Annotated in this window: 105 protein-coding genes, 1 other RNA gene and 1 pseudogene (1 of these 107 running past the window's edge); 56 read left to right on the forward strand and 51 right to left on the reverse strand. The window is 45.4% G+C overall.

The features are described 5' to 3' along the window. Nucleotides 1-110 precede the first annotated feature (110 nt). Nucleotides 111-833, reverse strand: coding sequence for a peroxide stress protein YaaA (gene yaaA, locus F4V45_RS00005; RefSeq protein WP_150336495.1), 723 nt, complete (start codon nucleotides 831-833; stop codon nucleotides 111-113). Between the two features lie 54 nt (nucleotides 834-887). Here yaaA and F4V45_RS00010 point away from each other — a divergent pair, with 54 nt between their 5' ends. After that, a complete protein-coding gene (locus F4V45_RS00010) occupies nucleotides 888-1,421 on the forward strand; it encodes a DUF4149 domain-containing protein (protein WP_150336496.1) in 534 nt (177 codons plus the stop codon). 59 nt (nucleotides 1,422-1,480) lie between these two features. Here F4V45_RS00010 and F4V45_RS00015 read toward each other — a convergent pair whose 3' ends face one another. The 5 genes from F4V45_RS00015 to F4V45_RS00035 all read right to left on the reverse strand — a co-directional run bounded on the left by F4V45_RS00015 (nucleotide 1,481) and on the right by F4V45_RS00035 (nucleotide 6,532). Then, nucleotides 1,481-2,797, reverse strand: a complete 1,317-nt coding sequence (locus tag F4V45_RS00015; protein ID WP_150336497.1) for an RNA polymerase factor sigma-54 — start codon at nucleotides 2,795-2,797, stop codon at nucleotides 1,481-1,483. Between the two features lie 8 nt (nucleotides 2,798-2,805). Next, nucleotides 2,806-3,522: an LPS export ABC transporter ATP-binding protein gene (gene lptB, locus F4V45_RS00020; protein ID WP_150336665.1), complete on the reverse strand. Its 717-nt coding sequence runs from the start codon at nucleotides 3,520-3,522 to the stop codon at nucleotides 2,806-2,808. Nucleotides 3,523-3,613: 91 nt separating this feature from the next. Next, nucleotides 3,614-4,060, reverse strand: a complete 447-nt coding sequence (tsaE, locus tag F4V45_RS00025; protein ID WP_150336498.1) for a tRNA (adenosine(37)-N6)-threonylcarbamoyltransferase complex ATPase subunit type 1 TsaE — start codon at nucleotides 4,058-4,060, stop codon at nucleotides 3,614-3,616. Further along, nucleotides 4,050-6,062, reverse strand: coding sequence for a DNA polymerase III subunit gamma/tau (locus F4V45_RS00030; RefSeq protein ID WP_150336499.1), 2,013 nt, complete (start codon nucleotides 6,060-6,062; stop codon nucleotides 4,050-4,052). The genes tsaE and F4V45_RS00030 overlap by 11 nt, the downstream gene beginning before the upstream one ends. A gap of 14 nt (nucleotides 6,063-6,076) precedes the next feature. Beyond that, nucleotides 6,077-6,532 (reverse strand): c-type cytochrome, encoded by a 456-nt coding sequence (locus F4V45_RS00035; protein ID WP_342779733.1) that lies wholly within the window; start codon nucleotides 6,530-6,532, stop codon nucleotides 6,077-6,079. Between the two features lie 74 nt (nucleotides 6,533-6,606). Between F4V45_RS00035 and folD the strand changes: the two genes are divergently transcribed. The 9 genes and pseudogenes from folD (at nucleotide 6,607) to ychF (ending at nucleotide 13,813) form a co-directional block, all read left to right on the forward strand. Continuing rightward, a complete protein-coding gene (gene folD, locus F4V45_RS00040) occupies nucleotides 6,607-7,458 on the forward strand; it encodes a bifunctional methylenetetrahydrofolate dehydrogenase/methenyltetrahydrofolate cyclohydrolase FolD (RefSeq protein WP_150336500.1) in 852 nt (283 codons plus the stop codon). Nucleotides 7,459-7,474: 16 nt separating this feature from the next. Then, nucleotides 7,475-8,359: pseudogene (lepB, locus tag F4V45_RS00045) on the forward strand (signal peptidase I); the annotation flags it as partial. A 113-nt stretch (nucleotides 8,360-8,472) separates the two neighbouring features. Beyond that, entirely contained in the window at nucleotides 8,473-9,138 is a 666-nt protein-coding gene (locus F4V45_RS00050) for a site-2 protease family protein (protein ID WP_150336501.1), read from the forward strand. Between the two features lie 6 nt (nucleotides 9,139-9,144). Continuing rightward, a complete protein-coding gene (rpiB, locus tag F4V45_RS00055) occupies nucleotides 9,145-9,579 on the forward strand; it encodes a ribose 5-phosphate isomerase B (protein ID WP_150336502.1) in 435 nt (144 codons plus the stop codon). Between the two features lies 1 nt (nucleotide 9,580). After that, nucleotides 9,581-9,919, forward strand: a complete 339-nt coding sequence (locus F4V45_RS00060) for a hypothetical protein (RefSeq protein ID WP_023928869.1) — start codon at nucleotides 9,581-9,583, stop codon at nucleotides 9,917-9,919. Between the two features lie 21 nt (nucleotides 9,920-9,940). After that, the gene (apt, locus tag F4V45_RS00065; RefSeq protein ID WP_150336503.1) at nucleotides 9,941-10,501 is read left to right on the forward strand and encodes an adenine phosphoribosyltransferase; all 561 of its coding nucleotides are present in this window, start codon (nucleotides 9,941-9,943) and stop codon (nucleotides 10,499-10,501) included. Continuing rightward, nucleotides 10,501-11,235 (forward strand): DedA family protein, encoded by a 735-nt coding sequence (locus F4V45_RS00070; RefSeq protein WP_150336504.1) that lies wholly within the window; start codon nucleotides 10,501-10,503, stop codon nucleotides 11,233-11,235. The genes apt and F4V45_RS00070 overlap by 1 nt, the downstream gene beginning before the upstream one ends. Beyond that, entirely contained in the window at nucleotides 11,235-12,710 is a 1,476-nt protein-coding gene (locus F4V45_RS00075; protein ID WP_150336505.1) for a leucyl aminopeptidase, read from the forward strand. Before F4V45_RS00070 ends, F4V45_RS00075 begins: the two co-directional genes overlap by 1 nt. Nucleotides 12,711-12,712: 2 nt before the next feature. Next, on the forward strand, nucleotides 12,713-13,813 hold the full coding sequence (gene ychF / locus F4V45_RS00080) for a redox-regulated ATPase YchF (RefSeq protein ID WP_150336506.1): 1,101 nt from the start codon (nucleotides 12,713-12,715) through the stop codon (nucleotides 13,811-13,813). A gap of 128 nt (nucleotides 13,814-13,941) precedes the next feature. On the opposite strand, the gene F4V45_RS00085 is transcribed toward ychF, so the two are convergent. Then, nucleotides 13,942-17,376, reverse strand: a complete 3,435-nt coding sequence (locus F4V45_RS00085) for a proline dehydrogenase family protein (RefSeq protein ID WP_150336507.1) — start codon at nucleotides 17,374-17,376, stop codon at nucleotides 13,942-13,944. Between the two features lie 17 nt (nucleotides 17,377-17,393). Continuing rightward, nucleotides 17,394-18,863 carry a sodium-dependent transporter gene (locus F4V45_RS00090; protein WP_150336508.1) on the reverse strand — a complete coding sequence of 490 codons (1,470 nt, stop codon included), beginning with the start codon at nucleotides 18,861-18,863 and terminating at the stop codon, nucleotides 17,394-17,396. Nucleotides 18,864-18,985: 122 nt separating this feature from the next. Between F4V45_RS00090 and F4V45_RS00095 the strand changes: the two genes are divergently transcribed. Continuing rightward, a complete protein-coding gene (locus F4V45_RS00095; protein ID WP_150336509.1) occupies nucleotides 18,986-20,059 on the forward strand; it encodes a tyrosine-type recombinase/integrase in 1,074 nt (357 codons plus the stop codon). Here F4V45_RS00095 and F4V45_RS00100 read toward each other — a convergent pair. From F4V45_RS00100 to F4V45_RS09235, 18 genes are all read right to left on the reverse strand, one after another. Next, entirely contained in the window at nucleotides 20,040-20,588 is a 549-nt protein-coding gene (locus F4V45_RS00100; protein ID WP_150336510.1) for a methylated-DNA--[protein]-cysteine S-methyltransferase, read from the reverse strand. The two genes, F4V45_RS00095 and F4V45_RS00100, sit on opposite strands and share 20 nt — an antisense overlap. Before the next feature lie 2 nt (nucleotides 20,589-20,590). Beyond that, the gene (gene hisG, locus F4V45_RS00105) at nucleotides 20,591-21,217 is read right to left on the reverse strand and encodes an ATP phosphoribosyltransferase (RefSeq protein ID WP_150336511.1); all 627 of its coding nucleotides are present in this window, start codon (nucleotides 21,215-21,217) and stop codon (nucleotides 20,591-20,593) included. Continuing rightward, nucleotides 21,214-21,897 (reverse strand): type III pantothenate kinase, encoded by a 684-nt coding sequence (locus tag F4V45_RS00110; protein WP_150336512.1) that lies wholly within the window; start codon nucleotides 21,895-21,897, stop codon nucleotides 21,214-21,216. The genes hisG and F4V45_RS00110 overlap by 4 nt, the downstream gene beginning before the upstream one ends. Continuing rightward, the gene (locus tag F4V45_RS00115) at nucleotides 21,897-23,033 is read right to left on the reverse strand and encodes a hypothetical protein (RefSeq protein WP_150336513.1); all 1,137 of its coding nucleotides are present in this window, start codon (nucleotides 23,031-23,033) and stop codon (nucleotides 21,897-21,899) included. The genes F4V45_RS00110 and F4V45_RS00115 overlap by 1 nt, the downstream gene beginning before the upstream one ends. Then, complete coding sequence (locus F4V45_RS00120) at nucleotides 23,033-23,716, reverse strand: hypothetical protein (protein ID WP_150336514.1); 684 nt, start codon at nucleotides 23,714-23,716, stop codon at nucleotides 23,033-23,035. Before F4V45_RS00120 ends, F4V45_RS00115 begins: the two co-directional genes overlap by 1 nt. Nucleotides 23,717-23,725: 9 nt before the next feature. After that, a complete protein-coding gene (gene dut, locus F4V45_RS00125) occupies nucleotides 23,726-24,187 on the reverse strand; it encodes a dUTP diphosphatase (RefSeq protein ID WP_150336515.1) in 462 nt (153 codons plus the stop codon). A gap of 27 nt (nucleotides 24,188-24,214) precedes the next feature. Continuing rightward, nucleotides 24,215-24,706, reverse strand: a complete 492-nt coding sequence (gene greA, locus F4V45_RS00130; protein ID WP_150336516.1) for a transcription elongation factor GreA — start codon at nucleotides 24,704-24,706, stop codon at nucleotides 24,215-24,217. 51 nt (nucleotides 24,707-24,757) lie between these two features. Continuing rightward, entirely contained in the window at nucleotides 24,758-26,119 is a 1,362-nt protein-coding gene (gene radA / locus F4V45_RS00135; RefSeq protein WP_150336517.1) for a DNA repair protein RadA, read from the reverse strand. After that, entirely contained in the window at nucleotides 26,119-26,994 is an 876-nt protein-coding gene (gene ftsY / locus F4V45_RS00140; protein ID WP_150336518.1) for a signal recognition particle-docking protein FtsY, read from the reverse strand. Before ftsY ends, radA begins: the two co-directional genes overlap by 1 nt. An 8-nt stretch (nucleotides 26,995-27,002) precedes the next feature. After that, nucleotides 27,003-27,716, reverse strand: coding sequence for a peroxiredoxin family protein (locus tag F4V45_RS00145; protein WP_150336519.1), 714 nt, complete (start codon nucleotides 27,714-27,716; stop codon nucleotides 27,003-27,005). Between the two features lie 35 nt (nucleotides 27,717-27,751). Beyond that, nucleotides 27,752-29,326 (reverse strand): ribonuclease Y, encoded by a 1,575-nt coding sequence (rny, locus tag F4V45_RS00150; RefSeq protein WP_150336520.1) that lies wholly within the window; start codon nucleotides 29,324-29,326, stop codon nucleotides 27,752-27,754. Next, entirely contained in the window at nucleotides 29,235-29,960 is a 726-nt protein-coding gene (locus F4V45_RS00155) for a 5-formyltetrahydrofolate cyclo-ligase (RefSeq protein WP_150336521.1), read from the reverse strand. Before F4V45_RS00155 ends, rny begins: the two co-directional genes overlap by 92 nt. 2 nt (nucleotides 29,961-29,962) lie before the next feature. Beyond that, on the reverse strand, nucleotides 29,963-31,267 hold the full coding sequence (locus F4V45_RS00160) for a hemolysin family protein (protein WP_150336667.1): 1,305 nt from the start codon (nucleotides 31,265-31,267) through the stop codon (nucleotides 29,963-29,965). 61 nt (nucleotides 31,268-31,328) lie between these two features. Next, complete coding sequence (locus F4V45_RS00165; RefSeq protein ID WP_150336522.1) at nucleotides 31,329-32,912, reverse strand: inorganic phosphate transporter; 1,584 nt, start codon at nucleotides 32,910-32,912, stop codon at nucleotides 31,329-31,331. Next, nucleotides 32,902-33,078, reverse strand: coding sequence for a hypothetical protein (locus F4V45_RS09230; RefSeq protein ID WP_170235107.1), 177 nt, complete (start codon nucleotides 33,076-33,078; stop codon nucleotides 32,902-32,904). Before F4V45_RS09230 ends, F4V45_RS00165 begins: the two co-directional genes overlap by 11 nt. 21 nt (nucleotides 33,079-33,099) lie before the next feature. After that, the gene (gene flgE, locus F4V45_RS00170; RefSeq protein ID WP_150336523.1) at nucleotides 33,100-35,250 is read right to left on the reverse strand and encodes a flagellar hook protein FlgE; all 2,151 of its coding nucleotides are present in this window, start codon (nucleotides 35,248-35,250) and stop codon (nucleotides 33,100-33,102) included. Nucleotides 35,251-35,443: 193 nt separating this feature from the next. Beyond that, nucleotides 35,444-36,520 carry a CapA family protein gene (locus F4V45_RS00175; protein WP_150336524.1) on the reverse strand — a complete coding sequence of 359 codons (1,077 nt, stop codon included), beginning with the start codon at nucleotides 36,518-36,520 and terminating at the stop codon, nucleotides 35,444-35,446. After that, nucleotides 36,472-36,618: a hypothetical protein gene (locus F4V45_RS09235; RefSeq protein WP_170235108.1), complete on the reverse strand. Its 147-nt coding sequence runs from the start codon at nucleotides 36,616-36,618 to the stop codon at nucleotides 36,472-36,474. Before F4V45_RS09235 ends, F4V45_RS00175 begins: the two co-directional genes overlap by 49 nt. A gap of 265 nt (nucleotides 36,619-36,883) precedes the next feature. Between F4V45_RS09235 and rpsB the strand changes: the two genes are divergently transcribed. The 4 genes from rpsB to F4V45_RS00195 are packed head-to-tail and all read left to right on the forward strand — an operon-like array spanning nucleotide 36,884 to nucleotide 40,320. Then, the gene (gene rpsB, locus F4V45_RS00180; RefSeq protein WP_150336525.1) at nucleotides 36,884-37,663 is read left to right on the forward strand and encodes a 30S ribosomal protein S2; all 780 of its coding nucleotides are present in this window, start codon (nucleotides 36,884-36,886) and stop codon (nucleotides 37,661-37,663) included. Nucleotides 37,664-37,703: 40 nt separating this feature from the next. Beyond that, nucleotides 37,704-38,768: a translation elongation factor Ts gene (gene tsf, locus F4V45_RS00185; RefSeq protein WP_150336526.1), complete on the forward strand. Its 1,065-nt coding sequence runs from the start codon at nucleotides 37,704-37,706 to the stop codon at nucleotides 38,766-38,768. 38 nt (nucleotides 38,769-38,806) lie between these two features. Next, nucleotides 38,807-39,433, forward strand: coding sequence for a phosphoserine phosphatase SerB (gene serB / locus F4V45_RS00190; protein ID WP_150336527.1), 627 nt, complete (start codon nucleotides 38,807-38,809; stop codon nucleotides 39,431-39,433). Between the two features lie 8 nt (nucleotides 39,434-39,441). Then, on the forward strand, nucleotides 39,442-40,320 hold the full coding sequence (locus F4V45_RS00195) for a radical SAM/SPASM domain-containing protein (RefSeq protein ID WP_150336528.1): 879 nt from the start codon (nucleotides 39,442-39,444) through the stop codon (nucleotides 40,318-40,320). On the opposite strand, the gene F4V45_RS00200 is transcribed toward F4V45_RS00195, so the two are convergent. Then, nucleotides 40,265-41,002 carry a M48 family metallopeptidase gene (locus tag F4V45_RS00200; protein ID WP_150336529.1) on the reverse strand — a complete coding sequence of 246 codons (738 nt, stop codon included), beginning with the start codon at nucleotides 41,000-41,002 and terminating at the stop codon, nucleotides 40,265-40,267. The genes F4V45_RS00195 and F4V45_RS00200 overlap by 56 nt on opposite strands. Before the next feature lie 69 nt (nucleotides 41,003-41,071). Here F4V45_RS00200 and rplI point away from each other — a divergent pair, with 69 nt between their 5' ends. The 8 genes from rplI to F4V45_RS00240 all read left to right on the forward strand — a co-directional run bounded on the left by rplI (nucleotide 41,072) and on the right by F4V45_RS00240 (nucleotide 49,031). Next, nucleotides 41,072-41,515: a 50S ribosomal protein L9 gene (rplI, locus tag F4V45_RS00205; protein ID WP_150336530.1), complete on the forward strand. Its 444-nt coding sequence runs from the start codon at nucleotides 41,072-41,074 to the stop codon at nucleotides 41,513-41,515. Between the two features lie 8 nt (nucleotides 41,516-41,523). After that, nucleotides 41,524-43,908: an autotransporter outer membrane beta-barrel domain-containing protein gene (locus F4V45_RS00210; RefSeq protein ID WP_150336531.1), complete on the forward strand. Its 2,385-nt coding sequence runs from the start codon at nucleotides 41,524-41,526 to the stop codon at nucleotides 43,906-43,908. 122 nt (nucleotides 43,909-44,030) lie between these two features. Beyond that, on the forward strand, nucleotides 44,031-44,876 hold the full coding sequence (locus F4V45_RS00215; RefSeq protein WP_150336532.1) for a substrate-binding domain-containing protein: 846 nt from the start codon (nucleotides 44,031-44,033) through the stop codon (nucleotides 44,874-44,876). 116 nt (nucleotides 44,877-44,992) lie between these two features. After that, the gene (rsmH, locus tag F4V45_RS00220; RefSeq protein WP_150336533.1) at nucleotides 44,993-45,946 is read left to right on the forward strand and encodes a 16S rRNA (cytosine(1402)-N(4))-methyltransferase RsmH; all 954 of its coding nucleotides are present in this window, start codon (nucleotides 44,993-44,995) and stop codon (nucleotides 45,944-45,946) included. A gap of 28 nt (nucleotides 45,947-45,974) precedes the next feature. Then, nucleotides 45,975-46,307, forward strand: coding sequence for a hypothetical protein (locus F4V45_RS00225; RefSeq protein ID WP_150336534.1), 333 nt, complete (start codon nucleotides 45,975-45,977; stop codon nucleotides 46,305-46,307). Nucleotides 46,308-46,381: 74 nt separating this feature from the next. After that, nucleotides 46,382-46,633 carry a YfhL family 4Fe-4S dicluster ferredoxin gene (locus tag F4V45_RS00230; RefSeq protein WP_023928917.1) on the forward strand — a complete coding sequence of 84 codons (252 nt, stop codon included), beginning with the start codon at nucleotides 46,382-46,384 and terminating at the stop codon, nucleotides 46,631-46,633. Next, complete coding sequence (locus F4V45_RS00235; RefSeq protein WP_150336535.1) at nucleotides 46,633-48,090, forward strand: Ppx/GppA phosphatase family protein; 1,458 nt, start codon at nucleotides 46,633-46,635, stop codon at nucleotides 48,088-48,090. The genes F4V45_RS00230 and F4V45_RS00235 overlap by 1 nt, the downstream gene beginning before the upstream one ends. Nucleotides 48,091-48,101: 11 nt before the next feature. Further along, nucleotides 48,102-49,031, forward strand: a complete 930-nt coding sequence (locus F4V45_RS00240) for a lipid A biosynthesis lauroyl acyltransferase (RefSeq protein WP_150336536.1) — start codon at nucleotides 48,102-48,104, stop codon at nucleotides 49,029-49,031. Nucleotides 49,032-49,100: 69 nt separating this feature from the next. Here the strand turns inward: F4V45_RS00240 and F4V45_RS00245 are convergent, their stop codons facing one another. The 10 genes from F4V45_RS00245 to pyrG are packed head-to-tail and all read right to left on the reverse strand — an operon-like array spanning nucleotide 49,101 to nucleotide 61,236. Continuing rightward, nucleotides 49,101-49,763, reverse strand: coding sequence for a MotE family protein (locus F4V45_RS00245; protein WP_150336537.1), 663 nt, complete (start codon nucleotides 49,761-49,763; stop codon nucleotides 49,101-49,103). Next, complete coding sequence (locus tag F4V45_RS00250; RefSeq protein ID WP_150336538.1) at nucleotides 49,760-50,179, reverse strand: flagellar FliJ family protein; 420 nt, start codon at nucleotides 50,177-50,179, stop codon at nucleotides 49,760-49,762. Before F4V45_RS00250 ends, F4V45_RS00245 begins: the two co-directional genes overlap by 4 nt. Beyond that, nucleotides 50,163-51,449 carry an adenylosuccinate synthase gene (locus F4V45_RS00255; protein WP_210670694.1) on the reverse strand — a complete coding sequence of 429 codons (1,287 nt, stop codon included), beginning with the start codon at nucleotides 51,447-51,449 and terminating at the stop codon, nucleotides 50,163-50,165. The genes F4V45_RS00250 and F4V45_RS00255 overlap by 17 nt, the downstream gene beginning before the upstream one ends. A gap of 3 nt (nucleotides 51,450-51,452) precedes the next feature. Further along, nucleotides 51,453-52,319 (reverse strand): ATP phosphoribosyltransferase regulatory subunit, encoded by an 867-nt coding sequence (locus tag F4V45_RS00260; RefSeq protein ID WP_150336540.1) that lies wholly within the window; start codon nucleotides 52,317-52,319, stop codon nucleotides 51,453-51,455. A gap of 9 nt (nucleotides 52,320-52,328) precedes the next feature. After that, nucleotides 52,329-53,258, reverse strand: coding sequence for a ribose-phosphate pyrophosphokinase (locus F4V45_RS00265; protein ID WP_150336541.1), 930 nt, complete (start codon nucleotides 53,256-53,258; stop codon nucleotides 52,329-52,331). Between the two features lie 42 nt (nucleotides 53,259-53,300). After that, nucleotides 53,301-54,872 carry a hypothetical protein gene (locus F4V45_RS00270; protein WP_150336542.1) on the reverse strand — a complete coding sequence of 524 codons (1,572 nt, stop codon included), beginning with the start codon at nucleotides 54,870-54,872 and terminating at the stop codon, nucleotides 53,301-53,303. A 14-nt stretch (nucleotides 54,873-54,886) separates the two neighbouring features. Next, nucleotides 54,887-57,580, reverse strand: coding sequence for a Smr/MutS family protein (locus F4V45_RS00275; RefSeq protein WP_150336543.1), 2,694 nt, complete (start codon nucleotides 57,578-57,580; stop codon nucleotides 54,887-54,889). Further along, nucleotides 57,567-57,935: a hypothetical protein gene (locus F4V45_RS00280; RefSeq protein WP_150336544.1), complete on the reverse strand. Its 369-nt coding sequence runs from the start codon at nucleotides 57,933-57,935 to the stop codon at nucleotides 57,567-57,569. The genes F4V45_RS00275 and F4V45_RS00280 overlap by 14 nt, the downstream gene beginning before the upstream one ends. A gap of 11 nt (nucleotides 57,936-57,946) precedes the next feature. Further along, nucleotides 57,947-59,590 carry a single-stranded-DNA-specific exonuclease RecJ gene (gene recJ / locus F4V45_RS00285; RefSeq protein ID WP_150336545.1) on the reverse strand — a complete coding sequence of 548 codons (1,644 nt, stop codon included), beginning with the start codon at nucleotides 59,588-59,590 and terminating at the stop codon, nucleotides 57,947-57,949. Beyond that, nucleotides 59,590-61,236, reverse strand: coding sequence for a glutamine hydrolyzing CTP synthase (gene pyrG, locus F4V45_RS00290; RefSeq protein WP_150336668.1), 1,647 nt, complete (start codon nucleotides 61,234-61,236; stop codon nucleotides 59,590-59,592). The genes recJ and pyrG overlap by 1 nt, the downstream gene beginning before the upstream one ends. Before the next feature lie 169 nt (nucleotides 61,237-61,405). Between pyrG and F4V45_RS00295 the strand changes: the two genes are divergently transcribed. Together F4V45_RS00295 and prmC are read left to right on the forward strand one after the other, a co-directional pair. Next, entirely contained in the window at nucleotides 61,406-62,605 is a 1,200-nt protein-coding gene (locus F4V45_RS00295; protein WP_150336546.1) for a M48 family metallopeptidase, read from the forward strand. Continuing rightward, on the forward strand, nucleotides 62,605-63,444 hold the full coding sequence (gene prmC / locus F4V45_RS00300) for a peptide chain release factor N(5)-glutamine methyltransferase (protein WP_150336547.1): 840 nt from the start codon (nucleotides 62,605-62,607) through the stop codon (nucleotides 63,442-63,444). Before F4V45_RS00295 ends, prmC begins: the two co-directional genes overlap by 1 nt. A 16-nt stretch (nucleotides 63,445-63,460) precedes the next feature. On the opposite strand, the gene F4V45_RS00305 is transcribed toward prmC, so the two are convergent. From F4V45_RS00305 to F4V45_RS00340, 7 genes are all read right to left on the reverse strand, one after another. Continuing rightward, nucleotides 63,461-63,910, reverse strand: coding sequence for an META domain-containing protein (locus tag F4V45_RS00305; RefSeq protein WP_150336548.1), 450 nt, complete (start codon nucleotides 63,908-63,910; stop codon nucleotides 63,461-63,463). An 11-nt stretch (nucleotides 63,911-63,921) separates the two neighbouring features. After that, nucleotides 63,922-64,548: a hypothetical protein gene (locus tag F4V45_RS00310; protein ID WP_150336549.1), complete on the reverse strand. Its 627-nt coding sequence runs from the start codon at nucleotides 64,546-64,548 to the stop codon at nucleotides 63,922-63,924. A 12-nt stretch (nucleotides 64,549-64,560) separates the two neighbouring features. Beyond that, nucleotides 64,561-66,429, reverse strand: a complete 1,869-nt coding sequence (gene htpG / locus F4V45_RS00315; RefSeq protein ID WP_150336550.1) for a molecular chaperone HtpG — start codon at nucleotides 66,427-66,429, stop codon at nucleotides 64,561-64,563. A gap of 152 nt (nucleotides 66,430-66,581) precedes the next feature. Next, on the reverse strand, nucleotides 66,582-67,376 hold the full coding sequence (cysE, locus tag F4V45_RS00320; RefSeq protein ID WP_150336551.1) for a serine O-acetyltransferase: 795 nt from the start codon (nucleotides 67,374-67,376) through the stop codon (nucleotides 66,582-66,584). Nucleotides 67,377-67,399: 23 nt separating this feature from the next. Next, nucleotides 67,400-69,247, reverse strand: coding sequence for an arginine decarboxylase (gene speA / locus F4V45_RS00325; RefSeq protein WP_150336552.1), 1,848 nt, complete (start codon nucleotides 69,245-69,247; stop codon nucleotides 67,400-67,402). An 84-nt stretch (nucleotides 69,248-69,331) separates the two neighbouring features. After that, nucleotides 69,332-70,642, reverse strand: a complete 1,311-nt coding sequence (locus tag F4V45_RS09635; RefSeq protein WP_246144958.1) for a TIGR02757 family protein — start codon at nucleotides 70,640-70,642, stop codon at nucleotides 69,332-69,334. After that, nucleotides 70,642-71,283, reverse strand: coding sequence for a LysE/ArgO family amino acid transporter (locus F4V45_RS00340; protein WP_246144966.1), 642 nt, complete (start codon nucleotides 71,281-71,283; stop codon nucleotides 70,642-70,644). The genes F4V45_RS09635 and F4V45_RS00340 overlap by 1 nt, the downstream gene beginning before the upstream one ends. 124 nt (nucleotides 71,284-71,407) lie before the next feature. Between F4V45_RS00340 and F4V45_RS00345 the strand changes: the two genes are divergently transcribed. The 3 genes from F4V45_RS00345 (at nucleotide 71,408) to F4V45_RS00355 (ending at nucleotide 75,073) form a co-directional block, all read left to right on the forward strand. Next, nucleotides 71,408-72,496, forward strand: a complete 1,089-nt coding sequence (locus F4V45_RS00345; protein ID WP_150336554.1) for a phospholipase A — start codon at nucleotides 71,408-71,410, stop codon at nucleotides 72,494-72,496. 19 nt (nucleotides 72,497-72,515) lie between these two features. Beyond that, nucleotides 72,516-73,637 carry a hypothetical protein gene (locus tag F4V45_RS00350; protein ID WP_150336555.1) on the forward strand — a complete coding sequence of 374 codons (1,122 nt, stop codon included), beginning with the start codon at nucleotides 72,516-72,518 and terminating at the stop codon, nucleotides 73,635-73,637. A gap of 152 nt (nucleotides 73,638-73,789) precedes the next feature. Next, nucleotides 73,790-75,073, forward strand: coding sequence for a citrate synthase (locus F4V45_RS00355; protein ID WP_150336556.1), 1,284 nt, complete (start codon nucleotides 73,790-73,792; stop codon nucleotides 75,071-75,073). 231 nt (nucleotides 75,074-75,304) lie between these two features. On the opposite strand, the gene F4V45_RS00360 is transcribed toward F4V45_RS00355, so the two are convergent. Beyond that, nucleotides 75,305-76,375, reverse strand: coding sequence for a Cj0069 family protein (locus F4V45_RS00360; RefSeq protein ID WP_150336557.1), 1,071 nt, complete (start codon nucleotides 76,373-76,375; stop codon nucleotides 75,305-75,307). An 85-nt stretch (nucleotides 76,376-76,460) separates the two neighbouring features. Beyond that, complete coding sequence (locus F4V45_RS00365; protein WP_150336558.1) at nucleotides 76,461-77,450, reverse strand: hypothetical protein; 990 nt, start codon at nucleotides 77,448-77,450, stop codon at nucleotides 76,461-76,463. Nucleotides 77,451-77,543: 93 nt separating this feature from the next. On the opposite strand from F4V45_RS00365, the gene hemB reads away from it, so the two are divergent. The 14 genes from hemB (at nucleotide 77,544) to F4V45_RS00435 (ending at nucleotide 89,515) form a co-directional block, all read left to right on the forward strand. Then, entirely contained in the window at nucleotides 77,544-78,581 is a 1,038-nt protein-coding gene (gene hemB / locus F4V45_RS00370) for a porphobilinogen synthase (protein ID WP_150336559.1), read from the forward strand. After that, nucleotides 78,572-79,336, forward strand: coding sequence for a pseudouridine synthase (locus F4V45_RS00375; protein WP_150336560.1), 765 nt, complete (start codon nucleotides 78,572-78,574; stop codon nucleotides 79,334-79,336). The genes hemB and F4V45_RS00375 overlap by 10 nt, the downstream gene beginning before the upstream one ends. 80 nt (nucleotides 79,337-79,416) lie before the next feature. Then, nucleotides 79,417-79,620, forward strand: coding sequence for a 50S ribosomal protein L31 (rpmE, locus tag F4V45_RS00380; RefSeq protein ID WP_023928957.1), 204 nt, complete (start codon nucleotides 79,417-79,419; stop codon nucleotides 79,618-79,620). 1 nt (nucleotide 79,621) lies between these two features. Then, the gene (rsmI, locus tag F4V45_RS00385; RefSeq protein WP_150336561.1) at nucleotides 79,622-80,500 is read left to right on the forward strand and encodes a 16S rRNA (cytidine(1402)-2'-O)-methyltransferase; all 879 of its coding nucleotides are present in this window, start codon (nucleotides 79,622-79,624) and stop codon (nucleotides 80,498-80,500) included. Continuing rightward, nucleotides 80,497-81,186, forward strand: coding sequence for a 23S rRNA (guanosine(2251)-2'-O)-methyltransferase RlmB (gene rlmB, locus F4V45_RS00390; RefSeq protein ID WP_150336562.1), 690 nt, complete (start codon nucleotides 80,497-80,499; stop codon nucleotides 81,184-81,186). Before rsmI ends, rlmB begins: the two co-directional genes overlap by 4 nt. Nucleotides 81,187-81,189: 3 nt before the next feature. Continuing rightward, nucleotides 81,190-82,140 (forward strand): RodZ family helix-turn-helix domain-containing protein, encoded by a 951-nt coding sequence (locus F4V45_RS00395; RefSeq protein ID WP_150336563.1) that lies wholly within the window; start codon nucleotides 81,190-81,192, stop codon nucleotides 82,138-82,140. Then, nucleotides 82,137-82,967 carry a hypothetical protein gene (locus F4V45_RS00400; RefSeq protein ID WP_150336564.1) on the forward strand — a complete coding sequence of 277 codons (831 nt, stop codon included), beginning with the start codon at nucleotides 82,137-82,139 and terminating at the stop codon, nucleotides 82,965-82,967. The genes F4V45_RS00395 and F4V45_RS00400 overlap by 4 nt, the downstream gene beginning before the upstream one ends. 24 nt (nucleotides 82,968-82,991) lie before the next feature. After that, nucleotides 82,992-84,197 carry an LL-diaminopimelate aminotransferase gene (locus F4V45_RS00405; RefSeq protein ID WP_150336565.1) on the forward strand — a complete coding sequence of 402 codons (1,206 nt, stop codon included), beginning with the start codon at nucleotides 82,992-82,994 and terminating at the stop codon, nucleotides 84,195-84,197. Between the two features lie 57 nt (nucleotides 84,198-84,254). Then, the gene (locus tag F4V45_RS00410; RefSeq protein WP_150336566.1) at nucleotides 84,255-85,211 is read left to right on the forward strand and encodes a chemotaxis protein; all 957 of its coding nucleotides are present in this window, start codon (nucleotides 84,255-84,257) and stop codon (nucleotides 85,209-85,211) included. Continuing rightward, on the forward strand, nucleotides 85,211-86,428 hold the full coding sequence (gene nspC / locus F4V45_RS00415) for a carboxynorspermidine decarboxylase (RefSeq protein ID WP_150336567.1): 1,218 nt from the start codon (nucleotides 85,211-85,213) through the stop codon (nucleotides 86,426-86,428). The genes F4V45_RS00410 and nspC overlap by 1 nt, the downstream gene beginning before the upstream one ends. A gap of 12 nt (nucleotides 86,429-86,440) precedes the next feature. Beyond that, nucleotides 86,441-87,469, forward strand: coding sequence for an aspartate-semialdehyde dehydrogenase (locus tag F4V45_RS00420; RefSeq protein WP_150336568.1), 1,029 nt, complete (start codon nucleotides 86,441-86,443; stop codon nucleotides 87,467-87,469). Nucleotides 87,470-87,507: 38 nt separating this feature from the next. Beyond that, nucleotides 87,508-87,868, forward strand: a transfer-messenger RNA (tmRNA) gene (gene ssrA / locus F4V45_RS00425). 218 nt (nucleotides 87,869-88,086) lie between these two features. Continuing rightward, entirely contained in the window at nucleotides 88,087-88,833 is a 747-nt protein-coding gene (locus tag F4V45_RS00430) for an outer membrane beta-barrel protein (RefSeq protein ID WP_150336569.1), read from the forward strand. After that, nucleotides 88,790-89,515 carry an ATPase gene (locus F4V45_RS00435; RefSeq protein WP_246144959.1) on the forward strand — a complete coding sequence of 242 codons (726 nt, stop codon included), beginning with the start codon at nucleotides 88,790-88,792 and terminating at the stop codon, nucleotides 89,513-89,515. Before F4V45_RS00430 ends, F4V45_RS00435 begins: the two co-directional genes overlap by 44 nt. Before the next feature lie 200 nt (nucleotides 89,516-89,715). Here the strand turns inward: F4V45_RS00435 and F4V45_RS00440 are convergent, their stop codons facing one another. From F4V45_RS00440 to F4V45_RS00455, 4 genes are read right to left on the reverse strand one after another with little or no spacing between them, the layout of a single operon-like run. Then, entirely contained in the window at nucleotides 89,716-90,369 is a 654-nt protein-coding gene (locus tag F4V45_RS00440; RefSeq protein ID WP_023928968.1) for a response regulator, read from the reverse strand. Beyond that, complete coding sequence (locus F4V45_RS00445; RefSeq protein WP_150336570.1) at nucleotides 90,369-91,880, reverse strand: sensor histidine kinase; 1,512 nt, start codon at nucleotides 91,878-91,880, stop codon at nucleotides 90,369-90,371. Before F4V45_RS00445 ends, F4V45_RS00440 begins: the two co-directional genes overlap by 1 nt. Next, nucleotides 91,873-93,330: a coiled-coil domain-containing protein gene (locus tag F4V45_RS00450; protein WP_150336571.1), complete on the reverse strand. Its 1,458-nt coding sequence runs from the start codon at nucleotides 93,328-93,330 to the stop codon at nucleotides 91,873-91,875. Before F4V45_RS00450 ends, F4V45_RS00445 begins: the two co-directional genes overlap by 8 nt. A gap of 9 nt (nucleotides 93,331-93,339) precedes the next feature. After that, nucleotides 93,340-96,609: a UvrD-helicase domain-containing protein gene (locus F4V45_RS00455; RefSeq protein ID WP_150336572.1), complete on the reverse strand. Its 3,270-nt coding sequence runs from the start codon at nucleotides 96,607-96,609 to the stop codon at nucleotides 93,340-93,342. Between the two features lie 126 nt (nucleotides 96,610-96,735). Here F4V45_RS00455 and F4V45_RS00460 point away from each other — a divergent pair, with 126 nt between their 5' ends. Beyond that, entirely contained in the window at nucleotides 96,736-97,581 is an 846-nt protein-coding gene (locus F4V45_RS00460) for a hypothetical protein (RefSeq protein ID WP_150336573.1), read from the forward strand. Nucleotides 97,582-97,654: 73 nt separating this feature from the next. Then, complete coding sequence (locus F4V45_RS00465) at nucleotides 97,655-99,391, forward strand: OmpP1/FadL family transporter (RefSeq protein WP_150336574.1); 1,737 nt, start codon at nucleotides 97,655-97,657, stop codon at nucleotides 99,389-99,391. Between the two features lie 2 nt (nucleotides 99,392-99,393). Here the strand turns inward: F4V45_RS00465 and F4V45_RS00470 are convergent, their stop codons facing one another. Next, complete coding sequence (locus tag F4V45_RS00470) at nucleotides 99,394-99,573, reverse strand: hypothetical protein (protein ID WP_150336575.1); 180 nt, start codon at nucleotides 99,571-99,573, stop codon at nucleotides 99,394-99,396. A 122-nt stretch (nucleotides 99,574-99,695) separates the two neighbouring features. Here F4V45_RS00470 and F4V45_RS00475 point away from each other — a divergent pair, with 122 nt between their 5' ends. The 12 genes from F4V45_RS00475 to F4V45_RS00530 all read left to right on the forward strand — a co-directional run. After that, nucleotides 99,696-100,100, forward strand: a complete 405-nt coding sequence (locus F4V45_RS00475; protein ID WP_246144960.1) for a hypothetical protein — start codon at nucleotides 99,696-99,698, stop codon at nucleotides 100,098-100,100. After that, nucleotides 100,100-102,562, forward strand: a complete 2,463-nt coding sequence (abc-f, locus tag F4V45_RS00480) for a ribosomal protection-like ABC-F family protein (RefSeq protein ID WP_150336576.1) — start codon at nucleotides 100,100-100,102, stop codon at nucleotides 102,560-102,562. The genes F4V45_RS00475 and abc-f overlap by 1 nt, the downstream gene beginning before the upstream one ends. A 69-nt stretch (nucleotides 102,563-102,631) precedes the next feature. Continuing rightward, complete coding sequence (locus F4V45_RS00485; protein WP_150336577.1) at nucleotides 102,632-103,804, forward strand: pyridoxal phosphate-dependent aminotransferase; 1,173 nt, start codon at nucleotides 102,632-102,634, stop codon at nucleotides 103,802-103,804. Between the two features lie 3 nt (nucleotides 103,805-103,807). Next, nucleotides 103,808-105,814 (forward strand): tRNA uridine-5-carboxymethylaminomethyl(34) synthesis enzyme MnmG, encoded by a 2,007-nt coding sequence (mnmG, locus tag F4V45_RS00490; protein WP_150336578.1) that lies wholly within the window; start codon nucleotides 103,808-103,810, stop codon nucleotides 105,812-105,814. A gap of 71 nt (nucleotides 105,815-105,885) precedes the next feature. Beyond that, nucleotides 105,886-107,073 (forward strand): succinyl-diaminopimelate desuccinylase, encoded by a 1,188-nt coding sequence (gene dapE / locus F4V45_RS00495; RefSeq protein ID WP_150336579.1) that lies wholly within the window; start codon nucleotides 105,886-105,888, stop codon nucleotides 107,071-107,073. 146 nt (nucleotides 107,074-107,219) lie between these two features. Continuing rightward, nucleotides 107,220-107,969 (forward strand): (Fe-S)-binding protein, encoded by a 750-nt coding sequence (locus tag F4V45_RS00500; RefSeq protein ID WP_150336580.1) that lies wholly within the window; start codon nucleotides 107,220-107,222, stop codon nucleotides 107,967-107,969. A 23-nt stretch (nucleotides 107,970-107,992) separates the two neighbouring features. Next, nucleotides 107,993-109,444: a LutB/LldF family L-lactate oxidation iron-sulfur protein gene (locus F4V45_RS00505; protein WP_150336581.1), complete on the forward strand. Its 1,452-nt coding sequence runs from the start codon at nucleotides 107,993-107,995 to the stop codon at nucleotides 109,442-109,444. Further along, nucleotides 109,437-110,150 (forward strand): LutC/YkgG family protein, encoded by a 714-nt coding sequence (locus F4V45_RS00510; RefSeq protein WP_150336582.1) that lies wholly within the window; start codon nucleotides 109,437-109,439, stop codon nucleotides 110,148-110,150. Before F4V45_RS00505 ends, F4V45_RS00510 begins: the two co-directional genes overlap by 8 nt. Nucleotides 110,151-110,189: 39 nt before the next feature. Continuing rightward, complete coding sequence (locus F4V45_RS00515; RefSeq protein WP_150336583.1) at nucleotides 110,190-111,350, forward strand: metallophosphoesterase; 1,161 nt, start codon at nucleotides 110,190-110,192, stop codon at nucleotides 111,348-111,350. 163 nt (nucleotides 111,351-111,513) lie between these two features. Further along, nucleotides 111,514-113,949, forward strand: a complete 2,436-nt coding sequence (bamA, locus tag F4V45_RS00520; protein WP_246144968.1) for an outer membrane protein assembly factor BamA — start codon at nucleotides 111,514-111,516, stop codon at nucleotides 113,947-113,949. Between the two features lie 15 nt (nucleotides 113,950-113,964). Beyond that, nucleotides 113,965-115,026: a dehypoxanthine futalosine cyclase gene (locus tag F4V45_RS00525; protein ID WP_150336584.1), complete on the forward strand. Its 1,062-nt coding sequence runs from the start codon at nucleotides 113,965-113,967 to the stop codon at nucleotides 115,024-115,026. Nucleotides 115,027-115,091: 65 nt separating this feature from the next. Beyond that, on the forward strand, nucleotides 115,092-115,343 hold the start of the coding sequence (locus F4V45_RS00530) for a M16 family metallopeptidase (RefSeq protein WP_150336585.1). It continues 1,020 nt past the right edge of the window; 252 of the gene's 1,272 nt are visible here — the first part of the coding sequence; it begins with the start codon at nucleotides 115,092-115,094; its stop codon lies beyond the right edge, outside the window.

The raw sequence follows: 115,343 nt of genomic DNA on the forward strand, positions 1-115,343 counted from the left end.
TAAATGCTATGAAATTTTGGGAAGCAGAATGTTACAGATTCGTTACTTAAATGTTGCTGAAAGGATGGGGGGCAGAAAAAATAATATGAGACATATTAAGAAAATCTAAACTAAGTGCGTGTGAAGTTAGCACTGATGTAATACCGCAGCTTGTCCGCTAAATCTGGTGCGCCAACTATGCTGGCATAAAACAAAGCAAGCTCCCTTAATGCCAAGCCTCGATGATATTTTGCCTGATGGCTTACCTTGCTAGGGAGATCTAGCGTGTAATGAGGCGGCTTGATGGGATATGCCTTGATATATACCTGCGCACGCAGATCAATAATAATCTCATTTGCTTTCGCAGATAAAAGCCCATCTATCTCTTCTTGCTGGGCTTGATAGATCTTGCGCAAAGACAAAGTGCTAGACCTGTAGTTTTGATTGAGATGATAGAAGGGCAGCCTATCGCTAGCACGCACAAGCCCAAACAAATTACTTGCAATAAGCACAGAATCTAGCAAGAATCCTTGCGCACTAGAATCTAAACTACCAAAATCCAAAGCCTTATACGCTACGCCATTATACAGCCCTATGGCTTGGATTCTAGGGGAGCTCAAAATCTCGCTACAAAGCTTCAAAGTCTCTAGGCTAAGCACCTTAGTGCCAAACACCTTGCACAGCTCATCATCTAAAGCATTTTGTAATGTGGATAAATATGCCTGTATATGTGCATTGCGCGCATTCTTACCACCCCACATCTCATCATCTAGCAAGCCTATATCACGCTCATCACTCCCCACATTCTCCGCAGGATTCCGCTTGCTCTCACTTGGGCTTAGAAGTATTTTCATTTGTAACTCTTTTTCTGTATGATTGCGCCCATTATATCAAAAGGACTTACCACCATGAAAATATTCACCTCCTGTATCACAAGCCTCTATCTCCTATGCCTAGGGACTATCATCGGCGGGATCATCGCCTGCGGTGCGCTTGTTGCGCCTGTGATTTTTAATGCTTCACAATATCTTGCTGCTATTGAGATAGCAGATCCATCGGGTATAACACGCTATGCCTCAGGGATTTTGATGACAGAGATTTTTGCCCGCTTCAACTACCTGCTAAACGCTATGGCGATTTTTATCCTTGTCTATGAGCTGCTTGCCTTCAATATCTCGTCAAAAAAGTCTTTGTTTCTCTTAGGGATTGGGATTTTTAGCGTGGTGCTTATCTTTCTTTTCACGATGTATTACACCCCGGCAATCATTGCTGCCCAAGTCGATGGCGCAGCCGCCACTGCCACAGATGAGTTTGGGAGCCTCCACACGCAAAGTGAGATGATATTTCAAATCCTGCTCATCTCGCTTAGCGCGTCATTTCTATGGCGCGTATATTTGCTGCGCTTTAGCTTACCAGCTGCGGCAAAATCGCGCAGGAAATAAGTTGCGAGATTTAGATTCTAGCACTTTGGATTCTACTAGAATCCCCTATCCGCGCAGATCTACACGCTCATTTCATAGAGCCTTTTTCTCTCACTTGAGCTAGCGATGTTAAGCTGCTGGCGATACTTAGTGATGGTGCGGCGCACAATTTTTAGCCCGAACTTTTGCTCAATCATCGATAAAATCTTAAGATCACTTAAAGGTTTTTTTCTATTTTCACTTTTGATAATTTCAAGTAAAAAATCTTTAATGGAGGCATTGCTTACATCGCCATCAATTGCCGTGGTAAAAAAGCTCTTAATCGCAAACACACCGCGCGAGCATTCTAGGTATTTGTTTGAAATGGCGCGCGAGATTGTGCTTGGTGCATAGCCCAGCTCTTGGGCGATGTCTTTAAGCTTCATAGGCTTCATCTCCCCACCGGTAAAAAAGTCGTATTGATAATCCACAATCATTAACCCTACTTTTTTAATCGTGGCTTTTCTCATCTCAAGCGCATCGATTAGATCCTTTGCTTCCTTGACCTTAGATTTTATGTAGCCCTGATCGCTTGCTTGCGGATCTTTCTCAAACTGCTTATTAAGCTGGTGGTGCTCAATGGCTGCCTTATCAAGTGCTATGATTGGGTAGCACTCATCATTAGTATGCACGATGATGTTGTTGTCTTCTTCATAAATATACAAATCTGGTATTTTGTAAGCTTCTTCGTGGGCGAAGTCTAGGGCAGGAGGGTTTTTGAAGCTGCGGATAATACGCATTGCCTCACTATATTTGGCGTGTTTTTTAAAGGTATGGTGCATATCAAGCTTGGTGATAATCTGCTCGCACAGCGCGTAGGTTTCATTATCAGCTTCACTTACCTCTAGTTGGAAAAAAAAGCTCTCCACTACATCTCTTGCTCCCACTCCCCTTGGCTCTAAGAAGCAAAATCGCTTGCGCACGCTCTCATACTCTTGCGCGCTAACTTCTAGCCTTCTCGCTGCTAGCTCGCTATCTTCTTGGAAGTAGCCTTCTGTGCTAATGCCATCTATAATATCAAAGGCGATCATTCTGCTAAGCTCTGTGGGGAAAAGTGGAGGGCAAATTTGGCGGTAAAGATTCTCATATAAGCTTTCTTGCGCGATTGTGAGCTGCTCGATTTTATCACTGCTACTAGCTCTTGCGCTAGGGCTTTGCGGGAGTCTGCGGAATGCCGAGCTAAAATCCTTGCTTAAAGGGGATTGCAAGGTGATGAAAGGATTTTCTTTCACATATTCTTTCAAAATATCTTCTACTTCAAACAAATCACTTTGCAAAATAGGAAGCCAGCTTTTAAGCGTAGTGGAAAGCTTGCCTTTAAGATTTTGTCGAAGTCTTGTGCCACCAGCTACCGCCACGCTCTATCCTACGCTTTAAAATGCTCGCCCAAATAATACTTTCTCACAAGCGCATTGTCATAGATCTCTTCAGCACTGCCGCTTGCAAGCAATGTGCCTGATTTTATCACATACGCACGATCGCATACAGAGAGAGTCTCTCGCACATTGTGGTCAGTAATAAGCACTCCAATCCCCATACCTGTAAGCGTGGTAATGATTTTTTGTATATCGATTACTGCGATGGGATCAACACCAGCGAAAGGCTCATCTAGCAGGATAAATTTAGGCTCTTTGATAAGTGCGCGCGCAATTTCTACGCGCCTTCTCTCTCCACCAGATAGGCTAAGCCCCTTGCGTGCGCGAATAGGCTCGATATTAAAAGCTTCTAGCATTTGCTCAATCTTATGCTGTCTAGCCTTAGGAGAGCTGAAAGTCGCTTCTACGGCAAGGGCTAGATTATCTTCCACGCTTAGATCCTTAAAAATACTGGATTCTTGTGGCAAATAGCCTATGCCCATATTGGATCGCTTGTGTAAAGGCTGCTTTGCAAGGCTCTTGCCATCAAGTAGCACATCTCCACTGCTTGGCTGCAGCAATCCACAAATCATATAAAAAGTCGTAGTCTTTCCCGCACCATTTGGTCCAAGCAGCCCAACTACTTCCCCACTTTTTACCATAATGGAAACATCATTGACGATTTTGGTCTTTTTAATATGCTTGGCAAGCTGTTTGGCTTCTAAGATATGCTGCCCTTGTGCTATATCCTGTGTAGGCACTTTTTCCCTTTATGTTTGACTTGGGGTATTGTATAGTCTCTTGACTTAAACTTCAAACCTACACATATATTTCATAGATTCTACCACTCTGCTTAGTCGCTAGAATCTTCACTAGCACACAAGCAAATCCAGAATCTAGCAGCAAAGGCAGCAGCTCCTCCCCCCACTCAATGCAATGCACCCCACTCTCACTAAGCCAATCTAAAAGCCCAAGCTGCAGCACTTCATCGCTCGTGCGCCGATATAAGTCATAGTGATACACCCCACCATAATCGTGCATTAGGCTAAAGGTTGGCGAAGTAGCCTGCACACTAGAATCTACCTTACTAGATTCTAGGCTAGAGTGCTTTATGCTTGTAAGAAGTGCTTGTGTAAGGGCTGTTTTCCCGCTGCCCACCACACCACTTAAAATAATCACATCTACACCTAAGCTTACAATCTCTTCTGCCACCGCTTGTAGCTCATCTTGCGTGGCGTGGAGCTGTTTGCGGAGCTTAAGAGTCATTGCGCGTGGGTGCTTCTACGATCATACTTGTTACGCCAAAGTGCTGCTTAATCCCATCAATAAGTGCTTGGTTATTGTCTTTAAAGGCTTGGGTCATATAGTCTTTTTGCGGTGGATTTGGCGCGCTTGGCTCATTTGGCTCATTGGAGACTTCTTGTGAAGGTGGGGTCTGTGATCCTTGTGCAAAGCTCTCTTCTTGCCCTACCCCTTCACGCTCCCAAGGCACTTCATCATATACCGCATCGCTAATATGATCTGGGCGAATCTCTTGCGTGCTGTATAAAATCAAATCACTTGGCTTAAGCTTTTTAGATTCTAGTGGTGGGGTAGAATCTAGCGAGCGTGGCTGCGAGGTAGTAGAATCTTCTAGGCTAGATTCTAGCGTGGCAGGGTCTTTTAAGTGAGAGCCCCTAGAATCTAGGGAGAGGTTTTGTGCTTGCGTAGAGCTAGTGCTAGCAGGCTCTTGGGGCTGGCTTAGCCCTATGGCTTCAGGCGGCATAGACTCCTTATCAGCTTGGGGTGTTTGTGTGATATTTTTAATTGTTATTTGAGATTGGCTATGTGGAGCGAAAACTTCTTGCGCAAACTCCCTAATTAGCCCAAAATGCTGGCGCAACAAGGCTTTGTCCTGCTCATCGCCACTACTTTCCCAAAGCAGTGTCGCACTCTGGCTAGGGCTTGGAGCTTGGATAAACTGCTTAAAAGTAATGGCGCGTTTAAATGCTTCCCCAAGCTCATATGAGCGATCGGCAATTTTGCCAACAAGCTGGCTAAATGCTTGCTCATAAATGCTTAAAGCTTGGGGCTTGGGGCTTGGGGTAGAATCTAGTGCCACACTGCTAGGCGTTTGGCTTGGCTGCTGCGCAAGAGTAGGCTCGACAATGGGGCTTTGCTTAGGACTTGGAGTGCTTGGAGTGCTTGGAGTGCTTGGGGCTTGCGCAAGAGTGGATTCTAGCGTGCTAATGGCTTGGCTAATATCTTGCAGCTTCATTGCTTCGCGCATTTTTAGACTCATTAGCAGTAGCACAAATGCACCATCTGGGTTAAGATTTAGCAGGCTCTTTGCCTGACTTAAAATCCCTAAAAATCGATCAATCACAAGCAGAGAAAAATCCTTGCTCCCACTTAGAAGCATATCTTTGAGAAAAATTAGCATTTCATCAATGATCATCTCGCATTCATACTCGCCCAAAATCTCCAAAGCGTGGATAATCCCCTGCTCATCATCGTGCATAATGCTTGAGAAAAAATCACGCAAATTCTTGGGATCGACAATGCCTAGCATTTGCGCTACTTGCTCTATGGTTAAATACTTATCGCAGTAGTTAATCGCCTGATCAGTGAGCGTAAGCGTATCTCGCAAGCTGCCCCCACCACTACGCGCGATAATATCAAGCGCGCCCATTTCATAGCCGACTTCTTCTTTTTGCAAGATCATTTCAAGGTGTGCAATTACGGCTTTATGTGCGATTTTTTTAAAGCGAAAGTGCTGGGTGCGGCTTAGGATAGTGGCTGGGAGCTTTAGTGGATCAGTAGTAGCTAGGATAAATTTCACATACTCTGGGGGCTCTTCAAGTGTTTTTAGCAAGGCATTGAATGCTTCTTTTGTGAGCATATGCACTTCATCGATGATAAAAATCTTAAACCTAGACATTGTGGGGACATATTTTGTCTGCTCAATGAGATCGCGGATACTATCGATACTGCGATTTGAAGCAGCGTCCATCTCGATAATATCGATATTTCTCCCCTCTAGTGTAGCTAGGCAAGTCGCGCACTCTCCGCAAGGCGTGCTTGTAGGTCCATTTTCACACTCTAGCGCACGCGCGAAGATTCTAGCAGAGCTTGTCTTCCCACTGCCGCGCAAGCCACTAAATAAATAAGCATGCACTATACGATCCTTATCTAATGCCATAGAGAGAGTCTGTGAAATAGTCTCTTGCCCGACCAAATCGCTAAAGAGCTTTGGACGATACTTCAGCGATAAAGCTAATGAACTCATAATGCTCCTTGTGCTTATTTGGCAAATGTCTTATTGCGCGAAGTGATATAAAGATAGATGGCATTTATCTCTTCATCTGTTAAATTATATTTAGGCATTACGCCGCTGTCTTTACTAAGAGCGATTTTGAAAGCATCAAAGGCGAGATTATTGATCCGTGGGACAATGATATGCCGCTGCTTGCCTTTATGGACATAGGAAGCAAGCAAGGTTTCTTCACCATCTTTGCCGTGGCATTTGATACAGCCTATCCCGCGTGGATTCTCATAGAGATTTGCGCCATATTCCTGTGGCGTGATAAAGCTCTCTATATCTTGGCTACTATCTTGCACGCTAGATTCTACCTCTTGCGCGACAGATTCTAAAGCAGTTTCTGCTGCAGCAGATCCCAAGCTAGAATCTGCTTGCGCTAGGGTATGCCAAGCTAGCAGTAGCGCACAAGCGTGGTAGGACTTTTTCATAGCAATCATTCTGCCTTTAAGATTTTTCAAGTATAATAGCACACTTTTTCAAATCCGCCGTTGCTGGCACTCAAAGGCATTTAATGACCCTACTAGATGGCAAATCTCTCTCTACTCATATCCAAGCGACTATACAATCCCAAGTTACAACACTACCTAGAGCACCGAAGCTTGTCGTAATCCTAGTGGGCGATGATGCACCATCTGTCGCGTATGTTACGATGAAAGCCAAAGCCTGTAAAAATGCTGGGATTGATGGCGGTGTGCTAAATCTCCCAGAATCCACCCAAGAAAGCGAGCTACTAGCACATATACGCGAGCTAAATGCTGATGAGAATGTCGATGGGATCTTAGTGCAGCTTCCACTGCCAAAGCATATTGACACTGCCAAAATCCTAGAATCTATCGCCCCAGAAAAAGATGTCGATGGATTCCACCCGCTTAATGTCGGCAGAATCCAAACAAACACGCAAGTAGATTCTAGCTTCGCCCCTGCGACTCCGCTAGGTGTTATGCGACTTTTGGAGCATTATCATATCGACCCCAAGGGCAAAAATGTCGCAATCATTGGAGCAAGCAATATCGTAGGCAAGCCCCTAGCTGCACTTATGCACAATGCGTGCGCGACTATTAGTCTCTGCCATATTTACACACAAGACATTAGTCTCTACACGAAAAACGCGGATATTGTATGCGTGGGTGTGGGCAAGCCCAATCTCTTGCGCGCGGAAATGGTGCAAGATGGCGTGGTGGTGGTTGATATAGGGATCAACCGCCTAAAATCTGGCGAGCTTGTGGGTGATGTGGATTTTGAAAATGTCGCAAAAAAGGCGAGCTTCATCACCCCTGTGCCCGGAGGTGTAGGACCGATGACTATCGCAAGCCTGCTAGAAAACACGCTTAAAGCCTATCACCTACGCTCGCTATCTCAATAATGAAGGATCTACTACTATGAAAGCTTTTTTTGCTACTTTAGTGCGCTTTAGCTCTAGCTGGACAGGAACAATTATCATTGTGCTATTACTGATATTTTTTATCGCGCAAGCTTTCACAATCCCATCTCGCTCAATGGTGGGGACATTGTATGAAGGGGATTTTTTGTTTGTAAAAAAATTTAGCTATGGAGTCCCAATCCCTAGAATCCCTTGGATAGAGCTGCCTGTATTCCCGGATCTTAAGGGCAATGGGCATATTATTGAAGGAGATCGCCCACAAAGAGGCGATATAGTTGTCTTTATCCCTCCGCATAGCCCCAAGCAATACTATGTCAAGCGCACCTTTGCTGTTGGCGGTGATGAAGTGGTATTCACACCCAAGGGGCTATATCTGCACCCAAAAGAGGGTAACGACTATGTGCTAGAGCATTATAAAAACGAAAATCTCATAGAAGTGGGCGGTAAGCTCTTTGTCTTTGACCCATATTTTGCCAAACACTTTGGCGTTAATAATAATGGCGGGCATTCGGCGTTTTTTGAAATGAGCGCACTCTATCAGGGTGCTTTGCTTGCCAATAGATCGCCATACCAATACACGCAAGAAAAGCGCGGAATCGCTATGGAGCCAATTATTCATAATGAGCAAATTGGGTTTTTCCACACAAAAATTGCTGAAGATGAGTTCTTTATGATCGGGGATAATCGCAACAATAGCGAAGACTCTCGATTTTGGGGGAGTGTGCCATACAAAAACATCATCGGTAAGCCGTGGTTTACTTACTTTAGTATGAATCTAGCTGATAGCATAGAATCTGGTGCGACCTATGATACTAGGCAGCGATATAGTGTCCGCTGGGAGAGAATGTTTAAGGGATTAGATGGGTTAGAAGAGCTTGCTAGAATCCACGCAGATGATCACAACCAGCCATCTATGCCCATTGCTTCTGGCACATCTGGGCAGCTCTCTATGCGCACATTTGATTCTAAATAAGCTACTAGATTCTAGGTGGGTTTATGGACACTGCGCAATACGCTTTGCAAATCTCTGTAATGATCCTAGCCCTGCTTATAAGTATCATCGGGCACGAGATTATGCACGGGCTTGTGGCTTACCACTATGGAGATTCTACCGCCAAGCACGCTGGGCGACTTAGCATAAACCCTATCAAACACATTGATATAGTAGGCTCTATCATCGTCCCTGCTGTGCTATTTATCGCGCAAGCTCCCTTTCTCTTTGGCTGGGCAAAGCCTGTGCCAATTGATATTCGTGGTATTATCCACTCTAGGGGCTATGGTGCTGCCATTGGCGTGGCTCTAGCGGGTGTAGGCTACAATCTAGCCTTAGCCCTCTTTGCATCGCTGCTACTTTTTAGCGGGGTGCTTGATCTTAGTATGCAAAGTCTGTTTAGTAGTGTTTCTGCACTTCTTTTGCTCTATCTTATCCAATACAATGTCGTGCTCTTTGTCTTCAATCTCCTGCCGATCCCTCCGCTTGATGGCTCACAAGCCCTGCTTTTTGCCGCGCTTAAGTTTAGACTCTATGCATTTGCTAGATTCCTAGAATCTATTGCCCCTTATGGAATACTCATTGTCTTTGTAATATTATTTATCCCAACTTTATCTAGCATTTTATTTTATCCTGCTACAATGCTTATGCGATTTTTACTACCACTTTAGAGAGAGATGATGATTTTTATAGCTTCTGATCACGCTGGATTCTCACTTAAGCACTTTGTCAAGCAGTGGCTTTTGCAAAATGGCTATGAAGTCTGCGATTTGGGTGTAGATAAACAGGAGCGAGTGGATTACCCCGACTATGCCAAGCTGCTTTGCGATCGTGTGCTTGAGACAGGTGAGAAAGCAAAGGGGGTGCTAATCTGTGGCAGTGGCATAGGTATGAGTATGAGTGCCAATAGATTTGCAGGTATCCGCGCCGCTCTTTGCACAAGTGCCTATATGGCGCAAATCACGCGCAAGCACAATGACGCCAATGTCTTATGCCTTGGAGCGCGTATAAGCGGTGAAGGCGAAGTAGAATCTATGCTTGAAGCATTTTTTCATACAGATTTTGAAGGCGGGAGACATACCTGTCGCATAGGGAAACTCGATAGGAGCTAGTATGGATTTGGCGTTAAAGTGGTTTGCTGGCACAATTTTTGTCTTGTTTGTTTTATATATGGTGTCAAAGACGATGTTCTATAAATCAGTAGCAAGGAAAGCTGAGCATAATGCTGCTGCGATGAAGCTCACACTCCAAGAGGCAGAAATCCTTATCCAAAAGCACCAGCTACAACTACAAAGAGCATTGGGGAATATTGATATTCTCACCCAAGAAATGAACTCCTTGCGCAATGAGATAAAAACACTCAAGCAGCGAAACTCACAATACCGCGTAGAGACAGATAAATACCGCGCACGCATAAAAGACTTGGAGCAGAAAATCGAAGCCCTACTCTAATCCACACATAAAAGGAGCCCTATGTCAAGCACACCCACACTGCAAGATGTTAGCGCGCAAGTCCGCAATGCCCTGCGCGAGATCCCAAACTACCCAAAGCCCGGCATCTTGTTTTATGACATTACTACAATCCTAGAAAACGCGCAATGCCTACACAATGTTATCGCCTTTTGGAAAGCACGCTATATCGATCAAAACATCACGCATATTGTGGGGATAGAATCTAGGGGCTTTACCTTTGGTTCTGCGCTAGCCTACGCACTAGGGGTGGGCTTTATCCCCGTGAGAAAAAAGGGCAAGCTCCCATTTACAACCTACTCACAAGACTATGAGCTAGAATACGGCACTGATACGCTTGAAATCCACACTGATGCCTTTGCAAGTATGCAAGATTCTGGTAAAAAGGCGCGTGTCGTGCTTGTTGATGACTTGCTAGCCACTGGCGGGACAGCTGCTGCGAGCATTAAGCTCATTGAAAAAGCTGGCGGAGAGTGCGTGGAGGCGTGCTTTTTGATCCGCTTAAGCGAGCTAAATGGAGATCGAAAGCTTACAACCCCCTTTATAAGCATATTGGACTGCTAATGAAGCGTATCAAAGAGCATTACAAAAGCATTATTGTTGGTAGTTTTATCATCGCCTTAATTGGTGGAGTAGCCTACTATATGATGCGCTCTGACTTCTCCTTAGAAGAAGCAATTGTCAGCCTTTGGGAGAGCTATGTGGCAGACTGGGGCTATGTGATTTTGTTTTGCTGGAGTATCTTAGAGGGCGAGCTTGGGCTGATTTTTGCTGGTATTGCTAGCCACACTGGGCATTTAAATGTATGGCTTGCGATTTTTATCGCAGGGCTTGGGGGATTTGTGGGAGATCAAATCTACTTCTATATTGGTCGTTTCAACAAAGGCTACATACAAGCACACCTATCAAAGCAGCGGCGCAAGCTAGCACTAGCGCATTTGCTTCTGCAAAAATATGGCTGGAGCATTATTTTTATCCAAAGATATATGTATGGTATGCGCACCATTATCCCCATAAGCATAGGACTTACGCGCTACTCTCCGCTGAAATTTGCCATTATCAATCTCATCAGTGCGTGGGTATGGGCAGCCATCACTATTTTACTCGCGTGGATATTTGGAGATAAGATTTTAGAATTTTTACAGCTATTTAAGGCACACCCTTATATCTTTGTCATCTTTGCTTGCACACTGCTTGGCGGAGCTTGGTGGTTTCTCTCATCACGCACGCAAAAAATCGACAAAAAGATCGACAAACTCCAAAACCAAATCACCAAAACCACTCCAAAGGATATGTAATGCTAAAAGTTTCCGCACATAAAGAGTCTTTTGCACAGCTTAAAGCTGATGTCGCTATCGTGCTTATTATTAAGAAAAAGACAAAACATAAATGGATTGATCAAGAGTTTTTGCGCGCACTTGATTATCAAGCGAAATCTCCGCTCTATCACCAGCAAGCAAAAACGCTCTATATCCCACTAGAGTCGCTCGATGTAGATTCTATGCGCGAGGCTGGAGCTACTACTATAAAAGCTCTTAAATCCTACCCTTTTAAAAGTGCGAAAATTGGATTCTACGCGCAAGATAGTAAGCATAATAGCGATGCCGCTATGCTTGCTTACGCGCTAGGTGCAATGCTTGGTGGCTATAGCTTTGATAAGTTTTTAAGCAAAAAGCAGCCAAGCAGCTTGCGCGAGCTATCCATCAGCCTAGAGTCCTATGAAGTGGATTCTATAAGTGCCACAAAAGAGCGTGTGCAGCATTTTTCAAAGCAGCTTGATGAGATGAAAATCATCGCACACTCTGTCAATATAGCGCGCGATCTTGTCAATACTCCACCGCAAATTGCCACGCCAAAATACCTAGCCAGCTACGCACAAGAGCTCGTCAAGGACACTGCTCTATCGTGCAAGATTCTAAAAAAGCAGGAGTTAAAGAAGCAAAAAATGGGCGCATACCTAGCTGTGGCTAAAGCCTCAAGCAAATCCCCTCGCCTAATCCACCTAAGCTACAAGCCCAAAAATCCAAAGAAAAAAGTCGTGCTAGTAGGCAAGGGGCTTACCTACGATAGCGGTGGGCTAAGCCTTAAGCCAAGTGATTATATGGTAACGATGAAGGCTGATAAAAGCGGCGGCTGCGCGGTGCTAGGCATTATGAGTGCTGTGGCAAAATTAGAGCTAGACATTGAGATACACGGCATTATCGGCGCGTGTGAGAATATGATCGGCGGCAATGCATACAAGCCAGATGATGTGCTTATCTCACGCGAGGGAAAAAGCATAGAGATAGGCAATACTGATGCAGAAGGGCGACTTGTGCTAGCAGACTGCCTAAGCTATGCGCAAGACTTAGAGCCTGATGTGCTCATTGATTTTGCGACACTTACAGGAGCTTGCGTTGTGGGACTTGGAGAATATACAAGCGGTGTGATGGGCTATAATCAAAAGCTCCAGCTTGACTTCACCCAAAGCGCGCTAGATTCTGGCGAGCTAGTGGCTATCCTGCCCTTTAACCGCCACATTAAAAAGCTTATAGAATCTAAAATCGCTGATGTGAGCAATGTCAGCTCATCACGCTATGGTGGAGCGATTAGTGCGGGAATGTTTTTAGGCGAGTTTATCCGCGAATCTTACAAGGATAAGTGGCTACACATCGACATTGCCGGACCAGCATTTGTAACCAAAGAGTGGGATATTAACCCCTATGGTGCAAGTGGAGCGGGTGTGCGTATGGGCATACAATTCCTTAGTGATTTGAGTCAAAGGAGTAAGTAAATATGGGACTATCTGTCGGTATTGTAGGCTTGCCCAATGTAGGGAAATCTACCACCTTTAATGCCCTAACCAAAGCCCAAAATGCCCAAGCAGCAAACTATCCATTTTGCACCATAGAGCCCAACAAGGCGATTGTAGAAGTGCCAGACCCTAGGCTTTTAGAGCTTGCCAAAATCGTGCAGCCAAAGCGCATTATGCACTCTCAAGTGGAGTTTGTTGATATTGCAGGGCTTGTAAGGGGAGCGAGCAAAGGGGAGGGCTTGGGGAATCAGTTTCTAGCTAACATCAAAGAAGCCGATGCGATTTTGCACATTGTGCGCTGCTTTGAAGATGATGATATAACCCATGTAGAAAACCGCATAGACCCTATCGCAGATATTGAGATCATCGAGCTAGAGCTTGTGCTAGCAGATATTGCAAGTGTGCAAAAGCGCATTGCCAAGCTTGAGAAAGAGAGCAAAGCGCAAAAAGGTGCGAACACTATGCTAGAGCTCGCTAGATCGTTACTTGCCCACCTAGAATCTAATCAGCCAGCTAGTAGCTTCTTACAAAGAGAGTCCCAAGACTTCATCGCGCTAAACAAAGAGCTACGACTCCTTAGTGCTAAGCAAGTAATCTATGGTGCAAATGTCGATGAAAGTGCGCTAGAGCAGGATAATGAGTTTGTAAAAAGGGTGCGAGAGTATGGCGCAAGCAGGGGGGCTGGAGTGATTAAGCTATGTGCGAAGCTTGAAGAAGAAATGATAGGCTTAGAAGAGCAGGAGAAAGCGGAGCTGCTTACATCACTTGGCTGCACAGAGTCTGGACTAGAGCAAATTATCCGCACGAGTTTTTATACGCTAGGGCTTATTAGCTACTTTACTGCTGGGGTGCAAGAAGTGCGCGCTTGGACGATTAGAAATGGCACTAAAGCCCCGCAAGCAGCAGCTGTAATACATAACGACTTTGAAAAAGGCTTTATCCGTGCTGAGACGATCGCGTATGAAGATTTCGTGCGCTATGGGGGTGAGAGCAAGGCTAAAGAGGCAGGAGCTATGCGCGCTGAAGGCAAGGACTACATCGTCCAAGATGGCGATATTTTGCATTTTAGATTTAATGTCTAATCTTACTTCTAACATACAAGGCTTAGCGATAGAGTCCCTTGTATTTATCGCTATTATCATAGGGCTGCTTATCTACCGCACCACGCTGAAAAAGTGAAAGGCAACAGATAGTATGGTGCTTGCGTTGCTTAGCCCAAAAGCTTGGCTAATTTGTTTTCAGCAAACACTCCATAGCGGTGGTGTGCCACACTTAGCACCCGCTCTTTGTAATACCCCAGCAGCTCAAATCTCCCATTGGCAAATGGCTTAGCATACACCACAGGCTTCCTATGGATCACTGCTGTTTTATAGATAGGATCGCTTGGGCTTGGATTTGCGTGGTAGCGCACCATTTGACTTGCGTGGATTCTAGCTAAAAAGCTATCCCTAGATTCTTGCACAAGCTCTGCCAAAAGCCCTAGGCTCGCTAGATTCTGGCGCAAAAACTCTAGCTCCTCATTTATCTCTTCAAAACTCACAATAAGTTTTGCCTTGCACGCTTGCGCGCCGATAATGACGCCAAGCATATCTTGCAAGCTATCGCCTATACTTACCCTATAAGCAACCACTCTCACAGCTTCATAGCTTAGCAAGTGCTTCTTGCCATACTCTAGCGCGTAATCGTGGGAGACATTAAATTCAGCGTTGCGGTAATACACATAGCTCTTAGCCTGCAAGAGTGCATTGTGCAAAATGCGCTCCCTTTCTTCCCCAAGCTCTCCGCTCTCCAAAAGTCTCTTAAACTTTGGCTCAATAATACTTGTGGCAAGATTATCATCAGGAGCATTTTGAACACAGCGCACAAACTGCAAAATGTCGTTTTTCGCCCCAATTTTGCGCATAAGAGAGCCGATAGGCGCGCTAATGATCTGCGCACTTGCAGTATGGATTGTAGGCTCATTGATAAGCAAGGTGCTAGCCTTAGCATTGCTGTGAAAATACCCCCACTCATCTTCATCAAGCGACTCTAGCGCGCAAATATCTCCGCTCATCGTATTTGCTAGCTCTATGGCGTGGGCTAAATCAGCAGCTTTAATCACATAGAGCACAGGCAAATGCCACTCCATAGCCTGCAAGCCATCTGGGGTGGTATAGATGATATTTGCCCCCATATAAGGCGAGCTAGATTCTAGCTTTGTGCCTTGCAGTTTTTCTAGCTTTTCTCGCGCTTTTTTATCAAGCACCACACCTAGCGCATTATCAAGCTCCAATGGCGAGCCATAGCGCAGCGAGTTTGCGCACTCAAGCAGTCTTTGCCTAAATGACTCATCATCAAACACGCCCTGCTCCACAATAAGAACTGACAGCTTCCTTAGCCCCACACCTCCATAAAAAAACGCCGAGCTAACCGCGTGCGCAATGGCTTGATCATAATCAGCAAATTTAGTAACAATCATCGCATTAAAGCCTATGGTGTGCGCCAGTAAATTAGGCTGAGATAACGCAATAGACTCCATACTCCTAGCCTGTCCAAAACCTACGGCAAAGGCGAAAAAATCTTCTGGCATTTGCGCTAAAGCCTGCTGGAATCTATCTCTTCGCATAGGCATAAAGCACAACACATTTCTCCCAATCCCCGCACCCCACAGGCACTCACACACCACAAAGCTGCTACACACCACAAGTGATGATGGCTTAAATACCACTTGATTCCCACAAGCAAGGCTTGCAAGCACCGCGCTAAAAACCACGCTCAAATGGCTATGCGCAGAGCCTACTACAAGCCCCCTGCCCTTAGGCTGCAATGATACTTGAGGGTGCTTAGTGCATAAATCACGCAATGATGCAGGATAAAAGCGTAGCAAGGTGATTAGCTCGCTTAGCTCCATATCTGTCTCCATAGGGACTTTGCCACTCTCAAGTGTAGCAAGCTTGATGATTTCCCCCCTTCTTGCTTGCAATGACTCTGCAGCTTTACTAAACACCGCGCTTAGATTCTCCACTGGGCTATAAGGTGCTAGCAGTGCCTTTTCATCAAATGCAGAGGCAAACACCACTTCACCTAGGGCACTTTGCCCATCAAAGCTAGAGATAATCTGTGCTTGCTCATCATTCTCTACACTTGCACCAAAGCTTGCTTGGATTCTAGCTTGGGGCAAAGCTTGCGCTAGTGCTTGGGCAAACTTGTGGTAAGTTGCTTGAGCGAAAAAGTCCGTATCCATCTCATATATGCTAGCTTGCAAGCACGCTTCACTACTATTATCTCGCTGGCAAATGGGCGCACTAGAGACTTGGGGTATGTATGCGAGAGATTCCATAAACATCGCTTCTTGCTTCTGCCAGCTCTCATCGCCCACGCGCATAGCGTAGTAATTACGCATAAAGTTTTCTTCGCTGGTATTTTCATCAAGGCGGCGCAGTAAATACGCAATAGCATCTTTGAAAGACTTATCATCACACACAGGTGTATAGAGCATAAGCTTATGGTAAGCGCCTAGAATCCTGCTTGCTTGCATACTAATGCCCATACTCATCTCAAAAACAAAGTGCTCCCTATACTCTGGCTCCACGCAGTGCTGTATTAGCGTATAAGCATAAGCAAGCTCAAAGACATTATGACTAGCGACCCCAAGCTTAATAAAGCGATAGCGCGTAGAATCCATAACATAGTGCAGCATTTTTTTGTAATTAGCATCAGTGTGAAGCTTTTGGCTAAATATGGGCAGTGCAACATTATGCTGTGAGGCATAGAGCTTTTGGGCTTGCATATTCGCGCCCTTAACTAGGCGGATATACACAGGCTTCCCACCAGAATCTACCCTATCTTTTGCATAAGCACAAAGTCGCTCAAGGTATGAGTAAGACTCTGGGACATAAGCTTGCAGGGCGATCCCAGCTTCTATCTCGCCATATCCACTAAGTGCCTCCATAAATGCATTCACACTAAGCTCAAGGAACTGGTGCTCTTCCATATCAAGGGTGATGACTTTTGGCACGCCTTGAGAGTGCTGCTGCGCCCTAGCATAGGCAAAAAGCTCCTGTAAGCTCTGGGCTAAATCTCCCTGCATACGCGCATAGTCCCCACCCCATAGCCAGATAAAAAACGCACTAGGCTTAATGGAAATATGCGTGATATGCCTGCTTTCTAAAGCACGCTTGCATAGCTTGATATTATCGTGGATAATGGCAGTACTTAGAGCTCTTTTCGCAATGAAGTAGTAGGTCGCGCTATTGGCACTAGATTCTGGTGCGCCAAAGGCAAGCATTAGACTAGAATCCTTGCGGATTTGCTGGATAAATAGCGGCACGCTAAGGCTAGGCGCATATCTCCCCACCTGCAAAAACACAAATAGCAGCACCTTCTCATACGAAGTGAAAAACTCCCCGAACTCATAGCGGCTCAATATGCGCTTAATAAGCTCGAAATTATGCGCCATATCTTTTGTATGCACGCTAGAATCTAGCAGCTCAATGAACAACGCCTTATACTCCGGATTCTCAATGATGTGCTGCATTTTGTAGTAGAATCTACGCTCGCGCGCAGAGATACTATCTTGCACTTGCTCTTGTAGCTTTGTGGCAAACTCAAGTGCTTGGGCTACAAGCTCTTTATGCTGCTTTGTTGTTAAAGATTGTATTGGCATTAGTATCCTTCTTGCTATCAAGTATGATAAATGGGCTTTAGTGCTTCTACCCTAAGCTCGCTGTATGCTTCTTGCGCGCGCTTTTTGGGCGCAATGTCCAAAATCCCGCCGATAAAGATGGCGATAATTATCACAGGAATCCCATAGCGCACATAATAAAACCAGCCCTTTAATAGCCAGAGCGGGGCTTTTGTGCCATTTGATAGCTCTTGGATAGCTTCTTCTCTTAGCACAAAGCCCACAAAAACACTTGCCCCAAGTGCTGTAAGGACAAAGAATATATTCCCACTAAGGAAGTCAAAGGTGTCAAACACACTCCTCCCCCAAAGCACCACATCTGCAAACACTGATGAGCTTAGTACGCAAGGGATATTCCCCAGCACAAACACACCCAAAAGCGTGTAGTTTATAGCCTTATTATGCGGGAGATGAAATTTCTCTTCTAAAATACTAATGATAACTTGATAAATAGTGATAGAAGTTGTAAGTGCTGCCACAAGCAGCAAGACAAAAAACACAACTGCAAAAATACTACCAAAGTGCATATGGGAAAATGCAATGGGTAAGACCTTAAACACAAGCGATGGACCAGAGTCAGGTGCTAGATTTGCACTAAAGAGCGAGGGGAAAATCATAAAGCCCGCTAGCACAGCTATAAGAGCATTGATCACGCCGGTAAAAAGAGAGGTTTTTACTAAATCTTCTTGCTTATCAAGATGAGAAGAGAGCGTAATCATCACGCCAAAGCCCAAAGATAGCGCGAAAAACACCTGCCCTATCACATACAAGAAAAGCTCCGCACTAAGCGCGCTAAAATCTGGCACAAGGTAGAATCTAACTCCTTCCATAACACCATCTAGCGTGAGATTGCGCGCGACCATTAGCACAAGACAGAGCAGCAAAAGTGGCATAAGGTATTTGACTGAACGCTCAATCCCATCAATGACACCTTTACGCAAAATAAGCCAATTGATCGCCACAAACACAAAGGTAAAAAGGCTGATTTGCCACGGAGCATTTTGTATATGCGCTTCATAAAATGCAATGGTTTGGGACTTTTGCAAAGGCGCGCTTACATCAAGCCCCCCGCTTACTAGCCCCAAGCCTTGCAAAATCCCTTGTGTAATATGCACGATATATGAGATCACCCAGCCACCAATCACCATATAATACGCCAGAATCCCAAATGCCCCAAGTGCGCCCATATAGCCAAAGACTCTCCAAAATCTAGCAATAGGCTTTTTAGATTCTAGTGTGCTGCCAAAAGCATCGACACAATTAGTATGCGCGCGCCTGCCTATGACATTTTCCACTAAGATGATAGGCACCCCCACAAAAAGCATCGCTAGCACAAACACAGCCACATACGCCCCGCCACCATACTCACCCACAAGATAAGGGAAACGCCAAGTCGCTCCAAAGCCTATGGTAGCACCAGCTACTGTTAAAATATAAGTCAATCGATTTGACCAAACCTGCCGCTTCATTTTGCACTCCTTGAGCTACAATTATCGCGGTATTCTACTTGGTTTAAGCTTTTATTTTTATTGTATCTGCGATATTCCAAATGCTATAATGCGCAAATCCACTATACCACATAAGGCAGTATATGACCTACCCCTTGCAGTCTCGCTCCACGCTTTTGGGTAATTATGTCTTTTGGCTTGGGAAGTTCTTTATCCACAAAATCACCACACTCTCTAATCGCCATATCCACGACTCAAGCACTCTAAGCAAAAGTCTAGATTCTATCCGCGATGCGACAAATCTCGATGATCTAACAGAATCTATAAAGCAAGCTAGAAATAGCGGTATGACAGGGATCAATACCTATGCCTTGCCGCTCTTGCGACTTGGGAGATTTTTGCAGGACTCTAGGGTGAGAGATTTAGAAGAGATTGATGAAGTCTTTTTAGCAGAGTTTATCACGCTAAGCACTGCAAGGCTCTCTAATGCCACCAAGCGCAACTATCGCATCGCTTTAATTGGATTCTTTGGCTTTATTGATAAGCACAATGAAGATGAAACTGGAAAGTCTTATATCTTTAATATCGAGCTAAAAAACCTAGCTGGCACTCGTGGCAAAAGTGGCGTCAAACTTCCAACATTTTTAAAGACTGATGAGCTAGAGCAGTTTCTCCACTCTATTGATACCACACCCCTGCCTGCTAAAACCCAAGCTAGAGATCGCTTGATCGTCAAGTTTATCATCTACACTGGAATCCGCGTAAGCGAGGCGATCAACCTCCAAGCTCAAAAGGTAATCCAAGAAAACGATGTCTATATGCTCACCATTCAAGGCAAGGGTGATAAATACCGCGTGGTGATGATTAAGTCTTCTCATATTGCGCAGCTTTTACACAGCTGGCTTACCCTACGCGAAGAAATCCCAAATATCCAAAACAACTTACTTTTTTGCAATAAAAATGGCAAGCCACTAAGCCAGCCCTATGTCTATGGGATTGTGCGTAAAATCCTGCTAAATATCGGTATTAAAAAAGAAAAAATGGGCGCGCATATGCTACGACACTCCTTTGCTACTTTACTCTATCAAAAGCACAAAGACTTAGTCCTAGTCCAAGAAGCCCTAGGGCACGCAGATTTAAATACAAGTAGAATCTATACGCATTTTGACAAAGACAGGCTCATAAAAGCAGCAGACCTTATGGACTCTTTACACTAGATTCTAGCAGGAGCAATGCCTGCTTTCTTGCAAGCCCACCAGCATAGCCTTTAAGCGAGCCATCTTTGCCTATGACCCTATGGCAGGGGATAAAGATTGATAAAGGATTTTTGCCTATGGCTTTGGCAACTTGGCGCGTGAGATTGCAAGCATCAAGCTCTGTCCTAGCAAGTGCTTGGGCAATTTGGCTATATGAGCGCGTTTGTCCATAGGGGATTTGAGACAAAGCTTGATAGAGTCGCAGCGCAAAAGGACTGCCATAGAGCGAAAGTGGCGGCAAGCAAGGCAAAGGCTCTTTGGCAAAGTAGCAGTGCAAATACTGCCTAGCTTGCATAAGGATAGCGCGCTGCTTGCTAGAGCTAGAATCTAGGCTAGATTCTAGCTCCACACAATGCAAGGCAGAGTTGCCAATCATCGCAAAATGCGATTGATTAGCAAACCACAGCCCACACAGCCCATTTTCATCACTAGCTAGCAGTATCTGCCCAAATGGCTCTGCTGCCATAAAATGCGCGCTAAAGTAGCGCATATTTACAGCGCACCCCTAGAATCTAAGCATTGCTCTAATTGCGCACAAAGAGCTAGAATCTGTGTCTTCTTCGCATAAAAACTATTGGCATTAGCGATTAAGTGCGCACTTGAGTGCAGAATCGTTTCTACTTCAACGAGATTATTTTGGCGCATTGTATCGCCTGTTTCTACAATATCAACTATCCCATCTGCTAGCCCCACAAGCGGAGCTAGCTCGATAGAGCCATAAAGCTTGATGATCTCAATGGGGATTGCCTTTTGTGAGAAGTGATTAAGCGTAATATTGGGCATTTTTGTGGCGATTTTGATCTTTGGCTGGAGATAGTCGATGGGCGTGTCCCTATGCTCGCCGACAATGACACGGCATTTGCCAATTCCCAAGTCAAGCAAGCGCACAACATTGCAAGGCTGCTCTTGCAGCACATCAAGCCCTACAACCCCAATATCTGCTGCTTGGTGATAAACATAGGTAGCGACATCTTGCGAGCGCACTAGCATAAAGCAAAACTCCCCTTTTTGCAAGATTAGCTTCCTATCATCAAAGGCAAATTCCTCGCCAAATACTTTGGAGAAAACTTGCAAGGTATCTTTAGCTATACGACCTTTTGGCAGGGCTATGGTGATCACTTTTGCTCCTTTGCTTGTGTGTCTTGCTGCTCTTGTATGCCTTGCTGCTTGCGCCGCTTTTGTAAGGCTTTTTCAATCGATATGCGCATACCACGGAAAACAAGCGTCTCATCATAGATCGCTTGGGCAAAAAACTTCGCTAGATACTTGCCATCACCCCCGGTGAAATACGCCTTTTTGCTGCCGATGGTATTTTGTATAGTTAGAATCGTGCTTTTTAGCACACCATAGCCAATGGCGTCTTTGGTATTGTTAGGCAAAACATTGGGCTCTAGCCCGAAGTTGATTTGCCCCTGCAGGGCTGGAGAGATTCTCGCATAGGAGTTAATGATCTCATTAAACCCCGGGAGAATGTAGCCACCTTGGTGCTTACCACCACTCATCACATCAATAGTAATAGCACTGCCCACATCTACAACCACCCCATCATCGACACATAAGCACGCTGCCTTTCTATCCACGCCTAAACCTTTGTATTGCGTGGGAAGGTGGATTATGGATTCTAGGTCATAGGTTGTTTTAAAAGTCTTATTCAGTAGCTTTTCATGCTGGGCATTCACACTAATATAGTAGATCTCTTGGCTAAACATACTCTTGTGCAAAGACTTTGGCAAAATATGAGAAATTTTGCCATTATCCCAAAAGTGAAAATGTGTATTGCCAATATCACAAAGCAGCATTAGCGCAATCTCTCAAAGTCGTAATAGTATTTATTGTAGTAAAACACGCTATTGCTATAGAAGTTAAGCTTATTAGGCGGAGTCCTGCCAAAGGTATCTTGCGTTTTATAAACTTTATGCGAGAAGTCCTTAAGCCCCACAGCTATGACATAGCCCCCGTGTGTCTCAAAGGTGTAAAGTGTGTCGTTTGCTATGGCTATGCCTTCTAACTTGGCGTAAGTGAATTTCTCTGTATTGATAGGTCGCAAGGTGTGATCAAGCTGGGCTAGCATACCATCTGGGGTAAGCACATACAAATAGCCCTTATAAAAAAGCGCGTCTTTAATGGACTCATTGTAGCTAAACTCCTGCCCCGATACGATACTTATGAGCTTTTTGGGCGTAGCAGCAAAAATCCTTGAATCATCGCCATAGAGATAAATGACATTATTAAAAAACTTTTCACTAGAGATGATGATGTTGCGCTCTGGGGTGAAGGTCTTTGTGCTTACAATGAGTAGCCTCCCATCAAGCGTGGGAAAGACTACAAGAGACTCTAGGAAAAGTGGTGCGGCAATTAGCTCATTGACCGCTAGCACTGATGAGCCTTTGTGTGAGAATTTAGGCTCTTGTGCTGGGGCATTTATATCAAAAATACTCATAGAATTATCACTGCCAATAAGTGCCAAGAGACTGCCCTTAATGCTCGCGCTTAGTGCGCACATAGTCGTTTTTATCTCTAGCTCATCTTGGGAGCAGGCTGTATTTTGCTCTTTAATGGAGCAAGTTTGATTGCCAAAGGCTTGCTCATCAAGCACGCTTGTGCGCACAAGATAGACACTCTCGCACCCTTTGGCAAAGATATAATACCCCCCAGACTCTCCAAGAAAACGCGCCTTTTTTGGGATTTTGGCATTGTAGGGGATAATGCCATCTCGCGTGATAAGCGAGCCATCTTTAAGCATAGCACCATAGCGATTGTTAGCAGCAATGGGGCTAGAAAATGAGCGATCAAATATCAATGTATCGTGCGCTTGCTCTGGTGTGTAGTATTTCTTAGACCCACACCCAAGCAGTAAAAAACTCGCCATACAAGCGCAAGTAAGCCATAGCACAAATCTATGTAATGTAGATAGTGCAGACTTCTGCGCGATCATTATTGAGCCTTAGTAGTATTTGTAGAATCTACTTGGGAAGCATCAGCAGGAGATTGCACCTCTGTAATGGTAAGCGCATCTGCTAGTGGGTGGGCGATAATCCCATAATGCTTCATTTGCATAGCGATCCCATATAGCCCAGAATCCGGCTTAATCACATCAAGCTTAGCTCGTGCTTCTTGAATCTTATCTTCTTGCAAAAGCAAGTAAGCTTGCTGGATAGCAGCTAGATCCGCTAGCTCTCCGCTAATCTTATCAAGACCCTGCTGCTTAAGGCTGGCTAGATCATAGCTAGCTAGCTCCTTTACCAAGGGGTTTGAAGAGCTGGCTAACTCTTGTAAGATAGATTCTGCACCTTGTGTCAAATCTAAGCGAGAGAGCTGGTAGAGATCATAAAGCCCCCTTGCCTGCTCTTTTAGCTGATTTTGCAAAAGCTCATTATCTGGATTTTGCAAAAGCTCATCATAAAGCGCGCTGATTTTTTGCGCGCGATTTTCTTGCATAGTGTTATAGATAGCAACATACCCAAGCCACACTAGCACCACTACCACCAAAGCAATGAGATAGTATTTATACTTCTTTACAAAATACTCAAGCTTAAAGGCACTCTCTAAAAGCTTTTCATCTTGCTGAAATTCTTGCTTGATTGCTGTGAGTATCTGCTTATCACCGCCTTTTGCCATAGATTCTCCTTATGGATTAGTGTTTGTTTGTGCAATCCCACTTGAGCCAAAGCCCTTGTCCCCACGCTCAGTATGCGTAAGTGTGGAGACTTCTTCAAATGCCACTTGCACAATGGGCGCGACCACACCTTGCGCTATGCGATCACCTTCATTGATAGTGAAGTCTTCTTTAGCGTGGTTGATTAAAATCACCATAATTTCCCCACGATAATCACTATCAATAGTGCCGGGTGTGTTTAGCACAGAAATGCTATGCTTTAGTGCAAGCCCGCTGCGAGGGCGCACTTGCAGCTCTAGCCCCCGCTCCATCTCCACAGCAATCCCCGTGCGCACCACCCCAACACCACCTGCAGGAATGGTGCTAGATTCTAGTGCGTGGAAGTCAAACCCAGAAGATCCTACACTTTGGTAGGCTGGGACTATGGCTTGTGGGTGGAGCTTTTGTATTTTTAGCGTTGTTTGTAGGCTCATTGCTATCCTTCAAGAAGTTAATTAGACTTACACTTCAAAAACAATTGGCTTGTAGTGGATTTTGACGATCTCAAACTCACACTCTCCACGCGGCAGGTTGATTAGCACTTCTTCGCCTTCTTCTTTACCAATGAGTGCTTTTGCTATCGGTGAGCCATAGGAGATAAGCCCCTTTGATGTATCGCTTTCAATGCTACCTACAATTGTGTAGGTCAGTCGCTTTTGCGTATCTAGGTCGATAATTTCAACCGTGCTGCCAAAGCTGACTTTATCGTGTGGCAGGATAGATGGGTCAATCACTTGGGCATTAGCAAGCATAGTGCTTAGATCTTTAATCCTTGCATCAATGAAGAGCTGCCGCTCCTTTGCCGCGTGATACTCGGCATTTTCTTTTAAATCGCCGTGCTCTCTAGCTATATCGATTTCTTTGACAATCTTTGGTCGCTCGACTTCTTTAAGTTGCTTTAGTTCTTTAGTGATCTTCTCATAGCCATATTGACTGATAGGTTCCATATCCACACTCCTAAAAGCTGCAATAATACCAAAAATTCCTTAAACTGCTTTTGTGGGCTACATCCACTCTAGGATCTTGCTTACTTCATCAGCTTCAAAGCATTTCACGCCCTCAAAGTGGCTTTTTGGCTTTTTGGCTAGGATAACTTTATCAAACCCATAGCTTTGTAGCTCTTTGATACGCATATCAATATTGCTCACTTCTCGTATATCACCCACAAGCGAGACTTCACCGATAAATGCTGTGCTAGCATTGAGCGCGCGATTGCGAAAGCTTGAGATAATACACGCCAGCACGCATAGATCTGCACTAGGCTCACTGATTTTAATCCCGCCTGCTACATTGATAAATACATCATACCGCCCCAAAGGTAGCTCCAGCTTACGCTCTAGCAAGGCTAGGAGCATATTTAAGCGGTTGGCTTCAAAGCCCGTGCTCTGCCTGCGTGGATTCCCATAGCTCTCACTCACAAGTGCTTGGACTTCTATCACTAAGGCGCGCGAGCCTTCTAACACGACACTTACAGCACTACCTGCAGTGCTTGCGCGCTTTTGGAAAAAGAGCTTTGAGGCATTTTTCGCACTATTGAGCCCGCCTTGACTCATTTCAAAAATCCCTATCTCGCTTGTCGTGCCAAAGCGGTTTTTAAACCCGCGCAAAATCCTAAGCTCCCTGCTTGGATCACCTTCAAAATACAGCACGCAATCAACCATATGCTCCAAGATTCTAGGTCCAGCAATCGCACCATCTTTAGTAATATGCCCGATGATGATTATGGCGATGTTTTGCTCTTTAGCCAAGCGCATAAGCTCAAAGGTAATCTCACGCACCTGACTTACAGAGCCCGGGGCTGAGGAGAGAGCTGGGGCATAGATAGTTTGGATAGAATCAATAATACACAGGCGATAAGGGCTAGATTTTTGCGCCCTTGTAGAATCCACTAAAGCTTGCTTGATTACATCAAGATTGATTTCACTAAGCAGGAATAGCCTTTCACTTAGCGCGCCTAGTCGCTCTGCGCGCAAGCGGATTTGCCCAGCACTTTCTTCACCGCTAACATACAGCACTTGCGCGCCATTTTGCGCTAAAGATCCAGCAACCTTAAGCAGCAAAGTCGATTTGCCAACGCCCGGATTCCCGCCGATGAGATAAAGCCCGCCGGGCACGATCCCCCCACCTAGCACGATGTCAAGCTCTTCTTGATAGGAGCTAAAAAAGCTATGCTTATCAGCGGCTACTTCTGTTATCGCGCGGGGGGTGGATTCTTTGCTTTTGCTGGCTTGTTGTAGAATCTGCTTTTGCGTATCTGTTAGCTCAAGGAGACTATCCCAGCTATTACACTCTGGGCATTTGCCTAGCCATTTTGTCGTAGTGTAGCCACAATGCTGACATTCAAAAAGCTGGGATTTTTTCGCCATTATGTATCACTTATAAAAAAGCAATCAAGGAGATTTTGAACATACGCATCGCTATCAAAGGGGATAAGATCGCCTTGCTTTTCACCCATACCAAGATATAGGATAGGGATTTGCAAATAATGCGCAATACTAAGGATTACACCACCTTTGCTTGTGCCATCAAGCTTAGTTACGATAACGCCCTGTATCTCTACGCTTTGGCTAAAGATTCTAGCTTGCGCTAGAGCTTGTGAGCCCTGCGTGCCATCAAGGATTAAGATTTTGCGCACATTGGCATTTGGCGCAGCTTTAGCGCAAGTGCGGTCGATTTTCTCAAGCTCTTTTTGAAGATTGACTTGATTGTGCAGCCGCCCTGCGGTATCAATGATTATGTGCTGCACCCCCCTAGCTAGCCCTGCTTGGATCGTATCATAAGCTAGCGCGCTAGGATCGCTACCTTGCTGCGAGGCGATAATGGGGACTTGCAACTTTGAAGCCCAAAGTTGCAGCTGCTCAATCGCTGCTGCGCGGAAAGTATCGCCAGCTCCTAGCAGCACTTTTTGTCCTTGTTGCAAGTAATGGTAAGCAAGCTTAGCTATGGTAGTGGTCTTACCCGCACCATTTACGCCGATGACTAGGGTGATTTGCGGAAGAGTGGATTCTAGCGGGGCTTGTGGTATGGCAGTAGAATCTAGCGCGAAAAGCTTGGCAAGCTGCTCTTGGACTTGAGCGCGACTGGGGTATTTGGGGAGATGTGAGAGCATAAGCTCAATAAGATCATAATCAATATCCGCTTCGATAAATAGCTCTTCTAATATATCTTTATCAATTTTGTCGCTTTTATCAGCAAATATCGAGGCTAGATTCTGGGCGGTTTTAGCAAGATAGGAGAGCATTGTAGATCCTAGTTAGCAAGCTGTGCAATATCGCTAGAAAATATCTCTTCTGGCACGATACCTTCATAGTCTTGGTAGAATCGCTGCTCTGTATCATAAAGCACAAAATAAGGCAGCTTTGTAGAATCTAGTTTGGATTCTACAAGAGCTTCTTCTTTAGTGGAATCTACTTGCGTGGCTATGCTATCTTCTTTAGATTCTAGGCTGGATTCTAATGGAGCTTCTAAGCTAGAATCTGGACTTTGTGCTGCAAGCAGGGCATTTGCACGCGCTTGCTTTTTCTCTAGTAGATTCTGCAGTAAAGAGACCTTTGAGCTCTCTTGCAAAAGCGTAAAGCCAATGCCAAGCCGATCTTTAACGCTAGCTAGGCTCTCTTCTTGCTTGGTAGATTCTGCTTGAGATTGCTGATCCTTTTCTAGCACGCCAAGGATTACCACATCTTCTTCATTAGCCTGAAGATGATTTAAATGCGCATAATACCCCTGACACGCTTGGCAATCATCTGCTAAAAACACTAGCAGCACCACAGAATCCACCTTGCTGCCATTACGCTTAACAAGCATACTATCTTCGTGCAAAGTGATAGTATAGCTACTAGAGTCATCTGCTTGGAAGCTATGCTCTTGCAATGGGCTTTTATCATCACTAGAGCAGCCCATAAACAAGCCACCTACAAACAAGCCACAAACCACAATAACGCGCTTTAGAACAACACTCTTCATACAATTCTCCTTACAATAGATCTATCTTTGCCATATCAGTGCGCAAACTCCACTGCACGCACTTCGCGTATCACACTTACTTTAACTTCACCCGGATAATTTAGAGTCGATTGAATCTCTTGGGCGATTTCTTTAGCTAGCACGATGCTTTGGGAGTCGCTTACAATATCTGCTCGCACAATCACGCGCAGCTCACGTCCGGCATTGATAACATAAGCTTGCTTGACACCAAGCTTATCTTGGGCGATTTTCTCTAAATCTTGCATTCTGGTTAAAAAGCTCTCCAGCACATCGCGCCTAGCCCCCGGGCGCGCAGCAGAGAGCGTATCTGCCGCACACACCGCTGCTGCCTCTACACTCTCAAAAGGCTCGTTGCCGTGGTGAGACATAATAGCATTGATAACCACAGGGTGCTCTTTATACCGCTTGCAAATCTCTGCCCCAAGGGCTACATGATTTCCGCTACCTTGATCAATCGTTAAAGCCTTACCAATGTCGTGCAAAAGCCCAGCGCGTTTTGCTAGCTTCTCATCGCCGCCAAGCTGGGCAGCGATAATGCCTGCTAGTTTAGCTGTTTGGATAGAGTGTCCAAGGGCATTTTGCCCAAAGCTAGCTCGGTAGCGCAGCTTGCCAATGAGCCTAATGATTTCTGGGTGGGGAAAATCGATCCCCAAGTCAATTAAGACACTCTTCCCTTCATCAAGGATCTCTTGCTCCATTTGCTCCTGCACGCGCGCATAGACTTCCTCGATCCTAGCGGGGTGGATTCTACCATCTTCAATGAGAATATTAAGCGTCTTTAGCGCAATGGCACGGCGATAAAGATTAAAGCTACTTAAGATAATGGTCGCTGGCGTATCATCGATAATCACATCAACCCCACTAATCATCTCAAGCGTTTTGATATTGCGCCCTTCTTTACCAATGATTCTGCCTTTCATCTCATCATCTGGGAGTGTTAGGACATTGATAAGTCGCTCTGCCGCAAACTCTCCTGCATACCTGCTAGTAGCAAGTGCCAAAATATGGTTGGCTGTTCTTTGCGCTTGATCTTTAGCCTCTTTCTCATAGCGACGGATAAGGTGGGCTTTTTCATCAATAAGCTCATTTTCTAAATTCTTTAGCAAGATATTTTTGGCTTCTTCTTTGGTTAGCCCTGTATAGTGGCTTAACTGATGATTAAGCTCATCAATTAAGCTAAGGTATTGCTTTTTGATGTTTTGATGCTCTTGCTTGTGCATAAGCAGCTCGTGTTGCTCATTTTTGATTTGTGCTTTTTGCTGATCGATTGCTGCTTGCTCGCATTGGAGTCTATCTTGGAGATTTTGCTCTCTGCGATCTAGGGCGTGGAGCTTGTGCGTGTATGTTGTTTGGAGTGCGTGCTCCTTTTCCTTATAGCTTTGCTCTAAGGAGAGCTGCATATCTTTTAGCTCGAGTTGTTTTTTATGCAAGAGATTTTGTGCTTCTAGCTCGATTGCTTGGGCTTTTGCCTTTGCCTGCTCAAGCAAATGGCTAGCATCAAGAGCGAAAAACTTTTTGCACGCTAGATAGACGCTTAACCCTACAAGAAGCCCGAATCCTAGAAACCCTATGAGAAGAATCCACCACATTATAAAAACCTCTTACATTGCGTATCTTTAATGTATAGCTGATATATTCGTGTGCGTTAATATCAAACCCTTGTGTTATATAAGTGCTAGATATATGGAGATTTTGACTGACAAACACCCTATATGGCGATGATGACCTAGGACTAAATGACCGATCATACACACCCTTCCCCATACCAATACGACCAAATGCCATATCAATCCCAAGACTTGGGATCAACACGAAGTCAATTTTACGGGAGTGCTGATAGGATAGCTTTGGCTCAAAAATCCCTAAATGATTCTGCACTAAGGGCAGGCGATATGGTAGCATTTTTACCTTAAGACCTTGCATAGTTGGGAGAAAAACTTGCCTGCTTTTGTGCCTTTTGAGTTTCTTCAATAGGGGCAGAATGTCTGGCTCGTGGGGTAGCGGATAAAACAGCGCGATATGTCTAAAATCCTGTCGCGTGATTAAAGACTCTAGATAAGCACAAAGCTTTAGGCTAGCATAGCGGCTTGGTATTTTGGCAAAAGCATACGCAAACGACTTTGCAAAAAGACGAAAATCACGCTTGCTAGCAAAAGCCCTAGAAGTATGCGCTGAGATGGGATAGATAGGCAGAGCGCCGCAACCCCTAGAATCTAGGGACATAATTAGACTTCTTGATCCATCTTATGGGCTTTAAGCCGCTTGATCCTTGCGCCATCCATTGCCAAAACACTAAACTCCAAAGCACCTGTTTGCACGACATCGCCCACTTCTGGCAGCCGCCCAAGCAGGCTGAAAACATAGCCCCCTATGGTAACTTGCTCAAACTCTTTGGCAAACTCCACACCCATAAGCTCTTCTACACTTTCTAAATCCAGCATTCCATCAAGCTCATAGGTATCTGGGCTAATTTGCGTGAAATCTTGGTTTTTACAATCGTGCTCATCAGTAATATCCCCCATCACTTCTTCAATAATATCCTCCATTGTTAAAAGCCCTGCTGTCCCGCCATACTCATCAATGATTAGTGCAGTGTGGATCTGCTCCTTGTTCATAGTTTTTAGGATTTCTACAATGCGCGCTGTTTCTGGGACAATGATCATTTTGCGGATAATTTGCTCAAAGTTGATAGGTGAAGGGCTTGGCGTCTTAGGCTGGCTGATTCTACTTATAAGCAAGTCGCGTATATGAAGCATACCGATAATATTGTCTTTATTGCCGTTGCAGTATGGATAGCGCGTGAAGTTTGTTTGTGTAACGATAGAGAGATTTTCTTCATAGCTATTATCAGCATAAAGACACACCATATCTTTGCGAGGGGTCATAATCTCTTTAGCAATGGTTTCAGAAAAATCCACAGCATTTTTGATAATCTCCCCTTCTAAAGAGTCGATAAAACCGCCCTTTAGGCTTTCGCCCACGATGATTTTTAGCTCCTCTTCAGAATGAGCATTTTCCTCTTCGCTTGCTGGCTGGATACCTATGCGCCGTAGGACAAAATTCGCAAGCTTGTCGAACAAAACAATAATGGGATAAAAAATAACAGAAAAATAATAAAGCGGATAAGAAATAAGCAATGCGGATTTTTCCGTTTTGGCAATGGCAATGGATTTTGGGACAATTTCACCTAGCACCACATGAAAAAGCGTAATAAGCGTAAAAGCAATAATAATGCTAATGGTGTGGATAATAAGAGAGTCTTCAGGCAAAATACTTTCAAAAGGAATTGCCACAAGCTTGGCAAGTGCTGGCTCACCAATCCACCCCAAAGCAAGCGAGCTTAGCGTAATCCCAAGCTGCGTAGCACTTAGATAAGAATCTAGCTTTTTGGTGATAGAGAGAGTAAGCTTAGCGGTGTTATTGGTCTTAGATAATTCTTCAAGCCTAGAGCGGCGCACCTTGACAATCGCAAACTCTGCGACAACAAAAAAGGCATTAAGCAGAACAAAAAATAATGCAAGAAGTAGCATTACAACCGAGTGATACGGGTCCAATTTGACTCCTTAGGATAAAAGCTGGAGTATAGCATATTTATCCTAAAACTTTTTGAATGGTAAAAAAGGCTATTGCCCCAAGCACGCCAGAAGCAGGCACAGTGATAATCCAAGAGGCGATAATGCGATTAATCTCACTGCGTTTTACAAGCTCGTGCTTGTAAAATTTCTTTAACTCCTTTTTCTCTTTTTTGTTTAGGTAGAAATCATCGCTTTGTGTTTTATCTTTAAGAAGCTCTAGCATCGCGCTCTTTTGCTTGACATTGGCTTTAGCAAAGTTTCTTAAGAAAGTCTCTATAGTCTTTTGATCTTTGCCTTTATGGGCTTTGATGATTTGCTCGCACATTTCAAAATACCTGCCCTTAATGTATTCACGCAAAAACCCCACACCAATAACAGCACCAATGGCAATATGTGTCGAGCTAACAGGAAGTCCCAAGGCACTTGCAAGAAGCACTGTGAGTGCAGCACTCATAGCAATACAAAATGCCCTCATTCTATCAAGCTCTGTAATTTCGCTTCCCACGGTGCGAATGAGCCTTGGTCCATAAAGCCCAAGCCCAAGCGAGATCCCAACCCCACCTACAAGCATAATCCAAAATGGCACACTTGCTTTAGCTATTCCACCAGATTCTGCAGATTCTGCTAGAGATTGATGGATAGCAGCAAGAGGTCCTATAGCATTGGCAACATCATTTGCTCCGTGTGCAAAGCTCAAAAGTGCTGCGGAAAAAATAAGCGGAATAGTAAAGAGCGTATTGATAGATTCTTTCGTATTGTCAAGCTGGGAGGCTTTTTTACGGATAATTGGTGTCGTGATAAAATACCCAGCCACTGCCACAACAAAAGCTATGCTAATTGCCTGCCACGCACTAAATGGATAAAGCTTAGAGAATCCCTTAAGCATAAGATAAACCCCAAATGCCCACACCATAACAAACACCAAAATCGGCACTATCTTTTTTGCAGCTTCTTTTTTATCTTGCTTATAGGTGATTGTGCGCTTAATAAAAAGTAAGAAAAGCACAGCAATGACCCCTCCAAGCACAGGGGAAAGCACCCAGCTTGAAGCAATTGTCCCAAGCACCCACCAATTTGCCACGCCAAAGCCACCAGCAGCGATCCCTGCGCCAAGCACACCGCCTACGATAGAGTGCGTAGTTGATACAGGTGCGCGCAAAATAGTTGCAAGATGCACCCATATTGCTCCAGCGATCAAAGTAGCAAGCATAACAAACAAAAACACCTGCGAGTCGCTGATATTTTTAGGATCAATAATGCCTGATTTAATGGTATTAACAACATCACCCCCAGCCAAAATAGCCCCGCTTGCTTCACAAACAGCCGCAATGATAATCGCCCCTGTAAGCGTGATAGCTTGCGATCCAACAGCAGGTCCAACATTATTAGCCACATCATTTGCGCCAATACTCATCGCCATATAACCGCCAACTAGCGTGGCAAATGCAAGTAGTATGGGGTGCGATCCGCCACCAAAGTTTATGGCGATAATTGCGATAGCCACCATAAACAACACAACAGCCCCAATTTTGATCCGGTCTATTTGGTTGTCTTTTGTATTAACACCTTGCTGAATCTTTTTTATATCCCTAATGTCCATATCGCACTCTCCTTAATAACCCCATTAACTGCGCGGTAGCAAATAGCCTAGTAAAAGCAAGCATAAAGTAAAATAAAATATTGAGATATTTTAAAGAGATATAGCCAAAAGGTGGCAAGAAGTAGGTAGAATCTAAATTTTCACTAGCCCAATCTAGGTGTGCCATAAGCACACCTAAGCAATCAACCTACTGCTTAAGGTTGAGCAAGGTATTTAGAATCTGATCTGAAGTGGTAACAGCTTTGGAGTTTGCCTGGAAGCCGCGCTGCACGACGATAAGCTGTGTGAGCGAGCGGCTTAAATCCACATTACTCATCTCAAGCTTAGACCCAGAGACACCACCGCGGCGACCGGTATTTGCCGCACCAATCATCGCTTGCCCGGAGTTTCCAGTTGATGAAAACACATTGCCGCCTTCAGCTTGAAGCCCCGTATTGTTAGCAAAGTTTGCTAGGGCAACTTGTGCTAGGGCTAGCGTGCGTCCGTTGCTAAATGAGCCTAGTAATGATCCCACCGAGTCAAAGCGTATATCCACCAAATCCCCAGCCCCATAGCCATCTTGCTCGATGGCATAGGTTTCTGACTGCTTATCCACGCTTGTAAGTCCGCCAAAGCCGCCTGTGGAGCCAAATGATAGGCTTAGTCGTTGTGGTGCGATCGAGCCGTTCTTGGGATCAAACTGCAAGATAGGTGGATTCATACCCGCCAAACTTCCATCGCTATTGAAGCGCAGTCGCCCACCCTCAAAGATATTTGGACGCGTAGCAGAAGCTCCATAAATGACAGAAGGCTCTGGGACAATCGCCCTAAAGCTCCACTCCGCCGAGCCTGTTTTGACAAACTCAAAGCGGATTGTGTGTTTAGAGCCTAGCGAGTCAAAAAGCTCGATTGTCGTGGTGTGTGTCGCGTGGCTTAGGCGAGTGGTTGATACAGACGCCCCGCCCTCTAGTAGCGAAGCAGTATTAAGCCCACGCATAGTGTTTCTAAATAACACATTGGTAGAGACCTGATCTGATCCATAGGAAGCGACAAATATTGACATATTTTGCACTTCTTCATCGCCATTATCTTGGTTTAGCATTTCAAACATACCAAACTTATTGATAGTAACAGACACAGAAGCCGTAGAGTCGTTATACTCTTTATCTGGCTCTTTAATCATATTTGCATCATACTGCAAGAGCCTGCGTAGCTCTTCTGTCGTCCTAAACTGCCCTGTCGATGAGTCTGGAGACTCTGACTTAGTATAGCGATAGCGGAAGGAAGTGATGTCAGAATCTCCTTCAACAAAGTTTTCAAACGCACCGGTGCCGCCTTTGGTGATGATGATGTTTTTGGTCTTTTCATCGCCGTCCATTTCATTGCGATTGACAAGCTTTAGGAGCTTGCCCTCCATATAGGCTTCAATCCCTGTTTTATCACGCACGCCGTTGATTGCATTTTGCGCGGCTACAAGCGTAGAGATCCCGCTCATCGCAGAGTCATTAGAGAAAGACACTTTCGCGCCATTGATAGTGATAGAGCTATTTTCTTTGGTAGGGACTACGCTATTTATCATTTGAGCATTCTTATAGCTCACCCATATCCCTTGATTTTCTGTAAGTCCAAAGGCATCGCCATCTTGGTTGAAGAGTGCGCCCATATCTTCTTGCATTTGTGTGAGATTCCCAGCGGAGTCATAGAGCGGATTTACCCCATCAGAAGGCGTTTTGGTCGTAGAATCTAGTGCGTAGATATTGGCATTTTGGTCAGAGTGGCGTCCGGCGTTGAGATTAGCACGGAGTTTGATATTAGTAGAAGATCGCGCGGGCATTACCATATTTGGATCGATTTGGATATTGCGGATAGGTCCTGTGCTATCGATATGGTAAAACTCCTGCTCGCTCATTTTTGAGGCATTTTTCAAGTCGTCTTTGAGCCAGCCTTGCACGACATAGCCGCCCGTTGTTACAAGATTGCCATCTGCGTCAAACAAAAAGCTCCCATCGCGCGTATAATTAAGCGTGATCCCTTTATCTGGGGAGATGACAAAAAAGCCTTCCCCCTCAATCGCCATATCAGTTTTAACATCGGTGTTTTGCGTGCTTCCTTGTGAGAAGACCTTTGTCGTGGCGTTAATCCCAACACCTAGCCCCACGGAGAAGTCATTCTGTCCTCCAAGCCCTGTTTTGTAGGGGGCGGTGGCGATGAGCTTTGTTTGAGAAAGCATATCGACAAATGATGCGCGAGAGTATTTGAACCCAACTGTATTGACATTGGCGATATTGTTACTCTCAATATCCAAAGCAATTTGATGCGCCTGCATACCACTTACACCTGACCATAACGACCGTAGCATTTTCATCCTTTGTGGTGAATTTGCCAAATGGTGAAGCAAAATCCATTCCAAAATGGAGTGTTATATCAATACAATCACTCATTGCCAAGCCCTAGAATCTAAGCAGCAATCTACTCCTTATATAAAGTCCGCTTTACTAGATTCTAGTAGAGAAACCAACCACAACTTATAAGAGCTAGATTCCACATAGAATCTAGCTCTTATGGTATAGCGCATACTTTAGATACAGCTCTTGGACAAAGCGATGGGTGGGGATATTGATATTATGCAGCAGCAATGCCTGCCTTGGCTCAAGATGCCGATGTGGAAAAAATAAGCTTTTAATAAAAAGTTTAATATTAGTAAGCCAGCTATTATCCCTGCTAGGAAGCAAAAATACATACTCATAATACTTCATATACTGCGGATATGCTTGCGTGATGATCTCCATAATAGCCTGCTTATAGGCACTCTTATCGCACAATGTAGCATTAAGACTCTCCATACTGACACAAAGCCTACTAGAATCCAGCTCTCCCACACTCTCCCCTATCTGCTGGGAGAATACAAGCTCATAGCTAGCGATTTTGCCCTTATCAAACCTAAGCACAACACTTAGCCCCTGCAGCTCTAGCGGGTCAGTGATCGCACTATTGTAGGAGAAGAAGAAATTCCCCAAGCTATAAAAAATCCTAGATTCTCGCCCATCTTTTGTCAAATAATCTTCATAGCCTTGGATAATATGAGGATGATGAGCAATGATACAATCTGCCCCCATATCACAAAACATCTTATAAAGCTCCCTAAATTGCGGCAGCGGCTGAGCAACATTCTCTAGCCCAGCGTGGATTACAGCAATAACCACATCAACCTCTTTCTTAAGTGCCTGCAAATGTGTGATCAACTCCCAGTCAAAACAATCAGCATAGCCATACCCAGCCCCCAAAAACGCGCTACTAGAATCCAGCATACCAAATTGCGACTCCGCAGCATTAACAAGGGCTATTTTTGTATCATTGATCGTGTAAAAGAGTGTGGGACTCTTAGAGTGCTTTGTAGTTTTGACGCCTGCATAGACAGCTTTAGATTCTAGGATTTGCTCTATGCTTGCATCTATGCCAGCCTCGCCATAATCTGCGATATGGTTATTTGCTAGCATAAAGCCACTAAAGCCAGCTGCAACTAAATCGCTAATTGTCTCATCGTGTGTGTGGAGCGATGGTCCAGCTTTAAGTGTTGGGGTTACCCCCCCCCCCCCGTTTTTGGCAAGATCGGGGCTTCCAAATTGCAAAAGCTGATATTGCTTCTAAGCTTTTCTTGTAATGCCTTATCGATAGTAAAGCCACCATTCATCGCTACTACATCACCACAAAACATCATACCCTGCATTTGTCGCACTCCTTTATTTTACTATTAGATTCTAGTATTACCTAGCCGCACTGATAACATTTGAGCTGGCATTATAGTATTTTTAAGAGAGAAATTATAAAAGCTTGGCTACAATCGCGCCTGTCCTTTGTCAAGCCTTTTCCAAAAGTATAAGGCTACAAAGATAAGTGCTATTCTCAAAATTCACACACGCCAATCCTTATTTGTGTTGCAGATATTCTGTATAAGGGCGTGGAGGACAAACCAAAACTACAAGGAGACCCCAATGGTAACAATGAAAGACCTACTTGAATGCGGCGTGCATTTTGGACATCAAACAAGACGCTGGAATCCAAAAATGAAGCCATTTATCTTTGGTGTGCGCAAAAATATCCACATCATCGACCTACAAAAGACTATCCGCTACTTCCGCTACACTTATAGTATTGTCCGCGATGCCGCAGCTGAAGGCAAGACGATCCTATTTGTCGGCACAAAAAAGCAAGCGAGCGAGACAATTAAGGAATGTGCAGAAAAAATCGGTGCGCCCTATGTGAATTACCGCTGGCTAGGTGGTATGCTCACTAACTTTAGCACCATTAAACGCTCTGTGCGCAAACTAGAAATTATCGAAGAAATGGAAGAAAGTGGGCAAATCGATCTACTTACCAAAAAAGAAAAGCTTATGCTTTTACGCAAGAAAGAGAAGCTCACGCAATACCTTGGTGGTGTGCGACATTTGAAGAAAGCTCCGGATATGCTCTTTGTCATCGATGTGGTGAAAGAAAAAATTGCCGTGGCTGAAGCTAGAAGACTTGGGATTCCCGTGGTCGCTCCACTTGATACAAACTGCGACCCAGATAAGGTGGATTACCCTGTGCCGGGCAATGATGATGCTATCCGCTCTATCCAGCTTTTTTGCAAAGAGATTGCAGAGGCGATCATTGAAGGGCGCGAGATGAATGGCGCGCAGGAGAGCCAAGAAGATCAAGAGAGCTCACAAGAGCCAGCAAGTGAAGCAGAAAAGCAAGCTGTGGTTGATGAAGCTATGCAAGAGCAAGAGTAGCCCAGCATAATCACCATAAAGAAATAATTAAGGAGAAAATATGAGCGAGATTACTGCCCAGCTTGTCAAGCAACTACGCGAAATGACTGATGCAGGAATGATGGATTGCAAAAAGGCTTTGGTGGAAGTGCAAGGAGATTTGCAAAAAGCAGTAGAATACCTACGAGAAAAAGGCTTAAGCAAAGCCGCCAAAAAGGCGGATAGAGTCGCTGCTGAGGGGGCAATTTCTGTCAAGGTAGCAAGTGATTTTTCCCAAGCTTGTATGATTGAAGTTAATTCTGAAACAGACTTTGTCGCTAAAAACGATGGGTTCAAAGACTTAGTAGCCAAAACTAGTGATCTTGTATTTACGCATAATATTAGTGAGATAAGCGCACTAGAATCCTTGCATATAGAAAATCAAAGCTTTGATGAATATCTAAAGACACAAATCGCTAAAATCGGCGAAAACATTGTCGTGCGCAAAACCTGCAGTATAAAGGCAAATCAAGGCACCATTGTCAATGGCTATGTCCATAGCAATGGGCGCGTGGGTGTGATTATCGCGCTAAAGGGTAGCGAGACAAACGCTCCTAAGCTTGCCGAGCTTGCGCGCAATCTCTGTATGCACGCTGCTGCGATGAAGCCTGTATATATTGATTATAGTGGATTTAGCGCAGACTTTTTAGAAAAGGAGCGCGTAGCACTAATTGCTGAAGTGGAAAAAGACAATGAAGAGCTAAAGCGACTAGGCAAACCTCTAAAAAATGTCCCTAAATACATCTCCCGCGCCCAGCTTACAGAATCTGTGCTAGCAGAGCAAGAGCAGATTTTAAAAGAAGAGTTAAAGAAGCAAGGTAAGCCTGAAGCCATTTGGGATAAGATTATCCCCGGACAGCTAGAGCGATTTATCGCGGATAATACGCTTATTGATCAAAGACTTACATTACTTGGGCAGTTTTTTGTAATGGACGATAAGAAGACTATTGCCCAAGTGCTTGCAGAAAAATCCAAAGAGTGGAATGACTCCATCGAAGTGGCAGAGTATGTGCGATTTGAGCTAGGAGATGGCATAGAGAAAAAGACTGAAGACTTTGCTGCTGAAGTTGCCGCACAAATGCAATAAGCTCTCAACTCTTGTAGGTTTAAGCAAAGGCATAGCTGATGATAAAGCTTGCGGTGTTTGACTTTGACTCAACCTTAATGGACGGCGAGACAATCGACTTTCTAGCTAAGGAGCACGGGGTCTGGCAGCAGGTTAGCAGCATTACTGAGCGGGCTATGAGCGGCGAGCTAGATTTCTTCGAGAGCTTAAATGAACGAGTGGCACTTTTAAAGGGCTTGCCATTTGAGCAGGCTAAAAAAGTCTGCCAGAATCTACCCCTTATGCAGGGTGCAAAAGAGTGCATAGAAGAGCTTAAAAATATGGGGGCGAAAGTCGTGTGCTTTAGCGGTGGATTCCACTTGGCTACACGATATTTTGCCAAAGAGCTAGGGCTTCACGCTGATTTTAGCAATATTCTCCATACAAATGGCGATCTCCTTAGCGGCAAAGTCGGGGGAGATATGATGTTTAGCAACTCTAAGGGCGATATGCTTGCGCGCCTGCAATCCCTGCTTGGCATTGGCAAGCAAGAAACACTTGCCATAGGCGATGGTGCAAATGACTGCAGTATGCTGGAGTGTGCGGGCTATGCGGTTGCCTTTTGCGCCAAGCCCATACTCAAGCAGCACGCAAATATTATTATCGATGAAAAAGACTTGCGCAAGATTCTCCCACATATTCGCTAAGTAGCGGTATGAAAAAAATCTATATAGAGCTAAGTGATATTTGTCATCTTGCCTGCTCATTTTGCCCAGTGCAAAAGGGTGTGCGCGGTGTGATGTCGCCTGCAGTTTTTACACAAGCCCTAGATCACGCCCTACCCCTATCCAATCACATTGCCTTGCATATTTTGGGCGATCCTTGCGCACTGCCAAATCTTGCACACTACCTTGCCATAGCGCGTAAAAAAGGCGCGCAAATCGAGCTTGTAACAAGCGGAGCGTTTTTCCATAAACATAGCCCCCAAGCACTCCTAAGCCCCCCTATCTATCAGCTCTCTATCTCCCTAGAAGCTGGTATAGACAATGCTATCGCTAGCTATGCCACAAAGCTTGCGCCCCTACTTGCCCACCATTTACATAATCCTAGCTGCTTCCTAAATCTTAGAATCCAAGATTCTAGCCTTTATCAACACCAGTCAATCCTATGCAACCTACTACGCCAAATTCTCCCAAAATCCATTACCACCCCTACACACAAAGCCTACCACTCTGCATTACACCACGCTTTAGCGTGCGATGATATAAGCGCGCTTTTTGATGAGAAAGGGCGCATTCGCCTATGGAGCAGAGCATTTCTTATCAAAAAGACGCATTTTACTTGGGCGGGCTTTGCCACAATGCCCCAAAACCGCAAATCCTGCCACGCACTCACGCAGCAAATAGGCATTTTAAGCGATGGCACAATCGTGCCTTGCTGTATGGACACACAAGGCTCAATCAATCTGGGCAATATCGCGCATATAAGCTTGCAAGAAGCCCTGCGCTCTCCTAGGGCAGTGGCGATGAAAAATGGCTTTAAAAATCAAATAGCAGTTGAGAGCCTATGTCAGCATTGTGGCTTTGTGGGCTAGCTTGTGGGGTTTGCGTGGGGTTTGCTTGCTCCAATCTATCAAGCAGCGCGCTAAATAGTCCATAACGGCTTTTAAGTGATTTGCGCAATGTTTTCCAGCTTGGGCAATGCACCCCCACAAGCCCCCAAAACCGCGCGGAATGATTTTTATGCACGATATGCGCTAGCTCGTGGATAATCACATAATCAATCTCTTCTTGTGGGGCAAATACTAGCAGGATCGAAAAGCTTAGGCGATCTTGCGTGCAGCTCCCAAAGCGACTCCTAGTCTTACGCACAGCAAGCTTGCTAAAGCGCACACCCATAGCATTGGCAAGCACATCTGTGCGCTGCACTAAATAAGTGTGCAGTATAGCACGCAGCTCTATAAGTGGCATAGCAGGCACCCATTTACCAAAGAGCAAAACCTCATCGCAATGCTCTTGTAGTATCTCTACAATCTCCCCCCTAACCTGCGCTATATGCGCACATACATTATCAATCCACTCCTTATGTGCTTGTATAAATGCCAAAATCGCTTCATTTGTAGCGCGAGGTGGGCAAGTGAGCTTGATGATAGGCTGGCTAGATTCTAGGCTTGGGCGGATATTTATGCGCATATATCTGCTAGGCTTGTAGCAGATATGAACAACTAGCCCATTAAAGACAAAGGTTTGCAAACGACTTGATGACTTCTCTAGCATTACACTCTCTATTGTTTAATCATATTCTAAGTGCTACAATGTGCGCAAATTATACCCAAAGGAAGCATTATGAAAGTCTTACTACTAGAAGATGTAAAAGGACTTGGCAAAAAAGGTGAAGTATGCGAAGTCAAAGATGGCTATGGGCAAAATTTCTTAATCGCTAAAGGCAAGGCAAAGCACGCTACCAATGAGGTCATCAACAAATACAAAGCCCAGCAAAGACACCAAGCCGAGCTAGAAGCCCTAGAGCTAGAGCAGCGCAAGCAGCTTGCTAAAAGCCTAGAATCCATCACACTAACTTTGGAAAAAAAGGGCAACAATGGCGCGCTCTTTGGCTCTATCACCAAAGATGAAATAGCCACCGCTCTACAAGAAAAACACAAGCTCCACATTGATAAAAAAGAAATTGATATACAAACACCCATTAAACATATCGGCGAGTTTGTAGTCATTATCCGCCTTGGCTCTGGCGTTACCGCTAACCTAGCCTTAGAAGTTAAAGAGCTCTAGGATTTTAGATGAGAGCTTTTGCCGCTCTGTGTTTGTGCGCAGTGTGTTTGTGCGCAGATAGCATTGCTAGCTATGCTATGCCAGCTTTCATCACACTTACTCCAAACACAAACAAGCAAGACACCACACTTTCTCAAGCAGGCAATGGCGAGCAGACATTTTTCCACGCGCGAAGCTTTAGTATTAAAGGTGCGAGTAACGCCACCTACACCCTAAGCGCCAATGACAAAACTACGCATTTTCAAAGCGCAGGGATACAGCTTACAGACACTGCTAAAGTCGCGCTAATGGGCTACCACACGCTCTCATTTGGTAATGGCAGCTCTCTTGTGCTAGATTCTAGCTCAAGTCTTTTTGTAATCCTAAGCGATAAATCCCTGATCAACCCCCAAGCAAGCGAATATGGTGGAGAATCTAAAGTGCGCTTTGGTGAGCATAGCAAGCTACTTTTAGCGCAAAACTCGCAAGCCAGCTTCTCACAGCTTCGACTCTTTATCCACGATGGAGAAGTGCTTATAGAAAATGGTGCGAGCCTTAGCATTGAAGCAGACAAGGCGATTAGATTCCAGCACAAGCTCCAAAATAATGGCGGCACACTCACGCTAAAGGGCAACATCTACAATGTCGGCAATACGCGCGGACTCACACCAAATGACTACACCACCACAGCGCAATTTGTAAGCCACAATGGCACAATCACCATTGATGGCGACTTCTACAACGGCGGGCAAACAGATAAAGGCGTAGATAGCACAGGCGGAGGCAGTGGGCTAAACCCCTTTGACTCAGCTTTTGGCGGTGGGGGCGATCTTGTGCTTTATGGTGGCACAATGAGCGTTAGTGGGCAGCTTATCTCCCAGCAAGGAGGCAATCTTACCATTGATGGTGATTTGCTAAAGCCTAAAGATTCTAGCATTAAGCTCTATGGCAGTGTGCTAGAAGTGCAAAAAGGCGTGCAAAACAAGCAGGCAAGCACCATCATCTTTGGCACATATAATGGCAAGCTTGGTCAAATCAAAGGCGATATTACCAACAATGGAACAATCTTAGTAGAATCTAAAGGCTTATCCCTAGGCAAGCATACATTTATACAAGGCACGCTTACCAATCAAGGTGCGCTATCTCTCACACAAGCCCAGCACGACTTCCTAACAATCACGCTAGTAGATTCTAACACCGCTCTTACCATCACACGCAAAGAAGATGCGATCCACGCTTTTGATAATAAGCTAGGAGCAAATGCGCCAATCTTGCAGGCACTAGATTCTGCACTTGAGCAAGCAAATATGGGGAGTATCTATACATATGGCGGGGAAGAGGCTCTATCCGGGCTTGTTAGCGATACGCAAGGACTCTTAGCAGCCCAGCAGGCTATGCCACTAGCCACACTAGAATCCTTACAAGCCCATCACATAACAGCGACACCCCTATCCCCGCAAACCCTAGCCAAGCTCAATGCCACACAAGCATACGCGCGCCTCGCCTACAATAGCGCACCACTGCCAAAACACCAGCCACGCGCTATGCCCAAATCCTACGCCCCCTATCAAAACGCCCTGCTTGCCACGCCAAGCTATGTATATGCACCACAAAGGCGCATAGCACTTGATATGCGCGCACTTGGTGGCGGCGTGTTTGGCAAATATGGAGCAGGTGGGCTTGTGGGGCTAGAAGCTGGGGCTAGTGCGCAAATCTTTGGGCATAATCTACGACTAGGTGGGAGCTTTCTCTACAATACCTTAGGACAAAATCTAACAACCACTAGCACTAAGAATACAAGCTATGCCTTTGGGCTCTCGCTTAGCGATACGATTGCTTGGAAGTCTTTGGAGCTAGATTTGGGGCTACTAGGCTCTTTGGGGACTTTTGAGACGCAAAACTCCATTGCCATCTCTGGGGCTAGGCTAGATTCTAGCTCAAGCTTCTTAGCAAGCCGCTTTATGGGTGAAGTGGCACTTGGGTATCGGTTTTTTATGGGGTCTGCATTTTTTAAGCCCTATGCAAGTGTGCGGCAATATCTGCTCACACAGCATAATGCAAACGCACAAGGAGACGCGCTTCAAGCAGCCACGCAAGCCTACACAGACTATATGATCAATATCGGCTTTGGGGCGCAAAGTGGCGTGGCGTTTTCTGTATTTAGGGGTGTTGGAATACTAACTGCAAGGGTTGATTATGAGCCACATCTCTACAACACCAAGCAAAAGGCTGCTATCTCTTTGGGTAGCACAAGTATCCCAATCGCGCTGCCATATAGTGATCGCCTAGCCCTAGGAGCCAATGCCCACTACCAGCTACGCCGTAGCACGATGGGATTTGAGCTATTCTACACGCGTGCCTTTGCCGGTGTGCATTCTCTAGGTGGAAGTGCGATAGTGGCATATAGATTCTAAGCTAGAATCCACTTTTTGCACCGCTATATCTTTACTCATTTTTTACAAATATGTTTTGATACTTTACATTCAGCCATTACTATTCTACTTGCATTTTTGCAAATCTACTAAAGGAGTTCTGTATGAGAACATTTTCTTTCAAGCCAAGTTTGAAAAAGTTTGTCCTAGCATTTAGCGTGTTTTCTGTAACACTTGCTAGTGCTGCACCCATTAGCCTTGTCTCCAGAGAAGAAGGATCTGGCACAAGGGGAGCGTTTGTAGAGATTTTTGACCTCTTGCAAAAGCAAGGTGATAAAAAAATCGATATGACTTCACCACGCGCAGAGATCACAAACTCAACTGCCGTTATGCTTACCACCATTGCGCGCAACAAAAACGCTATCGGCTATGTTTCACTCGGCGCACTTAACAATAGTGTCAAAGCACTCAATATCAATGGTGTCGCCCCAAGTGTAGAAAACATCAAAAACAAGAAATACACCATTTCTCGCCCATTTCTTGTCATCACAGCAAAGTCTAACCCACTTGCAGATGATTTTCTAGGCTTTATTGGATCAGATAAAGTGCAAGAAGTCATCACAAAATCTGGCTATATCCCACTAGATGCCAAAGCCTATACCCCCAAGAATCCAGAGGGCAAAATCGTCATTGCCGGATCTAGCTCTGTAACCCCACTTATGGAGAAGCTAAAAGAGCTCTACATCGCCCAGAATCCAAAAGCTACAATTGAAGTGCAGCAGTCAGATTCTACAACAGGCGTAAATGCTACGGTGCAGGGCATTGCTCATATCGGTATGGTAAGCCGAGAGCTCAAAGATAGCGAGCTTGCAAAAGGCGTAAAACCCCGCGTGCTTGCTCTTGATGGTCTAGCAGTGATTGTCAATCCAAAAAACTCTCTTGACAATCTATCAAAAGATCAAGTTAAAGCAATCTTTAGCGGTAGCGTGAAAGATTGGGATCTTAAATAGTTAAATCAAGCCTTAAAACCTGCGAACTTCCCGCAGCCCATCAAGGCTGCGGTCCTGCTTTACCTTACTTTTATCAAGTTTTCCTTAGTATTTTGCTTTTCTTCTTAGGATAGTTTATGCGACATATTCCCGTGCTTACAGAGCATATACGAGAGATTTTTGCGCCTTTGTGCTCCTGCTCCAATGCCGCTTTTATCGACTGCACACTGGGGCTTGGCGGACATAGTAGAGAGATTTTGGAGCTATGCAAGGGCATCACACTTATTGGGATCGATCAAGATTCTAACGCCATTGCACTTGCTAGGGAGAATCTAGCTGATTTTAGCGATCGCCTAGAGATTTTACACGCAAATTTTGCACAAGGCTTTGTGCAAGCACTAGAGCTAGCACGCTCGCAAAACAAGCGTGTGGTAGGCGTGCTAGCAGATATTGGCGTAAGCTCCTTGCAGCTTGATGACAAATCGCGTGGCTTTAGCTTCATAAGCGATAGACTTGATATGCGAATGGACACACGCCAAGCACAGAGTGCTAGCTCTATCATCGCAGAGTATTCCCAATACGCACTAGAAGAAATCTTGCGCAGCTATGGGCAAATCCCAGAATCTAAAAAGATGGCGCGACTTATCAAAGAGTTTGCCAATACATACCCACGCGATGAAGGATTCTACAATGCGCGCGATTTAAGCGAGTTTATTTCTAAGCATTTCTCCAAACACAAAATCCACCCTGCCACACTTGCTTTCCAAGCATTGCGCATTGAAGTAAATAACGAGCTTGGTGCGCTTAGGGCTCTGCTAGATTCTATCGAGCAAGCAAGTGGTGCGGATTTGCGCGGTGCGATTGTGGGGATCATTAGCTTTCACTCTTTGGAAGATGGGCTAGTAAAAGAGCGTTTCAAGCATTTTGCGCGAGCGTGCATTTGCCCAAGCGATGCTATGCGCTGTGTCTGTGGAGCTAATCATAGCAAAGGCACAATACTTACAAAAAAACCTTTAGTAGCAAGCCCCAAAGAAGTGCGCGCAAATCCAAGGGCTCGCTCAGCAAAACTTCGCGCTTTTGCGCTACAATAACGCCCATAAGCCACTGCAAGGAGAATCTATGCCAACTTCTCACAAAGACCCTTACCGCGATATTCGCGTAGATACGAGCGAGAAGGCAGCTCTGTATGAAGAAGAGCCTACAAGTGGGCTGCATATACGCTACTTGATTCTCATATACAGCGCGCTTTTTCTCGCACTCCTTATCTCTATGCCTAAAATCTGGCTATCAAGCTCGATCTACTACATTAGCCGCGACATCAATAAGCTACAAACACAAAGCGACCTACTTAAAGAAGAGCATAGACGCTTACAAAATGAGCGAGAATCCTTGCGCTATCAATATCTCAAAACCCAATCCACCCCCAATGCACCAACTCCCAAAGAGATATAAAATTTCAAGGTAATTTAAGAGAATTTTCGTTAGAAACACGCTTTATTTCACTATACTATAACCAAGGGGAGAATATGAGCTTAATGATCAATGATGAGTGTATCGCCTGCGATGCGTGCTTAGAAGAGTGCCCAAATGGCGCGATTGTAGAAGGAGACCCTATTTATACAATTGACCCAGACTGCTGCACAGAGTGTGTGGGGTATTATGATGAGCCAAGCTGCGTAAGTGTGTGCCCAAAAGACGCTATTATCCCAGACCCAGATAATAGCGAGAGCTTAGAAGAGCTAAAATACAAATTTGAGCAGCTCAATAAAGGCGAGTAATGGCAAAAATTACTGCAGTGATTGACATTGGCTCAAACTCTGCAAGAATGGCGATCTTTGAGAAGACAAGTCGCTATGGATTTCGGCTTATTTATGAGTGTAAGTCGCGCGTGCGGATTTCTCAAGGTTGCTATGAAAATGGCGGATTTTTGCAAGAAGCTCCCATAAGGCGCGCGATCAATGCACTTAGAGAGTTCCACGCTATTGCTAAAAAATATGCCGCTAGGAAGCTTTTATGCGTGGCGACTTCAGCAGTGCGCGATGCCCCAAATCGCGCAGAGTTTCTCGCTAGAGCAAAAAAGGAAAGTGGCATAAGCATAAAAGTCATCGATGGAGCAAAGGAAGCGTGGTATGGTGGCTTAGCGTGCGCAAACTTATCGCATAAGAAAGATGGCATTACCATTGACATAGGTGGCGGTAGCACAGAGTGTGCGATCATTGAAAATGGTGATATTAAAGAGGTGATTTCTCTGCATTTAGGGACGATCCGCTTGAAAGAGCTGTTTTTCGACCATAAAAATTTAGAGCAGGCAAAGCAGTTTATCAAACAAGAGCTGCAAAAAATCCCCGCCCACTTTACACACCACAATGTATTTGGGATTGGCGGGACGATCCGCGCACTTGCCAAAATCACCAGCAAGCAGCGCAAATACCCGATAAAAACAATCCACGGCTATGAGATTGCTGTCAAAGAAGCAAGGTCGTTTATCCAAACAATCTATAAAGCAAAGGAAGAAGATTTAGCTGGGCTTGGTGTCTCGCCTGATCGGCGTGATAATATCCGCTCTGGTGCGCTAATATTTGCTATGCTGCTTGATCACTTTGGAGCCAAGTGTATCACAGCAAGTGGAGTGGGGGTGCGAGAGGGAGTGTTTCTTGCTGATATGCTACGCACGCAGAAATATCGCTTCCCAAGCGGGATTTATCCATCGCTTATCGCCCTGCAAGATCGCTTTAAAGTTTGCACAAAATGGGGAAAATCAATCGCCAAGGAAGCAAATGCGATTTTTGATGTGCTTGCTTGTGAACACAAGCTTGATGAGAGCAATAAGAGATATTTACGCATTGTCTCCCAGCTTTGCGATGTGGGGGGGTTTTTAAACTTCTATGGGCGTATGGACCACGGGGCATATTTCTTGCTACACGGGCTTGATTATGGATTCTCCCATACTGATAGGGCAGTGCTATGCTTGCTGCTTGAGTATATCAACAAGCGCATACCAAAAGATGATGCCATAGCGCACATTACAGACATTATGCCCCCCATTGAGAATCTCCAATGGCTTAGCTTTATCCTGTCGCTCTCCTACGCGCTATGTATGAGTGGGGATCATTTGCTGCAATATAGCTATGAGCATAGCACATTGTTTATCACGGCGGATTCTAGGCTTGTGCTAGCACGAGAATCTATCGCAGGCATTATCCCGCCCGCGCAAATGCGCATAGTCATCTCCTAAGTGTGTATTAGATGAATATTGTCGGTGTGCTACTTGGGGTATTTGTCAATGTGCTAGGCTCGGCTTTAGCCATTATGCCCAATCGTGTGTTTGTGCTGTGCGTGAAGGGGCTTGGATTTTTAATGTGTCTTTTGGACAATAAGCGTCGCTATAACGATGCCCTAACAAATCTGCACTTCATCTATGGAGATTCTCTAAATCTTGCACAAAAGCGCACCATTATTAAGCGTTGCTACCAAAACTTCGCCTTTGTGATTTTGGAGAGCATTAGAATCCCCAAAATCCCCTACCATATCCACAAGCAGCGGTTTGATATTATTGATGAGCATTATGTGCTAGATAGCTTGGAAAAAGACGGCAGTGTCGTGCTTGTATCGGGGCATTTTGGGTATTGGGAAGCATTAGCGACTTTTCTCCCCCCTCGCCTAGAGCCTAATAAAATGGCAAGCTTAGGGCGGCTCACAGGGATTGATAGTATTGATAAGCTTATTATTTCTCGTAGAGAGCTACAAGGCGTGCGCTTTATTGATAAAGCTGGAGCGTTTAGAAACCTGCTCAAATTCTATACACAAGGGAATGCCGTGGCTGGGATTTTGGTCGATCAAAGTATCTCATCAAATGAGGGTGTATGCGTGGAGTTTTTAGGCAAGAAAGCAAGCCACACGCCCATAGCCTCTGTGCTTTCTCGCCGATTTAATATCGCCATTGTGCCGGTGTTTATTGATATGAACAAGGACTACTCGCGCTTTGTTATGCGCTTTTTCCCGCCCATCTATACTCCACACACACAAGATCTAGCGAGCGATCTAGCGCAAGCCACCCAAGCGCAAGCAGATATTACAAGCAAAGTGGTGCGCAGCAATCCCTCAAGCTGGTTTTGGTTCCACCGCAGATTTAAGGACTACTACCCAAATCTCTACGCTAAAAAGCCAAACCGCTAGCCACTGCACACTACCCACCCCTAGAATCTAAGATAGTAGAATCTAAGCTAGAATCTAGCCAGCACGCAATTAGATTCCACCATTTTCTTGGAAGTCTCTTTGATCCTGCTCTAATTGCTCTAGCTTAGGCTCATCTGCTGGGACTTTTGGCTTTGGCTTATCAGTATTGCTAAAGGGCGGTCCTTTGGCGATGATTTTTGTAAGCTCCGCGGCGCGCTTGGCGTCCATCTTAGCTAGAATCTTTGCCATATCTGCTGCAGTGAGTGAGGAGAGAATAGTCGCCGCTTCTGCATCATCTAGCTCAGCGATTATAGGCGCGGCTTTAGAATCTTTCATACCAGAAAAGCTTTTTGCCACCTTGGAGTTTGATGAAGTTTGGATCTCTTTAAGCAGTGCTTCATTTTTAGCCACAAGAGCTTCTATGGCTTTTTTCCTATCGTCTTGGAGCTTTGCCACCTTTTGCGCTTCTTGTTTGGCTTCTTGGATTCTAGCATTTAAGGCATCTTCTTGCTCTTTTAGCTTGGCTTGCTTTTGATCTAGGAGATTTTGTGTGGCGTTTTTGTAGGCTTCAAGGTTTTGCATTTTTTCGTTCAAAGTGCGAAGATTCTGGGCTATCTCATCTTTGCGCGCTTCAAAAATCGCATTACACTGCAAGAGTGCATCAGGGTTTGGCTCTTTTTTATCCGCATACAATGCTATAAATGCCATTAGCACTAGTAGTATCACTCTCATAATAACTCCTTTTTATGTAGTAGAATCGCCACTTCATCAAGCTCTCTGCGCTCTTTTTGCTTGAGCGTTTTCACAAGATTCTCACGCTCTCTCTCGCGGATATATTTAAGCTTTTCAAACTCAATACAAAGCAGTCGATACTCCTGCTCTAGCTCTTGTATCCGCGCCTTGTCCTTGGCGATTTGCTCTTGTAAAGAGTCTATCTCAAAGATAAAGGCTCTTTTTTTAGCATTTGCTTGGAGAAACACGCTAAAATCCCCAGCTTTTGGCAAACTCATCTGCGCTATTTGGCTAATAAGCCCATTAACTTGGCTTTGCTTTGCAGCTATGTCGTTGTTATAGCGGACAATATGCTGCTCGCATAAGGAGAGTTTTTGCTCTTGGGCTTTGATAAGCTTGTCAAATTGCGCAATCATAGCGATAGATGATCTCGCTTCTCTCTGCACCTGTGGAAATCATCGCAATTTTTACCCCCACAAGCTCTTCTAAGCGCGCGATATACGCCTTTGCATTAGTGGGCAGGGCATCATAGCTCTTTATCCCCTTGCTACTCTCCCCAGCCCAGCCGGGCAAGATCTCATAAATTGGCGTAGCATTTTCCAAATCACTTGGCATATACGAAATCTTTCTGCCTTGATATTGATATGCCACACACACAGCGATTTCTTCAAGTCCATCTAGCACATCAAGCTTCATTAGCGCGATTTTATCGCAGCCATTAAGCCTGCACGCATAGCGCGCAGCGAGCGCATCAAACCCGCCACACCTGCGCTTACGCCCTGTTGTCGTGCCAAACTCTGCGCCCTTCTCGCACAAGAGTGCGCCAAACTCCTTGCCATCTTCTGTGGGGAAAGGTCCGTGCCCCACACGCGTGCAATAAGCTTTCATAATCCCAAGCACGCTAGCAATATCGCGTGGAGCTAGCCCACTCCCAGCACAAGAGCCAGCAGCAATGGTGGTAGAGCTTGTTACAAAGGGGTAAGTGCCGTGATCAATATCTAGCATACTGCCTTGCGCACCTTCTAGCAAGATCCTTTTCCCCTGTGCTTGCGCCTCCCAAAGAAGCGAAGTCGTATCGGTGATAAAGGGAGAGAGAATTGTGTGGGCAGATTCTAGGGAGCTTATGCTTGCTTGCACAAGCTCTTCTAAACTAGAATCTAGCATATTAGATTCTTTGAGTGTGCGCACTCGCTCCTGTAATCGCGCGATGATTGACTCTCTTTGTGCGGGGAAGTTGCGCACATCACACGCCCTTAGCCCTATGCGCGCGATTTTATCAGTATAGCAAGGTCCTATGCCCTTTTTGGTCGTGCCTATGGCATTTGCAGCACGCTCAAGGCTAGAATCTAGCTCTTGATGAAAGGGCAGGATAATATGCGCCCTATCAGAGATAAACAGCCTGCCAAGCAGTGCTTGCTCACCGCCAAATTGGCGCATTTCTTCAATAAGTGCGGAAGGCTCGATGACCACGCCATTACCAATGATATTGATACAATGAGAAGTAAGAATACCTGATGGGATTAGGTGCAAGGCGTATTTTTTATCCCCCACAACAATGGTATGCCCAGCATTATGCCCTCCCTGATAGCGCACAATGTAGTCATAATCCTTTGCTAGCACATCGACAATCTTGCCCTTCCCCTCATCACCCCACTGAATCCCTACGATTAAATCCACCATACACACTCCTTATTTATAGCTCTTGTTAGATTCTCGCGCTAGAATATGGCTAATCACACTATCTGTATAAATCCCAAATCCACAGCACAAGCACTCTTGTATATTGTATTTGCCCCCAAGCATAAGCGTGTCATTCTCACTAAACACGCGAAACACCACATCATCATAGTAATCCACAAGTGGGGGCTCAAGCGGAGAGATGAGGATCTGCTCATACTCGCAAGCGTGCGCTTTATGTGATAGCCGCTCTAGCTCAAAGCGCAAAAACATCGGTGCATTTGGCAAAAAGCTATCCAAATCCTGCAAGGTATTTAAGCGCAAAAGCTCTTCAACAAATCGCGCTTTTTGTGCAAGCTCTCGCATAGAGAGAGCCTTATAAGTGTCTTTATCTATGCCAATTTCTGCTAGCACAAGGGCTAGAATCTTTACATTGCTAAACTGCAAGGTCGCCTTAATATCACAGGATGATAGAATCTCAAGCCCAACGCTAATCATCGTATGCAAATTATCATCATAGATAGATTCTGCGCCAATTTGATAGATTTCATTAGTAGGGTAGCTAAAAACCGGCTGGATATAAAACCACTTCTTATGGCTGGTCGCTCGCTCTAAACGCTTGGTAATGGTGCGGATCGTATCAATAGTAGAATCATAGCGCAAGGAAATTTGGTGATTGTTTTGGCTGCTTAGGCGGATTAGGTGGCGATTGGAGAAATTTTGCTGATGCTCTAAGTAGGAGAAATATGGCGTGATTACTTCTTCAAAGCCATGACTATAAAATATCTCACACGCCGCATTCTCAAGCTCACGCTTAATCCTAGCACTTCTGCCAAAATACAGCTTCGTCCCCTCTGGGATCTCGTGTTCAAAAACCATAGCCACTCTTTACATAAATAGTGAATTAACACTTTCGTTGTGATAGATTCTACGCACAACTTCTGCAAACAATGGCGCGACATTAAGCGTGGTAATCTTACTGCAACTCTTACGCAAGGGGATAGAGTTGCTCACAATCACTTCATCAAGCACGCTCTCTTCTATGCGCTCAATCGCTGGACCACTTAAAATCGCGTGCGTGCCTAGAGCCATCACAGAAGTAGCTCCCTTATCTTTCAAAGCTTGGGCTGCCTTACACATAGTCCCAGCAGTATCAATCATATCATCGACTAAAATCACATCTTTGCCCTGCACATCACCGATAATATTCATCACTTCACTCTCATTTGCCCTCTCTCTGCGCTTATCGACAATGACTAAATCAAGTCCAAGCTTTTGCCCAAAATACCTAGCCCTAGCCACACCGCCAATATCTGGGCTAGCGATGATGGGGTTTAGGAGCTTTTTGCTACGGATATGGTCTTGAAAGATAATAGAGCCATAAAGATTATCCACCGGAATGTCAAAAAAGCCCTGTATCTGCCCCGCGTGTAAATCCATAGTAATGACACGATCAATGCCGGCATTTTGGATAAGGTTTGCTACAAGCTTGGCGGTGATTGGCACGCGTGGAGCGGCTTTGCGATCTTGCCTCGCATAGCCAAAGTAGGGGATAATGGCAGTGATAGAGCTAGCGGAGCTACGCTTAAAGGCATCGCTCATAATGAGCAGCTCCATAAGGTTGTCATTAGTTGGCATACAAGTGGGCTGTATGATGAAGACATCTTTCCCGCGCACGGACTCTTGGATCTGCACGCCTATCTCACCATCACTAAAGCGATTGATCATAATCTTACTAAGCACCACATCTAAATGCTTGGCAAACTCCTGTCCAAACTCTTTATGTGCATTCCCACTAAATACCTTAAAACCTCGCATACTCACTCGCTCCTAGTTGATCTTCTAGCTTTATGGGCTAGATTATAGCACATTTTCCATCGCTTCATTTATGGCTTTAAGCCTACATTCTAGCTCGTTTTCTTTATCAAAACTTGCACATTGTGCTAGGGCTTTTTGCATTTGTTTATCGCATAAGTTAGATTCTGTGATGATATATTCTCCAAAGCTCAAAAGCCCATATCTTGTATCGCTCTCGCCCTTTTTCTCCATAGAGCAAAGACCTTGGCGTGCTTTTGTAGGCGGTAGAAGTGGTCTTATCGTGCGTAGCGACTTCTCTAGGCGACTATGCGCCACTAGCTCTGGCAGGCTATCTCTATGGAATCTAAAGAGCTTTTCTTCTCTATGCGCCTCATCGCGCACACAGCCTAGGGTCTCGCCCTTATGCTGGACAAAAAATAGCGAAGCTATCCGCCCGCCAATGACCATACTCGGGTGGCTTAGGAGAATATCTGCTTGCAAGGTGTTAGGATCTAGCACAAAGGCTTCATAAAATGGCAGTCCTTGCGCGATCATTGTATGCGTGCGTGCAAGTGGCACTCTGCGCCCATCATTAAACACATCAAAATACCCCAGATACTCCACTAGCTCATCATTTTGCGCAATGTCTTTCTGCCATTGTGCCAAAGCCCTTGGGCTCACCCCATAGCCCGCGCGTGCCAAATCATTAGCCAAGTGTGCCTGCCTCTGTGTATCAAGCAGCTCTGCTGCATACAAGCAGATTTTGGGGCGATTTTTTTCCTCATACACCAAGGCGGCATAGCTTGGTAAATCCAGCGTGGCTGCAGGGCTTTGCACTAGGTAGATTCTACTACCTGCAATGATATAAAGCCTCCCATCAAATGGCAGCAGCAAGGGCTCATCGATAAAAGGCGGCAAGCAAAGCGCAAACGCTTGAGAGTCTTGCGTGATAAGTCCCACGCACCCGCGCGCCCCTTGCGTAAAAGTGCGCACAAAGCTGTGGCTTTGCCTATCTAGGGCTATAAACAAATGCGAGTGCAGCTGACTTGGATCACGCAGGAGCGTAGGTAGAATCTGCGCAAGACTAGCAAAGGTGCTCTGCTCATTTAGTAAAGCAAGCAAAGGTGCAAGCTGGCTTGGAAGCCCAGCCCTATCGCCGCCAGCGTGCAAATATGCGCGGATATATGCCACCAAAGTGCGTAAATGGTAGAATCCATTTAGGCGATACTCTAGCATTGCTAGAGTTAAGTAAATCTCCTTATCATCGCGCTTTGCCTGATCATCTCTCATCGCTTGAAATAGCACTGCTTGTGCTTGTAGTAATGTCCTCCTTGATGCCAGCTCTTTTTCAAAGGCTTTAGCATTGATGCGCAGTATTGTGCTTGGAGCAAATGTTAAGGATTCTAGGCTTTTATCGTGGATAAATGGTGCAAAAGGGCTAGAGTCTTTAGCAAAGCTGCCAAAATGTGCCGCGCTAGGCTCTTTAGCAGTAGAATCTATGGCAATGGGTGTGGGCGCAGGGGTAAAAAAGCGCGCAAAATCCCTAGCCCCCACAAAGCTAAAATCCCTATTTTTAGGATCATTTGCCCCCTGCACACTTAGCACCATAAGCACTACACAAGCCAACACACGCATACAAGTAAGCCTACTCATAGCCTAACTAGCTTCGCGCCATAGCCACCCATATTTGGTGGCGCATCGCTAAAAGACACGACTTTGGGGTGATTTTGTAAAAAGTCTTTTACCACAGCAGATAGCACCCCTGTGCCAATGCCGTGGTAGATTAGCACCTCATCAAACCCAGCAATTAAGCTATCGCTAATAAAATCGCCAAGCTTTTCTAATGCTTCTTCTGCACGCAAGCCATGTAAGTCAAGCTTGATATGCGCCTTAGGCGTGTAAGATAAAGTCGTTTTAGCAGCATTGCGCGCATTTATAAGGGTGCTTGCAAGAGCTTTTGAGAGTGGAGCAAGCGCGCTTTTTTCTACCTTTAGGCGCATACCAGAATCTAGCTCTATTACACAATGCTCCTTTTGCGTGCGCACAATGCGCACACTCTGCTCCCCATAGCGCGCCAAATCTCCAGCCTTAAACTCCTTGCGCACTTGGCTTTGCTTCACACTAGAATCTAGCTTAGGCTTATGGCGCAAAATCTCGTGCGCTTGGTTTAGATTCCTGTGTATGTCTTTTTGCGTGTTTGCCTGCGCTTTTAGGGCTTGCAAGGCTTTGTTATAAGTAGATTCTAGCTCTAGCTCCCTTGCCTTGTATGCTCGCTCTAGCGCATCGATTTTCTCACTATAAGCCTCCTTGGCGTTGCGCGCTTTTTGGATACGCTTTTGCAGCTCTTGCGCTTTAGATTCTAGCTCTAGGCTAAGGTTGCTACTATGCTCTATAAGGGTGTTTAATCGCTCTTTATCACTGCCATAGTGCTCCTTAGCTCGCGCGATAATATGCTTTGGTATGCCAAATTTCTGCGCGATCTCAAAGGCATAGCTCTTCCCAATGCTGCCGTGCAAAAATGTATAAGTCGCGCTTGATTTTTCCACATCAAACATCGCTGCTGCTAGCTGGATCCTAGGGTCTTTCGCCATAAGGGCGGCTAGGCGTTTGTGGTGGGTGGTTACCACAAGCTTAGAGTGTCTATCAAGCAAAAGCTCTAAAAGCACCTTATACAAGCTAGCAGCCTCATCAGCATCAGTGCCTAGCTCGATTTCATCAATGCCTAGGAGCAAGTCCTCTTTATCTAGCTGCTGGCTAAACTCCAGCACCCTGCCTGCAAAGGTGCTTATATCATCTTTGGGGTTTTGTGGGTTAGAGATAATGGCATAGATATGCTTGAAGTAGGGGATTTTACTTGCGTGGGGGTTGATTTTCATAGGTAGCAAAAGCTTGGCTAAAAAGGCTGCGCTTAAGATTGATTTAAGCAGCATTGTCTTGCCCCCGGCATTGACTCCTGTAAGTAATAATAAGCCTTTGTCAAAGGTAAGGCTTATGGGTTTAGGGTTTTTCAAAATAGGGTGGCAGAAGTTATTTAGGATTATGGTTTTACTAGAGGATTCGGCTTTGCGCGATAAATCGGGGGTTTCATCGCCGCGCTTCGTCGATAGACAACCAAGTCTTATCTCCTTGCGCGGCTCGAAAAACCCCAATTTCTCATCGCAAATCCTAGAATCCTTTGCGGAGTTTTCTACATTTTGGGTGTTTTCCCTAGAATCCACTTGCGTGGATTCTTTTGTGGATTGCCACGCCACTGCTTCCGCAGTGTCTCGCAATGACAGATCGCAATCCCTAGAATCCATTTTTTCAAAAGTGGATTCTAGCTCCGTCTGCTCGCGGCAGGATTTTTCACACTCAGCCCCTTTTTCTTTTTCTAGGATTCTAGGAATTGCGGTGGGGCTTTCGTAGTTTTTTGGGGGTTTGGGGGCAGAGCTAGACTTGAGGTCTGCGGTTGTCTCCAAACCCCCAAAATCTGCGGAATGCTCACCCAAAGCCGAATCCTTTGTGGCGACAAACTCTAGCCCTAGATCTTTAGCAAACCCAACCCTAGCACAAAGCAAATCCACCAAATCAAACTGCCTATCCAAAAACCGCAAGAACCTAAGCTCCCCTAGCATTGTCTCGCTAAGCGTGGCGCAGAGCTTTTGGATCTCTAGTGCATAGAGATCGCGTAGCTCTTGGAGCTTATCGTAGAATCTAGCAATCTCATTTGGCAGCACATAGAAGAAGCCTCCTTGCGTGCGCTCAAGCACAGAGCCTTTGAGCACGCGCGAGTAGCCAGCCTTTAGCAAAAGGGTTTGCACATCATAGAGTAGGTGGATTTGCTTATCGACAAGATAGGGGGCTAGATTCTCTCTTGCTAGCAGGGCGTTAAGGGTTTGCTTGATGGAGCTTTGCGTGCTGGAGAGCTGCGCGCGCAAGTTATCAATATGCACAAACCGCCCTGCTTCTATCTCGCCTTTTTCATCAAAAATACAAAGTGCTTCAAGCAAGTGAGCGGGGATAGTGATCTTTGCCACAAGGGCGTGGAGCTTGGACTCTGGGAGTGGTGCTAGGGCATTTTGCAGCGAGATGAAAAACTCCAGCTCTCTAGCAAACCCCCAAATATCCTGCAAGCTTAGAGTGCCACGCTTTTGCAAAAGCAAAAACGCGTGAGAGAAGTCGTGAAGTGCTGGCAAAGCTGGCAGAGACATAGAATCCATCTCGCGCAGCATTGTATGGTAGAGATTCTTATCTCCTTGTAAATAAATGGGTTTAGGGCGGGCTAGATAGGTGCTAAAATGTGTGAGAAAATCATCTAAATCAAGGCTACTTACTAGCTGCAAATCTGCTTTAGAAACTAGCATCTAATCCACTTTGTATGCTTTGTATCTTTAGGCAACTTGGCTTAGCTGGCTTTAGATTCTGGGCGGTGCTAGAATCTAGCCTTTTAGATTCTAGCCCTATCTGCTCGCGGTAGGCTTGTTGTTTTTTACTCTCTATTTGGGATTCTAGGATTTGCGAATTTTTTAGAGCAGTTTGCTCGCGACAGGATTTTTGAGATAAAAATGGGGCTTTACTAAAGAAACATCGCCTACGGCGAGCGGTATCCCTTGTTTTGCAAGGCGATTCAAGGGCGCATACTAGAGCGTATGTAACCGCAGAATCGCCGCAGCAATCGCCATTTTTAGCCCAAAAGCCAACGCGCCCTCGACTACCCAAAACCGAATCCATTAACACAGGCTCTCCACTTCTTGCAGCACCATCATAGGCTTCCCACTATATGAATCCATCTGCATAGTAAAGCTCGCTAGAATCCACTCTTTTATCTCAAATTCCTGCTCGCAAAAAAAGTAAATCCCCCCAATATCCGTGCCAAAAAAGCTAAATTTCCTATGCTGTTTAATGGGCTGGATCTGGCGGATTTGTAGCCGAGCTTGGAGAGTTGGCTTAGGATTCCCCTGTCCATAAGGCTCAAAGCCCTGCAGTAGTGCGAAAAGCTCTTCATCAATATCGCTTACATCAATGAGCAAAGCCCCTAGCTCTTCTTGCGTAGCTTGGCACTTAGGCAGTGTGCTAAGGCTATCCAAATACGCGCACAGCTCATCAAAGCTAGCAGTCTCCACACTAAGCCCAGCTGCCTTGCTATGCCCGCCAAACTCCCCTAGAATCTCACTAGCCCCAAGCAGCATACTCATCAAATCCACTTCGCCAAATGATCTAGCACTTCCCTTTAGCATAGATTCTAGCCCCGGCTCTTTGGTGCGCGAGAGCACAAAGGCTGGTCGCTTATAAAGGCTTGCCATTTGCGCAGCGACAATGCCTAGCACGCCCTCGTGCCAATCATCTCCGCGCGCGATCACGGCATTTTCATACACAATGGCAGAAGCCTTTGCAGATTCTAGGACGGATTTTGCCGTATCTTTGCGAGCTTGATTGAGTGCTACTAATGCTTGCAGCCCAGAATCAAGCGCGCTAGCAAGACTGCGCGCTTGGGAAAAATGCGCGCGCTCATCTTGCGCAGATGAGAAGCTACTAGAATCTAAAAGCAAAAACTCACTTGCTATGCGCCCTTCCCCCATACGCCCAGCAGCATTAAGCAGTGGAGTAAGTGAAAAAGAAATATCCGTAGCAGTGATATAGCGCGTCTTTAGGTGGGATTTGAGCTTTTGCAAGGCTGGGATTTGCGAAGTGGGCAGCTGCTTTAGCCCATAGAGCACGATACATTTATTGATTTGAGTAAGCGGCATCATATCAGCAATAGTTGCTAGCATTACAAGCTCTAAGAGCGGCGCAAGCGATATGCTAGCTCCTAGAGCGATCTTTAACCCCGCGCAAAAATACCACGCCACAAGCGCGCCACAAATCTCCTTTTGCGGGAAGGTGCAGTCTTTTTGCTGGGGATTGATGATGAAAGATGCTTCAGGCAAGCTCTCTTTGGGGATATGGTGATCAGTAATGATAAGCGTGATCCCTTGCTGCTTGCAGTAAGTAGCTGCTTCATAGGCGGTTATGCCATTATCCACGGTGATGACTATATCGCTTGGATTGGCTTCAATGATCGCTTTTGACACGCCATAGCCATCGCTAAAGCGACTTGGGATCACATAGCTAATATGCTCATACCCAACTAGAGCGAAAAACTTCATCATAACCACACTTGCGATCACCCCATCGACATCATAATCCCCCACAACTAGAATCTTAGGATTCTCACGCATTTTTCGCGCTAGGAAGTGGCAGGCTTGCTCGCAGGACTTTAGCTGATATGGGTGTGGGAGACTCGATAGCGTGGGGAAGTCCCACTGCTTGGTGCGATTATGCAAAAGAGCGTAAATCTCATCTTTGCTCAATGTCTTGTGTGTTTGTTGAGACATTATCGGCTCTTTTGTGTCGCGCCCTTAGATTCTAGGATCTTTTTTACAAAGGCTAAGATGATGGGATTTGGTGCTTGCAGACGAGAGGTGAACTCTGGGTGGAACTGCACGCCGATGAAAAATGGGTGCTTCTCTAGCTCGATAGCTTCAATTAGCCCGCTTTTGGACTCGCCGCTTATTTGCATACCATTTTCTTCTAGCAAGGCTCGGTAGGCTGGGTTAGCCTCGTAGCGGTGGCGATGACGCTCTTTGACTACCTTTGCGTGGTTATAAGCTGCAGCGATCTTGCTTTGTGGGCGCAGCACACACTCATACTCACCAAGCCGCATAGTCCCGCCCATAGGGGACTTGATAGTGCGCACTTGAGACTTACCACACTGATCGATGAAGTCTTCAATCAAGTAAATAAATGGGTGAGAAGTATCAGGGGCAAACTCCGTAGAATCCGCCTTTTCTATGCCTAGCACATTGCGCGCAAACTCAATAATACTTAGCTGCATACCCAAGCATATCCCCAAAAATGGCACTTTATGCTCCCTAGCATAGCGGATCGCTAAAATCTTCCCCCATATACCACGGCTGCCAAAGCCTCCGGGTATCAAAATCCCATCAACATCACTTAGCTCCGCGCCCTGTGTATGCTCTAGGGCTTGACTATCAATCCACTTAATACACACGCGTGTATCGATATTTGCCCCTGCGTGGATTAGAGCTTCGGTTAGAGATTTATAGGACTCTTTTAGGTGGAGATACTTCCCTACAAAGGCGATTGTAATCTCATCTTTTGGGGAGATGATCTTTTTTACCAGCATATCCCACTCGCTCATATCTGGCTTAATGGATTCTAGAGCAAAATGCCTAGCAATAGGCGTCAAAATCCCTTCTTTTAGAAAATTAAGTGGGCATTGGTAGATACTCTTGGCATCAAGAGCTTCTATCACGCTATCATCGGCTACATCGCAGCTCATCGCAAGCTTTTTTTTCAAATCCTTGCTTAAAGGCTTTTCAGACCTAGCGATGATGATTTGCGGTGTGATCCCTATGCGCCGTAGCTCTTGGACAGAGTGCTGCGTGGGCTTGGTCTTTAGCTCGCCTGCTGCTCTAATGAGCGGAATAAGCGTTACATGGATACTTAGCACCTGTGTGTTTGGCAGCTCGTGCTTAAGCTGGCGCATAGCCTCTAAGAATGGCAGCCCCTCAATGTCCCCCACCGTGCCACCTAGCTCGATGACTAAAAAGTCATACCCCTTGCCCACGGCTTTTATGCGACTTTTGATCTCATCGACAATATGTGGGACGACTTGGATCGTCTTGCCCAAATAATTGCCTTTACGCTCATTTTCTATGACAGAGAGATAGACCTGCCCTGTGGTGAAGTTATTACCCTTGCTAAGGCTTGTGTTTAAAAATCGCTCATAATGCCCTATATCCAAGTCTGTTTCTGCGCCATCAGCTGTTACAAATACTTCTCCGTGCTCTAGGGGACTCATCGTGCCCGGATCGATGTTAATGTATGGATCGATTTTTAGGATATTGACCTTATAGCCACTTTGCTTTAGCAGTGTCGCTAGCGATGAAGATGAAATCCCCTTGCCCAAGGAGCTTAACACCCCACCTGTAACAAATATGTATTTTGTATTTGACATCATTCAATCCTTAACTATACGCGTATGCGCTTGTATCGCCTATGATTATGCTTGCAATCCTATACAAAAACCCCTTACAAAGTTATTATTTTTAGATTTAAATTTTTGTTTTACAATGCCTACCATTAGCAATCTGCTACCAGCGTTTGTATGAAAGGGATATGAAAATATGCTGATGTTTTGTCTGTGTTATGTGTTTTTTTTAACCATTCCTAGTATTGTGATTGATATGCTGCAAATCTCTCATATCAAAACCTTTGCCAAAAAGCAAGCTGTAATACTCCAGCCCAAAGACTATGCAATCTCTGCGGACTACTCTTTGGCAAACTTGCGCTTATCGATCATTAGTCATATTTTTGAAGCACTTGTGTTTATTGCGTGGGTGAGCTTCGCACTTGCTAGGTGGCAGGACTTTTTGGCAGAAGAAGCAGCACTAGGCTTTATCATCTTTGTGCTAGGATTTGTGCTAATCAACGCATTTTTACAGCTTCCATTTAGTGCCTATAAGCAGCTACGACTAGATAAAGCCTATGGATTCTCTAATGTAACTTGGCAGATCTTTCTCATCGACACACTAAAGAGCTTCGCACTCATAGCGGTGTTTGGATTCTTAGTGCTATGGCTGCTGCTTGTCATTATGGATTATGCGTATTGGTGGCTGGCTGGATTTGGCGTAGTGTTTTTGCTTGTGGTGCTAATCAATGCCCTATACCCCACGCTAATCGCGCCTATTTTTAACACTTTCACTCCCCTTAATAACCAAAATCTCCAAGAAAAAATCCAAGATCTTATGAGCAAAGCTGGCTTTAGGGCAAATGGGATTTTTGTGATGGATGCAAGCAGGAGAGATGGCAGGCTTAATGCATATTTTGGCGGCTTAGGAAGTGCGAAGCGCGTGGTGCTCTTTGACACGCTTTTAGAGAAAGTAAGCTCTGAAGGCTTGCTTACAATCCTAGCACACGAGCTTGGGCATTTTAAACACAAGGATATTTTGGTAAATCTTTTGCTCTCTGGCATAGTGCTCTTCGCGCTATTTTTTGTCGCTGGGAATTTGCCCGCTACATTTTTTGCCGCATTGGGCTTGCAAAACAACCACGCCACATCGCTTACGATACTGCTCCTTATCGCGCCCATTGTGTCGTTTTGGGTGATGCCACTTATTGGCTATTTTAGTCGCAAGGCTGAATACCGCGCTGATGCTTATAGCGCGCAGCTCACAAGTGCGCACTGCTTGAGAGAAGCACTCGTGCGCCTTGTTAATGAGAACAAAACTTTCCCCCACTCCCACCCTGTTTATGTGTTTTTCCACTATACTCACCCGCCACTTTTAGATCGGCTAAGAGCTCTTGATAAACTCAAGCAAGCATAATGGGCTTAAGCATAGACTCTGCCCTAAAGCACGCTGCGACCACGCTAGCAGGCTGCCACTTCATCACTAGGGCGCGCTTAGAAGCGGAGATTCTGCTAAGCTTTGTGTTAGAAAAAGAGCGCGTATGGCTGCATACCCACGATAAGCAAAAAGTGGATTCTAGGGAGTTGGGGCGATTTTTCTCCCTTATTGAAGCAAGAGCGCAGGGCTGCCCGATAGAGTATCTAACACATAGGGCAAGCTTTTTAGACTTTGAGTTATTTGTGGATTCTAGTGTGCTAATCCCACGCCCAGAGAGTGAGATCCTTGTGCAAAAGGTATGCGAGATTCTAAGCCACGATCAACGCCCGCATTTAACGCTTATTGAAGTGGGAGTCGGCTCTGGTGCGCTGAGTATAGCCATAGCGCGCGCACTCCCGCATATCTCAATCATTGCCACAGATATTAGCCCTGAAGCCCTAAAAACTGCTGCACGCAATATTGAGTATTTTGGCTTGCAAGAGCGCATTACACTCAAGCACACTACGCTTTTTGACACAAGCGACAAGGCGGATATGGTTGTCTCTAATCCGCCCTATATCGCTAGCACTTACCCCATAGATAAGCCACTCACTTATGAGCCTAGTAGCGCGCTTTTTGGCGGGATTAGGGGGAGTGAAATACTTGAGAGCCTAATCGCTAAGTGTAGTGCGCAGAAAGTCCCATACCTTGCGTGCGAAATAGGCTATGATCAAAGGCTACACCTAGCAAAAGTGCTAGAATCTAGCGGCTATAATGCACAATTTTACAAAGACTTAGCCGGGCTTGACCGAGGGTTTGTCGCTAGGCTTCAAGCCTAAAGCCACGCGCCTACAGCTATGGCTCAAGGCTTAGTGAAGGCACAAGCCTAATGCGGAATCCATTATCACCCACAAGCTCTATTAGCTCATCACTACCCTGCACGATAAATCGCCCATAAAAATTCTTCGCAAAAATAGCTTCGATGTTGGATTCTATGCTGCTGGCACACATTTTTCTACTCAAGCCTCCAGCCCCTACCACAAGCACCTTGCCCCCACCTTGCGCCTGATAGGAGGCAAAGAAGCTATTGCAGCCTACAATGCCATTTACCTGCGATCCAGCAAAGCTCAAAAACGCGTTTTCTACTTCATAAGGCACAATGATCTCATACTCGCCAAGCTGCATAGATTCCACTTCAAATCGCCCCACCTTAGCGAGTGTATATGCACTCACACCAAGCAAGCTCTCACTAGCATTTAGCACGCTACACATAAGCCCAAATAGCAGCACCCAAAGCACTCTCATATCTCTCTCCTTTAATACAGCACTAAGCTCTTGCTATCATAGCTATAAATCCCAAATACCACGACATAGAGCAGCAAGGCAAAGATTAGGTTCTCACGCACTAAGCGCGGAGTCTTTATGCACTTAATGCGATAAAAAGCTACATCAAACACCGCTAGAGCAAGAAACACCCACACAATCCCCCTACTATAAAATGCAAAAAGCAAAGCATAGTTATGGTGAGCGATCATATCTAATGCCCCCAGTATATTGGAGTAGAATCCGGGCATAAGCGAGCCATACTCCACGCTAAAATACGCACAAAGCAAATAGAGTAAATACAGCAGCGCATAATGCTGGAAAATCTTTAGCCTATCGCTAAGTATAAGCGCGAAAAACAGCACCAAAATGCCTATAAAATTCTCTATATAGAGTGCAGTAAGCCCAATAAATGGCAGAAAAATCAAGTAAAAATACTGCGACCACCTAGATTCTAGTGCGTGATCAGCAGGCAAAGTGTCATAATGGTGAATTACCTCTAGGGCACTTGGTAGCATTGCGCAAAATGCAAGCAAATAGCCAAGAAATAGCACAAACATCTTGGCATTGTAGCTACTAGAAAACGCACTAGATAGAATCTGCTTGCAAAAATTAGCCATTGCTATCTAAGATTACTTCAAACTCTCATCAATAAGCGCGTGTAGGCGGTGGCTAAAGTCCTTAGCATTATCAAGCACACCAGATTCTAGCAGCCTAGCACTATCATAGAGCAAGTGTGCGATTTCCTTAGCCTTAGTAGAATCCACTTTTGCAAGCTTGTCAAAAATGCTGTGATTGACATTGATTTGCACGCTTTTTTTGCCCTTTGGCAGCTCCTGCCCCATCTGGCGCATAAGATTTGCCATCATCGCATTATGTTCCTCGCCGATAAGTGCGATAGGTGAGCTTAGAGTAGCACTTAGCTCCACGCCTTTAATCTCATCGCCCAAGGCATCTTTGAACGCCTGCACAATAGGCTCAAACTTCTTACTTGTCGCCTCATCGATATTTTCTTCACCAAGCTCTTGTAACGCCTCTTTGCTTGCAGCATCTTTTAGCGGAGTTTTATCATACTCACCCACACTTGGCATTACAAAGCTATCGACCTCATCGCTTAGTAGCAGCACTTCAAAGCCAAGCTTTGCATATTTCTCTAATAATGGCGATGCTTTTAGCAGCTCTTTGTTCTCGCCGATGATGTAGTAAATGCTTTTTTGCTCTTTTGGCATTGCTTGCTTATAAGCCTTGAGACTCACACTCTCTGCCTTACTAGAATCAAAGCGCAAAAGCTCTAAAATTTTCTCCTTGTTTTCATAATCACTATATAGCCCCTCTTTTAGCACTCTGCCAAACTGCTCATAGAAGCTCTTGTATTTCTCGCTATCTTTGGAGAGCTTTTCAATCTCGCTTAAAATCTTCTTCGTAGAAGCGGATTTAATATTAGCTAGAATCTTATTTTGCTGCAAAATCTCACGACTTACATTAAGTGGCAAATCTTCGCTATCAATCACCCCACGCACAAAGCGCAAATACTGGGGCAAAAGCTCTTTGTCATCATCGGTGATAAACACGCGCTTAACATAGAGCTTCACACCAGAGCGATAATCCACGCGGTAGAGATCAAATGGCGCGACAGAGGGGATAAAAAAGAGTGTGGTGTATTCCAAATTGCCCTCAACTTTTGTATGCACATAGCTCAAAGGCTCGCTATTATCGTGGGCAAAGCCTTTGTAAAACTCTTTATAATCCTGCTCTTTTAGCTCGTTTTTGGGGATTTTCCACAATGCTTTGGCAGTGTTTAGCTGCTCGCATTTCTGCAGCACTTCATCTTTTTTGCCCTCTTTTTTCTCTTCTTCTGTGGCGTATTTTGTCTCCTCATAATGCAGAAAAATAGGGAAGCCAATGTGATCGGAGTATTTTTTGATAATGGATTCTATCTCCCAGCGGCTTGCGAAGTGCTTCTCATCATCTTTCAAGTAGAGTGCGATTTGCGTGCCGTGCGATTCTTTCTTACATTCAGTGATCTCATACTCCCCGCTTGCATCACTCACCCAGCTAAAGGCTTGCTCTTGTGCGGCTTTTTTGGTCGTTACTACAACCTTTTGCGCCACCATAAAAGCCGAGTAGAATCCCACGCCAAACTGCCCAATAAGCGCGGAGTCTTTTTTCTTATCTCCACTTAGGGCATTAAGGAAGCTTTTTGTGCCGGATTTTGCGATTGTGCCTAGATTTTCAATAAGCTCTTGCTCACTCATACCAATACCAGAATCCGCTATTGTTAGCACGCCCTTTTTTTCATCAAATGAAATATCAATGCGCGGCTCAAAAGCTATGCTTTTAAACTCATCATCACTAATAGTGAGATAATTTAGCTTATCGAGCGCGTCAGAAGCGTTGCTAACAAGCTCACGCAAGAAAATCTCCTTATTAGAGTAGAGTGAGTGGATCATTAGATCTAGGAGTTGTTTGATTTCTGTTTGGAAGGTCATTTTCTTTCCCATTGTGTATCCTTTGTAAAAATTTTGGCAATTATAGCAGCAAATTGATAAATATAGTGAAACTTTATAGCGATACTATCAAGTTTAGTTAGTCTAATACACATAAATTTTGTAACAATATATACTCAACAATAACTGCTTGTAGAATCTATACCCTACTCCACATCGCTTCGCAAGGCTTGGATATACTCTCCATACCGCTCATCAAGGCGTGTTTTTAGCTCTTGTATAGACTCTTGCGCTTTTACCGATCCATTGTCTTGGCAATCCATATCCGCCACACGCGCTTGCTTCTCCATAATCTCTATGCGCTCTAAAAGATACAAAAACGCCTGCCTATTTATATCAGGTAGCGGGGTGCTTGTCCCACTGCTTTGGGCAAGGCAGACAGACTCTCTAGCTTGATTAGATTCTAGCTTAGTAGATTCTAGCTTGGGTGTGAGAATGCGCGCTGGTATGCCCACTGCTGTGCATTCTCTTGGCACATCTTTGATGACGACAGAATTCGCGCCGATTTTGGCATTTGCACCGATGGTAATATCACCTAAGATTTTTGCCCCAGCTCCTACAACTACGCCAGATTCTAGCGTGGGGTGGCGTTTCTCCCGCGCTAGGCTTACCCCCCCTAGGCTCACACCTTGATAGATCGTTACATCATCGCCGATGATTGCAGTCTCGCCAATGACTACACCTATGCCGTGGTCGATAAACACACGCCGCCCAATTTGCGCCGCTGGGTGGATGTCGATATTTGTCATAAACTGCGCAAAGCCCATAATAATCCGCGCTAGCACCTTAAAATCTCGCTTATATAAGCTATGTGCTAGCCGATAATGCACCAACGCCACCACACCCGGATAGTTGAAAAACAGCTCGATTTTAGATTTTAGCGCGGGGTCTTTGCGCGCTGGTGTGGAGAAATCCTCCCGCAAAAGTGCAAAAAGACTCATTGAGTGCATAGCTACTCCTTGGGCTATTGCAGATCTTTAGTAATCGTGCGCAAATAGCCATTTTCGCTAAGCATTACATACAGCATACCTAACACTTCCTTTTTGTCCTCATCGCTAATGCTAGAATCATCAATGCGCTGCTTCAAAATCCGCTCAATTTCTTTGGTGTCATAGTCCAAATCATCGAGCACATCAAGGATATTTTGCGCTTCAAGCAGGTTTTCTATCTCATAGCCTTTGTTTAAATCATCATCAAACACCACGCTAAACTCTGTGGGGTGGGTGAAGAGATTATGCCGCATACCTAGCACCTCTTGATACGCCCCCACTAAGAAAAATCCTAGGAAATACTCTTCACTCATCACATCGACATCGTGCAGATATAAGGGCTTTTTGGCATCAAAGGCGATCTCGCCATCGCTATCACAAGTAATATCCCACAGACTCGCACTTCTAGTGGGGCGGCGGTTAAGCCTATCTAGGGGCATTACAGGGAAGTTTTGCCCAAGCCCCCAATAATCTGGCAGGCTTTGGAAAAAGCTGCAATTAAGCAAATACCGCTCTTGGACTTGCTCTTGGATTCTAATAATGTCATTGTGGTTTTTGTGCTTTAGGAGTTTTATGACTTTTTTGATGATTAAATGCACAAGGATTTCAGTGTTTGAGCGATCGGTTAAATCAATATAGCCTAGATCAAAGAGCGTTAAGAGCGACTCCATATGATCGAGACTATCGTGCAAATATTCAATGGCATTTTTTTCACTTAGGCTTTGGTAGAGATCGAGCATTTCGGCGATTAGCGGTGGGTTGCTCTCTTTCAAGCGCAGGGCTTTTTCATCATACTCTTGGCTAAAGAGCTCTAGCACAGGCGCGACCAAAACAGCGTGGTTTGCCGAGACAAAGCGACCGGATTCTATGAAAATATCTGGCTCTTTTTCTTGCTTGTTTCGCACGATTTCTTTAAGCGAGAATACGACATCGCCGCTAAACTCGCTTAGTGTGTAGTTGCGATTATTTTCGCCTTCGTGTTGGGTGTATTCTACTGCTAGTCCGCCACCGATATTGACACAAGTTAGGTTTTTTGCCCCCATTTTGCGCAGCTCTGCATAGATATTGCCCACTTCTCGCAGAGCTTTTTTAAGTGGAGAAATATCGCTGATTTGACTACCTATGTGGAAGTGAATCATTGTAAATTGCGCTAGGAGCTTGGAGTCTTCAAGGCGGCGGATCGCTTCTAAAAGCTCCGTAGAAGTAAGCCCAAATTTTGCATTGATCCCGCCAGACTTGCCCCACACACCCGTGCCTGTGCTATGCAGCCTAATGCGCAAGCCGATGTTAGGATAAGGCGCGCCAAGCTCCTTTGCTACTTCAATGATAGATTCTAGCTCATTGAGCCCTTCGATGGTTAGGGTAATGTCATGCCCCATCTTTGCCGCGATAAAGCCTAGAGAAATCATCTCCCTATCTTTAAAGCCATTAACCGTTATGGGAGCGTTTTTATTCGTATAAGCCATAGCGACAATAAGCTCGGATTTGCTGCCTGCCTCTAGCCCATAGCACAGCCCTTGCACGCACTCCATAAGCGGCAGCACGAAGTTTGGCATTTGATTGACCTTAAGGGGGAAAACAGCCTTAAAAGAGCCTGTATAGTGGTATTCATCAATGGCAGTTTCAAACGCGCTAAAAAGCTGACGCACTTGCTTGTGGATTAAGTGTGGAAAGCGCACAAGCAAGGGTCCTTTATAGCCCCTCTCTCTAATGTCTTGCACAATCTCAAGCAAGGAAGGCTTATGCTGATAATTAACTTTCACTAGCCCATCTTCGATGATAAAATCATCATTTGACCAATACTTGATCCCATAATCCACCATAGCACACTCCTTCTAGGGCTTTAAGCAAAGGTAGCATTATACAATGTTTTGCGCTTTATGCGTGCTGCAAGCCACTCCATCAAGCTAGCTCTCTAATTGCTTTAGCCAAGCACCACTTTGCCCTATGCGATAGAGCGCGAAATCATAGCGGATAGGGTCGTGCGCGCAAAATCGTTTAAGAGCTGCACTCACTTCTAGCACAGCTTTTCTATCATAGCTTTTGCGCTGCAAGAGTGTGAGTGCGCGGCTTATGCGCAAGGTGTGGGTATCAAGCGGAAGGAGCAAATCACTAGGCGATAAAAGATCCTGCCATAGCCCTAGATCAATGTGGTCTTTACGCGTAAGCCAGCGCAGAAACATATTCCACCGCTTTAGCGGTGAGCTAGGCGAGAAGCCTACAAGGAAGCTAAAGCCTTGGGAAAACTGCTTGCTAGCCAAAAATCTAGCGCAATAATCGTGGCTAAAAAATGGCGCGTATAAAGGGCTAGCTAGAATCCTACTTGCGTGAGAGCAAATAGCTTGGCTTATGGCACTAATGACAGCAAGCGGGGGTGCTTTGCGTGAAAAGCTAGATTCTAGTCCGCCTTGAGCGATAATGCACGCTAGGCTTGCGAAGAGTAGTTTTACATCGTCGCTAGTCTGGAAGCGGTAGTAGGGGAAGGTGGTGTGCAAAATATTTTCTAATCTTGGCAATTCAGTCTTGGGTAGGCAATGCTTAGAATCGTTGTGGCTTACGCTAGAACCTACGCTTGCGCTAAAATCTACTTCCGCCTGCGGCGTGGCTAAAACTCCTGCTTTTACCCTAGAATCCACTTTTTTATCGTCATTGCGAGCCTTGTCGCTAGGCAAGGCGAGGCAATCCATTTCTTCAATACTAGATTCTAGCTTTCGTGCATTTGTGTGGAAAGCTTGGGCGATTGTATCGCCTCGCAATGACGGGGAAAGGCTAGAATCTAAGTTTTTGGATTCTAGCTCTGTCTGCTCGCGGCAGGATTTTTGAGCTAAAAATGGGGCTTTGCAAGGGCAGACTTGGGATTTACCTTGAGTGGTAATGAGCGCAGACTCACCGCAGCAAAACAAGGGATACCGCTCGGCGTTAGCCGATGTTTCTTTAGAATCGCCATTTTTAGCCAAAAAGCCAACGCGCCCTTGACTACCCAAGACCGAATCCCCACCAAGCAAGCTAAAATCTAGCTTCCGCAAAAACCCCACAATAGCCCCCACATTCCCATAAGCAAAAAGTGCGCAAACAAGCGCGATAGCAGAGAGATTTTCTCTTGTAGAGTTTTCATAGACAACAAGCAATGGGTCTAGATTGCGCTCGCTAATCGCCCCTATGCGATTATGCGCATAATAGGCAGAATCTAGCAACTCCTGCAAGTTAGCGTGATTCATCACATCTCCATATATGTCGCATACAGCATAGTCCCTAGCCCATAGCATAAAGCGCACATTATGCAGCCTGTGAAGCACTCTAGTGCCGCCCACGCCCTAGGGCTTTGAAAAAAGCTAGAAAACACCCTAGCCCCATACCCCACGCCAAAATACCACACAAACGACACCCCAATAAGCCCTAGGAAAAACACCCCCTTCGCGCTAGAATCTAAGCTCGCACTCACCCCGCCGATGATGATAAAAGTATCAATGTAGAAGTTTGGATTTAGTAGCGTTAGGGCTAGGGTCATTGTGATAGCTTTAGCACGCGTGGTAGCGATATTTTTAGATTCTATATCTTGGTGAAGCTTATGCGCACGCAGGAGTGTATAAGCCATCATAAACGAGCTAGCAGCATAGTAGAGCAAAAACCCTACCCCACACACCCCAAGCAGGAAAAACCACACACTCCCCTGACTAATCGCCCCACCGATACCAAAGACGCTAAAGCCCATCACCACAATATCGCACACCAGACACACGCAAATCACGCTAAGGATATGTTTGCGCGCTAGGGCTTGGCGCAGCACGAAGGCATTTTGCGCACCGATGACGACAATTAGGCTAATCCCAAGCAGCACGCCTTGCAAAAAGACATTCATCAATATCCATATCCTTAGAAAGTAGTGTATGCGCAAGATTTGCAATGGCAAAAGTGGATTCTAGCCTAATTATGCAAAACATACTATAATCCAAGCTTTGTAGATTCTAGCTAAAGGGCAGAAAGTGCGTAAGGTGCTGCTAATTATATGGGCGTGGCAAGTGTGTATGCTACTTATGCAAGCAGATTCTAGCCCCACTAGCAATAGCCACGCCCAAAAAAGCTCTTCTAAAGAAACTTTCTCTAAAGAGACCCCCGCTAAAGATAATCTCCCTAAAGATAATTTGCCCACTGATACAAGCCCCACATACCAGCTCAAGCAAGATGGGCTCCCAGAATCCTTGCAAAACAACCTCTTGCTCCAAGCCCCAGCGGAGAAAAATGCCCCCATAAATCCAAAGACCAAGTATATCCAGCTAGCAAACAATCTCCCCATTTACATTCTCCCAGCTTACTACAGCTTCACACCGCCCTACTCTAGAAACGACATTCCTGTGGAGATGAAGTTCCAAGTGAGCTTTCGCGTGGTGTTTTTGGAGCAGCTTGTGTGCAAATATTGCAACTTTGACTTTGCTTACACACAAACACATTGGTTTCAAATCTACAATACAAAAGACTCCAAACCTATGCGTGATATAAACTTTAGCCCAAGCTTTATGTTTAACTACTACAAGCAGCTGCCTTTCCTAGGGGGCTATATCACGACAATGCGACTAGGCTATATTCATCTAAGCAATGGCGAGCGCAGGGATAATCTTATCGTAGGGGAAGCAGATATTCGCAACGAGGGCTTAAGCAAAGACGATCCGGGCTGGCTTCGGCGATCAAAGTCTATCGATCGCTTTATTGCTCAAATTGATTGGCAGAGGGGGCGGTTTGGGCTATCGCTTCGGGCGTGGGTGCCTATGGGCAAGCATCTCATCAGCGATAAAGGCGATAATGACAATCTCACCTCCTACATCGGCTTTGGAGATATAGCCTTCTCGTATGAATACAAGCGGCATTTATTTGAGCTCTATGTCAATAATATTTTTAATAACTACTTTAGCAAGGACTATTGGGACTGGAAGGGGCGATTTGAGCTTGGCTATACTTATCGCTTAAGCAAGCGTGTGGGCGTGTATTTTCAGGTGATCCACGGCTTTGGCGATAGCTTGTATGAGTTTAACTACTCTCTCACGCGCGCAGGATCAGGGCTAAGGCTAAATTTTTAAGCTAGATTCTAGGTGGCAAATGGCAAGTAAAAGTAGCAAGCGTGGCGTTAGCGTTGAGATATTTTGCGAGAGTGGCAAGGAGATGGGCTTAGGGCATTTGTATCGCTGCATAAAGCTTGCTAGAATCTGCGCAAAAATACAGGCAATCACCACAATCACGCTCCACAATCGCGGCGACTTTGCCCCAGATCTTAGCAAGATTCTACCCAATGACTTGCAAGATGATCTGCAAGCTAGAATCCACTATAACGCGCACGAGTGGTTCTCTAGCAGCACGCACAAAAGTAGCAAGAGCGACAATGCTCCTGTGCTTGCCATAGTTGATAGCTATCTTGCTAGTGGGGCATTGTATGCACAGATACAGCAGTGTAGCGATGCACTAATCTGCCTAGATGACACCCTGCGCGATATATACCCAGCACAAAGCTATATCCTAAACCCCACCCCAGAATCTTGCGCATATTTTGCTACAAAGCCTTACCGCCTTTGGTGCGGGGAGCAGTATGCCATTGTGCCGCAAGTGCGCTGGGAAAAGTCTCTGCATATACGCCAAGATTCTAGCTCGCAAGCAGATTTGCAAGCAAAACATATCTTTGTAAGTTTTGGCGGAGTAGATTCTAGGAATCTCACGCAAGCATTGCTGCAAGAGCTACACACCTACCTAGAATCTAGCCCTTATGCCCTATATTTTCACATCGTGCTAGGTGGGGGCTATACACACAAGCTCTGTGCGCCACTTTTGCAAGCGCACCATAAATACCACAGACACATCTCTATCTACCGCGATCTTAGCCCAGATGAGTTTCTCTCCCTAGCACAAGCGTGTGATTATGCCATTAGCGCAGGTGGTGGGAGTATGCTAGAGCTACTTGGGCTAAAAATCCCAAGCATTATCCTAGAATCTGCTTCCAACCAGCGCAGCCAAATCGCGCATTTTGAGAAAAAAGGCGCAATCATACAGGCAAAAGACGCACAAAATGCCCTAAGCACTCTCACAAGTCTCCTAGCAAACACAAGCCAAACACAAGCCATCAAAATCGCGCTTGAGAGCCTCCAGCTAGGCAGCGCACTAGAAGCAGCTCTGCAAGATCTAGCGCAAGCGTTACTAATTTCTACACTAAAGCCCCTTGCGCCTATGTGATCTCACGCATAGCACGCACAAATCCGCCCAACACGCCCCACGCAATCCACCGCCCTACTCCGCACGCCCCCACCAAGCTCCCCAAAGTAAAAAAATCATTTACCTAGCGCAAAAAATAATGTAGAATATTTATACATCCGAAAGGACACACAATGGGAACAATCACTCTTACCAACAATGAGACCAATCAAAGCTGGGATTTTGACCTCATAGAATGCACAAGGGGTCCAAAAGCGGTGAATTTTTCTAAGCTTTTTGAGAGCACAGGGATTTTCGCCTATGATCCGGGCTATGGCAGCACCGCAGGCTGTGAATCTACCATTAGCTATATCGATGGCGCAGCAGGCGAGCTACTCTACAAGGGAATGCCTATCCAAGATTTAGTTGCGCGATACAAATTTACCGATATTTGTAAGCTGCTTATTAGCGATGAGCTGCCCAAAAATGAGCAAGAATCACTAGAATTTGACTTAGAGCTGCGCCATAGAAGCTTTTTGCACGAGCGATTGAAGGGGATTTTTAGTATTTTCCCAGACTCTGCGCACCCTATGGCGACACTCTCCGCGCTTGTCTCTGTGCTAGCGACACTCTACTATGACCACAAAGAAATGGACGATGAAGACGACTACCAAACAATGGCACGCAGAATCATCGCCAAAATCCCCACAATGATAGCCTTTTGCTATCGCAACTCCGTAGGTGCGCCATTTATCGAGCCAGATATTAGTAAAAGCTATGTAGAAAACTTCTTATATATGCTTCGCGCCTATCCACACAGCAGACTTAAGCACACACTAAAAGGCGAGCAAGAAATCACCCCACTTGAAGTAGAAGCACTGGATAAAATCCTAAGCCTCCACGCAGACCACGGGCAAAATGCCTCCACCACAACCGTGCGCAATGTCGCTTCCACAGGCGTGCATCCTTACGCAGCTATCGCTTCTGGGATCAACGCGCTATGGGGTCCAGCGCACGGCGGAGCAAATGAAGCAGTCTTGCGCCAGCTTAATGAGATTGGCGATGTGAAAAATGTCGCACAATTTGTAGAGAGGGCAAAGGATAAAAACGATCCTTTTAGGATTATGGGATTTGGACACAGGGTGTATAAAAGCTATGACCCACGCGCCAAGGCGATTAAATCGCTCAAAGATGAGCTTGATAAAAAGGGTATAAAAATGGATCACCGCCTAAGCGATATTGCAGAAAAGCTTGAAGAAGTCGCCTTGCAAGATGACTACTTCAAAGCGCGCAATCTCTATCCTAATGTGGATTTTTACAGCGGTATTATCCTAAGCGCGCTCAAAATCCCCACACAGCTTTTCACGCCAATTTTCGTGCTAGGAAGGATGCCGGGCTGGTGCGCGCAGCTTATCGAGCATTCTAAAAACACAAGTGCTAGAATCACTCGCCCAAGGCAAGTATATCTAGGCAAATAGTCTCAAATAGCCCCAAGTATCCTTATGCTGGCTAGTGGCTTTGCCGCCACTAGCTATTAAAATCTTCTAACTGCTACATACAAGCTTATACAAATCCACACGATTAAAAAACCCAACAAAAGCCACCAAATAAAAAGATAGAAAAGATAGAAAAGATAGAAAAGATAGAATCTAAAGTATTCTTAAAGAAGACAAGCCGCTAGGACTAGTCCTAGCAAGCAGAGCAAGAATTTAAGCTTTTTTCTCGCTAACGATTTCTACGATATTATCGCCAACCATTACGGCAATTTTCTCCATAAACTCCGCTGGACTTGTGAAGCCCACACAAGAGCAGTTGATCTCGCCTAGCACATATTTATCCTTGCCATCTGCATCAGTATCTAGGATAAAGTCTGCTGTCCAAATCAATGGCAGATCATAGTTGCCAAGCTTGGTGCGGATCTCTGGTAATTGCACCAAAAACCAATCAATGAGCGTCTGCCAGTCTTTTGGCTCATCATAGCGGTATTTCGCACCACTAAAGAGTGTCGCAGAAAAAGCATCGCCCCCTTCAGCTGGCTTTTTATGCACGACATATACAGGCGTCTTATAGAGCATTAGGATTCTAATCTCGCCCTCTTTAATGCGCGGCAAGAACGACATATCTACGAGCATTCCATTATCGCCGATGATGTATTGCTCGCAAAAATCCATAAACTCCCCAAGCTTGCGTGTTTCAGTGTGATTATCTTTAGCCTCTGTGCAGATGATTGTCGTATCTAGCGGGAGAGATTCTACCCTGCCATAATCGCTAGTGGATTCTAGGCGCACACGCCAGATCCCCTCCCCTGTGGAGCCGCGATTTTGCTTCAGCACGCGCTCGCCCTTTGCTAGGCTTTTTGGGAAAGTGCTTTTAAAAGTCGCAATATCATAGTAGGCATAAGTATCATCAGGCACAAGATCTGTGCTAGCTAGCTTTGTAAGCGCGTCCTTTGCCCCATAGCCAATCATCGCATCTGGGTGAGACATACCCACAAGCCCATCATCACAGAGCTTGCGTAGCACATCAAAGTAGAGCTTCTCCTCTTTCAAATTCCCCGGATTAACGCGCGATACATAGCCATCTGCGCTTGCTTTGACACGCTCATAAATCGCATTGCGCTCGCTCTCATTGCGCAAAATATCATCGGTGAAAAACACCACTTCAGCGTTCCAGCCCTTTGCCTTTAGGGCATTGACCATTGGCATAGTGTCTTTTCTATATCCATCAGGACCCTTGTCGCTCCCGCCTTTTGCCTCAAAAAACACAATGTTCTTTTTCATTGACAACTCCTTGGTTAAAAATGGATTCTAGGATACCACAAATACGCCAAAAGTAAAATATCCCACCAGAATCTAAACCTAGAATCTAAAACACAATTTGTAGATTCTGCATATCTTTGTATTCTTTGCTTACATCGCTAAAGCGTTGGTGAAAATGCTTATAATGCCTAGCTAGCTCTGTGGCTAGCTCTTGGAATCTTGGGCGCGGAAGCTCGCTTGCTGCATCAAGGCACACATTTGTGAAGTGTTGGTCGTCTGGGTCGTGCAACGCAGCCCTAAAACGCTCGAAATAGCGGTCTGCCAAGGCTTTTTGCTCGGCTTCTTCTCGCTCCTTCTCCTCTAACTCCTGCAGAGTTTCTTGCAGCTCTTTAATGGACATACTTAGCAATGTGCCCTTACTATATGCAGCCGTTAGAGCTAGGATATTTTGGATAATGGAGAGTTTTTCTGGGCTATGATCATAAAAGCTCTTATAGTTGGATTCTAGCTCATCTGGCATATACTCCTGTATCATTGATAGCTTGATATGGGCAATGTCGCCAATCTCATCGATATAGGCTTGGTCTTTGGACTTTTGATAAATATCCCTTAGCATAGGCAAATCATCTTTATGCGCTAGATAATACTCCATAAGCGTATCGCACTCTTCTTCAGGGAGTGAGCGTAGATTGTCCTTTAACTCAAGTAGCCAGATCTCTTGGAGCTCGCGGATTTTTATGCGCACCATCTTTTCCACCTTAGCAAGCTTGACCCCGGGCAGAGCAGAGAGCAGGACATTGGCTAGCTCGCGCACAGAGTAGAGATCAATGTAATTATCTATCTCTTCATAAATTTTAGAAATATCTTGCCCAATTAGTGCTATGGTCTCTGGCATAATCATCGTGCTCTTCTTGCGTAGATTCTCGTGCTCTTCGCTTGTCTCTAGCACATCTTGGGCTTGCAGGATAAAGTCCCTTGCAGTATCGTGGTAGAGCTTTGATATGCGCTCATCACTCATTGCCGCAAGCTCTTCTTGGGCATAGCCTTTGTTTTTAAGATATTGCAGCATTAGTGCCACATCAAACTGCGCATACATTCTAGCTTCCACCTTTACGATACTTTTATGAAAAATGCTATATTATCACATTCGCCTACAAAGTAGCATTGCAAGCTTATTTCAAGGATCACTATGCCACAAAAACCTACTCTTCAAACACCACAAGTAGAATCTACAAAGATTCTAGATTCTACCACCTATATCCGCCCGCGCCGCTTGCGCTATAAGCCTGCTATGCGCGCACTTGTGCGGCAACATCACCTGCACAAAAGCGACTTTCTTTTGCCCCTTTTTGTCTGCGAGGGAGAGGGGATTAAGCGCGAGATTAGCTCTATGCCGGGTGTGTATCAAATGAGTATCGATGTGCTTGTGCAAGAGTGCGAGCAAGTAGCCAAGCTTGGGATTTTGGGTGTAGTGCTCTTTGGTATCCCTAATGAAAAAGACCCGCAAGGTAGCCACGCATTGCAGCCAAGCAGCATTGTCTGCCGCGCCATTGCTGCTATCAAAAACGCCTGCCCAGAGCTGCTTGTGGTAGTGGATTTATGCTTTTGTGAATACACAAGCCACGGGCATTGCGGCATACTTGATGAAAGGCTAAATAGCGTGGATAATGACGCGACCTTGCAGATTCTAGCTAGACAAGCAGTGCTCCTAGCCCAAGCGGGCGCAGATATGATCGCACCTAGTGCTTCTATGGATATGATGGTGCGCACCTTGCGCATAGCACTAGATTCTAGTGGATTTGCGCATATCCCGATTATGAGCTACTCGACTAAGTTTGCTAGCGCGTATTATGGACCATTTCGCGATGTGGCAGAATCTGCCCCAAGCTTTGGCGATCGCAAAAGCTATCAGCAAGATATAGCCAATGGTAGAGAAGCGCTGCTTGAGAGCCTGCTAGATGCGCAAGAAGGCGCAGATATTTTGATGGTCAAGCCAGCACTTGCGTTTTTAGACATCGTGCGAGATATTGCTCAAGCGACTTTAACCCCCCTTGCTGTCTATAATGTCAGCGGAGAATATGCGATACTAAAGCTTGCGCAAAAGGCTGGGGTCATTGACTATGAGCGTGTGCTATATGAAAACCTACTAAGCTTCAAGCGCGCAGGGGCGGATATTATCATAAGCTACCACGCTAAAGAAGCGATCACTCTAGGCTTATGCGACTAAATGCCTTTATCGCGCATAATAGCGCACGATCACGCAGAGAAGCAGACACTCTAATCGCCCAAGGGCGCGTGCGTATAAATCGCCAAGTAGCGCAGATTGGAGCGGTGCTAGGCGAAGATGATAGAGTCTTCATCGATGGCAAGCAGCTAAAGCCCAAAAAGGCAGATGACTACACTTTCATCATCTACCATAAGCCCAAAGGCGAGCTAGTAAGCAAGAGCGATGATCGCCAAAGGCGCACGATTTATGATAGCCTAGAATCTAAATTTCGCGCATTTATCCCTGTGGGGCGGTTGGACTTTACAAGTGAAGGGCTGCTTATCTTAGGGGATTCTAAGAGCATTGTTAGCGCGCTTATGCACAGCAATGTAGAGCGAGAATATATCATCAAAATCGATAAGCCCATAACCCAAGCAATGCTAGAAGCTATGGAAAATGGCTTGCACGCTAGCAATGCCAAACGCGGCGGACATAAACATAGCGAGATTGTGGAAATGGAGTTCGCACCCTTTGTATCGTGGCAGATTATCAAAAACACGCAGCGATTCTCAAAGCTTAAGGTAGTAATCCAAGAAGGGCGCAACAGAGAGCTTCGGCGATTTTTTGGCTACTTTAAAGCAGATGTGCTAGATTTACGCCGTGTGCGCTATGGCTTTACTAGTCTTAATGCCCTGCCTGTGGGGAAATGGCGGTATTTTAGTAAAGAAGAGTATAAAAACTTGCGCAAATTTTTGCAAGAAGCGCGCAATGGCTAGTGGCAAGTGCGCGGGCTTTATGGTTTTTTTAAACTTTTGGTGCTAGAATCTCGCCCTAATTTCCACAAAGGATCTACACGATGAAAAAAGGCATACACCCAGAATATATCCCTTGTAAAGTAACTTGCGTAACAAGCGGCAAAGAAATCGAAGTCCTTAGCACAAAGAAGGAGCTTCGCATTGATATTTCAAGCTTTTGCCACCCATTTTACACAGGAAGCGACAAAATCGCCGATGCGACAGGAAGAGTTGAGAAATTCCGCCAAAAATATAATCTAAAATAAAGTGCTACTACTTGTCCCCACTCCCATAGGTAATCTTGGCGACATCACTATAAGAAGCCTGCTAGCACTTGCTAGCGCGGAAGTCGTGCTATGTGAAGATACAAGAGTAGCTAAAAGGCTTTATCATTTACTCAATGAGCGTTTTGCCCCGGTGCTTCCACTCCTAAGCGATCGCGCAGAGCTTGCACTAGATTCTACAAAAAGACGATTTATCCCCCTGCATTCTCATAATCAATCACAATTTATCGCCAGCCTTGATCCGGGGTTTTTTTGTGATGAAGTGGTATATATAAGCGATGCTGGAATGCCTAGTATCTGCGATCCGGGGGCAGAGCTTGTGCGATACTGCTTAGAGCATAGTATCTCCTATGATGTGCTGCCCGGGGCTTGCGCGCTTGTAGCGGGGTTTGCACATAGTGGGATTAGCTCACAGGAGTTTGTATTTGGCGGATTTCTCGCACATAAGAAGCAGGATAAAAAGCAGCAAATTTTGCGCCTACTAGAATCTAGCGCGCCAATCATCTTCTATGAGAGCCCACATAGAGTGCTAGAATCTGTGCGGGATATTGCAGAGCTTGTGCCTAGTGCGTTTATGGTCGCCATTAAGGAGATAAGCAAGCTCCACCAATCACGCATACAAGGCACACCACAAGAAGTGCTACAAGCCTTAGAGCACGCCAATATACAAGGCGAGTGGATTCTAGTCCTGCACGCTAAAGCTCTACCTAAAATCTCCCTTTATGAAAGCGATGTCTTTTCCCTGCCACTAGCCCCAAAACATAAAGCCAAGCTACTATCGCGCCTAAATGGCATAGACACTAAAACGCTCTATGAGCAAATCATACGCGATCAAGGCAGATGTGATGAAGGTGGGCTATGATTATCTACGGCAAGCAAATTGTGCTTTACGCGCTAGAACATCATAGCCATAGAATCTGTGAGCTGTATCTCGCCAAAGATATAGAGCCAAAGCTCTTTACTAAGATAAAATCCTGCCACAAGCCCATATTGCGCCTAGATAGCAAAAAAGCCCAAGCCCTAGCTCGTGGCGGCAATCATCAAGGCATATTAGCGCGTATCACTCCACTAGAATCTACACCGCTTACTTCTATCAAGCACTACCGCAAAATTCTTGTGCTATGTGGGATTAGCGATATGGGCAATATTGGCGGGATTTTCCGCAGTGCCTATGCTTTAGGAGCTCAAGCGATCATCATCACACAAATCAAATCCCCCAAAATCGAGCAAATCCTGCGCGCTTCTTCTGGCGCGGCGTTTGCCCTGCCATTTTGCGTGGTGGCAAATACGCTTGATTGTATCAATGAGCTAAAAATGGCTGGATTCTCTCTGTATGGAGCGGATATGTGCGGAGAGAATGTCGCTCACTTTACCCCTGCGCAAAAGTGGGCATTGTTCCTAGGCGATGAATCGCAAGGATTGTATGATAAAATTGCCAAAAAACTCGATAAAATGCTATCCATACAAATGCATAATGGCTTTGACTCACTTAATGTAAGCGTGGCTGCTGGCATTATGATGGCATATTTAGATTCTAATAAAGGCTAGAATATGGAAGAAAACTTAGAGAAACTTCGCAAAATAGGCGTAAAAGAAATCGCCAAGCAGACTAAAATCTCTACCTCAAGAATCCAAGGCATTCTTGACAAGCAGTTTGAGCATACTCAAAGAGTCCATTTGGTGGGGTTTTTGCAAATACTAGAGCGAGAGTATAAGCTTGATTTATCCGCGGTATTAAAAGCATACGATGAGTATCACAACGCCCACACTACCACTGAAGAGCCTGCGGAAAAGAGTGTGCAAGTGCAAGACCTAAGCCTAGATACGCAAAAACAACGCTACGATGCCATCGATGAGCGCAAGAAGCAAGCAAGCTCTAAGCAGAAATTCTATCTCACGCTTGTAAGCGTGGCTATTGTTATATTTGCCTATCTTATCTACCAAAATATCGCAAGCAAATACAAAAGCCAGCCAAGCACCGCCACAGAGACAAGCACGCAAGAAAATGTGCCAGAATCCACGCAAGCTAGCGATGAACCAAGCCCAGAATCTACAGACACTCCTGTATCCCAAGAGCCATCTCAAGAAGAAGAGCACACAGAAGATCAAAGCACCCAAGATGACATATCCACACAAGAAGTCTCACCAGCCACCGCCCAGCCAGCCACACAAGAGCTAGAATCTACGCACGCACAATCCGCTCAAACCCAAAGCAACGCAATGGTGCTAAACACTGATATAGACTTGTGGTTTGATATTGTCGATCTTGATACAAACCGCCGCAAATACCAAGGAGTAACAAGCGACACCTATACTATCAAAACAGACAACCACCGCTGGCTACTTGCTTTTGGGCATAGCAACTTCACACTTACGATGAATGGCGAGCCATTTGCTTTCACTAAGAGCAACTACCCGCTTTATTTCATCTATGAGCCAGACAATGGATTCCGCAAGATTGATCCCCAAACCTACAAACGCCTAGCCGAACAGGTGCGATGATGAGTGCTATGCGCAAGCTCATAGCTACTCTTTTGTGTCTTATTAGCTATGCCGCCACAATATCTGCCGATACGCTTGATGACAAAATCCAAGAGCTTATTGGCACAGCGACCTACTCGCAAAACAAAAACTTCATTGATACAATATTTGCTAATAAGGCGAGATTCTACCTAGAAAATGGCGGGCTAAATATCGGTGCTATCGTTTATGAGCTCAAAAATAATGGCTTGTTAATGCTAAAATTTCCAAAGCCTATGGAGCTGCTCGTTTCCTTTGAGTCAAAGACCTCTCCCATTGCTCTAAGCTACACGCTAAATGGTCTGCTTTCTTCTATGGGATATTCGTATTTTATGGTTTCGCAAGCTAGTAGAGTGCAAGGTGTTTCAAGTGTGGCGTTTTCTTTGGTTACAGAACACGCACTTGATCCAATCATTTTATATAGAGAGTTGCAAAAGCGTGGATTCTCCTTGCAAAACATCTCACGCAAGGAAATAAACCAATGGAGCTATACAATCCAAGCCCAAAGCGTGCAGATCTTCAACGCCAAGCCACTAAGCCCAAACACGCCGCTAACTTTGCGAGAAGTAAGCGGGCAGTATTGGCTTAGTATAGCCCAGACAGGATCATTGCAAATCACCGCCAATCCAAAATGGACCCCTAGAATCATCTGCTATGATAAAAACCTAGAAATCACGCAGGTGATCATTGATAAAAATCAACGATCCTCACTCTCAATGCGACCAGATTCTTCAACTGCGTTTATAATGATAACTGATGCACAAAATCCGGATGCAATCAAACAAATTGAAGTGAGACTAGGGACATAATCAATCGCACTATAAGGAGAAGCTATGTTCGATGAAATAACTTTCGACAAGATTAAGCGACTACCGAAGTATGTATTTGCCGCGATCAATGAAATCAAGCTCTCTATGCGCCAAAATGGTGAAGATGTGATCGACTTTTCTATGGGCAATCCAGATGGCGCAACCCCAGAGCATATTGTCAATAAGCTTTGTGAGGCTGCCAAGAAGCCCAAAAATCACGGCTACTCTGTAAGTAAGGGGATATTTAAGCTGCGCTTAGCGATTTGTGATTGGTATAAGCGCAAATATGGCGTAGATCTTGACCCAAACACACAAGCGTGCGTAACTATGGGAAGCAAAGAAGGCTATGTGCATCTTGTGCAGGCAATTACCAATCCGAGTGATACTGCCGTGGTCCCAGACCCAGCCTACCCTATCCATTACTATGCCTTTGTGCTAAGTGGCGCAAATGTCGCTAAATTCCCCCTAGAGTGGAATGAAAAAAGTGAGCTATGCTGTGAAGCGTTTTTTGATAGTCTTGCACGCGTTTTGAAAGAGTCGTTCCCAAAGCCGAAGTTTGTTGTTGTCAATTTTCCGCATAATCCTACCGCTGTGATTGTGTATAAAGATTTTTATGAGCGATTAGTCGCTATGGCAAAGCAGGAGCGATTTTACATTATCAGCGATATTGCCTATGCGGATTTAAGCTTTGATGGCTATAAGACTCCATCTATCTTTGAAGTTGATGGGGCCATTGATGTAGCGGTGGAGACCTATACCCTAAGCAAGAGTTACAATATGGCTGGCTGGCGCGTAGGCTTTGTCGTGGGGAATAATAAAATGATCGATGCTTTGCAAAAAATAAAGAGCTGGCTTGATTATGGGATTTATACCCCTATGCAAGTAGCTGCAACAATCGCGCTAAACTCCTCACAAAAATGCGTCCAAGATATTACAAACATTTACAAAAAGCGTATGGATATTCTTGTGCAGACATTTTGTGAAGCTGGCTGGGAGATACAGCCAAGTCGCGCAAGTATGTTTGTGTGGGCGCGTTTGCCTAAGCAATGCGAGCATTTGGGAAGTATGGAGTTTTCTAAAAGGCTTTTGCAAGAAGCGAAAATCGCTGTAAGTCCTGGGGTGGGCTTTGGTGAAAATGGTGAAGGATATGTGCGCATAGCCCTTATAGAAAATGAAAAAAGAATCCGTCAGGCAGCCAAGAATCTCAAGGTATTCTTGAAACAATTTTAATGCAATAATCAAGGGCTTTTATGCTATGATAGCCCAAAATTTTCACAAGGGACTCGTATGTCGAATCTATCTCAAGTCGATCAGGTTACCAATCTCCACAAAAACAACGAACTTCAACTTCTGTGTTTTCGCCTTGAAAAGGGTAGGGATCTCTATGCGGTCAATGTTTTTAAAATCCGCGAAGTTGTGAAGTATCGAGGGGTGATAACAATTGTAAGCCACGAGCCAAGCTCCCTTGTAGAAGGGCTTATCACAATCCGTGAGCTTACTATCCCACTCATTGATATGCGTAAGTGGTTTTTCTACGATAGCACGAACAAGACAAAAGATCTCCGTCCTTATAAGATCCAGCAAGATGGTAGCGATGACATTGTGATGATTTGTGAATTTTCTCGCTGGACAATTGGGGTGCGAGTATATGAAGCAGATAGAATCCTAAGCAAGAAATGGACAGAGATTGAGCAAAGCACCGGGGCAGTTGGGGGCAACCCAACTAGCAAGCTAGTGAGTCGCACTCGCTATTTTGATGGGCGTTTGGTGCAAGTTGTCGATATAGAAAAAATGCTTGTTGATGTGTTCCCTTGGATTGAGAAAGAAAAAGAAGAAGACTTGCAGAAGGTCTCTCGTATCCACACAAATAAGGAAGTACTACTTGCTGATGATAGCCCAAGCGTGCTAAAGACAATGCGCATTATCCTTGATCGTATCGGTGTAACCCACCACGATTTCTTAAATGGCAAAAGGCTTTTAGATCATCTTTTTGCCCCCACAACAAATGTCAATAACATAGGACTTATTATCACAGACCTAGAAATGCCAGAGGCAAGTGGCTTTGAAGTCATCAAGCAAGTCAAGGCAAACTCCCAGACAGCGCATATCCCAATTGTCGTAAATTCATCAATGAGCGGTAGCAGCAATGAAGAGATGGCAATGTCTCTTAAAGCAAATGACTTCATCTCCAAGTCCAACCCCCTTGATGTAGAGCGTGTCATCAAAAACTTTATGATTAAATAATGCAACATTTCAATTATTTTTCTATCCCTTCACCCTGCTATGTCCTAGAATCTAGCAAGCTAGATTCTAATCTCGCTATACTCGAAAAAGTCCAAAAAGAAAGCGGTGCAAAGATTCTACTTGCGCTCAAGGGTTATGCCTTTTGGCGGAGATTCCACAATGTCCGCCAAACCTTAAGCGGCTGTGCTGCAAGTGGGATCTATGAAGCAAGGCTTGGATTTGAAGAGATAGGTGGTAGAGAGAGTCAAAAAGAAGTGTGTGTTTTCTCCCCCGCATTCAAGCCCAAAGAAATAGCCGCCCTACTACCCATAGCCACGCACATTATCTTTAACTCTTTTGCACAATACCTAGCATTTAAGCCAACAATCCAAGAGAAAAACAAGCAGCTCCAATCGCTGGGGCTTACGCCCATTTCAATGGGACTTCGAGTCAATCCACTTTATAGTGAGGTAACCCCACTTATCTATAATCCCTGCGCCCCCCAAAGCAGACTAGGCATCACACCAGAAGCATTTGCAAAAGGGGTAGAATCTTATGGGCTCGCTGGCATTGATGGTTTGCATTTTCACACACATTGCGAGCAAGACTCCCACGCACTAGAGCGCACACTCACACATATACAAAAGCATTTTGGCGCATATATCCCACAAATGCTCTGGATCAACTTCGGTGGCGGGCATCACATTACGCGAGCTGACTACGATACCACTCATCTCATTGCGCTCTTAAAAGACTTTCGCCAAAAGCACGATCAAATCGAGGTCTTTTTAGAGCCTGGAGAGGCTGTTGGGTGGCAGTGCGGATTCTTGCTTGCAGAAGTAGTAGATATTGTGGAAAATGATGGCTCCATTGCGATTTTAGATGTCAGTGCGTCTGCGCATATGCCTGATTGCCTAGAGATGCCATATCGCCCGCAGTGCGCCAAAGTTAGCAAAGATAGCAGTGAGCTTGAGCAAGATTTAGGCGAAACGCAAGGCGCGTATCGTTATCGCTTCGGTGGTCCTACTTGCCTCTCTGGCGATGTGATCGGGGGTTTTAGCTTCAACACGCCCTTATGTGTTGGTGATAGAATCCTGTTTTTTGATATGCTGCACTACACCATTGTAAAAAACACAACTTTTAACGGCGTGCCACTCCCTAGCCTTGGTGTCATAGAAAATGGAGCTTTCACGCTGCTAAAGTCCTTTACCTATACTGACTACAAAGAACGCAACTAATGGAGGCAAGCAATGAGACTTTATAATATCGCTATTATCGGTGCAACCGGTGCAGTGGGTGAAGAAATCATCAACATACTCGAAGAAGAGCGATTCCCCGTGGCATCAATCCTGCCACTCGCTAGTGCCAATAGCCTAGGCAAAGCCGTGGAAATTTCTGGCAAGGAAGTCCCTGTGCTAGCCACTAGTGATGAAGTCTTTGCGCAGCATAAAATCGATATAGCGTTTTTCTCTGCTGGCGGAAGCGTGAGCGAGCGGTTTGCTGGTGTGGCGGCAGATTCTGGTGCGCTTGTGATTGACAATACAAGCTTCTTCCGTATGTGTGATGATGTGCCTTTAGTCGTCCCAGAAGTTAATCCTAGCGATATTGCACACGCTCCGCGCAATATCATCGCCAACCCCAATTGCTCCACAATCCAAATGGTGCAAGTGCTAGCACCATTGCATAAAGCATTTGGCATAGAGAGAGTAGATGTGAGCACTTATCAAGCAGCAAGCGGGGCGGGCAAGCGCGGTATGGAAGAGCTGATTGTGCAAATGCAAAAGTTTTTCTCCTTTGAGCTAGAATCTTGTGTGCCAGAAGTCTTCGCTCATCGCCTAGCTCTTAATGCAATCCCCCATATTGATGTGTTTTTAGACAACGACTACACAAAAGAAGAGATGAAAATGATTAAAGAAACGCATAAGATTATGCACGCGGACTTTCCTATTAGTGCGACTTGTGTGCGCGTGCCTGTTTTGCGTAGTCATAGCGAGTCTATCACTATAAGATTTGCGCAAAAAGTCGATGTCAAGCAAGCAAGGGAGATTTTAGAGTCTGCGCCAAATATCGTTGTGCTAGATGATCCTAGTGCGCACTCCTACCCTATGCCCTCCATTGCCACAGATACCAACCACACTTATGTCGGCAGAATCCGCAAAGACAACTTCGATGACACTATCTTGCATTTATGGTGCGTAGCTGATCAAATCCGCGTAGGTGCTGCTACCAATGCCGTGCGTATCGCGCAAAAGTGGATTGAGCTAACGCAAAAATCTTAAGTCAAGTATTAGAATCTACTTGCTACAATCGCGTCTATGGGGTCGATTTGGCTTCGACAAGATTCGTATCCCTTGAGTGCATGTCGGCTCGGTAAGCCGTAAAACTGCCATACAAATAAACGCAAACAATGCAAACTTCGCTCCAGCTTACGCAAAAGCAGCATAAGCCTAACTAATTTCGGAGCCGATTACTTAGTGAGACTAGCGCGCTTGTGTGATCGTTACTTATGCTAGTTGCCCCTAGATTCTGCTCGATCTCTAGGGAAAGATGAGAGCTTTTTGCGCAAGTAAAGTTTAAGGTCTTTTTGCGCGAGAATCTAAAACCTTAGCCCTTAAGCATGTCGAGTCTCTTGCGGTCGCGGATTTTGGACTGGGGTTCAACTCCCCACGACTCCACCATTTTCTCCACAAATATCCATACCCACTTTTAGAATCTAGCTGATACTTGTTGCGCTACAACAAAAAGATTTTTGCTTGATTACTTGTTTTTTTTTTTTTTTTTTTTTGATTACACTACGCAAAGTTTGGCAGTAGCACAAGAGCTAGCGTGGCAGCTAGAAGCAGAGCTACAAAGACAAAGCCAAGCAAACAACCAAACCAAGCAATAAGGAGAGATAATGAAAAAGCTTCTAACAACACTAGCTCTTACAGGAGCTTTGGCAAGCAGTATGCTAGCAGAGATAGAATCTAGTGTAGATTCTAGTAAAGAGTCAAAGGGATTTTGCCAAGGCAAGCATAGTAATACAGGCTGCTTTGTGGGGGTGAGTGTGGGGTTTGCTCCTGCTACTTCAAGGCTTGATTTTCAAACTAATGGTGAAACTTTTATCAAACAGCCCAAAAAAGAGAGCTTTAGCTTCCCCATAGCTTTTGATCTAGGGTATCAGTGGTATTTCGCGCAAAATTCTGGATTTCGCTTTAAAGGCTATATTGGCTATGAAAATTATAGTGCTAAGGATATGGAAGTTGTAGCATCGGGTGGGGCTGATCGATTAGAGACAGAGCTTGCCTCCCACGCTCTGCAATATGGACTAGAAGCACGCTATCTTTATGACTTTATCTATGGTGGAGCGCATACATTTGGTGCAAGCATTGGTGTAGGGTTTGAAGGCTCAAGTTTTTTTAATACCGCTACAATGCTCTTTGGTGGAGGCGAAGCGAGTAGATCAAATGCCTACACCAGAGCTACTTGGACAAGTGGTGTGGGCTTGCACTACTTCTACCACTCTCATCATCAAATCCTACTATCCTATCTATATAGAGGCTATACAGATGAGCTAAAAACTATAACAACCGAAGACCCATTTCTCAAAGTCTCTGCCTTTGCCAACCACACAATCCAGCTCTCCTACGCCTATAAATTCTAAGTCCTATCCCACCAGCTATGCTGGGGATAGCTACAATATTTCAGTATTTTGTGCTACAATCAATATGAAAAATGATTTGCAAGAAGCAAATACAATATATGGACAAAATAAAATGATTGCTCATAAAACAGCCTATATTTTTGCGGGTGTCAATGGCGCAGGAAAAAGCACGCTTTATTGGAATGAAGTTGAAAAAGGCGCAAGACTTGGGCAGAGAATCAATATTGATGAGATTGTCAGTAGCTTTGGTGATTGGCGTGATAGTAAAGATCAAGCACGAGCTGCACGCATTGCTTTAAAACTACAAAAAAGCTATATTGAGAATGGCGAGTCTTTTAATCAAGAAACTACACTTTGTGGCAAAGGTATTTTGCGACTTTTTGATCGATTAAAGAATCAAGGCTTTAGAATCTGTCTTTATTATGTGGGTGTGGATAGCGTGGAGATTGCAAAAGCGCGTGTGAAAATGCGCGTAGCAAAAGGAGGGCATAATATTGATGAAGTTCTTATTGAGCGACGATATAATGTTTCGCTTAAAAACTTAGCGCAAGTTCTACTATTTTGTGATGAAGTGTTTTTGTATGATAATTCAATAGAATTAAGAGAAATTGGACACATTATAAATGGCAAGGCGAGTTTCAAGCAAGTCAAGTGGCTAGAATCCTTAAGCTTGCAGGGATAAAGCAAAAATACCAGACAAATATACACATTTAAAGACAAATATCTCTTTCCTTAATTCTCCAAATAAACATCACTTAGAATCCACATCTTGCTACAATCTACCGCTTAATCACTCCTGCACGCGCAAGCCGATAAATAACCTTACGAGAAACCATCAATAATAAAGACGAAAAGTAGAATCTAAGCAGAAATAGCTAGAATCTAGCTGCCGGGCATATTGATACGATAGACTTTGTTGCGGATTTTGCTAAGTAGCCCCACTTCCATAAGCTGGTGGAATGTCTTTACAATCGTGGGCTTGCTTACATTAAGCTGCTCGATAATATCCTCATAAGAGCCATAAAACATATTATCCTTATCGCAATGCGTGAAAAGAAATTGGATAATCTCGATCTTTTTGCCACCTACAAATGTCGCAATCGCCCCAAGCAAGAGATTTTTATCGTGGATTTCTTGCGCTTGCAAGCGAGGCAAGATCGCTTTGTGCAGTGTAGAGAGCAGCTCTTTTACATCAATGGGCTTTAAGATATAGCCATCTACTTGCAAGCTTATGGCATCAAGCAAATAGCTCACTTCTGTATGAGCGGTAGCGATGATGATAGGACACTTCGCATTGTGCGAGCCTTGTCGCACGAGTCTTGCAAACTCTATGCCGCTCATTTTTGGCATAAGAATATCAGTCAAAATAATGTCAATATTGTGGGTGTTAAATATCTCTAAAGCTTGTGCGCCATTTTTAGCAAGCAGCACCCTACCCATATAGTCTTCTAGCACCATTGCAGTTACACGAGAGACATCTTCATTATCTTCGACATACAAAATGCTTAAGCCCTTTAGCTCTGCGAATTCTTGCATTAGTTATCCTGCTGAAAATGTAAAGGAAATCTTATCATAAAAATCGCGCCATAAAATTCCTGTGCTTTGGGCTCACACCACCACACACCATTGCGCACTTCTATGCTTCCGCCCATTTGTTTCTCCACAATTTGTCTAACCATATATAGCCCTATGCCTGTGCCGATGGATTTATGCTTAGTGGTGAAATATGGCTCAAAGATTTTATCAATATCTTTGAGCTTAATCCCACCGCCATTATCCATAATCTCAAGCAGCACAAAAGGCGTAGAATCACAATCTTGCTCCAGCTGCTTTAAAGTGATCTGCACCACGCCTTTTGGCGCATCTTCTGGGGCATCTTCTTTAGTGAAAATATCTTGGGAGTTTTTGATGATATTTAGCACCACTTGAGCAAACGCATTTTCATAGGCAAACATCTCTAAATCCTGCGTATAGGTAAAGAAAACTTCAATGTGATTTTGCTCCAAAGTTGGCTTAATCAAGCGGATAGAATCTTGTATGCTTTGTGTGAGTGAAAATCTCTCTCGGGTAAGATTTGGGCGGAAAAAGTTGCGGAAATTCTCAATCGTATCAGACATATTTTTGGCAATTTTTAGGGCAAACTCTGTCTCCTTTGCCACAAAGTCATCGGTAAGCTTTTGCTGCTCGTATTTAAGCTTAAAGCTTTGAAAGAGAATAATGAGTGAGTTAAGCGGCTGCCGCCACTGATGCGCGATATTTTGGATCATCTCACCCATTGAAGCAAGGCGCGCTTGCTGATACATAATTTGGTCTTTTTTGCGCGATTGCTCGATTTCATAGGCAATGGTTTTTTGCAAGTTTTCATTAGTTTGTTTAAGTGCGCTTGTTTGGGCATCAATAGTTTGCTGAAGCTTATGGTTGATCCCCCGCACAAAGCCCAGCACAAGCGAAGCGAAATACAGCGTCCCAAAGCTTACCAAAAATGCAAACACAAAAAGCAGCCACAATGTCGCATTATAAAGCGAGTCCGCGATCTTTGTAGCAAGAAGAGCGATAGTAATATCTGTCCGCACAAGCCCATCTAGCGTGGCGATAATTTGCGCAATATCACTTAGAAGCTCTGGCTCTTTGGGCTTTGGGCTTTTGCGCGCTTGATCATAAATCCTAGAATCTAGCTCTTTAATGAACTCTAGCTGCCTTTGGCGCAAGCTAGCGACCTGCTCGACTTCTTGGCGCAAAAATACTTGCTGGTAAAACTGCTTCAATGTAGCGATGATCGTGCGCTCATTTGGCTCACTTTTATACGCCTCCCAATTAGCTAGCACAATATTGTAGTCCAAAGTTTTGCTTGGGGTCGTAGCTAGCTCGTGGTAAAATGCTTGGATTTTCTGCAGGGAATAAGACTTTTGCAAGTGATTTGCTAGGCTTCTATCATACTCATCTTTTAGCCCAAAAAGAGCCAAAAACGCAATGACACACACGAGAAAAAACCCAAATGCAATGAAGAGCAGAAGGATTTTTGCTTGGGATTCAAAGCTTTTATGCATAATTATCTAATTCTGTAATGAGTGTTTGGATACATAGCTTTAGAGCGTGCAAGAGATTGGCAAAGCGGTGGATGCTGTGCTTGTTTTCTCTAGTGATAATAGCAATCTCTGCTTGGGCGTTTTTTTGCGTATTTTGCATTGCGTATTTTTCTTCTTGCAAGGTGGTGTTTTTGCTCTTTAGTATGGCGATAGAATCTAGTGTTTGGATCTTTTTTTGCAGGAGAGAGTTTATGATTTTTGTCATAGCATTGCGCGTTTCTATATCTGCTTTTTCATAGGCTTGACTTTGAAGCTTTTTGTCTTCATATTCTTGGCTTAAGGTGTGGATTTGCTCTTGCTTTTCTTGGATTGCTTCGTTATTTATGCGAGTTTCTTGCTCGATTGCAATAAGGCGTTTTTGCGCATCGGCGATGTTTTGTCGGTGCTTTTGTATAGCTTGGTTAATGTCTCTCTCAGAGTGTAGAATAAACTCAATATCACTAAGCCCCCAGATCTTAGAATCCACATCTTCTATCACAGGCACATAAAATGCTCTACCATTAAAGATCTTCTTACTCCCATCAAAAAACCCCACAAACTCGCGCGCCTTAGTATCCCCAGAATCTAAGCTGTGCAGCACTTCGTGTGCTATTTCTTCATAAATATGCTCGCGATTATCGCGGTAGGATTCTGCGCAATAGCAATTTAAAATGCGTGCGCTAAAACTCGTGCCCATAATGCCTTCAAGCTGCTTGGCAAGACTTTGGATATATAAGAAAGAAAACGCCCCTAAAAAATCCATAGGATTCATACTCATAAGCTTGCTAGTAATCAGCTCTTGTGTGATCTGCTTACAAAGTAGCTCCATATTGGTATCTTTGAGTGCTTGATTGATCCTTAGCTTTGTGGCTTCATCAAGGAGCGATTCTTTATGGGTGGATTTTTTCATCTCGCGGATTTGAGCATTATTTTGCACAAGCTCAAAGTTAAAATTCTTTACCAGCGGCTCCACATCGTGGAAAAATAATCCATCTCTATCACTAAGCCCTAGCACCTTTTTTAGCGCGCCTCGCACAATGTCTTTGGTGAAAGCATCATTAGGGGGCTTTATATCTTGCAGGGAGAGAAAAATCTCTTTTAAGCAGCTATTATCGCCACTTTTAAGCCGCTCTACATAATGCTGCTCATCAAGGAAGCGCACAAGGAAATCAATATAGGCATTTTTCTCGCGATTGATAATGCTGCATTTAATCGTAATCCCATTTACCCCAAAGAGCACAAGTGCTTTCATACCTCTTTGCGCCATAAAGTCCATAATCGCCTTGCGGATCGTATCTTTCTCCACTTCATTGCGCTTCAAAAGCTCTGCAAAAGCTGGCTGCAAACTTGCGATAAAATCATCAAAATTTTTCTGCGCTAAAAACTCTTTAGTCATAATATTGATAGATTCTAAGTAGAGTCCTTGGTTCATCAATCTCCTTTACTCGCCCTTGTGCGCCACCCAGCTTATAGAGTCGCGGACATAGGCGACATAGCCTTCATACTCCGCACTTGAGCCATACACACTGCGCAGGGCTTGTAGATAGCCTTGCACCTGCTCTAAGTGCTGCTCCTTTGGCTGACCGCTTTTATAGTCGATGACTACAAATGCTTCTTTATCACCCTTTTCACTTGCGCAAATCCCCAGCACATCAAGCCGCTTTAGCGCAGAATCTGTAAAAAGCGGCACTTCTGTGAAAAGCCGCACCACGCCATCTTTGCGCGCGCGCTGCTGTAAATCCAAAAGCCTTGAGTCGCACTCTAATGCAGCAAGGCGCGAGGTGATCTCCCCTAGCGCGCTAGATTCTAGCCCAAAATGGTAGCGTAAAATCTCTACTATACGCTCGCGCTCCACCCCAAAGCCCAGTCGATACTCTAGGGCTAAGTGCAGTGCCGAGCCAAAGCGCATACTAGCAACATCTAGGGCGAGACTCTCTTGCGCGCTTGTAGTGGGGAAATCTTGCTTGCCAAAATGCTCTTGGGTTAGCACTATGGGGCAGTGGGCGGGCTTTGGCTCTTTGTGCAAGCTTGGTAGCACTGCGCCTGAATCAAGCAAAACTTCCACGCTATAAGTGCCATTGCTAGAGCTAGGCGCGCTAGATTCTAGCTTATTAGATTCTAGCTTGGATTCTGCCAGATTAGATTCTAGCGAGCTAGAATCCATAGTAGATGTCTGACTAGATTCTAGGCTAGATTTTTGCGCACTAGCATTAGCTGGGAGATGGCGCAAGATCACATTAAATGCCGAAGAGTCATCATTAGTGGCTTTTGCCACGATGACAAGCCCCTTTTGCGCGCGAGTGCAAGCTACATATAAGACATTGTTCTCTTCTATGGTAGCTTGCACTTCGCGTAGCTCTCTAGCACGCTTATAGTTTTCATCAAGCTCTTTGCGCCTTTTATCCCGCCCTTCTAATCGCAGCAAAATCTCTTTATCTTGTGTGTGTAAAATCTGCGCAGAATCTGGCTTTTTCTTACTAAAGCGATCAAGCACCACCACATAGGGAAACTCCAAGCCCTTAGACTTATGGATCGTTAGGATTTGCAAGCCTTGCTGATTGTCATTTGGCGCATCAGGCGTGCTAACTTCTAGCATTGTAAAAAGCTCTTCAATACTAGAAGCCTCTATACTATACTCAAGCAGAAGCTGCGCGGCTTTATCCCAAGTGGCAAACTTATGCATAAATGCTAGCAGATAGGGGCTAGGCGCGCTCTCGTGCGCACAGGAGCTAAACGCTTCTATAAACCCCTGCGCTATGCCCTGCACCTCTTCTGTAGTGAAAGCCATCTCCCCCAAAAGCTTTGCTAGCTCATAGAGGTAGAATCTAGCTCCACTATCTGCAAGCAGCGCGCTAGAATCTAGCTTAGATTCTAGCTCTGCTACGCGGATATAAGCTACTAGCCTAAGCGCGCAGAGTAGGATTTTGACACTTATTTCATCAGTGATTTTTGCGCGCGCATTAAGCACGATATTTAGCTCCGGGAAGCGCGATTTAATCGCATTGCGCAGTGTTGCTGCTTCATCATTTTTAAAGCACAAAAACGCAATATCTTCAGCACTCACAGAAGATTCTAGTAGCTCTTCTAGCGTGCGCAGAGCATAGTCCAGCATCGCTGGCTCTATATCTTGCTTGCTTGTGGCTAGCTTGCCTGTTTTGGGGTTTGGGATTTGCAGGAGACTGGCACGCACAAAGCCGCCAAGTTTATCGCTCTGCTCAGGGAGCTGCTGGGGGATATAGTCGCTAAAGACTTCTGCAAACACCGCATTTACAAAGTTTATAATCTCGCTATATGAGCGGTAGTTATAAGGGAGATTTTGCACATTTAGCCCAAGCTCGCCCGCCACCTTGTCAAAAAACCCGCTCTCACTCCCACGGAATCCATAAATACTCTGCTTGCTATCCCCCACGATAAAAAAGCTCCTATGCTCCTTGCCGCGCACGCCAAAGCCCGCGCATATCTCATCAATGAGTGGCTGTAAGATTCTGTATTGTATAGGGCTTGTGTCTTGGAACTCATCAATTAAAATATGCGTGATTGTGGTATCTAAGCGGAAGTAGAAAAATGATGAGCCAATCACTGCGCCTTGACTATGCTCCCCTTGACTTTTGGTGTCGTTGTTGGATTCTAGGCTAGATTCTTGCACGCCTTGCACAAGCAGCCCATAAAGCTCTAGCATACAATCACTAAAGCTTAGCATATTGCTCTTGCATAGCGCGCTTTTACGCGCCCCTGCATAGCGTGTGATCATACGCGCGATATGCGAGAGTGTGGCGCGCTCTTGTAGGGTAAAAATCTCGCACACACACTGCTTTAGCTCGCTCACTCTCTCGCAGATTTGGGCATCTGCTGTGGCGTCTTTTTTAAGAATTGAGCCAAAGTATCTATACTCCCTTGGCTCATCTTTAGTGAGCCAAGTAATATCTCTTGTAAGAAAATCTTCAAAGCTGGCAAAACTTAGCGCATTGTAGCCATTAGGGGCTAAAGGCTTATCTATACGCTCCCCAGCATCAACTAGAATCTGGCGCATTTCTTGCAGCAAGCTCATCACGCGCTCTTGCTTGGCTTTTGCGCGCTCTAGCAAGGTGGCAGGATCTAGCTTCCTATATCGCGCAAGTAGAGCTTGTGAAAAGTGGATTCTATCTTCAAAGCACTGCTGCATAAAGCCAAGCAAGCTTGCAAACTCCAGCCCAAGCTGCATACAAACGCTCGCTAAAGATTCTAGGCTATCAAAGCGCGCACTAGATTCTAGGAAAAGCTCTTTAATCGTATCTTGCACGCTTTGCCCATCATTGATCATCGTAAAGTCCGCGCGCAGCCCCGCAAAATACGAAAACTTCTTCAACATCATTGTAAAAAGCGCATCAATAGTAAGGATACGCGCTCTATCGTGCAAAAATGCTTGATAGATTCTAGGGGCATTGCGCGCGATCTCTTGCGCGCTAAATCCCTGTGTGAGCAAGCTTTGGTAGATCGCTCCTTGCTTGCTGTGAGCTAGGTCATAGAGCGCGTTTTGGATACGCTCTTGCATTTCTTTGGTGGCTTTTTTGGTAAAGGTGATCGCTAGAATCTCGTGCGCCCTAGCCCCTTGAAAAAGCAAGATGATATAGCGCATAGCCAGCGCGAAAGTCTTGCCGCTCCCTGCGCTTGCTTTAAGAGCTAGCAGGGGAGCTTTAAGCGATGGGGCTTGATCTTTGGCGTTTGCGCTCATTATTTTCCTTAAGACAAGTATTAAAAGTGGAAGCTAAGCTTAGCTATGTCTTAATGTGTTAATTACTTATTATTATTGCCGATTTGGTATCATAGCAAATTTAGAGTAATCACAAAAGGAGTAACAATGCTTACCACTACGACAACAACCACAGCCAAATCCCTAGCCGCTCGCGCACTTTGTGTCGCACTTGGCGCAAGCCTTGTGTGCAGCCTAGCCTTTGGCGCGAAAGATCCAAACAAAGCCTACAAATCCCTAAAAAGCTCGCAAAGCTCTTTTACTAAGAATTTTGCAAGCGGCTCTATCGTCTCTGGCTCTACCTATGGCAGCACTAGTAAAAACGCCGCACGCCGCTGGTATATCTTCAACGAAGCAAGTGTGGGTGGCTCCTACACAACTTTGGGGCAGGCAAACTATGTCGCTGTCGATGTTGGCTACCACGCGTATTTGCGCACGATAGAATCCACTATCCTAGGGCTAAACTTCCTTATCGGTGCGGAGCTAAACTTCCCCATCTACTTGCAGGCACAAGGTAGCTCAAACATCATAGCCAACAAGCCTTTAGAGACCAAAGAGACTGCCCAAGCTGTGCAAGGCTGGGGGGTAGAGCTTCCAGCGATGATTGGCTTTGAGAAAAATGGATTCTACCTTGTGGGGCTTGTGGGCTATGCGTGGCAGTTTATGACAGATACTTACACACGAGTAAATGGCAGAGGCGAGCACCCAACCATTAAAACCAACTACGATGGGCTAATTTATGGTGCAGGAGTGGGCTACAAAGTGCGCAATGTGATCAACCTAGGCTTCCGCTGGACTATGGGCAATATGACAAACCGCAAAGCAGGCACGGAGTTTTCTCAAGGGGCGATCACTGATGGACTTGATCAAAGTGCGATTACCACGCAAACTGGGCGCGATATTTACAATATCGACTATATGAAGTTTATGGGCTTTGTATCAGTCGTATTCTAGCTATGCTATCATTCTAAGATTTCTTACTAGGGGGGGGGCTTAGAGATAGGAGGGGGATAGGATTAAAAGGTCTATGATACAACTCCCTAGACTACTTGCTCGTGTATGTCTCCTAGCTACTCTCTCTCTAGCAAACATCTATGCCAATGGCTTTAAAATCCAAGAGCAAAGCTTAAATGCCACCGCCCTTAGCTCTGCATATATCGCAGGCGCACGCGGAGCAGATGCGAGCTACTACAATCCTGCAAATATGGGCTTTAGCAACGACTGGGGGGAAAACAAAAGTGAGTTTGAGCTAGCTACCTCGCTCATCAATATCCCGGGCTTTAACTTCGATGTCGCCACGACAAATCAAGGGCTGTATTCGAAGACGACTTTGCAATTTAACAAAGGAGGTATGGTAGAACAAATAACAGATCCTAATAATATTATGGGCAAGGTAGTTATGGGGATTTTACCAGAGCTTGCGGATTTGAAAAAGCCCATTATCCTAGAGCACTCCACCCCAGATTCTCAAATTGTAACCGGTGGCACTGGCGATACTGCCCTAGCTGTGCCAAAGATGTTTTATAAATCCCGCACGATGCATGGCATCACCTTTGGCGGTAGCTTTGTGGCTAGCTCTGGGCTAGCTATGCAGTGGGCAGGGAAGGGCGGAGAGTTTCTCCAAGATGTGTTTATTATGATGGTAGAGGCGAGCCCTAGCGTGTCCTGGACAATCAATGATCGCCTATCCTTTGGCTTTGGCTACCGCGTGATGTATGCAATGGGCAGCTTTAATAATGTCGTGTATGTCCCGCTAGATGAAGCAGGCACAGGGATCCAGCTTGATAAAGAGCAGATCAAAGATCTCTCCAAGCACCCAGAAGCCCTACAAGCACTAATCCCAGAATCCATCAAAAAAGGCAATATAGGAAAGTTACTTAGCGATCCGGTTATATCAGCGATCGCAAAAGTATTTGGCGTAGATCTCAAAGTAGAAAACTGCAATACAGGTGGTATAGAATGCGTAAATTGGGGCGCACTAATGGGCGATGTGGTGAGCGAGAAAACAAACCTTTTTGGCACTTCTAAAGTCTATCAAAAATCTGAGGGCAAGGATCTCTCCACAGGATTCCGCCTAGCCGCTTCACTGCGCGTGTTTGATAATGGTATGGCAAGTGTGGTGTATAACTCTCCGGTCAAGTTTGATATGAAAGGCAAGGTTGAAGCGACCACCTATGTCGGCGGGGCGATGGGCAATGTGCTTACCATAGCAGATCTCAATATCGCTGTGCAAATGCCAGAGATTTTGACCCTAGCCTATGCGCACGAGTTTTTCAATAGACGATTGCGCTTAGAGGGCGTGTATGAGCGGACATTTTGGAGTCGGGGGTTTAAGTTTAATGTCTCACCAGATTTTGCTAATGCCAAGTATCAAGGCTTAAGCGGGCTTGTCGCGCTGCCTGATGTCTTTAATAGCGAAACGCTTAAAAATATGGTAGGCATAGCGAACTTTGGCGTGGTGAGCAATATGGGGGCTGGCTGGCGCGATACCAACACTTTCCGCATAGGCGCGACTTATAAGACGCCCTTTATCCGCCTTATGGCGTCGGCTGCCTATGATGCAGCACCTAGTGCGCAGGATAAAATTGGAATCCCGGATTCTGATGGCTTTATGGTGGGCTGTGGGGCGAAAGTCAATCTAAGGGGCTTTGATCTAGGGCTAGCTGGAAGCTGGACTTATAAGCAGTCTATGAGCTCGCTCTATCATAGTGGGGGACTTGGGGGGCTCTTTATCTACACGGCATCACTAGGCTATCGCTGGTAAGGTTAGCACATCGCCCTAGAATCTACTTTCAAAGGATTCAGCTTGCGGGCTAGAATCGTGGATTGCTTCATCTCACTGCGTCGATAGACCTCTAGTCTTATCTCCTTGCTCGCCTTGCAAAACCACAATTCTAGCCGCGCAATCTTAGAATCCCAAAGCGGTGATGAAACAAGCCTAAACACCCACAACCCCGCCGCAATTCTTAGAATCGTTTTACTCTAAAACTAACTTCAATCCTAGAATCCACATTTATGATATGCTACACTACTCTCTTGCATATCCTAGAAATCACATGGGAGGCATAATGAAAGCCTATAAACAATACTTGCTTCAAGCCCTACTTCTAGGGTTTTGTGTCAATAGCGCGTTTGGCGCGTGGGAGATGTTTAGCGATGGGAAAGACACCTATCTCTACAACACCCAAAGCGGCGATGTCTATATCCGCTACAATCGCGGCGGCAAGAACTATGAAGACATTTTTGTCAAAATGCCAGCAGGAACACTCCCTAGCCAACTCTCACCCACTCAAGCCCCCTCTACCAAGCGCACAAACCCTAGCACCACACCACAGATACTCTCCCCCACTGCCCCCCAAGCCCCGAGCAAAAATGACGAGAGCGCAAAGCTTTTAGAGCAGCAGCAGCAAGCTTTGCAAAAGTCCCAAGAGCTCCTGCGCAATAGTATTGATACAAGCGGAGTGCTGGAGTAATGGCTCTGCTTTCTTTACACAATGCCTACAAAAGCTTTGGCGCGCGCAAAGTGCTAGAAAATGCCAGCCTAAGCCTTGATGATGGCGAGCGAGTGGCGATCATTGGCAAAAATGGCGCAGGCAAAAGCACCTTACTAAAAATCCTATGCGAGCAAATGCCGCTAGATTCTGGCACACTAGCAAAGCGCCCCAATCTAGTAGCGCGCATCCTCCCCCAAGACCCACATTTTAGAGTGGATCTAAGCGTTAGGGAAGTGTGTGAAGCAAGCTTGCAGGAGCTAGTAGCGATCCATAAGAGAGTAGATGAGATTAACGCACTTTTGCAAGCAGATTCTAGGGAGCTTACCCAAAACACAGAGCTTCTAAACGAGCTAGGCACTCTCACCACACAGCTAGACTCCATTGATGGCTGGGATTTGGAGAAGCGGATTACAGAGCTTATAGAGAACTTCCACCTAAAAGACCTGCAAGATCGCGCCATAGGCACACTAAGTGGCGGGGAGCTTAAGCGACTAGCACTTGCTACAATCCTTATGCAGCCAGCAGATCTCTATATCTTAGATGAGCCTACAAACCACCTTGATGTCGAAGTTGTAGAATTTTTAGAATCTAAGCTTAACGCGCTTAAAGCCTGCGTGCTTTTCATTAGCCACGATCGCTACTTCATCGATAATTGCGCTAGGCGGATTATCGAAGTGGATTCTAGTAAGCTTACAAACTTCCGCGGCGGCTATGGCGCGTATCTTTCCCAAAAAGCCGCGATGCTAGAGAGCCTTGCCAAAGAGCACTCCCGCACGCTAAAGCTTCTAAAAGCAGAAGAAGAGTGGCTGCATAAAGGCGTGCAAGCAAGAAGGAAGCGCAATGTCTTGCGCAAAGAGCGAGTCGAGCTTCTGCGCGCTAAGGCAAAGCAGAATCCAAGCCTAATGCGCCAAATGCGCCTAGAGCTAGAGCGCGAGAGCAAGCACCATAATCGCACCCACTCACACAACGCACAGAAAATGATCATAGAGTGTGAGAATCTATGCGTAAGTATGGGCGGGAAGCCTTTGATCAAAGATTGCAGTCTGCGGATTCTACAAGGGGATAAAATCGCCATAGTCGGGCGCAATGGTGCTGGCAAGTCAAGCTTGCTTAAAGTCTTTTTAGGAGAGATCGCGCCACAAAGCGGGGCAATCAAGCGCGGAGAGCTAAAGATAGGCTACTTCGCTCAAACACGCAAGGAGCTTGATGATAGTAAGAGTCTCATTGAGACCTTTTGCCCAAATGGTGGGGATCATATTGAGGTAAAGGGCAAGAGTATGCATATTTATGGGTATTTGAAGAGCTTTCTCTTCCCCAAAGATTTGCTCACACAAAAAATCGGCGCACTAAGTGGCGGGGAAAAAACGCGCGTAAGCTTGGCACTACTTTTTACCAAGCAGTATGACTGCTTGCTTTTAGATGAGCCTACAAATGACCTAGACATCGCTACAATCAATATCCTAGAAGAGTATTTACTCTCTTTTTCTGGGGCACTGCTACTTGTGAGCCACGATCGCTACTTCATCGACAAGCTCGCGCAAAAGCTGCTTATCTTGCACAATCCTTTGCAGCTAGATTCTAGCGCGCGTGGCTCTAGGGGAGAATCTAGCGTAGAAGAGAGCTTGCAGAGCTTTAGTGAGTATCTTGAGCTATCCAAAGAGATAGCCTACTATAAACAGCTAGAATCTAGCCTTACCAACAGAGATTCGGCTTTGGGTGAGCAATGCGGCAGTGTTGCAAAAATTGTGAAAGGCACGACCACCAAGGTCGCTAACCTTCCCCAATTTTTGCAAAGCTCCCACAGCCCCACCGCAATTCCTAGAATCTTAGAAGAAAATCAATCGTCATTGCAAGGCGATACAATCGCCGAAGCAATCCACACAAATGCACAAAAGCTAGATTCTAGTATTGAAGAAATGGATTGCCACGCCGATAAATCGGCTCGCAATGACGATGAAAACGCGCAAATTCCCAACAAGTTAGCAAAGGATTCTAGGATTAACAAAAACGCTCAAAATGTGTTTTCTCCAAACGCAGATAGGCGGCAGGATTTGGGTGATAAAAATGGGGCTTTGCAAGAGCAGACTTGGGCGCATACTAGAGCGTATGTAACCGCCGACTCGCCGCAGCAAAACAAGGGATACCGCTCGGCGTTAGCCGATGTTTCTTTAGAATCGCCATTTTTAGCCCCAAAGCCAACGCCCAAAAATAAAAAGCTTAGCTACAATGAACAGCGCGAGCTAGCCACCCTACCAGAGCGCATACAATCCCTAGAAGCACAAAAGCAGCTCATCGAGCAGCGACTTAGCGATGAGATAAGCCTAGCACGCTATGGTGTAGTAGCACTAGCAAGCGAGCTAGAATCTATCGCTAAAGAGCTAGATTCTAGCTATGAGCGATACTTTTTCCTAGAAGAAAAGCAAGAATCTCTAAAGCGTTAAGCACGCACGCAAAAGCCAAAATCTGCTAAAATAGCGCACTGCAATCATCTCTTAAGTCAAGGAGCATTTATGACCTACTCTAGTCGCATCACCAATCTCCAAGAGTCCGCCACCATTGCTATCTCCACCCTTGCCACTACGCTCAAAGCCCAAGGGCGCGATATTTTAAGCTTTTCTGCTGGGGAGCCAGACTTTGACACACCAGAGCCTATTAAGCTTGCCGCAAAAGCAGCACTTGATCAAGGATTTACCAAATACACACAAGTAGCAGGAATCCCGGAGCTAAAGCAGGCAATCGCCAATAAGCTAGAGCGAGAAAATGGCTTGCACTATGAGCCAAAGCAGATTCTCGTAAGCAATGGCGCGAAGCAGTCGCTTTTCAATGTGTTTCAAGCCTTAATTGATACAGGCGATGAAGTCATAATCCCTGCGCCTTATTGGGTAACTTACCCCGAGCTTGTAACTTATAGCGGTGGGAGCAATGTTTTCATAGAGACAAATGAGCAAGATGGCTTTAAAATCACTGCTGAATCCTTGCGCCAAGCAATCACAAGCAAAACAAAAGCCCTAGTGCTTACCACGCCATCAAACCCCACAGGTATGGTCTATACCAAGCAGGAGCTAGAATCTATCGCACAAGTGCTGCAAGGCACTAATATCGCAGTAATTGCTGATGAGATGTATGAAAAGCTGCTTTATGATGGGGAGTTTGTCTCTGTGGGGAGCATTAGCCAAGATATGTTTGAGCGCACTATCACAATCAATGGGCTTAGCAAATCTGTGGCGATGACAGGCTGGCGTATGGGCTATTGCGCGTGCGCAGATACCACGCTTATCAAGCTTATGACCAATCTCCAATCCCAATGCACTTCTAATATCAACTCAATCACGCAAAAGGCTTCAATCATCGCACTAGAAGGTGGCGTGGATACGCAGATAGAATCTATGCGCCAAGCATTTTTAGCGCGTAGAGATCTAGCGGTAGCAGGCATTAACCAAATCAAAGGCTTGCGCACACTCTCCCCGCAAGGAGCGTTCTACCTTTTCATCTCCATAGGGAATGCTTGCGGTGGAGATTCTATGGAGTTTTGTAAGCAGCTCTTAGAGCAAGAGGGCGTAGCCCTAGTGCCCGGCAGTGCCTTTGGAATGGACAGCTTTGTGCGCCTAAGCTTTGCTTGTAGCACTGAGCAGCTTAGCCAAGGGATCGTGCGCATAGCACACTTTATGCAAAAGCTTGGCTAAGTTATGGTCTATGATATTCTTGTCGTAGGTGGGGGGCACGCAGGCTTAGAAGCGGCTTGTATCGCTGCTAGAATGGGCGTGCGCGTGCATTTACTCACCATCTTAGTGGAAAACATCGCCCTAGCCAGCTGCAACCCAGCCATAGGTGGCTTAGGCAAGGGGCATTTGGTCAAAGAAGTCGATGCGCTAGGTGGCGTTATGGGGAAGATCACTGATAAATGCGGGATACAATACCGCATACTCAATGCCTCAAAAGGTCCTGCTGTGCGTGGCACAAGGGCGCAAATCGATATGGATCTCTATAGAATCTATGCACGCAATCTCGCCCTAAATACCCCCAACCTCACCATCTCACAAGCAACGGTGAGCGAGATTCTACTCGATGAAGTGCGCCAAAAAGCCATAGGCGTGCGCACCAACATTGGCAAAGACTACTACGCACATAAGCTCATCATCACCACAGGGACATTTTTGCAAGGGCTTGTGCATATTGGAGAAAATCGCTTAGAAAATGGACGCTTTGGCGAGAGTGCTAGCAATGATCTAAGCAACTCTCTACGCGCACTAGGGCTCACACTTGGGCGACTAAAGACAGGGACTTGCCCTAGGATTCTAGGCTCTAGTATTGATTTTACGCATTTGGAGCAGCACTTTGGCGATGAGACTCCCCCACACTTTAGCTACACAACAAGCGAATTTGCCCCCACCCAGCTGCCCTGCTACATCACTTATACAACCAAGCGCACACACGAGCTAATCCGCGAGAACTTCCACCGCGCCCCGCTCTTCACCGGGCAAATCAATGGCGTAGGTCCGCGCTACTGCCCAAGTATTGAGGATAAAATCTCACGCTTTGCGGATAAAGATCGCCACCAGCTCTTCTTAGAGCCTCAAACCAAGCACGCCACAGAATACTATGTCAATGGGCTCTCCACTTCTCTCCCCTATGATGTGCAAGAGCAAGTGATCGCTTCAATCCCGGGGCTTGAAAATGCCATAATCACACGCTATGGCTATGCCATAGAATACGACTATGTCCTACCCACCCAGCTCCACCACACCCTAGAATCTAAAGCTATAGACTCTCTCTATCTAGCAGGGCAAATCAATGGCACCACAGGCTATGAAGAAGCCGCAGCCCTAGGACTACTAGCAGGGATCAACGCCACGCTTGCCTTGCAAAAAACCGCGCCCAAACGCTTTAGCTTTGCGCTTGAATCCCTTATCTTAAAGCGCGATGAGAGCTATATAGGTGTGATGATTGATGATCTTGTAACCAAAGGCACAAACGAGCCCTACCGCGTCTTTACCTCTCGCGCAGAGTATCGCCTATTGCTACGCGAAGATAATGCGATCTACCGCTTGCTTGAGTATGCCAAAAGCATTGGCACTATCAGCGAGCAATACGCTAGGCAGTTTATGCAAGATAAGCAGCATATAGCACAAGGTCTAGAGTTTTTAAGCAAGCAATATATCACGCCAAATAAGCGCGCACAAAGCTTCCTTGCCTCCCTAAATCTCCCCCCAATCAACCAAAAAACCGCGCTTATTTATATCGTAGGCAGAGATGAGTTTAGAGACTTTGACGCGCTAGAAGCATTTTTGCGCAGTGAGCAGAAGAGACAAAACGCGGATTCTAGCGAGCCAATCCCGGCATTTTCACACTTTAGCCAAGCAGCAAAAGAGCAAATCCACATACAAGCAAAATACCACGACTATATCCAAAAGCAGCTTGCAAGCATTGCAAATATGCATACCCAGCTCCAAGCTACTATCCCTGAAGACTTCTGCTATGAGGGTATTTCTGGGCTATCGCTTGAAGTGGTGGAGAAGCTATCAAGCGCGCGCCCTAAAACACTCTTTGATGCAGCTAAAATTAGTGGCATAACGCCTGCTAGCCTTGATGTGCTGCATTTGCACTTGCACCTGCAAGCCAAAAGGGCAAAGGCAGATTCTAGTAGCAATGCATCTTCAAGCAAGCAGTGCAGTAGCCTAGAGTCATTATCCTAGAATCTACTTTCAGTGCAAGCACAATCTTTGCGCACAGGACAAATCACTAGCAAAGAAACAAAGGAGACATAATGCAAGCGCAAGAATGCGTAAAATTCCTAGCCACCCTGCTCACCTACCCCACAATCACACCCCAAGAGTGCGGCATTTATGAGCCTATTAAATCCCTGCTTACACAAGCTGGCTTTGAGTGCTTACATATTGATAAGGATAACACGCGCAATCTCTTTGCCCATATCACACTAGGGGATACTTCTAGCGCGAGAGTGGGGGAGCATTTTTGCTTTATGGGGCATATTGATGTCGTGCCTGCAGGCGAGGGCTGGAGTGTGGAGCCATTTGGCGCAGTGGTGGAAAATGGCTATATCTATGGGCGTGGGGCGCAGGATATGAAAGCAGGAGTAGCTGCTTTCACCTATGCATTACTAGATTTTGCCAAAGCTGCCCAAAGTCTCACAGCCCCACTTATGCTCTCACTTTTGCTCACAAGCGATGAAGAAGGAGAAGGCACTTATGGCACAGCCTATGCGCTAAAAGAGCTAGCCAAGCGCGATCTGCTGCCCACACACGCCATAGTCGCCGAGCCTACTTGCTCTACCGCGCTAGGTGATACCATCAAAAACGGGCGCAGGGGGAGTATCAATGGCGTGCTAGAGATTGTTGGCAAGCAAGGGCACGCGGCATACCCTAGCAAGTGCATAAACCCCATAGAAGCCCTAGGGGCACATCTAGGCAAGCTAGCTGGAGTAGAGCTAGATTCTGGGGATAGAGACTTCGCCCCTACAAAGCTTGTCATCACCGATATTCGCGGTGGCTTGGAAGTGGTAAATGTAACACCTAGTGCGCTAAAGATTATGTTTAATGTGCGTAATTCTCCTAGCACTTCTAAAGAAAGCGTGCAAAAGTATGTAGAATCTATTATGCAAGCAGTGTGTGCAGAAAATGCTGGCATTTCCTACACACTTAGCCTAAAGCAAAGTGCCAAGCCCTTTGTCTGCAAGCGAGATTCTAGGCTGATACACAAGCTTAGTGCTAGCATTCAAAAAGTGTGTGGTATCACCCCAGAGTGCAGCACAAGTGGCGGGACAAGCGATGCGAGATTTTGCCAAGAGTTTGGCATAGAGGCGATAGAGTTTGGCGTGTGCAATGATAGAATCCACAGCATAGATGAGCGCGTGAAAATCACAGAAGTAGAGCAGCTTTACCGCGTGTTTCGCGCATTTTTGGAGCGATTTGCAAGCCACTGCCACAACACATAAGCCCCACGCCAAACGCATAATGTTTTCAATCTCGCCCACACCATTCCTAAATCTCTCATTATTTAACCTAAAAGCAAGATTTAGCGTTATATACTTGCTCCCAGACACAACCACAACAATCGCATTTTATCGTTTAAGGAAGACCTATGCAGACACAAGACACACCTAGAAAAGTGTATTTCTTCTCCACTTGTATCGGCGCGGCGGCGTGCGCGGATACTTGTATCAACGCCATTAAGCTACTACAAAAAGAAGGGGTAGAAGTCATCGTCAAAAAGGACCAAACCTGCTGCGGACAGCCCAGCTACAACTCTGGCTACTATGATGAGACAAGGCAAGTAGCCTTGCATACTATGCGACTTTTTCGCCACGACTATCCTATCGTGCTAATTAGCGGCTCTTGCACGGGAATGTTTCGCATTGATTATGAAGAGCTTTTTAAAGACACGGAGCATTATGAAGAAGCCAAAGCCTTTAGCGCGCGCGTGTATGAGCTTAGTGAATATCTTAGCGAAGTGCTACAAGTGCGCTATGAAGATGTAGGCGAGCCCGTGCGTATCACTTGGCATAGCAACTGCCACGCTTTGCGCGCGGCGAAGTGTATCCCAGCAGCAAAATCTCTGCTAAAGAGTCTAAAAAATGTCGAGCTAGTAGAGCTAGAGAGAGAAGAAGAGTGCTGTGGCTTTGGCGGGACATTTAGCGTCAAAGAGCCAGAAGTCTCTGCTGCTATGGTTAGGCAAAAGATCGCTGACATACAAGCGCGCCAAGTGGATTACCTAGTCGCTGGCGATGCGGGCTGCGCGCTTAATATCACAGGTGCTATGCAAAAGCAAGGGGTCAATATCGCCTATATGCATTTATATGACTTTTTAGCCCATCGCATTGGCATAGCTTGATACATTCTTAGTAAGGATAGAAAATGAGCCAACACAACACCACTACCATTAAAGCCCAATTCCACACCGCTATCAATGAAGGACTAGAAAATAAGCAGCTGCGCACCAATTTGCTCTCTGCTATGGATACACTGCGAGCTAATCGCAAAAAGCTGCTTACCACGCGCTTTATCCACTGGGAGAGCTTGCGCGAAAAGGGCAAGGGGCTAAAGCAAAACACGCTAGCAAAACTGGATTCTACCCTAGAGGAGTTTGAGAGAAACGCCACGCGCAATGGTATGCAAGTGCATTGGGCGCGCGATGGGCAAGAGGCAAATGAAATTATCTACAATCTTATGCAAGAAAAGGGTGTGAAAAAGATCCTTAAAGGCAAGTCTATGGCAAGCGAAGAGATACATCTCAATCACTTCCTAGAATCCAAAGGCTTGCAGGCGATTGAGACGGATTTAGGCGAAGTGATTTTGCAGCTCCTTGGTGAGAGTCCTGTGCATATCGTAGTCCCAGCAATCCACAAAAACCGCTATGAAATCGGCGAGCTTTTTCACAAAAAGCTCAACGCCCCGCTAGAGAGCGAGCCAGAGAAGCTAAATGGCATTGCTAGAAGCTATATGCGCAATGAGTTTGAGACTTTTACAATGGGGCTTAGTGGGGTGAATTTCGCCATCGCTGAAGAAGGCGCGATTTGGCTTATAGAAAATGAAGGCAATGGCAGGATGAGCACCACCGCGCCAGAAATCCATATCGCCATTTGTGGAATCGAAAAGGTCGTCCAAAGCTTTGAAGAAGCAGCGATCCTTGATACTATGCTAGCACCTTCTGCGGTAGGAAGTGTGATCACCTGCTACAACAACATCATCACCTCGCCGCGCAAAGAGGGGGAAAAAGATGGACCAAAAGAAGTGCATATTATCCTGCTAGATAATAATCGCTCCGCTATGCTAAAAGACCCCCACTACTACCGTGCGATGAGCTGTATCCGCTGCGGCAGCTGCCTAAACCACTGCCCAGTGTATGACAAAATCGGCGGACACGCCTACCTAAGCACCTATCCCGGACCCATTGGCGAAGTCATCACACCTCAACTCTTTGGGCTAAACACCTGCTCGCCTATGCTTGATCTCTGCTCGCTCTGTGGGCGTTGCACAGAAGTGTGCCCTGTGCAGATTCCACTAGCGGAGCTTATACGAGATTTGCGTAGTGAGCGCGTGGGACAGGGGCGCAAACATATCGCTGGCAATGATGGCAGCACGCAAAGTCGCGCAGAGCAGTCCCAAATGCGCACATTTGCTAGCCTTGCGACCAATCCTAGCAGGTGGCGGCTTGCTATGTCGATGACGAAGTTTGCCCCACTGCTTGCACCCTTTGCTAGATTTTTGCCATTACTAAAGCATTGGACAAAATACCGCAGCTTCCCTACAATCAACGCAGGCTTCCACAAAAAAGTCGCAAACTTGCAAGGAGTGATTTATGAGTAGTGCAAAAGAAGCGATTCTAGCTAGAGTGCGAGAATCTCTAGCATATAATCAAACTATCCCAGCCTTTAGTGCGCATTTTGGTAACGCGCTAAAGCTTGACCAGGCAAGTGAGCTAGAATCCAAAAAAGTGGATTCTAGCAACAATCTTGTAGAAAACTTCATCGCCAACCACACCAACAACAAAGCCATTGTCGTGCAGGCTACAAAAGCCACGCTCCCAAATGCCCTACAAGATATTTTGCAGCAAGAAATCAATGAAGGCGCGATCGCACAAGGTGAGAAGCTACTCTATAATCCAGACATCGAGCTTGAAGCAAGCAAGCTCCAACACATCACGCCAATAGCCTATACACAAAGTGTCGATACTATGCGCACAGAGCTTTTTCGTATCCCTATTTCTATCGTGCAAGCGCGTTGTGGGGTGGCGGATCTTGGGATTTTGGGACTAAGCTCCAATGAAAATGCCCCACGATTATCATCGCTTATTACCAATATTTGCATCTATCTTTTGCCAAAGGCTCATATCGTGCGCAATATTTTTAATGGCATAGAATTTATTAAAGATTATGAGCGATCGCGCTCTGGCTCTAGTATTCTGCCAAGCAATATTATCTTTGTCGCAGGACCATCTAGGACAGCAGATATTGAGCTGCAAACGGTTTTTGGTGTGCATGGACCTAGGAAAACTTATGCCGTGCTCTACTAGTCATTAAGCGGCTCACTCACTAATCTTGCAAGGATTATTATGGAAGATACCCCAGAATTTGCCCAGATGAATGGACTTTTGTTTCCATTTCTTGGCTCGCTGCTCTTTGTGGCTATCCACATTATCATCTATTTTTTGCTCGTGCGCCATATCTCTAGCCGACAATATGTGCGCAGATTGTATAGCGCGATTTTGTGGATCAATCTTGGCTGGAGTGTGGCGTATATGTTTATGCGCTATACCGACACGCCTAAATGGCTCTTTATGCTAGCTTCTATCTCGGTGGGCGTGGCGTTTTCGTTTTTGATAGCAGCTCTTATTGCAGGTGCGATCAATGGCGCGCTAATCCTTATCCGTCATCATCACCTAGCCCCTAGGGTTAAGCGATATATCTTAGCACTATGCTGTGTATATAGTCTCTATGCTGTGTATCACGGACTAGCAGATCCAAAAGTAGAAAAGCTCTCTATGGAGCTAGACAGGCTCTCTGCTCCACTAAAAATCGTGCAGCTAAGTGATGTGCATATCGGTGGGCTTATGGACGAAGAGCGCGTGGCTAAAATCGTGTTTTTGGTCAATCAAACCAAGCCTGATATTATCGCTATCACGGGCGATTTAGTCGATACAAGCCTAGCAAATGCGCAATCCGCCCTAGCACTGCTTAGCGCACTGCGCGCAAAGTATGGTGTGTATTATGTCTTGGGGAATCACGAGTATATCCACGATGTGCAAGATATGCTAGAGTATTTGCCCTCCCTTGGTATCCGCGTCTTGCTTAATGAGAATCTAACCATTGGCACACCAGAGCTCATCAACCTTGCTGGCAGTGCGGATCTTATGGGCGATCGCTTAGGCTTCTTGCGCCCAGATTTTGAGAAAACCCTAGCCAATCTCAATCCCACCCTTCCTACCATTCTCCTAACCCACCAGCCAAAGGTCATCAATATCCTGCCAGAATCTTTGCTCGCTAAAGCCGACTTGCTACTCACAGGGCACACGCACGGCGGGCAGATTTTCCCCATCTCACTTGCTGTGCTCTTGCAGCAGCCCTATCTAAAAGGACTCCACAAAACAAAAACCGATGGCTACATTTATGTAAGCGAGGGGACGGGATTCTGGGGACCGCCTATGCGCGCACTAAGCGATGCTGAAATCACACTTTTTGAGCTTTTGCCACCTAGAGCCAAGCCAACCAACTAGAATCCAAAGTTAGCCCTAAGGCTTGCTTGTCGCCCTAGGGTTTCAAGAAGAGTCTTAAATGCCGATTGAGTGCGGATTTTAAACCAAAGGCACTTTATATTTAGCTATAATACGCGTTTATTTTATACAAGGGATTTTTTTGTTACAGCGATTATTAGCAAGCGTGCTTATCTGCGGACTTATCGTAACAAGTGCCTTTAGTGCCAAAATCACAACCATACAATACCAAGGCTTGCAATCGCTCTCCACTATGCTTGCTGCTGAAATCGCCAAAGTCAAAGTAGGCGATGAGCTAGAATCTAAAGCTATAGATTCTGCAGTGCTGGCATTTTACAATCAAGGGTATTTCAAAGATGTGTATGCAAGCTTTGACAAAGGCGCGCTAACTTTCCATTTCGTAGAAAAGCCACGCGTAGCAAGCGTAGAGATCAAAGGCTATGGCAGTGAGCAGGAGAAGCAAACACTCACCACACAAATGGGTATCAAAAAGGGTGAGACCTTTGATGATCAAAAAATCGCGCGCGCTAAAGAAGTGCTAAAAAGCGTGCTGGAATACCAAGGCTACTATGGTTCAATCGTGCAAGAAGAACTCAAAAAGGCTGACAATGCCGATGCGTATGCGATCATCTTTAATGTCAATCGTGGTGATAATATTCTCATTAGAAAAGCGCATTATGAAGGGCGCAAGAAGCTTAAAACCAACAAGCTAGAATCTTTAAGCGCAAACAAAGAGCGTGACTTTATGGGCTGGATGTGGGGGCTCAATGATGGCAAGCTACGACTCCAAGAGCTAGAATACGATAGCCTTAGAATCCAAGATGTCTATATGCGCAATGGATTTTTAGACGCAAGCGTATCAGCACCATTTCTTACGACAAATTTCAACAACCTATCCGCGCAGCTTTATTACAAAATCAATGAAGGCTTGCAATACCGCGTAAGCGATATAGAAATCAACCTTGATAATGATGTAATCCCCATCGACATCTTGCAAAAAGCCCTTAATGTTAAGAAAAAAGAAATATTTAACATTGAAGATTTGCGCACCGATGCCCAAGTGCTAAAGCGTTTGATCGCTGATAAGGGCTATGCCTTTGCCCAAGTGCGCCCAGACTTGGATAAAGATGAGCAAAATGCGCTAGTGAAAGTCATCTATCATATTGAGACAGGCTCTAAAGTGCGCATAGGCGATGTACTAATCTCCGGCAACACTCGCACAGGCGATCGCATTATACGGCGGGAGATTCTCCTAGCTCCGGGCGATGAATACAGCCTATCCAAAATCGCAGAATCCGAAAATGCCTTGCGCAGGCTGGGCTTCTTTGATAATGTCAAAATTGATGAGAAGCGCGTAAGCGAAGATTCTATGGACTTGCTTATCAGTGTAACAGAGGGGCGCACGGGGCAGCTGCAGTTTGGACTAGGCTATGGGAGCTATGGCGGACTTATGATCAATGGCTCTGTAATGGAGCGCAATCTCTTTGGCACGGGGCAGAGCGGAAGTATCTATGCCAATATCTCCACAGGGACAGGGCAGAGCTACAACTTCAACTACTATGGGCAAACACGCAAATACAACGGGCGGCAATTCTCTGGGAATATCACGCTATCAAACCCCAGAGTCTTTGACTCCAAATTCTCCACTTCTGGCAGTATCTATGGAAACTACTACATAAACTACATTTACATCGAGCAAAGTGGTGGATTTAGCCTAAATCTTGGGCGACTTTTGACGCCAACTTTGCGCGTAAGCCTAGGCTATGACATCAATGTCGTAAAGACCTATGACTTTACAAGTAATCTCTATGAGCAATTCTACTCATCAAAAGACCAAATTTTCACCGATAAGGTCAAAGACCCAAATTGCACCACCACAGATACTAATGATTGTATGATTGAAGTAACTAGGCGCGGCTTGTGGAACAAAGACAACCACCTCCCCATCACCTCATCAATCACGCCGACAATCAATTTTGACAATACTGATGACTACTACTTCCCCAAAAATGGCGTGATCGCCTCTACTTACGCGCAGTTTGCTGGGCTTGGAGGCACGGTGCGCAACATTAAAGCTTATGCGAAACTTGGGCTATACTATCATTTGCGCTCGCTTCTTGGGATTGATCTAATCGCGCGCTACAAAGCACAAGGCGGCTATATCTTCCGCTTTGACAAAGAAGACTTCCTGCCATTAAATAGCACCTTTTATATGGGTGGTGTTACTACAATCCGCGGATTCCGCGCGGGCTCCATCACTCCACGCAATGCCGATGGGCTATGGGTGGGAGGCGATGGAATGTTTGCAAACTCGCTTGAGCTAAGTTATGGGATTTTAGAAGCGGCGAAAATGCGTTTGGCTCTCTTTGTGGATTATGGATTTTTGACCTTTAAGACAGCAAATGGCGTGGCAGATTTTAAGGGCTATGGGGTATTGGGATCTGGGCAGTATGGGCTAGAGTGGCGTGCTTCTGCTGGGCTAGCGATTGAGTGGATCTCGCCTATGGGTCCGCTGGTGATTGTCGTGCCAATCAAACGCTTTAACCAAAAGCCCGGTGATTATACTTCTAGCTTTGAGTTCTCTATGGGGACTAGATTCTAGTAACAAGGAGTGATAATGGCACGATCTTTACAGAAGCGTTATAGCGATAAAGAAATAAAAGAGCTTTTACAAAGCGCATCGCTAAGAGAGCTCGGCGAAATGGCAAGTGCCAAAAAGCTCGAACTCCACCCAGATAAAATCACTACATTTATCGTCGATCGCAATATCAACTACACCAATATTTGCTGGGTTGATTGTAAGTTTTGCGCCTTTAAGCGCAGGCTCGGTGAAGAAGGGCAGTATGTTTTAAGCTTTGAAGAGATTGACACAAAGATTGAAGAGCTTCTAGCTATCGGTGGCACACAGATCCTCTTCCAAGGGGGCGTGCATCCTAAGCTTAAAATCGATTATTATGAAGAGCTTGTGCGCCACATTACCGATAAATATCCACAGATCACAATCCACGGCTTTTCTGCCATTGAGATAAACTACATTGCTAAAGTCTCTAAGCTCTCTATCCCAGAAGTATTGCAAAGACTAAAAGATGCGGGCTTAAGCTCGATCCCCGGAGCTGGAGCGGAGATTTTGAGCGATAGGGTGCGTGATGTTATCGCGCCTAAAAAGCTAGATTCTAGCCAGTGGATAGAAGTGCATAGGCAAGCCCATAAGCTAGGCATTAAATCCACGGCTACGATGATGTTTGGCAGTGTGGATAATGACGATGACATTATCGAGCATTGGCATAGAGTGCGCGAGCTGCAAGATGAAACTGGAGGCTTCCGCGCCTTTATCCTTTGGAGCTTTCAGCCAGATAACACGCCCTTGCAGCAGGAACTCCCAGAGCTTAAAAAGGCTAGCTCTAATCGCTATTTGCGCCTACTTGCTTGCTCTAGGCTTTACTTAGATAATATCCCAAATATCCAAAGTAGCTGGGTAACACAAGGTAGCCACATAGGGCAGCTGGCACTGCTCTTTGGCGCAAATGATCTAGGCAGCACAATGATGGAAGAAAATGTCGTAGCCGCCGCAGGGGCGCGCAATGCGATGAACCAAGAAGAGATGATAAACCTTATCAAAGACATAGGCGAGCTACCAGCCAAACGCAACACAGCGTATGAGATTTTGGAGCGATTTTGATACGCATATACCACAAGCTTAGTGCGTGCGTAGTCATTATCTCAAGCTTATTACTAGGAGTTAGTATGGGTAAAGAAGCCACACTCACACACACCACCATACAAGGCGTGCAAATCCCTGTGATTTATGAGCACTCTGCGCTTATCCCAGCAGGCATTGTGCGCTTGGTATTTCAAGGTGGTGGGAAGATCCAAGATGGCGAGCTTTTGGGGCGAGGAGCAGTGATAGAAGAGCTACTAGAGAAAGGAAGCAAGAAGCGTGGGAATCTAGGCTTTGCTAAAGCATTGGAGCAAAGGGCTATTGCTCTTAGTGTATCA

It is taken from the genome of Helicobacter canis (genome assembly GCF_008693005.1).
GTDB lineage: Bacteria > Campylobacterota > Campylobacteria > Campylobacterales > Helicobacteraceae > Helicobacter_B > Helicobacter_B canis.

Coding starts and splice junctions, on each gene's coding strand:
- F4V45_RS00365 (WP_150336558.1), bottom strand. CDS start 77,450: ATGTATGCGCAGTTTGATGTGGCACTAATGCTGCAATATCTTAAAAAC.
- yaaA (WP_150336495.1), bottom strand. CDS start 833: ATGAAAATACTTCTAAGCCCAAGTGAGAGCAAGCGGAATCCTGCGGAG.
- F4V45_RS00455 (WP_150336572.1), bottom strand. CDS start 96,609: ATGAGCGCAAACGCCAAAGATCAAGCCCCATCGCTTAAAGCTCCCCTG.
- F4V45_RS00120 (WP_150336514.1), bottom strand. CDS start 23,716: ATGGCAAAAGGCGGTGATAAGCAGATACTCACAGCAATCAAGCAAGAA.
- F4V45_RS00095 (WP_150336509.1), top strand. CDS start 18,986: ATGACCTACCCCTTGCAGTCTCGCTCCACGCTTTTGGGTAATTATGTC.
- F4V45_RS00100 (WP_150336510.1), bottom strand. CDS start 20,588: ATGCGCTACTTTAGCGCGCATTTTATGGCAGCAGAGCCATTTGGGCAG.
- rpiB (WP_150336502.1), top strand. CDS start 9,145: ATGATGATTTTTATAGCTTCTGATCACGCTGGATTCTCACTTAAGCAC.
- F4V45_RS00245 (WP_150336537.1), bottom strand. CDS start 49,763: ATGAGAGTGATACTACTAGTGCTAATGGCATTTATAGCATTGTATGCG.
- pyrG (WP_150336668.1), bottom strand. CDS start 61,236: ATGTCAAATACAAAATACATATTTGTTACAGGTGGGGTGTTAAGCTCC.
- apt (WP_150336503.1), top strand. CDS start 9,941: ATGTCAAGCACACCCACACTGCAAGATGTTAGCGCGCAAGTCCGCAAT.
- F4V45_RS00525 (WP_150336584.1), top strand. CDS start 113,965: ATGGCACGATCTTTACAGAAGCGTTATAGCGATAAAGAAATAAAAGAG.
- F4V45_RS00400 (WP_150336564.1), top strand. CDS start 82,137: ATGATGAGTGCTATGCGCAAGCTCATAGCTACTCTTTTGTGTCTTATT.
- F4V45_RS00250 (WP_150336538.1), bottom strand. CDS start 50,179: ATGATTGCGCAATTTGACAAGCTTATCAAAGCCCAAGAGCAAAAACTC.
- dapE (WP_150336579.1), top strand. CDS start 105,886: ATGCAAGCGCAAGAATGCGTAAAATTCCTAGCCACCCTGCTCACCTAC.
- F4V45_RS00465 (WP_150336574.1), top strand. CDS start 97,655: ATGATACAACTCCCTAGACTACTTGCTCGTGTATGTCTCCTAGCTACT.
- F4V45_RS00230 (WP_023928917.1), top strand. CDS start 46,382: ATGAGCTTAATGATCAATGATGAGTGTATCGCCTGCGATGCGTGCTTA.
- F4V45_RS00075 (WP_150336505.1), top strand. CDS start 11,235: ATGCTAAAAGTTTCCGCACATAAAGAGTCTTTTGCACAGCTTAAAGCT.
- folD (WP_150336500.1), top strand. CDS start 6,607: ATGACCCTACTAGATGGCAAATCTCTCTCTACTCATATCCAAGCGACT.
- rpmE (WP_023928957.1), top strand. CDS start 79,417: ATGAAAAAAGGCATACACCCAGAATATATCCCTTGTAAAGTAACTTGC.
- F4V45_RS00030 (WP_150336499.1), bottom strand. CDS start 6,062: ATGAGTTCATTAGCTTTATCGCTGAAGTATCGTCCAAAGCTCTTTAGC.
- F4V45_RS00440 (WP_023928968.1), bottom strand. CDS start 90,369: ATGCAAGAATTCGCAGAGCTAAAGGGCTTAAGCATTTTGTATGTCGAA.
- F4V45_RS00270 (WP_150336542.1), bottom strand. CDS start 54,872: ATGCGTGTGTTGGCTTGTGTAGTGCTTATGGTGCTAAGTGTGCAGGGG.
- F4V45_RS00485 (WP_150336577.1), top strand. CDS start 102,632: ATGACCTACTCTAGTCGCATCACCAATCTCCAAGAGTCCGCCACCATT.
- F4V45_RS00210 (WP_150336531.1), top strand. CDS start 41,524: ATGAGAGCTTTTGCCGCTCTGTGTTTGTGCGCAGTGTGTTTGTGCGCA.
- dut (WP_150336515.1), bottom strand. CDS start 24,187: ATGAGCCTACAAACAACGCTAAAAATACAAAAGCTCCACCCACAAGCC.
- rlmB (WP_150336562.1), top strand. CDS start 80,497: ATGATTATCTACGGCAAGCAAATTGTGCTTTACGCGCTAGAACATCAT.
- F4V45_RS00155 (WP_150336521.1), bottom strand. CDS start 29,960: ATGTCCCTAGATTCTAGGGGTTGCGGCGCTCTGCCTATCTATCCCATC.
- tsf (WP_150336526.1), top strand. CDS start 37,704: ATGAGCGAGATTACTGCCCAGCTTGTCAAGCAACTACGCGAAATGACT.
- rpsB (WP_150336525.1), top strand. CDS start 36,884: ATGGTAACAATGAAAGACCTACTTGAATGCGGCGTGCATTTTGGACAT.
- F4V45_RS00460 (WP_150336573.1), top strand. CDS start 96,736: ATGCTTACCACTACGACAACAACCACAGCCAAATCCCTAGCCGCTCGC.
- F4V45_RS00035 (WP_342779733.1), bottom strand. CDS start 6,532: ATGATTGCTATGAAAAAGTCCTACCACGCTTGTGCGCTACTGCTAGCT.
- F4V45_RS00450 (WP_150336571.1), bottom strand. CDS start 93,330: ATGAACCAAGGACTCTACTTAGAATCTATCAATATTATGACTAAAGAG.
- F4V45_RS00410 (WP_150336566.1), top strand. CDS start 84,255: ATGTCGAATCTATCTCAAGTCGATCAGGTTACCAATCTCCACAAAAAC.
- F4V45_RS00430 (WP_150336569.1), top strand. CDS start 88,087: ATGAAAAAGCTTCTAACAACACTAGCTCTTACAGGAGCTTTGGCAAGC.
- F4V45_RS00195 (WP_150336528.1), top strand. CDS start 39,442: ATGAAAAAAATCTATATAGAGCTAAGTGATATTTGTCATCTTGCCTGC.
- serB (WP_150336527.1), top strand. CDS start 38,807: ATGATAAAGCTTGCGGTGTTTGACTTTGACTCAACCTTAATGGACGGC.
- recJ (WP_150336545.1), bottom strand. CDS start 59,590: ATGTCTCAACAAACACACAAGACATTGAGCAAAGATGAGATTTACGCT.
- F4V45_RS00160 (WP_150336667.1), bottom strand. CDS start 31,267: ATGCTACTTCTTGCATTATTTTTTGTTCTGCTTAATGCCTTTTTTGTT.
- mnmG (WP_150336578.1), top strand. CDS start 103,808: ATGGTCTATGATATTCTTGTCGTAGGTGGGGGGCACGCAGGCTTAGAA.
- F4V45_RS00375 (WP_150336560.1), top strand. CDS start 78,572: ATGCGACTAAATGCCTTTATCGCGCATAATAGCGCACGATCACGCAGA.
- speA (WP_150336552.1), bottom strand. CDS start 69,247: ATGGTGGATTATGGGATCAAGTATTGGTCAAATGATGATTTTATCATC.
- F4V45_RS00200 (WP_150336529.1), bottom strand. CDS start 41,002: ATGCTAGAGAAGTCATCAAGTCGTTTGCAAACCTTTGTCTTTAATGGG.
- F4V45_RS00360 (WP_150336557.1), bottom strand. CDS start 76,375: ATGAAAAAGAACATTGTGTTTTTTGAGGCAAAAGGCGGGAGCGACAAG.
- nspC (WP_150336567.1), top strand. CDS start 85,211: ATGCAACATTTCAATTATTTTTCTATCCCTTCACCCTGCTATGTCCTA.
- F4V45_RS00050 (WP_150336501.1), top strand. CDS start 8,473: ATGGACACTGCGCAATACGCTTTGCAAATCTCTGTAATGATCCTAGCC.
- F4V45_RS09230 (WP_170235107.1), bottom strand. CDS start 33,078: ATGGCACACCTAGATTGGGCTAGTGAAAATTTAGATTCTACCTACTTC.
- ychF (WP_150336506.1), top strand. CDS start 12,713: ATGGGACTATCTGTCGGTATTGTAGGCTTGCCCAATGTAGGGAAATCT.
- F4V45_RS00500 (WP_150336580.1), top strand. CDS start 107,220: ATGCAGACACAAGACACACCTAGAAAAGTGTATTTCTTCTCCACTTGT.
- prmC (WP_150336547.1), top strand. CDS start 62,605: ATGGGCTTAAGCATAGACTCTGCCCTAAAGCACGCTGCGACCACGCTA.
- rplI (WP_150336530.1), top strand. CDS start 41,072: ATGAAAGTCTTACTACTAGAAGATGTAAAAGGACTTGGCAAAAAAGGT.
- tsaE (WP_150336498.1), bottom strand. CDS start 4,060: ATGACTCTTAAGCTCCGCAAACAGCTCCACGCCACGCAAGATGAGCTA.
- F4V45_RS00145 (WP_150336519.1), bottom strand. CDS start 27,716: ATGAAGAGTGTTGTTCTAAAGCGCGTTATTGTGGTTTGTGGCTTGTTT.
- F4V45_RS00235 (WP_150336535.1), top strand. CDS start 46,633: ATGGCAAAAATTACTGCAGTGATTGACATTGGCTCAAACTCTGCAAGA.
- F4V45_RS00510 (WP_150336582.1), top strand. CDS start 109,437: ATGAGTAGTGCAAAAGAAGCGATTCTAGCTAGAGTGCGAGAATCTCTA.
- F4V45_RS00395 (WP_150336563.1), top strand. CDS start 81,190: ATGGAAGAAAACTTAGAGAAACTTCGCAAAATAGGCGTAAAAGAAATC.
- F4V45_RS00355 (WP_150336556.1), top strand. CDS start 73,790: ATGGGAACAATCACTCTTACCAACAATGAGACCAATCAAAGCTGGGAT.
- F4V45_RS00240 (WP_150336536.1), top strand. CDS start 48,102: ATGAATATTGTCGGTGTGCTACTTGGGGTATTTGTCAATGTGCTAGGC.
- F4V45_RS09635 (WP_246144958.1), bottom strand. CDS start 70,642: ATGAATCACGCTAACTTGCAGGAGTTGCTAGATTCTGCCTATTATGCG.
- F4V45_RS00310 (WP_150336549.1), bottom strand. CDS start 64,548: ATGGCTAATTTTTGCAAGCAGATTCTATCTAGTGCGTTTTCTAGTAGC.
- cysE (WP_150336551.1), bottom strand. CDS start 67,376: ATGAGTCTTTTTGCACTTTTGCGGGAGGATTTCTCCACACCAGCGCGC.
- flgE (WP_150336523.1), bottom strand. CDS start 35,250: ATGCTACGGTCGTTATGGTCAGGTGTAAGTGGTATGCAGGCGCATCAA.
- F4V45_RS00070 (WP_150336504.1), top strand. CDS start 10,501: ATGAAGCGTATCAAAGAGCATTACAAAAGCATTATTGTTGGTAGTTTT.
- F4V45_RS00350 (WP_150336555.1), top strand. CDS start 72,516: ATGGCAAGTAAAAGTAGCAAGCGTGGCGTTAGCGTTGAGATATTTTGC.
- F4V45_RS00165 (WP_150336522.1), bottom strand. CDS start 32,912: ATGGACATTAGGGATATAAAAAAGATTCAGCAAGGTGTTAATACAAAA.
- F4V45_RS00505 (WP_150336581.1), top strand. CDS start 107,993: ATGAGCCAACACAACACCACTACCATTAAAGCCCAATTCCACACCGCT.
- F4V45_RS00305 (WP_150336548.1), bottom strand. CDS start 63,910: ATGAGAGTGCTTTGGGTGCTGCTATTTGGGCTTATGTGTAGCGTGCTA.
- F4V45_RS00265 (WP_150336541.1), bottom strand. CDS start 53,258: ATGCGAGGTTTTAAGGTATTTAGTGGGAATGCACATAAAGAGTTTGGA.
- F4V45_RS00445 (WP_150336570.1), bottom strand. CDS start 91,880: ATGCATAAAAGCTTTGAATCCCAAGCAAAAATCCTTCTGCTCTTCATT.
- F4V45_RS00085 (WP_150336507.1), bottom strand. CDS start 17,376: ATGCCAATACAATCTTTAACAACAAAGCAGCATAAAGAGCTTGTAGCC.
- ftsY (WP_150336518.1), bottom strand. CDS start 26,994: ATGCTCTCCTATCTTGCTAAAACCGCCCAGAATCTAGCCTCGATATTT.
- htpG (WP_150336550.1), bottom strand. CDS start 66,429: ATGGGAAAGAAAATGACCTTCCAAACAGAAATCAAACAACTCCTAGAT.
- F4V45_RS00010 (WP_150336496.1), top strand. CDS start 888: ATGAAAATATTCACCTCCTGTATCACAAGCCTCTATCTCCTATGCCTA.
- radA (WP_150336517.1), bottom strand. CDS start 26,119: ATGGCGAAAAAATCCCAGCTTTTTGAATGTCAGCATTGTGGCTACACT.
- F4V45_RS00275 (WP_150336543.1), bottom strand. CDS start 57,580: ATGCTAGTTTCTAAAGCAGATTTGCAGCTAGTAAGTAGCCTTGATTTA.
- rsmH (WP_150336533.1), top strand. CDS start 44,993: ATGCGACATATTCCCGTGCTTACAGAGCATATACGAGAGATTTTTGCG.
- rny (WP_150336520.1), bottom strand. CDS start 29,326: ATGTGGTGGATTCTTCTCATAGGGTTTCTAGGATTCGGGCTTCTTGTA.
- F4V45_RS09235 (WP_170235108.1), bottom strand. CDS start 36,618: ATGCAGGGTATGATGTTTTGTGGTGATGTAGTAGCGATGAATGGTGGC.
- F4V45_RS00060 (WP_023928869.1), top strand. CDS start 9,581: ATGGATTTGGCGTTAAAGTGGTTTGCTGGCACAATTTTTGTCTTGTTT.
- F4V45_RS00225 (WP_150336534.1), top strand. CDS start 45,975: ATGCCAACTTCTCACAAAGACCCTTACCGCGATATTCGCGTAGATACG.
- F4V45_RS00115 (WP_150336513.1), bottom strand. CDS start 23,033: ATGATCGCGCAGAAGTCTGCACTATCTACATTACATAGATTTGTGCTA.
- F4V45_RS00475 (WP_246144960.1), top strand. CDS start 99,696: ATGAAAGCCTATAAACAATACTTGCTTCAAGCCCTACTTCTAGGGTTT.
- F4V45_RS00340 (WP_246144966.1), bottom strand. CDS start 71,283: ATGAATGTCTTTTTGCAAGGCGTGCTGCTTGGGATTAGCCTAATTGTC.
- F4V45_RS00515 (WP_150336583.1), top strand. CDS start 110,190: ATGGAAGATACCCCAGAATTTGCCCAGATGAATGGACTTTTGTTTCCA.
- F4V45_RS00420 (WP_150336568.1), top strand. CDS start 86,441: ATGAGACTTTATAATATCGCTATTATCGGTGCAACCGGTGCAGTGGGT.
- F4V45_RS00295 (WP_150336546.1), top strand. CDS start 61,406: ATGCTGATGTTTTGTCTGTGTTATGTGTTTTTTTTAACCATTCCTAGT.
- F4V45_RS00215 (WP_150336532.1), top strand. CDS start 44,031: ATGAGAACATTTTCTTTCAAGCCAAGTTTGAAAAAGTTTGTCCTAGCA.
- abc-f (WP_150336576.1), top strand. CDS start 100,100: ATGGCTCTGCTTTCTTTACACAATGCCTACAAAAGCTTTGGCGCGCGC.
- hemB (WP_150336559.1), top strand. CDS start 77,544: ATGCCACAAAAACCTACTCTTCAAACACCACAAGTAGAATCTACAAAG.
- F4V45_RS00260 (WP_150336540.1), bottom strand. CDS start 52,319: ATGGTTTTTGAACACGAGATCCCAGAGGGGACGAAGCTGTATTTTGGC.
- F4V45_RS00405 (WP_150336565.1), top strand. CDS start 82,992: ATGTTCGATGAAATAACTTTCGACAAGATTAAGCGACTACCGAAGTAT.
- F4V45_RS00090 (WP_150336508.1), bottom strand. CDS start 18,863: ATGAAGCGGCAGGTTTGGTCAAATCGATTGACTTATATTTTAACAGTA.
- F4V45_RS00110 (WP_150336512.1), bottom strand. CDS start 21,897: ATGCTGCTTTGTGATATTGGCAATACACATTTTCACTTTTGGGATAAT.